We start from the raw sequence: 115,343 nt of genomic DNA, 5'->3' as shown, positions 1-115,343 counted from the left end.
AAGCGCTTTGTTACCTGAGGCTAGCACTTTTTCTTTTATAGGAATTATAGCCTCTAAACTGTTTTTAAGCTGTACAACTTCTCTAGGGCAAATTTTACCTACGGCAACTTTTGAAATCAGTCGCTCCAAATCGCTCATACGTTTTAGGTAGGACCTGATTTCTTGCTGTTGTTCTTGGGATTTTGTAAAAAACTCAACGATATCATGACGCTTGTTGATTTGCGCGGCATCTTTTAATGGAAATGCCATCCACCGTTTGAGCATGCGCCCACCCATTGCTGTAGTGGTCTGATCGATAACGTCAATTAGGGTTACCGCACCTTGACTTAACGGGGTGTATAATTCTAAGTTGCGTACCGTAAAACGGTCCATCCATACAAAATTGTCGTCTTCAATACGAGAAATATTTGAAACGTGATCCAACTTATCGTGTTGAGTTTCTTCTAGATAATACAAAATCGAACCCGCCGATATAAGCGCCTGATCCAACTTTTCTACTCCAAAGCCTTTTAAAGAATTCACTTTAAAATGTTTGAGAAGTGACTTCGTGGCAAAGTCGATTTGAAATACCCAATCCTCTAAATGAAAGAATGGTAAATCATATGGAAATTCTTTTGCCAGTGTTTTTTTATCGCTACGAGTTACTAAAAGCTCGCTAGGATCAAAATTTTGCAATAACTTATCCACTTCTTCTTTTGAGCCTTGAGAAACTAAAAACTCCCCTGTCGAAATATCTAAAAAAGCCACTCCATATAAATTCCTGTTGACAGAAAGTGCGGCAAGAAAATTATTTGTTTTAGAACTCAGCACCTCATCGTTGAGAGAAACTCCTGGAGTAATCAACTCGGTTACCCCTCGTTTTACAATGTTTTTAGTCTGTTTAGGATCCTCTAATTGATCACAAATAGCAACTCGTTCCCCTGCTTTTACCAGCTTAGGCAAGTAAGTGTTTATGGAATGATGGGGGAATCCAGCTAGTTCTACATGATCACCACCATTGTTACGGCTGGTCAATACAATATTGAGAATACGAGCTGTTTTAATAGCATCTTCTCCAAAGGTTTCATAAAAATCGCCCACTCTAAATAACAATAAGGCATCAGGATACTTGGTCTTGATCTTATTATATTGCTGCATTAAAGGAGTTACCTTATTTGAATTAGTGGCCAAATTGATGCTTTTATAGGAATATCAAAAATACGATTTAGCCACTGTGATCAATCTAAAACTACTCAACATTTTTCAACAGTGAATACCTACTTATCACTATTCCCATTGGAAGTTTTTGGAGACCGATTGCTTTTTGATTGCCTTAAACATAGCCGACTCTAATCCATTGGTCTCGGTGAGTGATTGTGTCGTGATGTATTGATCTCTTTTTTGGTTGAGTTCTTTGATCTTGTTTTGTATGGAGGTGCGCTCTTGTTTTTTCGCTTTCGCGAAAGCGGCAATCTCCTTCTTACTTTTAGTGCGAATGCTGTCTGGTAAGGTCTTTATATTCTCCTCCGTAAGCACTTTTCCCTTCATGTCTTCATCATCTAAAGCATCAACCAAGTCCCAACTGGAATTGCGATAATTTGCAGAAGATTTTGCTAAGGTACGCTTCACATTGGCTTGAGCAGACACCTCCTGAACCGCTTCGTCCATATGCATTTGTACGGCTTTATTTTCATACCCCTGACGGCCGAAAGCAATATACGTATCGTTAAGCAAATGGTTGTAATTCAAAATCTGATCGTCATAAGGAGTAGCGACGTAGGCAGATTTCTGGTTGTGATCCAAGTTCATGTATTGTCCTTTTCCTAAAGTGGCGCCTTCTTTCCATTGCAACTGTGCTCCCGTATTCCAGTCTCCACAAAAAATGGTGTTGACCACCACGTCTTTTTCTATAGCCTGAGCAATACTCGAAGAAAAAGGCACCGTACCTTGATTAAAACCTTCATTCCCAGCTATAAAAATCATTTTAAGATCGTTTTTCCCTTTTTTCCACTCCAATTGCTTTAAAGAGGTTCCAATTACAGTCCCGCAATACTCTTCTCCACCATTGGTCCTTAAGCTAAATAGCTCTTTGCTGATCAAGTCCAAGTCGGTAGAGAAAGAGAGTACTTGACGCACAAAACCTTCTTCTGAATGTAACCTGCTGTTACCGTACTCATAAAGTGCAATTTCTAATAAGGCTTGTTGCTCGTTGCAATGCGCCCCAGACATTTTGTTGACCACGTCCCAAAGTTGGGTTTTGGCCTGATCAATCAGCCCATCCATACTATTACTGGTGTCTAGAAGTAAGGCGATTTGTATGGTTGCCGGCTCTTCCACCACTGTTGCCATCGCAGCAGTAGTTTGTGGAATCTCTATCCCGTTTGTTGCGATTTCTACTCCGTTTTCAGCCGCAGTGCCTTTGCAGGCCATTAATGCGGTAACACTTAATGTAAAAGCAATTGTTTTTAGATTTTTCATAATATTTAAATTTTGTTTTTATTTCCGTTCTCCTCTTAAAAACCTCCCCTTCAGGACCAGAGAAAGGGTTTTTGGATTTGATTTTGATTTTGATTTTATTTTTGATTTTGCTCCCCTTAATTATTAGGTAGTTCTTTAATATCAATAGGTCCACTCGGACTTACTACATAGACTTTAGGGTTAGGTGTTTTTACAGGCTCTGGTTGTGGCTCTGGTTTTTTCTCCACAGGTTTGAGGGTGTACTGCAAACTCAAATCCATTCCTAATTGGATAACCGGCATTGTAATCGATGCATTTACGACTACGTCATACCCGTTGTAGGGAATAGGGTCGTAGTAATAAGATGTAGGTTTTCGCACGGTGGTCACACTTTTTTGATTTTTAAGAGCCTCCATACTTATATTTTCGGCAGCGAGGTAGCTTTTATAAAAATCTTTAGGCGTGTAGTAATATTTTTTATCGCCCATCATGACGTTGTAATTACTCATGTCAAAGCCTAATTTTTCATAATAGGCTTTCTTTTTTGTTACCTCAGCAAGCAATTTGTTTTGAAGGTCTTCATAAATTGCTTCTAGGTTTTTTACATAGTAATCAACTTTTACCAGGTTGTACACCTCAGCTTTTCCACAGGCAGTTAGGATATTTTGAAAATCGCTGTCTTTTCTATAACTGATCAATAAGTTTTGCTGTAGTTCAAAGCCTACGGGAACTTCGGTATAGGTTTTGGAAAACAGCTTTTTAGTGACTTCAATCTCGTATTGAGGTACAAAAGAAATCATGTCCAGGGCAAACTGCCCTTCAAAACCTTGGCCACGCAACTCTTCTTTGATCAGGTCGATTTTATCGTTTATCAATTGGGTGGTTTCTTCGGCAGTTTTACCTACTTGAACGATATTAAATACGGCGGTATAATCGGTGGCCTCAACATTGTAAAGCGATCGTAAATTGATATGGAGCATATTACTGGGTTGAGGCGCAGTGTATTGTGGAGCATACGGATTTCCAAAAGCAGCGCCATTGCCCATGCTGCTTACAATATTTGCTCTAGAAATACTCATGTCTTCAGCCATGTTATTAAAATTACCCATGTGTTGCGCATTCATACCAAGTACGGCAAATAGGAGAATAAAGGTGGTGATCTGTTTCATTTTCTATTGATTTTGCATCAAATCTATTGGTATAAAAAACCGTTACATAGAACCAATGAGTGAAAACAGCCTTTGAATGAGTGTAATGCTATTCTTGACGAGTTCGCTTTCGCGAAAGCGTTCAAAACACCTTCTATAACTACCTAAAGATGGCTTTTCAAAGAAATCATATATTTTTTTATGACTAAGTTTACAGCCTGATGAAACACATTATCACTTTATTATTCCTGCTTTTTACTTTTCAAATAGCAGTGGCACAAAACAAGGAATTTGCAACGCCTCGAACTGCAGAGACCAATATGGTACTGCAGGGACGTGTTTTGAGTGAAAGTGGAGTACCTATTTCTGGAGTGAATATAGAGGGGAAAATGGGCCGTTATACCACTACAGATGCTCGCGGTACCTTTAGTTTACCCGCAAATATGGGAGAAGAAATCGTTATTAAAGGTCTGAATTTTGAAACTGTTTATTATCGTATAACAAGTAATGAACGCATAGAAATACGCGTACAAAGTGACAAGCAAGATCAAAAAAACCGCAGCAGCGTCCCTTACCAAGTGGCTATGGATAGCGCACAAATCTTTCTGAAAAAAGACGCACAAAAATCAGCCGACTTCCTTATTGCCGCGTTATCTAACAACCCTAAATCACTTAGCAAAACTCAAGAAAGTGCCGCTTATGAAAAACTAGGCGACCTCTATAGTTTTAATAAACAATACGATCTAGCCATTGCTAATTATACGCAGGCAGAAGAGCTCAAAAGCAGCCTTGCTCTTGTCATAAAAAAAGCAGATATGCTGCGTCTCAATGGCAATTATCAAGAAGCCATTGCCGCTTACTTAGCTGCTGATGTTTACGGCACTAATAGATCAAAAAAGAACCTAAGCTCTGGAGCTTCTTCTACTTTAAAAATAAAAAGGCTGACAGGTCTCGCTGCTGCTTATGCAAAAACAAATGATAGCGAGAAGGCCTTGCAAACGTACCAACAAGCATTACAACTGGCCCAAAACGCCAGTTTAAACATACAAGTAACTTCCATCAATTCAAAAATTGCTGCGCTGTTAAATGAAATAGGTCAAGTAGATAAAGCAGAGGCCTATTACAATAGAGCCATTCAAGAATCTAAAAAAGAAGGCCGTACGGCTAATGTTGTTGCCCAATCACAAACAGCCGACTTTTACCGCAGCAACTCTCAGTTTGATAAGGAAATTGCCTTGCGTAAGAATAATATTGAAATTCTGGATGAAATTAAAAGCGACGAAGCCAAAGCACCACAAAAAAATACCAATAAAGCAGGTGTTTTAAACGAGGTGGCTATAGCCGAGGATGTCATGGAAGAAAGAGCTATAAAACCTGCTTATGAGCCTTCCCCTTCAAATGGAATACCTCGCTTGTCCAAGCAAAAAGAACAACTCAACATTGCCGAAGCTTTAGAGTCTCAAAACAAAATTAAAGAGGCGATCACCTATTATGAATCCAGTCTGGACGAAGCAATAAAGAATAATGACCTAGAAGTAAAAAAGGACGCTGCAAAAAGTCTGTATGAACTCAATAAAAAAGCGGGAAATACTAAAACAGCACTGGCTTATAATGAATTGTATATCAATACGGTCGATGCCTTGTATCTAGAAAAAGAACATGAATTAGAAGAAAGCTCTAGAAAAACCAAAGAATTGGTTTCTAAACAGACCAGGATCCTAACCCTAGAAAAAGATCGCGAACTTACCGAGAATAAAATTGCCCTGATCAATACCGAGCGCGAACTTACACAGCAAATGAACCAACGGCAGCGCTGGATCATTTATTCGCTTGTTGGCTTGAGCCTGTTGCTGCTCACGCTGGCATATGTTATGTACCGCAACAACAAGCAGCAAAAAATCAACAACCATTTACTCGCATTAAAATCATTGCGCAGTCAGATGAACCCGCATTTTATTTTTAATGCACTCAATTCTGTCAATAACTATATCGCACAAAATGACGAGCGTGCGGCCAACAAATACCTGGCAGACTTCTCTAAATTGATGCGTAGTGTTTTAGAAAATAGCGAGCTGGACTTTATACCGCTAGAAAAAGAAATCGATCTTTTAGGCTTGTATTTAAAGCTGGAGCACGAACGTTTTAAAGATAAATTTGACTTTACTTTAGAGATCGACCCTTCTTTAAAAAATACCAAAATGCAAGTGCCACCTATGTTGCTGCAACCTATCATAGAAAATGCGGTGTGGCATGGATTGCGTTACAAAAAAGAAAAAGGCTTTTTAAATGTTGCTTTTACTTCGACAGGCTCAGCACGCAGCTCGAAAGCGGAACAAGGAATTACAGTCACCATCACCGATAATGGAATCGGTCGAGAAAAATCCAAGGCCATAAAAACAGCACATCAAAAGAAACGAGACTCTAAAGGGTTGGGCAATATCAACAACCGTGTGGCGCTGTTGAACGAGTTGCACGATTGTAAGATACATTTGGAAGTAAAAGATGCTGGATTAATTCCTGATGTGGGGACTGAGGTTGTGGTGAGCATCCAGAAAACCTAATGAGATGCGTTCAGATTTTCATATTATTCATGGTTTTAAGTGTTTCTGCGCAACCAGACCCTGTTGTGTCTGCTCAAAAAGGTTTGGAACGTATGCAAGACTCTATAAAAGCATATCCAGATGTGACTCGCTTTAAAGAAGAAAAATTAAGACTACAAACTTATCTTGACGTTCACGAAAAAAGAAGGGCAAAAAATCATAAAGCCACATTTTCCTATGTGAATCATCTTTTAGAAAACGATAGTACAGATGTAGATTTTACTAAGGAAGAACTTTATGTACTAAGAGGTGATTTTAGACTTTTTGAGCATACGGATTATCAAGGAGCAATTGAAGATTACATACAAATACTGCGTGAGAAACCTCATAGTAGAAAGTTGGTTGATGAAAAAATTTTACGAGTTTTGAATCACAAAAAAGGGCTGGCTTTTAATTCGCAACAGCTTACGATCACTGAGAAAGCAGCAATCACCAAAAAAACAACACTAGAAGCCAGTGTTTTTAGACAGTTTGTAAATTACAAAAGTGCTGTTGAAGGAACTACGCAACAATTAAAAGAATTTTCTAAAGGATATATTCTAGGACAGCGAGTAGTTTTTTTTCAGAGGGTTTATGAACTGGTTGATTTTTATATTTCAGAAGGTGAATTTAAAAAAGCACATAAGGTTCTCCATTCTTTGAGTGCCTATACGACACGCGATCCTGTCACTAACACTTATAATTTTGAAAATTATAGTGAAGTATATCAAATGCTTGCAAGAGTTCATACCACATCAGAGCTAGAGAATGATGAATTATTTCTAGAGCAATTGTACTTATTTGTCGGCTCTCCTATAGGTCAAACACAAGAAATAGATGGTGACTTATGGGATCGTTTTAAAGCACTTCAAAATAAGAACGAACTATGGCATTTTATAAATACCATAGTTCATTTAAGAAAAGCCTATTATGACGGCCTTTCTAAAGAAGATAAAACAGCAGCCATAAAGATCGCTCAAACATCTTTAGAAAAGGTTGAAAAGTCAAAAAGTTTTGCAACTAGCACAGATTTCCACTATCCGTATTACTATTTAAAAGCCATTTTTGATTATGAATTTGACGGAAATGTTAGACGAGCCTTTGAAAGTATTAACAATGCGCTAGCTCGCAATAAAAGAGATTTCTTTGTTTTTGAATACCGACAAAGAATGATGCGATTGTACAATAACAGGCCTTCTTTTTCTGGGATGACCGATCAAGAATTAAAAGAAGAAATGAAATCTAATTCTTTGTCACAACAGGAATACTCCTCTCAGATAAAGGAGAAGCCACTGACTTTAGAGCTGGTTTTTGATATTATTGACATGAATAACCAGTTATAAAAAGTAATCTACAAAAATTAAAACCATGAAACTAACCGCTATCATAGTAGAAGACGAGCAGATATCGAGAGACATCTTAAGGAACTATATATCCAAATACTGTTCGCAAGTGGAAGTCCTTCACGAAGCAACTAATGTAGAAGAGGCTTTTGAATTGCTTCAAAAAACAGAGGTCGATTTGGTATTTCTAGATGTAGAAATGCCATACGGAACTGCATTTGATTTACTGGATAAGTTGCCCAATCGTACTTTTGAAACTGTTTTTGTCACCGCTTACGATCAGTATGCCAAAGATGCGCTGAATCAGCAAGCAGCTTATTACCTTACTAAGCCTATTGAAATCGATGAACTGATTAAGGCAACAGAACTAGTTAGGGCGATCAAAGAACGTGAAAACGAAGTGAATGTGGACCTCAGCATCAAAGAACAAAACAATTCACAGCTTACTGATAAAATCACCATTCCTACCCAAGAAGGTTTTGAAGTACTGCTTATAAAAGACATCATTTATTGCAGTGCAGACGATAATTACACGCATATCTATCTGGAAAATGACAAAAAACTGGTTTCAAAAACCTTAAAACACTTTGACGACATGCTGTCTGATAAAGGTTTTGCCCGTATTCATAAATCTCATCTGATCAATGTGTCTCATGTTACTGCTTATAAAAAAGGCAAAGGGGGTAGTGTAATACTGGGAACCGTAGAGCTTCCTGTAAGTCCGAGTAAAAAGCTGGATTTGTTCGAGTTTTTTAGTTAGGTCCAACAGTTTCCTCTTTCCGATTAATTTTCCTCAAGTTCCAAATTGTCTAGCTATGCATTCCTCTCCTTTTGTAAACTAAACTCCTAGATGCACTTGAAAAACAAGCTTTTGATGCTTTAAGAAATCATAAATTATCAATAAGAATGCTTATTGGCTTATTAAATGTGGATAGAACTAAATTTAAAAATCCAATAAGCACACCTCTCTATTTGCTATTTCTTTAGTTAAATAATCTAGAGTTTCTATTTGTAGATTAGAATACAGCAAGTGTTTTCCAGCTTGATGCGTTGGATTCAATAAATTTTCTGATTTTAAAATATGTGCTGTCTGTAGTGCCACTGCGGCTCCAGAATCAATGATACGCACTTGCGTAGGAAGAAGTTCTTGAAGTATTTCTTTGACGTAAGGGTAATGACTGCATCCTAAAACCAAATAGTCGATTCCGGAAATCATGAAGGGTTCTGTAATACTTACGAGAAGATCCCGCATCTCTTCACTGTCTTTTTTACCTGCTTCTATCAACTCTACGATTCCAGTTCCTACTACTTCAATCGTATTGACATGTTGCGTAAATTCTTTTTGGGTGTCCATAAAAAGTTTGCTCGACAGGGTTCCTTTAGTAGCCAGAATACCTATTTTTTTAGTGTCACTTTTAAGGGCTGCAGGTTTTATGGCCGGCTCAATCCCTATAAAAGGCAGGTCGAAATGAGCGCGTAAATAAGAAATAGCATTGGTAGTGGCTGTGTTGCAAGGAACTGCGATAAGTTTGCAGTTTTGGCTTATTAAAAACTCGGTGTTTTTAATACAGAGCTTGATGATCTCCTCCTTAGATTTACGACCGTAAGGCGCATGTTTGGAGTCGGCCAGGTAGATGGTGTTTTCGTGAGGTAATAATTCAATTACTTCCTTCCATACACTTGTTCCTCCCACACCAGAGTCAAAAAAACCTATTGGATTGCCGTTCATAGATGTAAAAATAAGAGAAAATACGTTGAATTATAACATATTAATTGCAAGGTATTTAGTTGTGCTCATAAGGATGCTCCATGAGTAATAATTAAATGTTCCCTGAGCTAGCAGATGGCTTTAAGAAGGCTTTCGCGAAAGCGAAAAAACAGTCTTAATGACAGCCACAATCTCCGTCACCGCAATCAGAGGAATGGAATTTTTTGGGAAACAATGATTTTCTCAAAAGCCAAATCACTGCTGCAACAGCAATAAGAATAACGATGATCGTTTGTGCTATATACATTACTTCAATATTTGAAATGCGCCCAATGCAGCAAAATATGCTGCTGCGGTCATGAATAAAAATTGAATCGCTGGCCATTTCCAGCTATTGGTTTCTCGTTTTACAATGGCCAGTGTACTCATACATTGCATAGCAAAAGCATAGAATAACAACAAGGAAATACCACTGGCAAAATTAAATAATGGCCCACCTAGAATCGGATTCGTCTCTGCAGCCATGCGTTTCTTAATGGTTTGTTCTTCCTCTCCATCGCTTTCTACACTGTAAATAGTTGCCAGCGTTCCTACAAAAACCTCTCTCGCTGCAAAAGAACTTACTATTGCAATACCTATTTTCCAGTCGTACCCTAATGGCCTTACAGCAGGCTCAATGCCTTTGCCTATGTAGCCTATAAAACTGTACTCCAACTCGTGAGAAGCGATCTTTTGATCCATTTCGTCTGCAGTCAAGTTTTGATTTGCATATTGTTCTTTGACAATGGCCTCGGCATTGTTAAACTCTTCTCCTAATCCATAACTGGCCAATATCCATAAAACTATAGAAATAGCCATAATGATCTTACCAGCTCCTACTACAAAGCTTTTGGTTTTTTCAATAACCGTTATCACTACATTCTTAAACATGGGTAATTTATACGCCGGCATTTCCATAACAAAAAAGGATTTGCGATTAATAGGCAGTATCTTGTTAAGCACCCAAGCTGAAACTATGGCAGCAACAAAACCTAATAAATACAATAACATCAAAGTCAGCCCTTGCATATTAAAAGCGCCTCCTAAAATGCGTTCATCAGGAATTACTAGGGATATAATAATTAGATAAACAGGTAATCTCGCCGAACATGTCGTGAATGGTACAACCAATATGGTTATCAATCGCTCTTTCCAATCTTCTATATTTCTAGTAGCCATAACTGCTGGAATAGCACAAGCTGTTCCAGAGACTAATGGCACCACACTCTTACCACTTAAGCCAAATCTCTTCATGATATGATCCATGAGAAATACCACACGACTCATATAACCACTTTCTTCTAGAATGGCGATAAAAAGAAATAGAAATGCAATTTGTGGTATAAATATAACGATACCTCCCAAGCCGGGTATAATCCCTTCGGCCAACAAGTCTGTTAAGGGTCCTGCGGGGAAAAAATTATTTGCCAAAGAACTCATGCTGGCAAAAGCTCCATCGATCCAGTCCATAGGATACGTGCTCCAGTCGTAAATCGCTTGGAAAATAAGTAGAAGAACGAGAAAGAAAATTAAGTACCCCCAGACCTTATGCAACAAAACGCGATCGAGTCGTGTTCTTATATCTTTTGCATTTGCTGTATCGACAGTGAGTACTTTTTTAAGCAAGCCATTGATAAACTGATAACGCACCACTGTTTCTTTGTGTTGCATTTTCTTCAAATCTGACTCTGATTTGATGTCAAACTTATGCTTCTTTAAGTCTTCCATATCCCGGTTGCGGTCTAGCTTTCCAAAATTGACGTCTTGTGTAATCACCAGCCATAATTTATAAACCAGCTGATTGGGATAGGTTTTCTTGAGGTTATCAAAATATTCGGAATCAATTGCCGATGCGTTAAGACATGGTTCAGAGGTCAGCTTTTTATAGTTGGCTATAGCCTCTTTAAGCTCTTGAATCCCTTGATTTTTGCGTGCACTCACTAGAATTACAGTCGTATTGAGCTCTTTCTGCATCAGGTCTATGTCTAAAGAGATCGCTTTGCGCTTCATGCGATCGGCCATATTGATGACCAGTATGGTAGGGATTTCTAAATCTTTAATCTGGGTAAATACCAGCAAATTTCTCTTGAGGTTTTCGATATCGGAAACCACAACAGCAACATCTGGAAAATCCTTAGAATTCCTATTAAGCAAAGTCTCTACCACGATACTTTCATCTATTGATGTGGTATTCAAACTATAAGTTCCAGGAAGGTCTAGAATATGCGCTTTAAGACCTCGGTCTAGTTTACATAAACCTTCTTTTTTCTCTACGGTAATTCCAGGATAGTTCCCTACCTGCTGGTTGAGACCGGTAAGTCTATTGAATAGAGAGGTTTTTCCTGTATTAGGATTCCCTATTAGCGATACATTAATTGATTTACCCATCGAGTTCTACCCTAATTTTGACTGCTGTTTCTCTTCTAATCGCCAGGTGAGTTCCATTAATATCTAGATAAATAGGATCTTTGAATGGTGCAGACTGCATCATGGTAACCCGATTACCTGGCAAACAACCCATTTCTAGTAACTTTAACGGCACATCGATCTCATCAAATTGCTTAATGATAGCCGTTTCTCCTCTTTTTAAGTCTGCTATAGTAGTACTCAATGCTTATTTAGAATTAATTTGAATAAGCAAAAGTAGTGCATGGTGATGGTTTGGTAAAATTTATGTTGTTAAAGAAACTTAATAATAAAAAAGCTGCTTTAATTAACGATCATACAACAATCAAAACAACCCCTTGTCTCCAGCCTCAAAGCCTTCATCTACCAGATGACTGGAGGTATTCATAGCTGCATTGACCGCTAGCGCATCACAACGTTCATTAATTGGGTGGTCGTCATGACCTTTTACCCATTGCATTTTTGGTTGTGTGCGATTGTAGGCTTTTAAAAAACGTTTCCATAGATCTGGATTTTTAACGTTTTTCCACTTGCGTTTGATCCAACCAGTGATCCAGTTTTTATTTACGGCATCGCTCACATAACGACTGTCTGTAAAAACGGTAATTTTTACGTTATCCTTTTTAATTTTTTCAAGTGCTTCAATAACAGCAAGAAGTTCCATGCGGTTATTAGTCGTCTTGCGATAGCCTTGAGAAAATTCTTTTTTAAAATTCTGTCCTACGGCTATCATTACAATTCCATACCCCCCAGGACCTGGATTACCGCGCGAAGAACCGTCTGTATAAATGTGTACTTCTTCCATTATTGAAGCAATTCTTCTATGGTTGTAGCAAAATGCTCTTGCTCTAAAAGATGAATTTTTGCAGCGAGATCTTCAGCTGTATCGGTAGCGCTAATAGGACAAGTAGCTTGTTGAATAATAGTGCCTTCATCATAATTTTCATTTACATAATGTATGGTAATACCACTTTCTCTCTCTTTATTTTCAATAATTGCTCGATGCACATTCATTCCATACATGCCTTTTCCACCATAATCAGGTAATAATGCTGGATGAATATTAATAATTTTATTGGGATGGTCTTGAATTAAAAAACTTGGGATTTTCCACAAAAAACCTGCTAAAACGATTAAATCAGGATGTTCTGCCTTTAAAAGTTTTTGTACTTGTTCCGCTTTCGCGAAAGCAAATCTGTTAAAACATATAGCAGGAACTCCAGCTTTACTTGCTCGTTCCAATACAAAAGCTTGTGGATTATTAGATAAAACCAAGGAAACTTCTACGGTTTCAGACTCTTTAAAATGATCTATAATTGATTGAGCATTAGTACCATTACCGCTTGCTAAAATGACTATTTTCTTCATATATCTCTTGGAAAAACTTGTTGTGTAATCAAGGCTGAATGAGGTGGTAAAAATAAAATAAATGAAATTGCAAGTTAACTCAATTAGCTAAAAGATGGTTTTAACCCAAAGTTTGTTATTTTTGCAGTTCATTTAAAATTAAAATTAGATTATTATGTCAGACATTGCATCAAGAGTAAAAGCGATTATCGTAGACAAATTAGGTGTTGACGAAAATGAAGTTGTAACAGAAGCAAGCTTCACTAACGACTTAGGCGCAGATTCACTCGATACAGTTGAGTTGATCATGGAATTTGAAAAAGAATTTGATATCCAGATCCCAGACGACCAAGCTGAAAACATCGCTACTGTAGGTCAAGCTGTTTCATACATCGAAGAAGCAAAAGCGTAATTTAAATTACATGGAATTAAAGCGAGTTGTCATTACAGGAATGGGTGCCCTTACTCCAATAGGGAATAACCTACAGGAGTATTGGGAGGCATTAAAAGCAGGTAAGAGCGGTTGTGCTCCTATCACTTATTTCGATACGGAACATTTCAAGACAAAATTCGCTTGTGAAATCAAGAACTTTAATGTGACTGATTTTATAGACCGCAAGGAAGCTAGACGCATGGATCGATTTGCCCAGTATGCACTGGTTGCAGGCGATGAGGCTATAGCTGACTCTGGATTAGATATCGACTCTATAGATAAATATAGAGTCGGTGTTATCTGGGGTGCTGGAATAGGCGGTCTAGAAACTTTTCAGGAAGAAGTTAAAGCGTTTGCAGCTGGTAACGGCGTACCGCGTTTCAATCCTTTCTTTATACCAAAAATGATTGCTGATATAGCTCCGGCTCATATTTCTATTAAATATGGATTTATGGGACCTAACTACACCACCGTATCTGCTTGTGCATCAAGTGCCAATGCGATGTTGGATGCGGTTAACTATATCAAATTAGGACATTGTGATGTTATTGTAACTGGTGGTTCTGAAGCTGCTGTTGCTCAAGCAGGAATGGGTGGTTTTAATGCCATGCATGCGCTTTCTACTCGCAATGAAAGTCCAGAGACAGCAAGTCGCCCTTTTGATGCTCACAGAGATGGTTTTGTGTTGGGGGAAGGCGCTGGAGCTTTGGTACTAGAAGATTATGAATATGCAAAAGCTCGTGGAGCCAAAATCTATGCAGAAGTTATAGGTGGTGGTTTTTCTAGTGATGCATACCACATTACTGCTCCAGATCCTGAAGGCCGCGGAGTTATTGCAGTAATGAAAAACACACTACAAAACGCAGGAATCAATCCTGAAGATGTAGATCACATCAATACTCATGGAACTTCTACACCGCTAGGTGACGTTGCCGAGTTAAAAGCGATTAAAGCCGTTTTTGGTGATCATACTCCTAACATAAGTATCAATTCTACCAAATCCATGACAGGTCACCTTCTAGGTGCTGCGGGTGCGATAGAGTCTATTGCTAGTGTAATGGCTATAATAGAAGGCATTATCCCTCCTACAATCAACCACACCACTATAGACGAAAATATTGATCCTTCCTTAAGACTTGTATTGAACCAGCCTGAAAGAAGAGAAGTCAACGTTGCATTGAGTAATACTTTCGGCTTTGGCGGTCATAACTGTTGCCTTGCTTTCAGAAAGATCTAAACAGGTCTTTCCATTCGTATGAATAGAATTCGTAACATATTTAAGTCTCGAAGTAATAACAACACTAACGAAGCTTTATCTAATGCCATAAAAAAAATCACTGGTTTAAAAGTGAAGGATGTTTCTATTTATGAAACCGCTTTTACTCATAAATCGATGGGGTTAAAAACACTAAAAGGGTTTGCACAAAGTTATGAGCGTTTAGAGTTTCTCGGGGATGCTATTTTAGGTGCCGTAATAGCAGAATACATTTATAATAAGGTGCCCAGTGGTGATGAAGGCTATTTGACTAAAATGCGTTCTAAAATAGTAAGTCGGGAACACCTCAACGAATTAGGTTTAGATTTTGGTTTAATTAAATACGCCCAAACTCAAGTGCCTACTCGCAATTTTGGAGCAAATATTCACGGTAATTTATTTGAGGCGGTTGTGGGGGCCGTTTATCTCGATCGAGGTTACGCTGCCTGTAAAAAGTTTATTTGTAAAAAAGTGATTGAACCTTATGTAGATATTGAAAAACTAGAAGGAAAAGTGATCTCTTATAAAAGCCTTCTTATAGAATGGTGCCAAAAACACAAGAAAAAATTTGAATACAACACCTATGAAGATACAGGTGCCGATGAAATTAGACATTTTGCGGTAAAACTTAGCATTGACCAACGGGTCATTGCCAAAGCCAGGGCTACTTCTAAGAAAAAAGCAGAAGAAAAAGCCAGCAAAAGAGCTTTTTTTGCCCTTCAAGACAAATTTTAAAACGCACAACAATATCTATATGCTGTTTATAAATAAAAACGCTGATTCTTAGCTCCCTTTTTTTATCCTATAATAACCTAACGGCCATATCTCATTGCACTTCGTTATCATAAACAACAAGCTACTATCGTTTTCGTAATATTTTACCCTTATTTCAACCTATGACACAGTAAATTTGTCTCTAGTCTTCTTAAATTAGCAAGGTTAAAAAGATAGCAGATGGCCGTTCACAAATTAACAGATTGGGAATTAGAAGAAGAGCCCTATGTACTTATCGCTATACATGCTACATCAGAGCCCTACAGAATGGCTTATCTAATCAATAAGCACCTAGAATTAGGCTTTTCAAGGACAAAAATAGATCAAGATATCTTGCAGCAAGCATATACTGCAAATTATCCCGTATATAAACATTTTGACAAAGAACAAAATGCTCCTTTTTATCTAATTCCAAATAAATATTGGGGTGTTTCAAATCAAGAAAAGATATCCTTAGGTTTATTTGATCATGAAAAAGAGACGCAAGTGAAAACCCTTTTAATTAAAGAATATGGAACAGTTGATTTTTTACTCAAAATAGAAAAAGATCCCGACTTTTTTCCAGTTAAAAAATTAATAAATGCCCTCGGGGAGATTCCTCAAGTAATAAGTGTCTATGCAGTAGATACTTTTAAAATTAAACAACAAGATTATTTAATATTTGAATAATGCCAAACACTAAAAAAACTAAAATTGTCGCCACTCTAGGACCAGCGACTTCTACTAAAGAAGTATTACTGGCCATGATGAAAGCAGGGGTCAACGTATTTAGAATCAACTTCTCTCATGCAGACCATGAGGATGTAAGAGAGCGCGTGCAAATGATACGCGACATCAATAAAGAACACGGTTTTGCCACTGGTATTCTAGGGGACTTACAAGGTCCTAAATTACGCGTGGGTGTGATGAAAGAAGAGGTAGTTGTGCACCCTGGTGACATCATAACCATCTCTACAGGCACTCCTTTTAAAGGAACTGCAGAACATGTTTATATGAATTATGAGCACTTCCCAAGAGATGTAAAACCTGGAGAACGCATCCTACTGGATGACGGAAAGCTCATGTTTGAAGTTATTTCTACTGATGGGGAAAAAGATGTAGTCACTAAAGTTATTCAAGGGGGACCTTTGAGATCTAAAAAAGGGGTGAATCTTCCCCAAACAAACATTTCACTTCCTGCACTTACTGAAAAAGACATCGTGGACGCTGTATTTGCTTGTAAACTACAAGTAGACTGGATGGCACTGTCTTTTGTACGTCACAGTCGTGATTTGATCGAATTACAAGAACTCATCGCAGAGCACTCAGAAAATAAGATTCCAATTATTGCTAAAATTGAAAAGCCTGAGGCGGTAGAAAACATTGATAAAATAGTAGCCTATTGTGATGGCTTAATGGTGGCTCGTGGAGACCTGGGGGTAGAAATTCCAGCTCATGAAGTTCCATTAATACAAAAAACACTTGTCCTTAAAGCAAAAAAAGCGCGCATTCCTGTCATCATCGCTACCCAAATGATGGAAACTATGATCACTAGCCTTACTCCTACACGAGCAGAGGTAAATGATGTAGCCAACTCCATCATGGACGGAGCAGATGCGGTAATGCTTTCTGGAGAGACCTCTGTAGGTCAATACCCAGTGCAAGTAATCGAAAAAATGACTAGCATTTGTTTGGCTGTAGAAAACAGTGACTTGATCAAAGTACCGCACTCTGCTCCACACATAAAAACAAAAAGATACATTACAAAATCAGTATGCCATCACGCCGCAAAAATGGCCGATGAGATTAATGCAAAAGCCATTACTACCATGACCAATTCTGGATACACTGCCTTCCAGATCAGTGCGTGGAGACCAGCTGCACATATTCTTACTTTTACTAGTAACCATCGCATACTGACTCAACTGAGTTTGCTTTGGGGTGTTAGAGCATTCCTTTACGACCGATTTGTAAGTACAGACGAGACTATTAAAGATGTCAACAAGTTTGCTAAGGACCACGGATTTGTAGAAAAAGGGGACTTCCTAATCAACCTAGCAGCGATGCCGGTAACTGATAAAGGAATGGTAAATACCTTAAGGGTTTCTGAAGTAGAGTAACACTTAGACCAACAGTTTATAAAAAAACCTTATCAAATCGATAAGGTTTTTTGTGCTTTAAAAATGTCCCGTCCTAAAATAGCGATACACTAAAATTTAGTGTAATGAACAAGTCAGTAAAGAAGGGTTATGCAAAAAGAACCCAAAAAGACTACTCGCTTTCTTTTAAGCTTCAAATAGTCGAAGAAATTGAGTCTGGTCAATTAGACAGGTTGTCTGCTCACCTTAAGTATGGCATTCAAGCCAGGTCAACGATTACCACATGGCTCAGAAAATATGGTACCTTTGATTGGGAGAACCTATCCGTTGTGACCATGGCAAAACACCAGAACAAAGAATCATAGAACTAGAGGCAAAAGTCAAACTTTTGGAAAAGCAAAAGGCTCGAGCTGAACATCTTGCAGAAAGAGCTGATAAGAAGGTAATCATCTTTGATATGCTAGTTGATATGGCAGAGAAAGAATATGACATCGCTTATCAGAAAAATTACACGCCCGAGTTATTGAACGCTTCAAAGAAGATCAAGAAGAAACAATAGTTTCCACCTGTAACTTACTTGGGCTGGACAGACAGGTATATTATCGAGCCATTAAATCTAGAACTCAAAAACAACATATCTCACAACAAGTTATTGAGCTAGTCAGGGCTATACGTAGTATAATGCCTAAACTAGGCACTAGAAAGCTATATCATATGTTGAAAGATAAACTCTCTGCTATAAATGTAGGAAGAGATAAATTATTTAGAATACTCAGAGCAAATCATATGCTTATAAAACCTAAGAGATCCTATCATATAACCACAGACTCACATCATCGCTTTAGAAAGCATAAAAACGTTGTTTGTAATATGGTGATTAATAAACCAGAACAAGTATGGGTTAGTGATATCACTTATTTAGGGACTAGAGAAAACCCATCCTATCTAGCATTAATAACTGATGCTTATTCAAAAAGAATCGTAGGATATAATGTCTCAGCAAGTCTTTCTGTTAATGGAACACTACAAGCCTCTTGAAATGGCCTTGAATAATAGAAAGTATAAAGATCAACCACTTATTCATCATTCTGATAGAGGATTACAATATTGCTCTAATGAATACCAGAACCTACTTAAACAGCATGCTATTAAACCTAGTATGACTGAAAAGTACGATCCGTACGAAAACGCAGTTGCAGAACGAGTGAACGGAATACTCAAACAAGAGTTTGATGTTAGCAAAAAAGTCAAATCTTTAGAAATAAAGAAAAGACTGGTAGAAGAAGCTGTTGGTATTTACAATAATATAAGACCACATTTATCAAACTATATGCTAACACCACAGCAGATGCACGAACAGAATAAACTTAAAATGAAACAGTACAAATCAAAAAATCTCATTGAAGCTAGCTTCAATGAGATTTAAATAATAAATTTAATCTTTAATAATCTGTATCGTTTATTTAGGACTACACAAAAGTAGTGTTAAAACAAATTGGTATTAGAACGCAAATCCCAACTGCACTTCAACAAAGTCTTCTTCCTCCTCCCCTTTTGCCGTGTTCAAATTACTCAGTGTGATCCCTAATAAGCGCACGCTTTCGCGAAAACTCTCTTGTTCCATAAGTTCTATAGCAGTATTTAGAATCGCCTCCTTGTCTCGTATAAAGTAAGGCAGTGTCTTGCTGCGCGTTTGAGTTTTAAAATCGCGAAATTTAATCTTAAGTGTTACCGTTTTTCCCGCCACATCTGATTTGGCAATACGCTTTTCAATTTCTTCAGCAATCTGAATCAGTCGTTCCTTCATAAAAATCTCGCTAGAAATATTTTCATCGAAGGTGCGTTCTGCGCCAAGAGATTTTCTAATTCGGTCGGCTTTTACAGGACTTTTATGCATGCCTCTTACGATTTTATAATAATGAGTACCGCTCTTTCCAAAATTGTCAGCTAGAAACTCCTGCGATTTTTGTTTTAAATCAAAACCAGTGAAAATACCAAATTGATACATCTTCTCAGCAGTGACTTTACCTATTCCATGAAACTTGCGTATGTCCAATTGTTCTAAAAACGGAATAATTTCTTCTGGAACGATTGTTTTCTGACCGTTAGGCTTGTTGTAATCGCTGGCTATTTTGGCGATAAATTTATTAACAGATATCCCTGCACTGGCTGTAATTCCGGTAACTTCATAAATACGCCTCCTGATCTCGTAAGCAATAATCGTCGCACTGGGAAAATTATATTTGTTTTCGGTAACGTCCAGATAGGCTTCATCCAAGGATAAAGGTTCTACAAGGTCCGTATAGTCATAAAAAATCTCTCTTATCTGTGCTGACACCTCTCGGTAGCGGTCAAATCTGCTTTTTACAAAAATAAGGTCCGGGCACAATCTTTTGGCCGTCACACTAGGCATCGCACTGCGCACCCCATATTTACGTGCCTCATAACTTGCTGCAGCAACCACACCTCGATCACTGCTTCCCCCTACGGCAATAGGTTTTCCTTTTAAGTCTGGGTTGTCATGTTGCTCTACAGATGCATAAAACGCATCCATATCTACATGAATTATTTTCCTGTCTGACAGTTCGTGCATATCGTAAAATTACTACCTTTAAGAAATATAACCTTGACTATTAACAAACTTCCACCAATGGAATTTACCGCTATAATTATAGGCGCAACTGGCCTAACAGGAAATATCTTACTCTCGCAACTGTTAGAAGATAAAAGGTATGCTAAGGTAGTTACGCTTTCGCGAAAGCGGATCGAAAACAACCACCCAAAACACCATAATCATCTAGCCGATTTATTTGACCCCTCCACCTATAAGGAATTTTTAAAAGGGGATCATCTTTTTATATGCACGGGAACCACGAAGGCCAAAACTCCAAACAAAGAAGAATACTACAAAATCGAACATGATTTGCCCCTCGGAGTGGCACGAGTGGCTAAAGAAAATGCAGTGCGTAAAATCATCACTATTTCTGCTTTAGGTGCCAATCCTGATAGCAACATCTCTTATAATCGCGGCAAAGGAGAAATGGAACGAGACTTAGAAGATTTAGGTTTTGAGGAAAGCTATTTTGTCCAACCAGCACTTATAGGTGGCAAACGAGATGAAAAAAGGCCCTTTGAAAGTGCGTGGAAAAAATTTCAAAAATTGATTGATCCATTATTGTTCGGCGCTCTTAAAAAATACAGGACTATAGAACCAGAAACAATTGCGAGCGCTATGATTTATATAGCGATAAACGCTTATGATAAGAATAGAATAGAAAGTGATGAATTGGTAGAAATAGGCAGTAGGCTGTAGGCTGTAGGCTGTAGGCTGTAGGCAAAATTAGAAAATCGGCTCACAAATTTAGGTTCGCTGCTGTTTTTTCTTTCCTTAAGTTTTATTGACTTCTGGATGCAGCCTTTCCCTTCTCCATCAAACAAAGAGAGAAAACTTCTCTATCAAATTTAGACAATGCTAAGACAAATACGCAGCTTGTCAAATCTTAAAAGCTTTTTCAATACCTTGCAACCATGACTGAAATAGAACGCAAATTCCTATTTAAAAACACCGATTTCCTAAAAGGTATAGAAGGAAAACGCATCACTCAAGGTTATCTATCTACAGATCCAGAACGTACGGTACGGGTGCGTATAAAAAGCGATCAAGGTTTTCTAACCATAAAAGGAACGTCTAACCAAAGTGGCCTATCTCGTTATGAATGGGAAAAAGAAATTAGTACACAGGAGGCTAAACAATTACTACAATTATGTTTGCCCGGCGTGATCGATAAAACTAGGTATGAAGTAGTTATAGAAAATCATACTTGGGAAATAGACATCTTCCACGGAGAAAACAACGGACTTCTACTAGCCGAAATTGAACTCAAGTCAGAAGAAGAACCTTTCTTAAAACCAGAATGGATCGCTCAAGAAGTCACTGGGGATGTGCGGTATTACAATTCTTATATCAGTGAAAAACCATTTTCTAAGTGGTAGGTTTCTTACTTTTTGTTTTTGAAAAAAGGAAATATCTGAAAAGTGATACCAGCTTGATGTCCTTTTTGCTCCCATTCTCCAGAAACGGTAACAGCATTGCTATTTTGATACGTAAACTCACCAAAATAAATAGGAGTAAAAGAGTAAGAATAGAAGGCTCCTAATCGCATTTTTGTTTTGGTAGGTAAATCATATTGTATACCTAATGCAAGACTTGGTCTTATTATGCGGTTGCGATCTACAGTGGATAGTCTAAAGTTATATCCATTCAAAGTATTAGTCCCTCCTAATCCAGAAGAACCTTCATCATTAAATAATCTATAGTTTATTTGTGGCGCTATCATTGCATGCAAATTTCCTTTTTTATTTAATTCATATAATAATTGGGTCTCCAAAATAAAATAAACATATCCATTTGCTCCTGATTTACGTTCTATAATATTTTCGTCAAAATCAGTATCATTTATAAGGTATCTATTTTTATCTGTTAACCAGTCAATGGAAATATTAAAGTTGTAGTTGAGTTTTTTGTTTCTTTTCCAGTCATAACTTAATCCGAGTCTAGCGGTGGTAGTATTGAGAAGTTCCCACTTAAGTTGGGGTGGTAGAGCATCTCGTTTGAAGTTGTGATTTCGAGCATAGTTAATTTTTATTCCTATATTTTGGATAAAACTTCTATTCTCTTCTTGTTGGGCTTGAGTGACAAAAGCAGCGAGTATGATACTCGCTGCAATTATTTTTCTAATAATTTTCATTTATTGTAACATGATTTTATCTGTTCTATTGGTACTCCAACCATGTATTGATTTAGTTATTCCTTCTATTGCTTTATATTTAATTACATAGCCGGCAAAATGTATTTCTTCATCCTTAGCGATGACTTTTCTTCTTTTTCTACCTTTTGGTTCATCAAGATATTTATAAACGTCGCAATCAATAGCTTCAGTGCTACTAATATCTCCTTCCACTTTAGCAAAAATATTTAATCTTCTACACCTCCACTTCCCTCTTTTATGCTTAAAACCTCTAGTTTTGGCTTTTGCTTTGACTACAATGTAATCGCCTTTTAACTGATGTCTCCAAGAAACCTTTCTATTATCTGTGTAAACAATTTGACCATCATTGTCAATGTCAGCAAAGCACTCTTCAGTTAAAGTAACAGGATCATAGTTATTGTCATCGGTACCGTTAGCATAATTTTGGGGCGCTCCATAATAACCACCTACCACAACAACATTTTCATTTTCCATCCAGTTCGTATTAGTGCTGCTTGGATCATTTACTACATCTAAAAATAATTCCATTTCATAGACAGGCACTTGTATATATCCAAATCTAGTGAATTGAATTAAATATTCGCCTATATTAGCCTGAGCATCAATATTTAGCACAGCTCTTTTTTCCTCATCAAATATGAAATGATTATAAGGACTATCGCTAACATCAAAAGAGTCATTAACTCCAAATTGATCTAACCAAATATGCTCCAGTTGTATCAAATGAACTCTTAAACTATAAAAAGAAAAACTGTTTTCAAATTCTGTTAAAGGCTTTTCATCATCAAAACCTGAAGACTCTTCCTCATCAATTAAATCGTCTTCATTTAAATTATTGTTTTGTTCTACGAATGCATCATCATGATTTTCAACTTGTTCTTCAAGATCCATTTGAGTTTGATAAAAGGTCTCCATATTAGGGAAGTATAACATATCTGCTAATCCATATCGAGAAAATGAGACTTTGGATATAGAACCTCCTGATTTAGTAGTTATTGACTCTAGCTCTTGCACTTCATCTTTAGAACAAGAGATAATTGCGGTACTGCATAAAAATGCAATGATTATTGGTTTAATTTGCATAATTTTATAATGTTAAAAAATTAGTAATTGGTGTTACGTTTTTTGACTGTGAAAGCTTCTACCTGGTAGGAGCTTTTCTTTTTTTACAACTTTTTCTATTTTTTGTTTTTTATATGGATTGCGATTCTAAATGTAGAAGATAAAGACAATGCATGCAAAAACTACTGGTCTAGATTCATGAATAACGACTCGATCTTCATGAATCTAGACCAGTATACCTATCAAATTTCTCTTTGTTTTCCAGCTATCACCTAATTCAGGGTCTTCCTCTTTCTTTTTCTATCAACCTTCATAAAGATTGATAAAAAATCGATGATTTTTGGGTCTAAATAACACCATAGCCCGTCGAAAATTCGAGAGCACTTCGTTTTAAGAAGAAAAAATAGCTTTGAACAGCATGTGATTTTGCCCAGATAAATTAGAGGAGAAAGAATTGTTTTAAGATCACTATGGGTAAGAACAACTGATTTTAACCATCAATCAAAAACCACATAAATACGCACATCATTGCCCTCTTCATCCACTGCGGTAATCAGGCGCTTGCCTTTTTTGCCCGCTATAGCAAGATCGTGAAAGTTTTAGTAGTGCCTAAAAACTCATCTCCCATATACCAAAATACCTGAGCATCACTGTCCTTATGAGCAATCTCAAAAATGGCGCTATTTTGCTCGCCTTCTACATTTTTAGTAAGCGTGATGGTGGTATTGTGTTTGGGTTGTATAAATATCATCACATCCTCCTTAGCTGGAACACAGTCCTCTCGGTAATCGGGTAAGGCTTGATAAGCAGGGTTGGACCTTGCATAGTAAAAGACATCACCGGCGGCAACGTGAACCAGAAGGTGGTTACTAGTTGCCAGGCAGCCTCACAATCGGCATTTACTTGGTAGATTTTTGTAGGTTCTAAGTTGATGGATTTATGAAAAGGACAAGAGGCAAACTTTTCTCCTGCTACAGGAATATTTTGGATTGTAACTTCACATAATGGGGTTGCGAGATAGCCTGATTGGTTGCAGGTTGGTACCTGGATCAAGTCATCATAAGGCGGGGCAAACCAGTTTTGTGTAGGCAACCTATTGAACAAATCAAAAAGTACTAGCTCGGCAATCCTTAGTTTCTATAACCGTGGAATAAGGTACATCAAACAGTTGATCTGACAAACATAGCGCTTACCAAACCAACAATAGGATCCCGTATGCTGAGTTTGAATTTATGTTTGTAATAGAACTTTTTCACCGAATGAAACTACGGATTCTTTGAGTTTTAAGAACGCGAAAATCTCATGAATATGTTATGAAAAGGCTAGAATTAATGAAAACCTTTTGGATGATCGAAATTAGATTCTGTTCTAAAAAATGTAGTGTATAGATCCCTAGTTGTAAATAAACATCGCAAACACCCTTTGTCCTAGCGGACATTTCCCTCAAGGGAAAACCAAATTAAAAAACTGAAGCGATAAGATCATTAAAATCTTTTAGTACCGTCTTCCCTTGAGGGAAGCTAACAGTTGGGTGTTAGCCATCTGTAATTTCTCATTCAAGAAAATACAGTTGTAATCTTCTTCCCAACACTACCATCATCCTTCTCAAAAACCGGAGCTTCTAACCCAAATTCTTGAGCAGCGTTTTGATAATATGCTTTTCGCCTTATATGTGGTTCACTAACGGCATGAATTACTGGCGCATCAAGTGTGCCTGCGATCACTTTTATAATAATGGCATTCACATGATCTCGTGTCACTAGATTTATGGGTGCCTCAGGATTTTTAATTCCTTTTCTTCCTGCCAGCATTTTAATAGGATGCCGATCATCACCTATCAGTCCGCAAGGTCTGATAATGGTAGATTGATATGCCATTTCTTGAACCACTTGCTCTGCAGCGTTGATTTTTTTACCATGATTACTGGTGGCATTGGGTAGTGCATGTTCATCATAAGTAGGTAGTTCTTCCGTATCTTCAAAAACAGATGTGGATGATATGAAAAGAACCTTGTTGATTTCATATGCTTGAACAAATCTCATGAACAACTTGATCCTAAAGGCAAAATCGCTTTCTGGATTTTGACGCAAGCCTGGCGGAATGTCCATCACCAAAACATCCAATCCCTCTAAAAAACCTTGAACATCTCCATAGATTTTATCTTCTTGAAGGTCGATCTTAAAAGCATGGATTCCATTTTCTGAAAGCTGCAGTAACTTTTCATCAGTTCTCGATGTCCCTCTTACTTCGTAACCTTGCTTTTTTAATTGTAAAGCAAGCTCATAACCCAACCAGCCACATCCTAAGATTCCTATAATTTTATTCGACATTTTCACTTATTGCTTCGGTTTGCTGTTGAAGTAATGAAAGGGTTCTTTTTCTAAGCACCGCATCATTTAAAACAAACGGCATGGACATGTGATCCAGCGGTCGCTTGCTGACCTGCATTTCTTTTTGATCTAATAAATCAAAGGAGGCTGCATAAATGATCAGTTCTGGTGCTACACCAACGTCAAAAGTCATCTCCATTTCTAGAGGCGCGTTATCGGTCACATAATAGCTCAACATGCGATTTCCCCATCGGTTGCCAAATGGTTTTTTAGTCCTCCCCGTAGCTTGAATTTCAAGACCATTGACCACGGCTTTTTCAAATACATATTTAGCATCTGCAAAGACCTCATAACGATGTACGATGCTTTCACTGCTGACTTTAAATTTTACAGTACGCAAACTATTTACTGCGGTGTCGCTCATGACCTCAATCTTTACTTCTGCCAATTCTTTATAATCGGCAGTTGCCGCATAGGAGAATCCGGTGCCGTATTTGGAATCGATGGAATTTTCGTTCAGTTCCCGAGCTAATTGAGGTTTTTTACCTGTTTTTTCCTTGGTCCAATCTGATAAGGCACTGTCATAAGTGGCCCATTGAGCTGTTTTGGCGTCTTGGTCTTGCAAGTAGATCAAGCTAGTAGGTTGGGGTTGGGTTGGTGAGTATTCCGCTTTCGCGAAAGCGAAACACAAACAAACTAAAGCAACCATCAACGAGCCAAATGCCAACAATCCTTTCTTGCGGTAATGCCCTATAATAGGGATCAACAAACCAAATAACAAGGTACTCAAAACAGCAGAGACGAATAAAATACTCATTCCTAAAGCGACTGTAAAGGCGGTTACAAATGGAGCGAAAACAAAAATTGCAGGAACGGCGAGTAATAATAATAAAATATAACTAGGTCGTTTTTGATAAATATTGAGCCACAACATGATCAATCCAGCAAATAGAGGTACTACAAAGTAACCGGCACCACCTAGATATATCCCTGGAATCAAGCCGGCATTTCCCACTGGAAAAGCGATTGCCAATGAGATCCCCCATAATACCAACAAAGGCGCCACGCTCAAACTAGCAATGCGATCCCGATGATAAAATTTGTGATACAAGAAAAAGCAAGTACTCACAGCGGCAAATGCAGCTGTAGCCATCAACCAGTACCCATTATACGGAAAACCATGATGTTGATCTATATAAAAATCATTGTACTTGACAGCTGCCCAACCATAGTTGCTCCATAAATAACCGATGATCAGGCTCCCCAAAAAGGGTATAAAACCTGCCAAAAGATCTTTTATACTAATACGTCTCTTGCGTATTCCTAAGATAATTAAAAAAAGCAATAACAAACCGCTTATAATAATCATAGCTGCAAGCCAGCTGAATGGAAAACTAAGCATTTTAAACAAGGGCATAGGAAAGTACACCAGGTCGTCTCCTTTTTCTACCATCAGTCCATCGGTCATGTCTAAGTCGCTAAAGTGAATCAACAAAGGCATCAAATAAGAACCTTGGTGTGCTAGGGTATTTCGGTCCAGCCGTTCGTAATTATCCAACTCGGTATGGTAATCAAAATGGTCTCCTATAAATGCAAAATTGAGACCGTTGATATTGCCCTCTTGCCTAAAAGCCGTAAGATCTGTGCTGTTAGGAATCATTTGATAAATGCTGTATGCGAGCGAATGTGCCACTGGATAATCTGTTCCAGCTGCCATAAATTCTTCTATCATCTTGCGATTACCGCCATTTGTCTCCACCAGCATATAGCTAGGTCCACCACTACCGCGAGCTTCAAAGTTCAGTGCACAACCTACATTTTTTGCCCAGGGATGTTCTCTTACAAAAAGGCTGGCACCGTTAAGTCCTAGTTCTTCACCGTCTGTAAAACATATAATCACATCGTTTTTAGGCAGTTTGTTTTGTGCTAGAAAAGCTCTTACTCCTTCCAGAATTGTCGCCACGCCACTTGCCGCATCGCTAGCTCCTTTGCTGGAGTGTGGGTCACTGTCATAATGACTTAATAACACTAATGCTTTATTAGAAGCATCGGTCCCTTTGATACGAGCTATAATGTTTTCTGGTTCAGACATGTTCCCGTTGCTACTGATGTCATAGCCTTTTTGTGTGGAAACTTCCAGTCCCATTTTTTGGAGTTCACCCTTTATATAATCTCTGACGTTATCATGAGCTTTACTTCCTACATAATGTGGTTTTAAAGACATGGCTTTTACATGTTGCAATGCTCTAGCAGTAGACCATTCAGTCGTTGGTAAATTCTCTTTTACTTGAGAAGATGGGGTCTGTCTTTGAAAGGCATACCAAATCATCAAAATAATAACTAGAAATGAGAAGGCTGAAGTGAGGTGAGATTTAGGTCTCATGTTTGGTTGGTTTTTGCAGAGTCGGAAAGTTAAGGAAAAAGCAGGAAAATGTTTCCTATGCTCAAAGGATAGGTTTCTTTTAAACTTGACATAGATGTATTTTGATGCGTTACCCATGAGGCTATGCCAGGAGCAGTTGGATCAACTCCGATAGGATTGCCAAAATAATTGAGGAATGCCCGCTTCTATGTTCAAAGATTCCCATCAAAAACTTCCCCTTTGGAGTAGTTCATCATTTTAAAAACATTATTCTAAATTCTATTCTTTAAATCTTACCTTTGTATCTTATCAAAAAAGCCTTGAAACTCAATCCTAAAGACATAGAAACAGCTCAACTCCATGGCATTATGCTAGGAGCCGTGCAACCGCGGCCTATTGCTTTTGCTAGTACTGTGGATGCACATGGCAAGGTGAACTTATCACCCTATTCCTTTTTTAATGTTTTTAGTGCCAACCCGCCAGTGATGATCTTTTCTCCTGCGCGACGGGTACGAGACAACTCGGTAAAACACACCTTGTTGAATGCCAAAGCTACTGGAGAAGTGGTCATCAATATCGTAAACTATGACATTGTTCAACAAATGTCGTTGTCGAGTACTGAGTATGCAGAAGGTGTCAATGAATTTGAAAAAGCTGGTTTGACCGCTGTAAAAAGTGATCTAGTCGCACCTCCTCGAGTAGCAGAAAGCCCTGTACAATTTGAGTGTAAGGTAAAAGAAATCGTAGAATTAGGTCAGGAAGGTGGCGCAGGTAATCTCATCATTTGTGAAGTGGTTATGGTACATGTGAATGATAACGTTCTCGATGCTGATAACAAGATTGATCCTTTTAAAATCGATACAGTAGCAAGAATGGGTGGTGACTGGTACTGCCGTTCTAAAGACGCTATGTTTGAGGTTCCTAAACCTTTGGCAACTCTAGGAGTAGGCGTTGATGCACTACCAGAACATGCGAGAAAAAGCGATATTCTTACCGGAAACGATCTTGGTCAACTAGGAAATATAGAACGAGTACCAGAGCAGCAAGAAGTGCTCGCTTTCGCGAAAGCGGAACACTTATTCAACCTCTCTACAACAGATAAACACAATCGAGCTAAAGAGCTCATCGCAAAAGGGGAACTCCTGGCTGCGTGGAACTATTTATTATTATAGACTATGGAAGTATTAGGAAAAATTAAATTGATAGGAGAAACCAAAAGTTTTGGTTCCAATGGTTTTCAAAAACGTGAACTGGTAGTAACTACCGAAGAGCAGTACCCGCAACACTTAATGATAGAGTTTGTGCAGGATAAAACGAGCTTATTAGATGCATTTAACGTAGGTGAACCTGTAAAAATAGGCATCAACTTAAGAGGTCGTGAATGGCAATCACCACAAGGAGAAACAAAATATTTCAACTCTATCGCAGGATGGAGAATTGAAAAAGCAAGTGCAGCCACACCAACATCAGGTGCAACAGAAGTACCTCCATTTGATGAGTACGAGCCGGTATCCAATACCAAGAATGAAGATCATGATGACTTGCCTTTTTAGGTAACTGATTTAAATATTCAAGGTCCGTCTAGGTATTCGATCAACTCAATACGGGTCTGTCGAAGACAATAATAGCATCTAAAGAACCTATCCTAAGTCGCACTTCGACAAGCTCAGTGTGAGATAAGTATTTGCAAAAGCAGCAAGAAAATTTTTTGCTGCTTTTTACATTTAATATGGATTCATAGCTATGAATAATAGTGTTAGGATATTAAAAATAAAAAATCCCAACTTTCTCAAGATTGGGATTTTCATTTTAATAGGTCAGTCTTCAAACAAACTCAAAAAAAAGCAATGATGAAAATAAATTTAAATTTGAAGACTATTCAAAGATTAGTAAATTTAGGGCCATTTCCAAACTTAATTCACAATTTCTATTGTATTTATTAAACGAATCTTTAATTTTTCCCGATCCTAGCAGCGCTCCAGAACATGGACTTGCTGCTATAGGTGGTGATTTAAGCCAAGAAAGATTGCTTCTTGCTTATCATTCTGGATTCTTTCCATGGTACAATGATGGAGAGCCTATCTGCTGGTGGAGCCCAGATCCTCGAATGATTTTTAATTTGAAATCCAACTCTCCCATGCACATTACCAAATCCATGCGGCAAAGCCAGCGCAATCGGGGTTATGAAGTGCGAGAGAACACATGCTTTACCACTGTTATGAAACATTGTGGTAACCTGCCTAGAAACGACCAAGACGGTACCTGGATCAATAAAGAGATGCTGGAAGCTTATGCCCAACTGCATGAATCTGGTCATGCAAAAAGTATGGAGGTTTTTAAAGATAATGAGCTCGTAGGCGGGCTGTACGGAATAGATTTAAAAGATAAAGGCATTTTTTGTGGAGAAAGCATGTTCTCACTAGCTACTGATGCGAGTAAAATTGCTTTAATGTATTTAGTAGAAAAATTACAAGCTTTAGATTACCAGCTTATAGACGCTCAAGTATATAACGATCATTTAGATCGCCTAGGTGCGGTAGAGATAGATCGAGAAGTGTTTTTAAGTTATTTGAGCTAGTACCATGACTTAGCTTTAATCTCTTGTTACCGCTTGCACCTTTATACTTGCTATCACTTGTATTGTTACAGGCTCAGTGCCACCTCTAATCCTGTGGATACTAGGTTGACCAAAAAATCAGTGCCCCCCTTTTTGAGGATAGCCTATTTATAAAATAGCATAATACCCCCTATGTTTAAAAACAACAACCGATCTGTATGTGCTGTAAAATCTTCCAGTCGGTAAGTAGTAACGAATTGTAATTTCAGTTGATTGCTGAGTTGTTTTCCGATTCCTAAAGAAAACCGCTGATCGTAGCCTGGACGCTGATCGCGCTCTGCAATGAAAAGTGTTTCTAGGCTTGCGGTAAGATAAAATTCTGATGCATCTGTAGCAAAACCGTTTAAGGGTAAGGAACTAGAAAAACGATAGCGCCATCTATGCGTCGTACGATCTCCTCTTAGCCGCTGATCCCATCTTAATCGGTGTGCTATTTTTAAGGCGTTGTATTTTCTCGTATACACATATTGTTCTGAAAACCTTACTTCTTCTGGTCTGAGGTCATCAAACAGCTCTCTATACATGACTCCTACTCCTAGCTGCGAGTAAAAGCCTACTTCATAACTAGCAAATTGAGATGCTTGAATGTGCAGTGCTTCAAAAGAACCTTGCGTACGGTTACGCTCAGAAATAGCGGTGTTAAAACTCCATCGGGCATTATTATGCCAGGATATATTTAAGGAAGGCTCTACGATGACATCGTCTGTAATTTGAGAAAATGAAATGAATGGAACCCATAAAAAAAGGAAGAGTCTAGAATAATAAAAAGTCATATTCTAGTCTTTTGATGTCGCGTTGACTTATAAATTTTCCTTTTTTATCAAATAGGAATTCTTTGCGGTAGATCTTCCGTTTGTCCTTAAACGCAACAATCAACTCGTAATTATCAAGACTGTCTCGAGCTATTTTTTGTTGTATTTGTTGGCTATTTTGATCTCCTGCTACATATTGTTCTTGTACTTTTTCGATACGGTATTTTTCAGCAATGCTGTCTAATGTTTTGCTTATTTTAAAAAGGGTTTCTTTAGGGATCCTTCTCTTGCGCGAGTCTAATTCTACGTCTTCTAAAAGGCCGTTTTCGTCAAATTCTATACTGTATTTTCGATCTTGGTACTTGAGTTTTGCTTCATAGCTTATTTTGTTACCATCAGTTTCTCTATAGTAAGTTACTTTCTTACGCGCATAGCCTATTACTCTTACTACTTCAACCGCGTTCTTAGGAAAGAGATCTAAAGTTATTTTTTCTTCTCGTTCTTTTTTTGGTTGGGATGGAGTTTGTAAAGGTGGTGCTATCGTGTCGTTTTGTTGTAAAGCAAAAACTTCACTGCCCCAAGGCGCAGTGAAAGCAAGAACAAGACAAATTCCTAATAATCTACACCTCATCATATCTAAAACAGGTGATTTCGTGATCGTTTACCATTCCAATAGCTTGCATAAAGGCGTACATAATTGTAGCCCCCACAAAGTTGAATCCGCGTTTTTTAAGGTCCTTAGAAATCTGCTCTGATAGCGCAGTTGTTGCAGGAGCTTTTTTGTAATTTTCAACTTGGTTTTTAATAGGGTTCTCATCTACATAACTCCAGATCAATTTAGAAAAACTGCCGTATTCTTTCTGGACTTCTAGAAATAGTTGTGCATTACTACTAATTGATTTTATTTTTAATTTGTGGCGTACGATGCCGGCATTTTGAAGAAGCTCCTCTTGCTTTTCCTGATCATAAGCAGCTATTTTCTGAACATCAAATTGATCTAGCGCATCAAAATAATTCTGCCGTTTACGTAAAATTGTGATCCAGCTCAATCCTGCTTGCATGGTCTCTAAAATAAGGAATTCAAACAAGGTCTGGTCGTCATAAACAGGCTTTCCCCACTCTTGATCGTGATAAGATTCATACAACTCATCTCCTAAACACCAGCCACACTTTTGTTTTTTCATGATGTAAAATTACTAATCTTTATATTTACGATCTATGAAACAATTAGTATTATTTATTTTGGTTATTTTCTTCTCTAGTTGTGCCACTCAAAAAGCCATTAGCATTCCAGAGGTGGAACAGTCTATAGATGCCTGGCATCAAGCTGCATCACAAGCTCATTTTGAAAATTATTTTGATCTGATGACAGAAGACGCTATTTTTATAGGTACAGACGCCACAGAAAACTGGCAGGTTACCGAATTTAAAGCTTATTCCAAACCTTATTTTGACCAAGGAAAAGCTTGGTCCTTTACCTCTTTAGAACGCCATGTATATAGCCTATATGGAGTGGCTTATTTTGACGAATTGCTAGATACTCAAATGGGAATATGCCGTGGCAGTGGCGTTATGAAAATGCAAGATGGAAAGTGGAAAATTGCCCATTACGTGCTTTCTATAGCCGTCCCTAATGATCGTGTTTCCGCGCTTACCGAAATGAAAAAGGAGTGGGATAAAAATTACATCAAACAACTGCAAGAGCACTAAAAATCAGAAATCCTTACTTCAATACCTACCTATAACCTCGACCCAATTAGAATATAAAGAGTCCTGTCCGTCAGCATGAGGCACTTTTTTAATTATTATCTGAAAGATGCAACCGCCCGATTATGGATGACAGATGCTAGCTTGTGAAAGAAAAGGGAAATCAATAGGATAGGAATGTGACAAAAAATAACTGCCAAAAAATAAATCAGGGCAATTATTGATTAAAAAATGGTTCTTTTAATCAAAACACTTAAAAACTGATTGTTTTTAATTAAAAACAACTGGGTTTATACTAAATTTATAAGTTGAAAATAACGCTGATAGTATCCCATATTCTAAAGAGAAGTCCAAATGAAAAATTTATTTAGTTTTTTGATATTTATTCTCAGTGCTTCTGCTGTTGCACAATTAGGGGCAGATGCTCCATGGATGCAAAAATTAATGAGTCAAAAAAACGGCAGTACCCCTACTTATGAAGAAATAAAAGCGGCTGGAGAACAGTACTGGGAAGTTCATGATAAGGATGCAAAAGGTAGTGGTTACAAGCCTTTTATGAGGTGGGTAGATAGAGCTGAAGCTTATGTAAAGGCAGACGGTACGTTACAGTCTGCTTTAGATATACAAAACGAACTCAACCAAAATTTATTAAAAAACAGTTTAGTAGATACCTCCAACTGGGTTCCTGTAGGACCCTTTAGTTTTACTGCAACTGGCTCGTGGTCACCCGGTCAAGGTAGAGTGAATACCCTAGTTGTAGACCCTAATAATTCCAACACCTATTATATGGGTACGCCTAGTGGTGGCGCTTGGAAATCCATAGACGCGGGAACTACTTGGAATCCAATAACAGACTTTCTTTCTCAAATAGGAACAAGTGCTATTGCCATAGACCCTAACAATTCTAATATTGTTTATATAGGTACAGGAGACGATGATGCTGGCGATACCTATAGTATTGGAATGCTTAAATCAACTGATGCTGGTGCAAGCTTTAATACTACAGGGTTAACTTTTACAAGAGGTGAAAACATTAGTGAAATATACATAGATCCTAATAATAGCAATACCCTTTACATTTCTTCTAGTAGTGGATTTTATAAATCTACAGATGCCGGTAATACCGTTACAAAAACATTCAATGGTAATGTAAAGGATATCAAGTTTAAACCTGGAGACTCTAATGTCATTTATATGGCTACATTGTCGCAATTCTTTAAATCTACCAATCAAGGAGCGACATGGACACAAATTACTTCTGGACTACCGACTAATCAAGGAAGATCAGTAATAGGGGTTTCTCCAGCTAATTCCAATTATGTGTACTTACTTATCATTGATAGCAGTTCGGCTCTTGTTGGTGTTTACAGGTCTACCGATAGTGGTGTTACTTTTTCTAAAAGAGATTCCGGAACTGATATTTTAGAAAGTGCCCAAGGATGGTTCGACCTAGCACTCGAGGTCTCCCCAACTGATGCTGAAACTATTTACACGGGATGTCTTAATGTGTGGAAATCTACCTCAGGAGGGTCTTCATTTATCAAGATCAATAGCTGGAGTAATAGTTCTCAAGCAACTTATACTCATGCAGACATTCATCAGATAAGACAATTTGGCAATGAATTATTTGTTCTGTCTGACGGTGGAGTATACCGAAGTACTAACGAAGCCTTAAGTTTTACAGACCTTACTGGCAGTGCGCAAATAGGGCAATTTTATAGAATCGCCGTAGGAAAACAATCCAGTGCAGACCTAGCCGGTGGACTACAAGATAATGGTGGCTTTACCAGAAGTGCAGGCTCTTGGAAGAATTATTATGGTGCCGATGGGATGGAATCTGGAATTGACCCCACTGATTCAACTATTAGATATGGTTTCATACAGTTTGGTGGCGGCTTGTATAGTTCTACAAATGGAGGAAACAGTCTCACGAGCAGTATAAATGGCCCAGAACAAGGAAACTGGATTACCCCTATGAAAACCGATAGCAGAGGAACTATTTATGCAGGTTACACCAGATTGTATAATGTAGTTGGCGGATCTTTTACTGCGGTATCTTCAGCCTTCAATGCTAATATTGATGTTTTAGAAATAGATCCTAATGACGATAATATCATTTATGTTGCTGTTAATCAAGTTCTATATAGAAGTATTGATGCTGGTTTAAACTTTAATATCCTATTTAATTTTCCTGAAAACATCTCTGCTATAGAAGTCAATTCTAATGATAGCTCTGTTGTTTATGTGGCAACTAGATTCTCTGATGGACAAGTATATAAAAGCACTAGTTCAGGAGCTAACTTTACAAACATAACTAGCAATCTTCCTAACTTGGGTAAAAATACATTGGTTCACCAAGGACTAAGCGTAGACGAACCTCTATTTGTAGGTACTACTGTAGGTACTTACCGATATGATGAAAGTGTCGGTCTATGGGAATCATTTGGAAATAACTTGCCTAATGTAAATATTAGAGACCTCGAAATAAACACTAATGACAACACCCTAACAGCTGGAACCTACGGCAGAGGTATCTGGCAAACGGCTCTCCAACGCGTTGCTCCCACTACCGATGTAAAAGTAGTTGAACTTCTCACGAATGGTGGTGAAATAGCTTGTGGAAATAATGTTGTCAATATCATTGTAGAAAATACAGGAATGACTGTTGTAAATAATGTGGACATCAATTACAGTATTGATGGAGGGACAAGTATTTCACAGCAAACTAATGTGTCTATTGCTCCGCAAGGAACCGCTAGCATCCCTATTCCAGGACTTAACCTAACTTTAGGAACGCACACCATCGATGTTATCGTGACCACAATAAATGATTATTTCTCTAATAATAATGAAGGCTTTATAGAGATTTTAAGCAACTCTTCTGGTGTAGTGAATGACATGCACCAATTTGAAAACAGAGCATTTCTTACTTCCATTGAAGGTGATCCATCTTCTGCATGGCAACGAGGTGCTGCAACTGGTGCTGTTTTAAGCAGCGCGATTACCGGATCAACTAATGTCTACGGTACCAATCTTTCTGGGCCATATGGCAACAATTCTACCAGCTATTTATATTCGGGTTGTTACGATTTATCTAATACCACTAACCCTGTATTGTCATTTGATATGGCTTTTGATATAGAAAATAACTGGGATTTATTGTACATGGAATATTCAACAGATGGTGGAGGAGCCTGGAGTGTTCTAGGCGCTGCAACTGATCCTAATTGGTATAATTCAAATAGATTCCCCAACAATTCAAATTGTTATAATTGTATAGGGGGGCAATGGACAGGTGCTTCTCCTATAATAACTAATTACAGTATTTCTTTGAACTCTCTTAACAATCCTTCAGAAGTTGTTTTTAGATATGTTCTAAAAACAGACCAATCCGTTACTAATGAAGGCGCAGTAATTGATAACTTTGTAATTAATGGAACCTTAAGCACCGAATCGACATCTCTTGAAGAGTTATTCTCTATCTATCCTAACCCATCGGAAGGAGTGTTCACTATCGCGTGGAATGCTGCTCAAGAATTTGATTATAGTGTTTACGATGTAAGTGGAAAAAGAATTGCTACAAGTAAAAAGAATTCCGGAAGTATGCATCAGGTCGATTTATCTGCAGTGTCTCAAGGAATGTATTTTATAACTATCTCCACCGCGACAGGATCAGTAACTCAAAAATTGATTGTAAGATAGTTCACTAGTAACCCTTTAAAATACATCAATCCAAAAGGCTTTTCTGGTAGAAAAGCCTTTTTTATGGTTTTTATCTTCTATACTGCCCCCTAATTGTATTAGAAAACAATAACATGAAACTAGTAAGTGTATCCATCAGAGAAAATAATTTTGTAACTTAGGATGCTGATTATTTGAATAAATAGTTGAATTAAAAATGAAAAAAATGAAAATTAAATCAAGCCTATTAATAGCTGGCACAGTCGTGGCGGCAATAGTTTCATGTGATACTAAAAAAGAGGTTGAAGTAAAAGAACAACCTGGACTAGAAGTGGCTTATATGGATAAAGACACTTCTCCAAAAGATGATTTTTACCGCTTTGTAAATGGCACTTGGATCGATTCTACAGAAATCCCTGACGACCAAACTGTTTGGGGAGGGTTCAATAAGTTAAGAAAGGATACCGATGCTGATGTGCTGGCTATTCTAGATATGGCTATGAACGATAAAGACCTTGATCCTCAATCAGATCAGGCAAAAGCTGTTTATGTTTTTCAAAGCATGATGGATAACGATGCTCGTAACCAAGCGGGATATCAACCACTAGTTCCTTACCTAGAACAAATTGAAAACATCAAATCCCTAGATGAATTACTAGATGTTAAAGCAGGCTTAGCTAAAAAAGGATTGAATGCTTTCTTTTATGTAGGGGTAGCGCCTGATGCCATGGATACGGATATAAATGTAGCTCAATTAGGGAATGGGTCTTTAGGAATGGCTCGTGAATATTATGTTGGAGAAGATGAAGACAGTAAAGAAAAACTAGCTAAATACCAGCTACACGTTGCTAGAATGTTAGGAATGACTGGGATGGAAGGTGCTAGAGCTCAAGCAACAGCTAACGAAATTATTGCTTTTGAAACCTCTATGGCTATTCCTAGACTGGATAAAGTGACGAGAAGAAATCCTAGCAAAACCTATAATCCCATGAATGTAGAAGATCTTCAAAAAATTGCTCCCGCAATAGACTGGAATTCCTATTTTGATAAAGCGGGAATGAAAGACTTTGATCATCTGATTGTAAGTGAACCAGATTACTTAAAAGCTTTAAGCGCTATGTGGAAACCTGAAAATCTCGAAATCATGAAAAAGTATATGAGATGGTCCCTAGTTGACACTGCTGCAAACATGCTTTCCACAGAATTAGAAGAAGCAAATTTTGACTTTTATGGCAAGACCATGAGTGGCGCAAAAGAACAACGCCCACAAGACGAACGCGCTCTTGCTGCCGTTAATGGAACTTTAGGAGAAGCTCTAGGACAACTCTACGTTGATAAAAAGTTCCCCCCTGAAGCTAAAGCTAAGGCTAAGGAGATGATAGAATACGTAAAGAAAGCTTATGAAAAGCGCATCAATGACTTGGAATGGATGAGTGCTGATACGAAGACCAAGGCAATAGAAAAACTCAATGGAATGACCATTAAAATTGGGTATCCAGATAAATGGAAGGACTATTCTGAAATGGAAATTATAAGTCCTAAAAAGGGGGGTACTCTATTTGACAACATGCTTGCTGTTCAAGAGTATAACTACCATGACAATATGAGTAAGCTGGGAGAACAAGTAGATAAGACAGAGTGGTTCATGTCCCCGCAAACAGTAAACGCTTATTACAATCCTTATTATAATGAAATCGTTTTCCCAGCAGCTATTTTACAACCTCCTTTTTACAATTATAAAGCAGATGCTGCCATCAATTTTGGTGGTATGGGTGCTGTTATAGGCCATGAAATCTCCCACGGTTTTGATGATCAAGGTGCAAAATTTGCTGCAAATGGTAATATGACCAATTGGTGGACCGATGCTGATAAAGAACAATTTGAAGCATTGGGGAAAGATCTTGCCGTACAATACGATGCGATTGAAGTATTACCTGGTATTTTTATTAACGGTTCTTATACGCTAGGTGAAAACATTGGCGATTTAGGCGGTGTAAACGCTGCTTATGACGCCCTTAATATGTGGCTAGAAGATAAAGGAGAGGTGGGACCTATTGATGGGTATACACAGCAACAACGTTTCTTCTTAAGCTGGGCAAGTGCATGGCGTACTAAGATGAGAGACGAGGCGCTCAAACAACGTATCAAAGGCGATACGCACTCTCCAGGAATGTATCGCGGCTATGTTCCACTTCAAAACATTCAAGCATTTTACGACGCTTTTGATATCAAAGAAAATGATGGCATGTACATCGCTCCAGAAGATCGTGTTGTAATTTGGTAAAATTGATAGAACTTATATTAAGGCTTTCTTAACAGAAGGCCTTTTTTTGTATGCCTCTACTATCTTTAACATCTCTTAAATAGAAATCATGAAAAACTATATTCTATTCATTATTGCTGTTGTTGGTTTCGCTTTCGCGAAAGCGCAACCTAACGCCGACTACGTCAAAGAAAACTATACCAAAAGGGTGGAAAATATCTCTATGCGAGATGGTGTGAACTTATACACGGTCATCTACGCCCCAAAAGATACTTCTAAGGAATATCCCATCATGTTACAGCGCACTTGTTACAGCGTGCAACCTTATGGAGAAAACGAGTACAAAAGCACCTTAGGGCCTAATCAATTCATGATGGAAGAAGGCTACATCTTTGTCTATCAAGATGTGCGTGGTCGATGGATGAGTGAAGGGGACTTTGATAATATGAGACCACATATTACAGGTAACGATGTCAACAATAAGAAAGATATTGACGAGAGCAGCGATACTTACGATACCATAGAATGGCTCATCAATAATGTCCCTAACAATAATAAAAAAGTAGGTCAGTGGGGTATTTCTTATCCAGGATTCTATACCGCGGCGGCACTTCCAGAAGCTCACCCCTCTCTAGTAGCTTCTTCTCCACAAGCACCTATAGGAGATTTTTTCTTTGATGACTTTCATCATATGGGAGCCACTTTACAGAGTTATTTAATGGCTTATCCTGTTTTTGGACACCAGACAGAGCCCACTACAGAAAGCTGGTACAATGACAAATGGGATCAAATGAGAGCAGCAGGAAACTTAAAAGACACTTATGATTTCAACATGAAATTAGGACCCCTAAAAAATGTCACTGAAAACATATTCCCAGATAATTTCTTTTGGAAAGAAGTAGCAACACATCCTAATTATGACGAATTCTGGCAAAAACGTGCGATTATCAATCATCTAACAGACGTAGATCATGCGGTAATGACTGTAGGCGGTTGGTTTGATGCTGAGGACCTTTATGGACCTCTCAATATCTATAAAAGTGTAGAACGCAATAATCCTACAAATAAGAATAACACCATCGTAATGGGTCCATGGAGTCATGGAAACTGGTCTAGAGAAACAGGTAAGCAAATGGTGAACCACATCTACTTTGGTGATAGCATCTCTACATTTTATCAAAAAAATATTGAAACTCCATTTTTTGAACATCATTTAAAAGGAGAGAAGAATCCACAATTACCGGAAGCTTATATGTTTGATACAGGTTTAAAAGAATGGAATCAGTTTACTCAATGGCCCCCTAAAGACGCTCCAATTACTTTTGGATTTGGGAAAAATGGGGAGTTGTTGATCAATAAAGCAGGTGATCAAAATGTAGCGCACAACTACATAAGCGATCCTATGAAACCAGTGCCTTTTAGAAGTGAAGTAACACCAGTGACTTTTACCCCTAGAGCTTACATGACCGACGATCAAAGGCATGCCTCAAGAAGACCAGATGTATTGACTTTTCAGACGGAAATTCTAGACCATGACACACGTCTTGCAGGAGAAATTCAAGCCAACCTAGAAGTGATCTTGAAAGACATTACCGATGCAGACTTTATTGTAAAAGTTATAGATGTCTATCCAGATGACGAGCCAAATGGCGCGTATACCCCTAAAAATATAACTCTTGCAGGTTACCAACAACTGGTGCGAGCAGAAACCTTTAGAGGTAGGTTTAGAAATGATTTTTCTAAACCAGAACCATTTAAAGAAGGAGAAAAGACTCAAGTGAATTTTCCTTTACAAGATGTATTGCATACCTTTAAAAAAGGTCATAGAATTATGATCCAAATTCACAGCACTTGGTTTCCATATATAGATCGCAATCCGCAAAAGTACGTGGACAATATATTTGAAGCTAAGGAAAGTGATTTTACAATAGGTCAAGTCACTATTTTAGGGAGCAGCCAAGTGACCGTAGGAGAAAATAAAGATTTTAAAATGCAATTGCCTCAATTGAAACAGTAGCCTGTTGACTGTTAGCTGTTAGAATTTTAAAGTTCTGTTGTAAAAGCTTCAGCTCCAGCCAAATTCATTCAGCTGAATAAAAAAACACTGCAAGCGACAATATAATTCTCAAATACGGATTAAAGTCTGCCTTTATGGGTTGAAATAAACTATTAGTTGATCTAAAGTCAAAAGAAAGTAATCCGGTAGTTCATTATAAATTCATTTCATTGAATAAGTAAAACTTTTTAACTTGTCTTCAGTGTTTTGTTGGGTGTTTAGATCCTATTAAAAATTTCATCTCGATATAGAAACCAAAGACCTACAAGAAATAAAGCCAAATACTAGTAGCCACTTATTTATAGCAGGAGGGAGAAAGTTGACAGTAAAAACTCTCTTTACTTTTAAATAGGTACATTACACCTGATCAGCAGCGTGCCACTCGGCATAACTGGTTTCTGTTTCGCGCAATCTCAAATGATGCAAGGAGATGGTAGTAGGCAAGCGTTTTTGTATTTTATCAGCAAAATCGATGATCATCATCTCACTGGTAGGTTGGTAATCTACAAGAATAACATCATGTCCTCGATCTGAAAGTTCTTTGGCCAGTTCTACGTGGGGGGTGTTTTTATTGAACACAGTTGCGTGATCAAAAGGGTCTACGATCTCTTCTTTGATGATCTTTTTCAAATCACCAAAATCGATCACCATACCATGCTTTACATTTCCTAACTCATCAATAGGAGTTCCAATAACCGTTACCGCAAGTTTATAACTATGTCCGTGAACATTACGGCATTTCCCGTCATAACCATAAAGAGCATGACCAGTTTCAAATGAAAATTCCTTGGTAATACGTACTTTTCTCATCTTTTGCTTTTGTATTTATTATAAATCACTACAATAATGAGCAGGATCCCCAGTACTAAAAAAAGTCCTGAGCCCCCTAAAAACCCTATAATATCTAAGAACGTGGAGTCCTCTATGAGTAATGCATTCATTAACTACTATTTTATACTGCAAAGATAGCATTTAAGAAGATGTTTGTGGTTGTTGTGCTTTCTATCTTCTGTAGCATACAGCAGTTCCTGCTGGAATTCATTCCTTTTAAAACGCGATAATCATATAATTCCTTTTTTCTATCCGCTAGAAATTAAGATTCCATTGCAGCAACCTTACTTTTAAACTTAAAAAATAAAATAGCTGCCCGACCTATCATCCAAGCAAAAAAGGCAAGCCAAACTGCATAGAGATCCCCTTCTAAATAATCGAGCAAAAACAAAACTGGTAAAAAAACCAGGGCTGTTAATAACCACAATAAATTACGCAAATACGAAGCCTCACCCCAGCCTTTAAAAATCCCGTCATAAACAAAAGCAACCGCATTTATAGGCTGCATAAGCAAAACGATCCAAAAGGTATTAGCAATGATTTCTAATACCTCAGGATCGTCTGTGAATCTCTTTCCTAATGTGGTATATAGAAAGGCACAGACAATAGATAGTACCCCGGCAATCGCCACACCGTAAAGCGAGGTTTTGTTTGCTAAATACTTTAATGAAACGGCATCTTTTGAACCCAATAATTTGCCCCCGATCGCATTTCCTGCATTGGCAAAACCATCTACTACAAATGAGAACAACAACCATATATTCATAAGTACTGCGTGGGCAGCGGCGTGGGCGGCACCATAATCATTTGCAAATCTGTAGGAAAAGTAGATCGCGACATTAATAGCTGCGGTACGCAAAAAAAAGTTTGCTGTTAACCAAAGGTGCTTTGGCAGTTGTCTATGAGGGTGCCACAAGGGCAACTTTAACCTAAACATTGTGTGGTTATATAGAAAATAAATGGCGATCAACAGCATGAATAATTGTGCCGCTAGGCTGCCATAGGCTGCCCCTAAAACTCCGTAAGAAGGAATCACACCATCAATTCCATAAACTAAAGTAAGTGTTAGTAGAATATTTAATACCGCTCCTGAGAGACTTGCTATCATGGCCCAAGAAGTATTTTGCAAACCTCTAAAAATCCCGAAAATAGCAAAAGAACACAGCGTCATAGGAAATCCCAAAGCACGCACTTGATAGTAGCTACTGGCAATGGAAAGAACCTCTCCTTGAGCCTTATACCAAGTAAATATAACACTCGCCACTGGTGCTGTAATGAGATAAATAAAAATTCCTAAAACAACATTTAACCACACCACTTGAGGTATCAAATCGTTAATTTTTTCTAACTGATTGGCTCCCATAGTATGGGAAACTATAGAAGAAATAGAGGTTTTAGTTTGTGCCAATGTCCAGATGATCGCGCTTAAAAAGGTGCCTACTAATCCTATTGCAGCAAGGGCGTTGGTCGTATCACCTTGCATTTTTCCTATGATAGCAAGATCAGTTATACTGATCAATGGCTCTGCAATACCAGCAATTATAGCAGGTATCGCAAGTTTTAGAATTTGAGAAGTATTGATTTGAACTGCCATAAAGCGCGTAAATATAATCTCTAAAATATGATAACTTCCGTGTATCTTTGAAAACTCTTTATGGGGGATTAGCTCATTTGGCTAGAGCGCTACGCTGGCAGTGTAGAGGTGACCGGTTCGAATCCGGTATTCTCCACTTTAATAAACTTTAATTAATTAAATACTAATTAGTTAAGGTTTTTTTATGTTTTAAATTGTACGATTATTGTACGGTAACTTGAAAAAAGTTAATTAATCAATACAATTCCCCGCTACCGCACGAATCCTTTCGTATGGTTTTACATTTTAACGTATTGAAAAACACCAACTCCATCTAGCAACCCTTTTTCTCCAGCATCATCTAATGCACTACTGTATTTGGAATCTTCTGGTCTCAACACTATAATACCCTCACTTCTTTAGACCACTTTTAGTTGTTTTTTAATTGAATTCTTAGGCTGCATTTTTATACATTTCAATTGGTTTTTGATTTATTCCTTGATGGTTTTTGTTATGATATTTATCCATCCACTTTTTAATTCCTCGGTACAAAGTTATACCATCATCAGCGGGGTTTAAAAAGATATGTTGGTACTTAATGGTTCTCCAAAATCGTTCAATATAGATATTATCTAAAGCTCGTCCTTTGCCATCCATACTAATTCTTATCCCTTCATCCTTTAAAAATTTTACATAAGCTAAACAAGTGAATTGACTCCCTTTGATCAGAGTTCAATATCTCGGGCTTGCCTTTGGTTTTATGGCATGTTTGACCACTTCCAAGCTTGCCTGTGCATCTAAGGTGTTAGATAATCCCCACGCCATAATAGCTCGGCTGTATACATCTATTATGGCTGTAAGGTACATGAATCCTTTATGCATTGGTATATAGGTTATGTCTATCTCCCATACCTGGTTAGCTCGCTCTATTTTCAAGCCTTTTAAGAGATAAGGATGTACATACTTCTTTTCTCCCAGAACTGTTAAGTGTCTTCTAGGATAAATAGGTCGAATGTTAGCCTTACGCATTAGACGCCTTACACGCTCATAGCTAGCCTTAATATCTTTATCTTCTAACATGGATTGCATGGTGAGAACTCCAGCTGTTGGTTCCTCTAAGATGTGCTTATCCATAATTTGCATTATTTCTAAGTTTTCTGGCTTTTCACCTATGGGTTTATAATACAAACTACTCCTTGATAAATTAAGCTCACATTGGTTTCTAATACTTAATGAGAGGTCCTTTTGTTGTGAAATCAATTCCTTTTTCATTGCAGTAGATCCAAATTTTTCAAGCTTTTTTTTAAATAGTCTCGCTCCATTTCAAGCTTACCAATTTTTGCATAGAGCTTATCCAAATCAACTTCCTGCTCTTTTTGGTTTAGATGATTTTTATCAAAACATCACTGGATTTTCTAAAAACTCTTGTTTCCATTGACTGATTTGATTCGGATGTAACTCAAAACGTTCAGCTAATTCTGATAGGCTATACCGCTCCTTTAAGGCTTCTACAGCTACCTTTGTCTTAAATTCTGAAGTGAACCTGCCGGCCGGAACAGGCGGGTTTCCTTCTTGATTTTCTCATTTTGTCCATTGTTTAAAGTTAATAAATTTTCAACTTAACTAATGGTCCGAATTTGTAGAGGTATTATAGATGGATAAGAAAAAGGTTAAAAAAATCAAAGATTTCTTAATTGAATAATTAATAATATTTATTATGAGGATAGGTAGTATGTTTTCAATTTGGCCCTTTATATTCATATTATTTTGGAGTGTTGTACTTTCACTTATTATTGTTCAGATTTATAAAAAAATTAAAAACAGGAATAAATAGCACCTTTTAAAGCACATCTAAGGATGCGAGCTTGTAAAAAATGTACTTGTAAAGTGCAAGTCTTATTTTAAAAAATGCAAATGGTTTAAGCTATTTCAAATACCTTAAAAAACCATCGCACCACAGAGGTGCTCTCAATTTGTTTTTTTTATCGTATCGTATTTTCAAAACCGCCTTAGAAATAAGGCGGTTTTTTTGTGTTTTTATTTCAGCTTCTCAGATTCGACATGCCAACTATTTGTGTTGGCATTGTCTGAGACTTATCGAGATGCTTTTATATAAAATAGAATCTGAAACAAAATAAAGCTACAGTTCGACAAGCTCAGTGTGACTTTTATTTCAACCTTTTGGATGCTACATGCAAACATTCAGGCAAATACCTTGGGTGTTTCATCAAGAAGATGTTGATGAAAGCCAGAAATACGTTCCTATATGCGGACTTAAGTCCGCATATAGGATATGAATATATCAATCTTCTAAAATTAACTCCAGCACCCAATGGTAACCATTAGGAAGCTGCGACCATCTATGAGAATAAGAGTAGGATGTGATGTAACATTAGATGATCCTAATACCACAAGGATAAATGAGGCAGTAAAATTAGTCGACATTCATGAATATAGACCAATACATAAATTTATATGACGGATTATCGGTTATAAAAATATAATTTTATTGAAGTTAATCACTGATATACAGCAAGATGAATGTTAAAAGCCTTAATTATTATAAGATGCGCAATAACCTAAAAGGGATTTTTTCTGTTTTAATAGCCTTCGTAACAATGCTGATTTTTTTTACCAGTTGTGAGCGAGGTGATGTTATAGAAGAGGAAACCAGTCTAAAAGAAAGTACCATACAAGTTAATAAGATAACCAAAGAACAAATGTTATCAAAGTATGAATTAAAGAGATCGCTATCAGAAATCACATCTAAATCAAAGAATCAACTTCTTAGCGTTTATGACAGTGTCAATCAATTGTTTATAGATGACACTTATGCAAGTCAAATTATAAGTGGTGATTATGAAAGTTATAATATACCTGCGTATAAAATAAACCAAGATTCTACCGTATTGTATAACGTGTTTTTAGAAAAACAGCTGGATGGTACTTTTGAATCCATTTGTTGAGCTATTATTATCAAAACAATGTAGGTGCAGATTTAAATCAAGAAGTTATATCTTTCTCAAAAGAACATCTATCTACAAATTTTCAAATTAATACTGATTTTAGATCGTGTGGACTTAGTGGAGTTACGTGCAATTGTTACACCCTCATGAGAGAATATGTCGACCTTGAACTATGTTTATAGATGGGATTATGTCTCATGCAATAATGAAAGCTTATTGACGATGGAGATAGCGCAAGTGGCAGTATTCTCTCTCACTGACCCACCTGATTCAAACGTACCCAGTGATCCTATCGACTCTAATCCTATAGATACAAATCCAGAAGAAAATCAAGGTAGTAATGGAGGCTCTAGCGATGGTACTGCCGCCATAGGAGCTACAGATAGTAATTGCCCACAATCAAGTGTACCATCACTAGGAGATGGGAGGTGTGGATCGCTTTCTGAGCCTGTTTTTCCTTTAAATGTAGTTTCCCAAAACACACAAGCTCTTTTTGATTCTTTGAACAATCCTAATGAGATAGAACTCTATAATTTTATTCAAAATCCTCAGCAAAACGAGTTGAGAAACAACATTAATAATTTTATAAGGTCAGAATATAATTCCCAAGAGGCGCAAGCTTTTGCAAAATGGTTAATAGAATTTGAAATTATTAATGAAGAAGGAATACTTTGTGGATTGGATCACGATTGCCTTGCATCAATCAATATTATGGCTGCAGGGTTGAGAAGATTTCATGGACCTGAAGGAGATGTTACTGCATCATATTTTGAAGATGTAGTTACAGATATAGAAAATTCATTTGATTACACTAATGGTGATATACAAGATATATATGATACTTTTAAATCCATAACTCGACGGTACAATGCTCAAATGATGGCGGCTATTGTTGGAGCTTATGTTGATGTAGCAGAGATATTACTTGAAATTGCACTTTTTGAAGTAGGTGCGCCAGCTGCTATAAAATTACTGCAAAAGATTCCAATAAGCTGGGTTTTGAGGGGAACGCGTTTAAATAATACAGTTAGTAAAGTTGGATTATGGGGAACTAGAAGTGGTGGAAACAATTCGATTAGAATATTTAAAACCAATGCTCCAGTATCAAAAGCTAGTGAAACATTTACCGCACTTACTAAAGATAAAATAGGTAATTTGGTAATTCAATTCAATGGCTCAAGAATGGCAAATATGGGCAATGGAAATTTTATTACATTCAGACCAGTAACCGCTTCAGGATCCAATTTCCCTGCAACCCTTCAATTAAATTTTCCGAGTATCTGGAATAATCCAAGGATAATCAAGTTCACTAACTTATGATAAAAAAGTCAGATTTATTTAAAGAAGAAAATTTAAATATTTTCACTCCAGATGGAATTGAATTTATTCATTTTATCTTGGCTAATATTGGATACTATCAAGTTTTAAATGATAAATCACATCTTACCGCCCAAGCTCGTGAAGATGGACTGAAAGTTGTAGAGATATTATGCGATATGGAGTTAATAGAAGTATTTCACTGGGGCCAAGAAACACCAAACATTTCTAAAACAAACTTTGAAAAAACCGAATTAATTGCTTTTCTAAGAAAAGTTTGGAAAATAGGAACAGAAACCCATGAGTTCGATGGACTTCCTATGTTTATATATAAAAAATGGTATCTAGATGCACTAGAAAAAAAAGGGTGGACTATTTATACAAACTGGAAAAAGTTTGTAGAAGAAGAAATAGGTGATTTAGAAGAGTGGATAGAAGAGGTGAGACCATAATAATTTGAAGGATATAGCCATTAGCAAACAATCTAATGCCAGTCAACTAGCAGCTTATCATATGGTAAACAAGTCTACATCTTATAATTATGTTACAAACATAGATTCTACAAAAGTTGTTATGACCACAGTAAATGATGTAACCTCATTTACGTTTGCTACTCAAACTGTTGATTCAAGTGAAATAACAAATTACATTGTGGCGCAGGATGAAGACTTAAGAATAGTAGAATTTTATTTGACTTATAAGAGCGATGGAAAAGGATATATGATAGATCCAGCGACAGGAAACGAGATTCTCGGCGGTTCTCTATGGTGTCCTTTGACCAATACAGTAGAGGTTTGTGCAGACTGTGGTGCTACAGAATATAATTTTTTTGATGTATACGGCTCCGTCTTTATCGACACCACTACTACATATGAGCTATGTTCAAGCGGTACCACTGGTGGATATACTCCCCCATCTTGAGATGGCAGTGGAGAAGAAAGTGGCGGTTCAACCTTACCTTTAGGCGAGGGAGTTATTACGTTACCTGTTTTAGAAGATTTACAACCAGTATCTAGTAACACACAAGCTCTTTTTGATTCTTTGAACAATCCTAATGAGATAGAACTCTATAATTTTATTCAAAATCCTCAGCAAAACGAGTTGAGAAACAACATTAATAATTTTATAAGGTCAGAATATAATTCCCAAGAGGCACAGGGATTTGCTTTAGAAGCTATAATGGTGATGGAAGAAGATCCAAATACAGAGATTGATTTTGACGATAAGATAATAAATGAACTTTCTGCATCATCAAACCTCATATTAAATCGATTAAATTCTGGAAATAATAATATTAAAGATTATATTCAAGGGTTCGATGGGGATTTTCCTGTTTCTCATCTAAAATTTACAATTAATAATAATTTACCAAGCACTGTTTATGGAGAGACACAAGTTCCTAGTAATTTTACAACTGAAATTCAGATTAATGAATTGGCTCTTGTAAACTTATCCGATTTAGGAGTTGCTCTAGTTTTTGTTCATGAAATATTACATGCGGAAATGTTCCGTAAACTTCTTGAAGCTTCGGCTTCTTCAAACCTTAATCCTAACAATAGAACATATGAAGAGGAAATTCAATTTTTAACAAATTTATCTAATAATTACCCTGGTCTATATGATTATTATTATCAGAGGTTTCAACCTAACTGGCAACATAATTTAATGGCAGCTCATTATCAGTCAAGAATGGCACTTATGCTACTGGATTTTGATAATTCTCGTCTTCCACTTTCAGTATATCAAGATATTTGTTGGGTTGGTATCAGAACAACAAGTAATGGCAATACGACGCCTTCATGGGTTAATGTCAGTGCCAGCGACAGGAACAGAATTATTCAAAATATAAATGATAACTTTTATAATGGACCTAATACACGACATTAATGAAAAATGTATGCTTACTCATATTGTTTTTTTTCTCAGCCTCTTGCTTTTCACAAAAAGTGAATAGAGAAAAAAAAGACCTATTTCTGTTGATTAATAAAGAATGGAAAATAAAAAAGGTGGAACAAAAGTTAATTTTTGAATATCAAAACCAACAGTTTGCTTTTAATGATGAAATTAATAGTTTTCAATTTGTAGAAAAAAAACCATTTAATTTGATAAATAACATTCCAGAACTTATTGATAAAGAATTGGAGATTTATAGAGATATAAGAAAGAATGAAAAATATGCTGCACCTCCAGTTAATCACGAATACATTAACTTATTTCTTGTTCAAAAGTGTAAGAACGATAGTTTTAAGATTTTTCCAGTAAAATGGATATGTTGTAATTGATGTAATGTTCTTAATTTAATGATTATAAATTCGAATTTAATGCGGTCCTGTTTTTAGGGAAACCTACAATTAGATAGGTTAAACTCCACCAACCAACCACTTCAAATAATCATTGATTGAAATTATAAATATGTAGCAAGAGACTTCGCTACAAGTGCTGGCTTAGATAAAACGATAACTGATTATAGAAATGGAGTAGAAATTGGTAAATTTAGATTTAATAATTAAAACTTATGGTCAACATTCTTGGGCTATCAAAAGTTGTTTTTTTGTCTACCTACCAAAGGTTTACTGAATCTACTGGAGATATTATAACATACTTAGAAAAATTTGCATCTAATCTCTATGAAAGTGATGAAGAGTTACTTGAGGTTTTAGTATTTGTTATAAGAATTATGTACAGATCTGAAAACGTTAGCTTTTTAGATGAGGACATTAATGGAAAACCTTTGAAATCAGAAGAGGCATGGATTCAAATATTAAGAGATCAATGGGAGAAAGGAGACTTTTTTGATAAACGAAATTGTATTTACTTTGAAATTAAAAAACCTCGAGAATTTGATCCCGAGAAGTTTGATAAAGGAATTTTCATTTTTACAGATTAATAATTTTTAAACCATTCAAAAACCGCCTTAGAAATAAGGCGGTTTTTTTGTGTTTTTATTTCAGCTTCTAAGATTCGACATGCCAACTATTTGTGTTGGCATTGTCTGAGACTTATCGAGATGCTTTTATATAAAATAGAATCTGAAACAAAATAAAGCTACACTTCGACAAGCTCAGTGTGACTTTTATTTCAACCTTTTCGATGCTACATGCAAACATTCAAGCAAATACCTTGGGTGTTTCATCAAGAAGATGTTGATGAAAGCCAGAAATACGTTCCTATATACGGACTTGAGTCCGCATCTATGAATATTTTAATCCTCTAGGATCTTCTCCAAAACTTTTAAATAATCCTCCTGATTAGTTACAAAATCAAGATCGGTCACATCGATCACTTTTACTTTGAGTTCTTGTTGGGATCTTATGAAGTCGGCATAGCCTTGTTGTATTTGAGAGAGGTAACTGGCTTCAATATTTTTTTCATAATCCCGACCTCGTTTCTTGATGTTTTCTAGCAATCGGTCTTCAGTCTGGTAGAGGTAGACATATAAATCTGGCTTGACCAGTTCTTTATACATCATATTAAAAAGACGCTTGTAGAGGGAATATTCTTGCTTTTCCAGTGTTATTTTACTAAATATCAAGGATTTGATTACATAGTAATCGGCGACGGTAAATTCTTTAAACAGATTTTTTTGTGCCACATCATCACTTAATTGCTGGTAGCGATCAGCCAGAAAAGACATTTCTAGAGGAAAGGAATAACGCTCTTTATCTTCGTAAAAAAGAGGCAAAAACGGATTGTCTGCAAAGCGTTCCAGCACTTGTTTGGCATTAAAATCTTCTGCAATTTTATGAATGAGACTGGTTTTACCGCTTCCTATATTTCCCTCCACAGCTATAAAGTTCAGATTTTGAATGGGGTACCGCTTTCGCGAAAGCGGAATTTCAAAACCTGCCATTTTTTCTAAAGGCTCCAGATTGCTAGAAAGTTCCCTAGTGCTTTTATTCAAGACAGGGTGTATGACCTGATAAGCGATGTCCACAAGTGGCTGCATGACAAAATTGCGCTCGTGCATTCTAGGGTGAGGAACTTGTAAACGGTCTGTAGATATAATTTCATCGTCAAAGAATACAATGTCCAAGTCAATCACTCGATCTTCATACGTATCGCCTGTGCGAGGGATACGCCCCATATCAAGCTCGATTTGCTGTAAAATACGCAAGGTTTCTTGGGCGCTTTTAAAACTGTGTACAAGAATACAGGTGTTTAAAAAATCACCACCAGTAAATCCAATAGCAGGAACTTCATAAACGCCAGCGGTCTTAATCACCAGGCCTAGACGTTGCTCGATGTGGTGAGATGCGTCTAGTAAATGCTGCTTTCTATCGCCTTGATTGCTTCCTAAGGCTATGAATATTCTATGATGGTGATGAGAAGAGATGCTTTTAATTTTTATACCAAATTAAGGAATAATGATCAACTCTTGAACTACTTTTGTGATAATTATGAAGAACCTAACTGGTAAACAACTTCGTCTCGCGCACCGTATTTATCTAGTTCTGGCTGCGATTTTTATTTGCTCTCTAGTAGTATCTAATTTGATCTTTCAGAAGTTTTTTTATTGGAATCCTTTCGGGTGGTTCAATTTTGAAATTTCGGTAGGGTTATTGCCCTATCCTGTTACCTTTCTAGTTACCGATTTAGTGAGTGAGATTTATGGACGTCGTAAGGCAAATGACCTGGTCCTTGCTGGAATATTTGCGTCGGTCTTCAGCCTTGGGATTATAGCTGTGGCAGACGTTGCTCCAGCGATAGATGCAAGTCCTATACAAGATGCTGTTTTTAGTAAAATTTTTGGCGCCACAACTATTGCAGTGATCGCTAGTATGACCGCTTATTTGTTTGCCCAATTTATAGATATACAGATTTATCATTTTTGGAAAAGAATTACAGGAGGCAAAATGCTGTGGTTGCGCAATAATTTTAGCACTGTATGTTCGCAGTTTGTTGACACTATGAGCGTCTTATTATTGTTGTGTTATTATGAAGTATTATCCTGGGAACAATTTTGGCCCTTATTATTGGCAGGATTTCTCTTTAAAATGCTGGTTGCATTACTAGATACGCCATTGTTATATGCAGGCGTTTTTATTTTTAGGCGATTGTTCGGGTTGGAAATGGGAGAAGAAATAGAAATTGATTAAAAAAAGTCATGAAAAAAATAGTTAAAATATTAGGAATTACGTTGCTCGTTGTAATCATCGTGGTTGTAGCTGCGCCTTTTTTCTTCAAAGACCAAATCGCCCAAATTATTAAGGACAAATTCAATGCTTCTATGGAGGCACAAATTGGTTTTGCTGAGGTAGACTTGAGTCTTTTTAGATCCTTCCCAGACGCACAACTCCACATAGACGGTTTTTCTATTATCAATAAAGCACCTTTTGCAGGAGACACTTTGTTTTACGGTAAAGAAGTGAAGCTGGACCTGCCTATAGGCGATTTGTTTAACGATGCTAGTGAGCCTATTCATATCAACGAGTTGATCGTTCATCAAGCAGTAGCTAGGTTTACGGTTGATAAAAATGGTAATTCGAGTTGGGATATCGCTAAGGATACCGCTTCCGCGAAAGCGAATGACTCACAAGATACTGAGCAAGACACAGGCTTCTCTTTTGACTTAAAACATTATGAGATAACCGATTCTGAACTTACTTACGAAGATAAAGCTACCCAAAATAAGCTCGTGCTTACTCATATGAATCACTCTGGAAATGGAGATTTTTCATTAGGTAAGAGTACATTAGATACCTATACAGAGGCATTAGTTTTTTACGGGTTGGATGGTATAGAATACTTATCTGGCCAGCACGTCATACTGGATGCAGCTATTCTTATGGATCTAGATAACCAGAACTATACTTTTCAAGAAAACAAAGCTTTTGTCAATGACCTAGAATTAAAGATGAACGGTTTTGTGCAGTTAGAAGAATCGCATGTTATGGTGGATGTAAGTTTTGATACCCCATCATCAGATTTTAAAAACTTCTTTGCAGTTCTTCCAGAAACCTATCGCAACAACCTTGATGGCATTACAACTACGGGAGATTTTACTGTAAACGGGATAATTAAAGGAAAAGTGGACGATACCCGCATTCCTAAAATGGATATCAAGATCAGCTCAAAAAACGCTTCTTTTAAATATCCAGACCTGCCTAAAACAGTTACCAACATCACTATAGATGCACAACTTAAAAACGATACAGGAACTATAGACGACACCTATTTAAACGTTGCACAAACCTCTTTTAATATTGGGAGTGATAGAATAAGCGGTAATGCAATGATCAAAAACCTGACAACTAATATGAATGTGGATCTAAATGCAGAGGGAAACCTAGATTTTCAAAATCTAGCCCAAGCATTTCCTTTGCCAGAAGGCATGAATCTTGACGGGAAGCTGGCACTGGATATGGCAGCTAAGTTTGATATGGAAAGTATCGAGAAAGAACAGTATGAACGTATCAATACGAGAGGATCTGCCAGTCTTACCAACTTCAGGTATGAAGGTGATGCACTTATCAAACCTTTAGTGATCAAAAAGGCTAGTATTGACATGACTACTTCTAGAATACAGCTAAAAGACTTTGAAGCTCAAACAGGAAATACCGATCTAAATGCAAAGGGTACCATCAATAACTTGATAGGATTTTTGCTTCAAGACCAAAATTTAAAAGGAACTTTTACTTTAAAGTCCAACACAATAGACATTGCAGATTTTATGACGGCTGTAGAGGTGGCTCCTGCCAAAAAAGCAAATCAAACAACTCAAACATCTACATCTGCAACAACTGAAGATGCGATTAAGATTCCAGCTTTTCTGGATGCCAACTTAGATTTCCAAGCAAATCGAGTGTTATATGACGGTCTAGAACTCAAAAACGTAAGTGGTGTTGCTTTAATTAGGGATGAAACTTTGACTTTAAACAATACGACTACTGATATTTTTGACGGTAACATAGCGGTGAACGGTTCGGTTTCAACTAAAGGAGCTACGCCAGTTTTCAATATGGCATTGGATATGAAGAATCTAGATATCGCAAAGTCTTTTGAAGGTTTTGATATGTTTAAATCTTATGTCCCTATTATTAGTGTGTTACAGGGTAAAATCAATACAGATATAGCGCTCACGGGATCATTAGACAAGCAGCTTTCTCCTATTTTAGGTACACTAGCGGGAGATGCTATTGCACAGTTGCTGACTAGAGAGGTTAATGCTACTAACAACCCCTTACTAGGTAAATTAGATCAAAAATTGAGCTTTATAGATCTTAATAAATTTGACGTTTCTGACATTACAACTAAGCTTAATTTTAAAGATGGCGCAGTGCAAGTAGCGCCATTTGATTTTAATATCAAAGGGATTAAGGCTACGGCTAGTGGTAAGCACAGTCTTACTAATGAGATGGATTATACTTTGTCATTAAATGTTCCTGCAAAATACTTTGGTAAAGAAGGAGCTAGCTTGCTTTCTCAATTAGAAGAAAAAGAAGTGGATAGTCTTTCTGTTGCGGTTCCGGTTAAGTTTTCAGGATCATTTTTGAGTCCTAAAATTGATTTGAATCTTGATCTTGCGGTAAAAAACTTAACCAATCAAATTATAGAGATCCAAAAAGCCAAGCTTAAGGATAAAGGAGAAAAAGCCGTAAATAGTGCGATTGGTGATTTTATGAATGGCAAGAATCCTTTAAATGGGATTAAGGATGTGATAGGAGGTTATGGAACCCCTAAGGATTCTACTTCTGTTACTAAACCTGGTGATTCTACCAATACGGTTAAGCCAAAAGATCCGGTCAAAGAAGCTGCGGGAAACTTGATTAAGGACTTATTCGGACGTAAAAAAAAGAAAGTGGCAGACACTACCAAAACAAAATAGATTTTTAGAAAACAACATGTAGCGCTCGTCAATTATATTTTTGAAGAGCTTTTTATTGTTCCTTGTATTTTTCGCTCAAATATCTCCAAGACCTTTTTGGCACATATTCTAAGTGTAGTTTTAAACTTTTTCTAGACTTAACATAGGCACTATTAAAATATTGATTCCAGAGATCTTTATAGTTGATCTCATTGGAGTTAATACGCAGTCCAGTCGAATTGTGAAAGCCTCCTGATGAAGCAACATCACTGCTATTTTCTGAGACTCTGGTAGGTAAAACGCCCCCTTGACCACGTGCTTTTTTAAAATCAATTTGTACTTCTTGTACCGTTTCTAGGTCATAACTTATTCCAAAGTTGCGTTTTAAGTCATAAATAATCCACTTCTGGTCTGTATACTGGTTTTTAAAATGACTAACCAAAAGAGGGAGTATGTTAAAATCTGGTTCTATATGAGCATAATAGGTTTCTTCATCCATTAAGTGAAAACGCACCAACCCTTCCATGCGGTGTTTCTCGTGGTGTACCATTTTTGCCGCTTGAGTAATCTTTAAAACGGTAGAGTTAGCAGAGTCACCGCCTGGTGCTTTTTGAGCAGTAAAAGTCATTTTTAAATACTCATAAATCGTGTTTTCGATCCCGATGATTTCACTTAAAAATGCACAGTATACCTGATGAGCATTTTGGTGCTCGCATAAAGAGTTAAAACGCTTCCATACACGTTGCGCTTTATCAGGATCTGTAATGACCAGTTCGGTACCTTCAAAAAGGTGGTTTTGCTCACGAGAATCTAAAGCGATGATGGGCAGTTTAATCTTGCGGTCGTAAATAGTGAAAATAGCCGTCATCAAACCGTTTAAACTACCGTCATATAAAAGTGTAGTGGTCATGAGAAAAGATTTAATCGGGGGCTAGAATTCTTATGATACTTTCTGCCAGGGTTGATCATGATTAGGGATCTCTTTTGTTTTTTATTCACAGTTCAATGGATTTATTTGGTAATTCCTGACGTCGGTACCCATTGCTATTTCCCATTCTGCGATCTTTTAGACTGCATTGTTTGTCTAGTCGTTGTATGGTCTGCGGATTCTCTTCTGCATACCGGGGATCTTGAATATAATCTGCTTTGTGCATGTCGTGGACCTCTATGGAATAGAAATCAAATTCTTCCACAACCTTGCCGTATATTTTATAGATGCCACTTCCTCTAAAGCGAATTTTTGCCGCTACTGGAGGGAACATCACCGTATCAAAAAAATGACCCTTACCATCTAAAAAAGTACCAAATTGCATGCGTTTTCCTTTTGCCGTATGTGTGGTCTTGATATTTACCAGGTAGCCATAAATCAACATCATTTTTTTGTTATGCGCTTTCATCTCTTCGCGACTGTTATTGTTTTTAGGCAGCTCTACTAATAGGTCAAAATGCGAACACAACGGAAAGCCTAAAAGCTCTATCTGTTCATATGCTAATTCCTGATGGGTAGTGTGAAGCTGAGGAATTTTGGCTTCCCTATATTCTGGAACAAACAGTTTGTTTTGAATATATTTTTGTGGTGATTTGTCAAGCTTATAATGTGCTTGCCACAATAATTCATAACGATCCATTGCTGTAAACCTAAAAGCATTGATGCGTATCAATATAGAAAGCTGATCTATACTGATAAAGACACGGTTTATAAAGTCTTCTAAAGAGGTAAAGCTTCCATTCAAATGACGTGCTTCTATGATACGCACCATGGTTTTTCTTTCCAGCTCCTTGAGGTAACTGTAGCCTAGATAGATGCTTTTTCCTTTAATAATGTTAGCAATATTACTGTGATTTATACAAGGTGGTTCTATGGTAGCACCACACATTTTTGCTTCGTGTACGTAGAGTTCAGGTTGGTAAAAGCCACCGCCATTATTAAGTGTTGCCGTCATGTATTCTAAGGGGAAATACCGTTTTAAGTAAAGGCTTTGATAACTTTCTACAGCGTAAGATGCAGAGTGCCCTTTCGCGAAAGCGTAGCCAGCAAAACTTTTAATTTGATTCCATATTTCTTTAGTTTGCTCTGGATCATGTCCTAGATCGATACAGTTCTGAAAGAATTTTTCTTCTACTTTTTGAAATTCTTCACGAGATCGGTACTTACCGCTCATTCCACGACGCAGTACATCTGCTTCGGCAAGGTCTAGTTGCGCATAGTAATGGGCTACCTTGATCACGTCTTCTTGATAGACCATGATGCCGTAAGTTTCGGGCATAATTTCTTGCATGATGGGGTGTGCGTCCTTGCGTTTTTCAGGATATCGAGTGCGTAAAATAAACTCGCGCATCATCCCGCTCTGTGCAACTCCAGGGCGTATGACAGAGCTGGCAGCAACCAGTCCTATATAATCATTAGTAGCGAGTTTGCTGAGCAACATTCTCATAGCTGGAGACTCTATATAAAAACAACCTATGCATTTTGCCTGTGAGATCATGTTATTGATTTCAGGGTCTTTCATAAACTTCTTTACATCAGTATGCAGGTTTGCTATGGGAGCATCGGGCTGGTTGTATTTAATAATCTCTATCGTGTCGCGTATCTTTCCTAAACCACGCTGTGCAAGAATGTCAAATTTATGAATCCCAGCATCTTCGGCAATATGCATGTCAAACTGTACGGTGCGGTAGCCTTTAGGAGGCAAGCTGGTGGCGCTGTAATAATGAATAGGTTTTTCGGTAATAAGAATTCCGCCAGCGTGAATGCTGGTATAGTTGGGCATGCCTTTTATCAAATGGCTATATTTCAATACCAATTGGTGCATTTGATCCAGTTGCTCGAGTTGAAAATTGCCTGTGGTGAGTAGGTCAATATCTGCCTTGGGAAGACCAAAAACTTTCCCTAATTCTCTGATAACTGCACGGTACTGAAAGGTGTTGTAAGTGGCAAGCAAGGCGACATGATCAAATTCTTCAAAAATAAATCGAGTAATATCTTCCCGATCATCCCATGAGAAATCAATATCAAAATCTGGTGGACTCGTCCTGTAATCGTTGATAAAACGTTCAAAATAAAGATCGAGTTCTATGGGGTCTACCTCAGTGATTTGTAACAAATAGGCAAGAATACTGTTGGCTCCACTACCGCGACCTACATAAAAGTAACTTTTGCTACGGGCGTATTCACAAATATGCCAATTGATCAAAAAATAGGCGACAAAGCCTTTCTTTTTTACAACACCTAGTTCTTTTTCTATACGCTCAAACACGTCTTTTTTATCTTTTTTATCTCTGTATCTAGTTGCAACACCAGCATAAGCAAGTGTTCTTAGTTTTTGATAATCGGCCTCCTTACTTTCAGAATAGAGGTGTTGATTTGCGTTAAGCTGAGCGTTCTCAAAGTCAAAATAGATCTCGCAATTTGCTAATAGTCGTTTGGTGTTTTCAATGATAAAGGGATATTCTATAAAGGCCTCCTCCATTTCAGGAACAGGAATCATCTGATCTTCAAAATGACCTTGTTGGGATTCTGGTAACTGACTCAAAAGAATATTTAAGTCTACACACCGCAATAGCCGGTGAGCGTTGAAATCCTTTCTAGTTCTAAAGGTCACCGTTTGCATTACCACTAAGTGGTCCTTCATTTTCACATATGTGGTAAAAGGAAGTTGGCGTAATGCGGCAATAGAGATTCCTATGAATTCGCTTTCGCGAAAGCGAGTTTTCTCCAGTGCTAGTACCTTTTTAAACGGATAGATGACAAAAGCATTCTCAAAGGCTGGGGCCTGATCTGGAAAGGGAATTTTATTTTCCAGATGAAAGGATAAGTACTCGTTGAGTTCCTGAAACCCATGGTTATTTTTAGCAATACCTACATACAATTGTTGGTGCTTGTTTCTAAAATCAATACCGATCACTGCATGAAGATTGCTTTGAGTACAAAGCCTGATAAAGTTAAGGCATGCACTGGTGTTGTTGATATCAGTTAGAACAATGGTTTTCACTCCGTTTTCAAGCGCAAGTTTTATCAGCTCTTCTTCATTAAAGGTGCCGTAACGCAAGGAGTAATAGGTGTGATTATTGAGGTACAAATTGACTTTTTAATTTGGTTTATTTAAAGCGGTTTTCAAGAGCTTTAGACCTCACTAGGTGCTATTTAACGAGCATGGAGCTTCTTGAAAGACGTAATTAATTAATTTGTTGGTTGGTCCGTTTTATAATTCATAGGGATTTATTTCAACACACGCCTATATTTTTTTAATTCTCCTTAATCCCTAATCTTATTGTTTGCGATGTGCGAGCACCACTGGGGGTAATCCATTAAAGGGGTTGAGCATTCGGCCTATGGTTTTTGCTTCCATTCCAGCAGCCCTCATTACGGTTCTATCGCCATATTTTTCTCTTATTTTATCTAATGCGTTATACAGGTTAAGTGCAGTTTCATTATCATCAAACAGATTGATCTGGTAATGGCCATTTACAATATGTGAAAACCGGATCCCTATAAGCCGGATCAATAGCCTGCGGTTGTAAAGCTTTTCAAAAATCTCTAGTATGTGAGGGATCAAAATATGATCTGCACTGCAATAAGGAATTCGCATCTGTTTGGTGTAGGTGTTGAAGTCAGAGTATTTGATTTTCACGTTAATGCAACCGGTGAGTTTATCGCCTCGCCTGAGTTGAAAAGCAAGGTTTTCAGTCATAGCGATAAGAATGGAATTTAGTTTTTTCACATCTATAGTATCTCGGTCAAAAGTACGTTCGGTGCTGATTGATTTGCGCTCATTAAAAGCAATAACAGGTCGGTTATCGACTCCTTGTGCACGGCGCCAGATCATGCTGCCGTTTTTGCCCAATACGTTGATGAGCATTTCTTCGGGCATTTCTTGAATGGTATGAATGCGTTGTACCCCCAGATGTCTTAAGGTTTGATAGGTTTTATCTCCTACTTGCGGAATCTTTTTGATAGACAGTGGTGCCATAAAGTCTTTTTCTTCCCCGTAATTGATCATCAATTGGTTGTTAGGTTTTGCTTCTCCAGTAGCGATTTTGGAAACAACTTTATTTATAGAGAGGCCAAAGGAAATAGGTAGTCCTGTTTCTCTGATGACTTTTTTGCGCAATTCTGTTGCCAGCTTATAACAGCCATAAAACCGATCCATTCCAGACAGATCTGCATAGAACTCATCGATGCTTGATTTTTCAAAAAGCGGGGTTTCCTGTTTGATGATTTCAGTGACTTCATCAGAGTGTTTAGAATACGTCCCTGCATTCCCTCTTATAACCACTGCTTCTGGGCAAAGCTGCCTTGCCAATTTCATAGACATCCCACTGTGTACCCCATAGCCTCTTGTTTCGTAACTGCAAGCAGCAACGACACCGCGATCACTTGTTCCACCTACAAGTAGCGGTCGGTTTTCAAGACGTGAATCCATCTTTCTCTCTACAGAAACGTAGAAAGTGTCTAGATCTAAATGTATGATGTGTTTATCGCTCATAGTTATCATACCTGCGCAGGCAGGAATCTCTTGTTTATACTGTCATTCCGCTGCATAGCGGAATCGGTTTGTAATATCTCGATTCTATTTAATATCTCGATTTATTATAATTTGTGGCTTAAATCTTTGAGGTGGCTCACTAAATGTTTCTTTTAATTTCCAACTTTGTTCAAGTGGAACTTTCACAGGTTGAACCATCACTTTGCTTAAAACAATGGGTTAAAAAACCTCACAGAAATAGTTCTGTGAGGTTGATGAAATAACAAGTTGGTTATTTTATGTTTTGTAGCTTTTAATCGATGATATTTTTAATGACCAGATCATTTACTGTAGGCTCCATAAAGCTTACAAAGCCTTCTTTTTCAATTTCATTTTTAAAGTAAATACCATTTTGCTGTAGTACCTCATGAAGTGTGTGGTATACTTTATGGATAAGGTCTTCTGTCTCGGCTACTTTATCAGACCAAGTTTTTACTTGGCATACTACCTTCATAGTCGCTTGCCTACTAGCTTTTCTAGTAATAAGAAGCTGTTCTACTCGCTGCGCTAGTTCTGTTTTTATGAGTTCTATATTCATGTCGGTATACATTTTAAAATAAAACAAATTGGTCTCCTTCTACAAGACGCTCTTCTCTGATGGCGTATTCATCTTCTTCAGCAAATTTGAGTCTTTCATATAGACAGCGGTCGTAATCTTTGAAAAGCTTATCTCCTATAGGTTTTAACAGCTCTAGACCATTTGCTTCTGGGTTTTTTATTTTTTGTGAAATGGGATAAGCATTGAATCCTTTAGAGTCAAAAGGCTGCATCATTCTAGAAAGCTCTGCGGTAGAGATATCTGGATTGAGCCACTTTTCTTCATCTTCTTTACTCAATACTACTGGCGCCCTATGGTGCTCTATTCGTTGTGTAAGCCTATTTGCTGCACTGGTAACTATGGCAACGGTATGATGTAATTCTCTGGTTAATGGATGTTGCCAAGTGTCATAAATTCCAGCTAGTGCAAAAGGGCCACGATCACGATTAGGATATACGATAAAGGGTTTATTAAGTTTTTCTTGTTTTGGACCTTCTATAAAGGCATCTACTAGAACTAAACAACGTTGAGATTTAATGGCATGTCGAAACATAGGCTTATTAAAAATACCCATAGCTCCTTTATAATTAGGATCGTTTTCTACGTTTAAACTTCCCTCACTGCGCGCATTGATCATGTACGTCTGTTTGTGAGCCCAGTGAGGAGTGTAGCCCAAAGTAAATAGCTGTATATGATTAGGCTGCTCGCTGGTAATGACAGGTATCTTATTACCTGCGCTTATGTTTACGTTTTCTTTGAGTTCAGCATCTTTTACAAAGGCGGCGTTGAACCGCTTTTCTAAATTTACTGCTGGCGTAATTATAGTTGCTCTTCCACACATAATTATAGTTTTATGGAAATATTCCAAGAATTATCTCCGTTCACGATTCAAATATATGGAATAATTCCAACATTATGGAAATATTCCAGTGTTAAAATTGGAAATATTCCTAAAATACCTATATTTGTCCTATGGCACAAGAGATTCTAACAGAAGCAAAAAGATTCAAACAGGTACGAGAGGACTTGGGGAAAACACAAAGTGAGTTTGCAGACTTGCTCGATGCAGGTAGCACAACTGCCGACATAGAGCGAGGTAAAAAGAAAATTACCGGCAAAATTGTAACAGAACTACTGCGACAGTTTAATGTGAACCCATTGTGGTTGTATGGGAAGAGTTACAATAAATATTTAGAGACAAGCACAAGTACAGCGCCTAAGATCATAACCATGGATACTAATGATCGTGAAAATATGATCATGGTTCCAATTAAAGCGAGTGCTGGTTACGCTAGTAATGTGCAAGATACAGATTGGTACAACGAGTTGCCGGCATTTAACATACCACTGCCACAATACAGTGAGGGAAGTTATAGAGCTTTTCAAGTACAAGGAGATAGTATGTTGCCTGTATTGCAGCCGCAAGAATGGGTTATGGGAAAAGCAGTGGAAAGTGTGCGCACAGCAAATGACAATCGCATTCATGTGGTAGTTACTACAGATAGTGTTTTAGTAAAAAAAATGCGCAAGTCTGAATCACCAGAAGCGGTAAATTTGATCTCCCTTAATCGAGAATATCCCGTGATTGAGCAAGCAGTGGTGGAGATTAAAGAGCTTTGGGAAGTCAACTCAAAATTGAGTTTTGACCTGGATGCGCATGAAGGAGAAGAAGCGATGATTTCGTTAAAACAAGGACTGGATAGTTTGCGAGAAGAAATACAAAGTATTAAAAAAGGCAACTCTTACAAGTAAATCACAGCTTCCTGCTTTCCTGCTACTTTATTAAGGTAGTTGTTCCTTAGATTCCGATTTCGCAAAAGCGAAACAAAATAAATACAACTTCTATTTAATGAGCTTTTATAAATTATATGATTTTCTGAGGGACTTGCAAAAGAATAATTCCAAAGACTGGATGGATGAGAACCGAAAGCGCTACCATGAAGTGCGCGACTGGTACATTTCTTGGCTCAACCAACTCGATATCGAATTGGGAAAAGTAGATCCTAATTATGTTTCTATAGACGGGCGTAAAGCTATTAATCGCATCAATAACAATTTGATGTTCCATCCTAATAAGCCCATCTATAAGGACCATTTTGGTGCTGGTATGGACCTTAATGAAAACGGAAAACAAGGCGATTTTTATATTCATTTAGGGACAGAAGAATCCTTTATCGCTGGCGGATTTTACCAACCTAAAAAGGAATTGCTTGACTCTATTAGAGATGCTATAGATTATAATGGAAGGGAGTATAAAAAAATTCTTAACAAGAAATCTTTTAAAGAAACTTTTGACCTGATCGATGATGGCAATTCATTGAAAACTGCCCCTAAAAGGTATTCTCAAGATCATGAGCATATAGACTTGCTGCGATTAAAAACATTTGCCGTACAACACGATCTCACTCAAAAACAAGTGATGCAAGAAGATTTTATGCAGCATTGTGTTGCCGTATATAAAGAAATGATCCCTTTTAGAGCTTATTTGAATAAAGCAGTAACGGTTTGATTTACTGATCTCTATAAAACACTTTAAACTCGGCTCCCATACCATAATCGTTGTTGCCAGATCTTACCAGTTTACTGTTGGGGTTGTAACTGAGATCAAATAGTTGCCAAGTCTTATTATGAAAAAAGATGCGTTTTACCCATGTGTTTTTACCTTCTATTTCTTGAGTAAAGGGCAGAAGTGGTCGGTACGTGGTGGAGACCTTTACAGTACCGTTTCTAGTTTTGATTTCCCTGTATTTCTTAGCTTTGATGAGTTTTCCTTCTGGGGTGCTATATCCCAATACTTGGATAGAAACAAAGATTCCGTTTTGTGGGATATTGATCTTCAATTCTTCTATATCTAATTCAAATGTTTCTTCAGTGGTTTGATCAATGATAAATGTTTTTGAGGGATATAGCGACCTGCTAGATGGACTTCCAGCTTCCTGAACATCGTAAAAAGAAACTCTGAACATCGTAGAAAACTGGCGCAACTTCCCTTTGTTACTGGACTGACTCTTCTCTACAACTACCGGTAATTTGAGTTGAGTGATTTGGGTGGGTTCGCCATCGTAACGATCAAATTTCACTGCAATCTCACTTTCTACCGTAGGCAACCAACAGTCAAAGTAATTATCGTGACCTATTTCTTTCTTTTTACGGTCTTGGTATTTTCCTGTAAGAGCTGCACTTATGATGACGGTTTCCAGTTCATCTGCTTGTTGGTATAGAAACACTTCTGATTGTAGGTTTTCTACAGCGATACCTAAATCAGCGTAACCTATACTGGAAAAGAATAAAGAGTCTACGTCATTATAGAGTTTTTTGGAGAACCTGAAACTTCCTTCATCATCTGCAAAAGTTCCTTTACCGTTTCCAAAACTGATGGTAGCAAAAGCAATAGCTTCTTTAGTAGTAGCATCTTTTATGCTAATGTCTTGACTCCAACTTAAGTTGAAACTTACTGCTACAAAACTAATCCAGAATAAGTTTTTCATCTATAGTTTTTAAATAGGTAACAATTTCTCTAGTTGCGCCCGTATTGCTGTTGATCCAGTGACCACAAATCATTCCAGTTTTATCTCTTAAATAATCGTCTTCTAGCAGCTGGTTGGTCATGGTTTCAAAGTCAAGAGCATCTTTTACAGAAAACAAACCTCCTAAATCTTCTAATTTTCCAGCTTCAGGGAATTTGTCATAGTTCTTTCCTATGATCACAGGAACACCATAAGTTGCCGCTTCTAGAATGTTGTGTAAGCCTTTTGTTCCCATAGCTCCACCCACGTAGGCAAGATCGGCGTAGCTATAGGCTTTAGTAAGCAAGCCTATGCTGTCTATAATCAGTGTCGATTCAGCCTCGAGATCACGAATCGCACAGCCTTGAATGCTGCTCCATTTTATAGGGTGGTAGTTCAGGCTGTTGCATAGCTGGGTAATAGAATTAGGTGCTACTTCATGAGGAGCAATAATGATTTTGTAGTTCTTATTTTGGTCGTTGTTGTTCAGCCAATTTTTCATGATCGCTATATCTTCTGGCCAAGAACTTCCTATTACAAGACACTTTTTATTTCCTATAAAGCTTTTTAATTCCGTAATGGAACTATCTCTTTCTATCAATTGGCTAGCGCGATCAAATCTGGTATCACCACTTACACTGGCATTAGTAAAACCTAGTTTTTCTAGATTTTGAAGTGAAGATTCATTCTGTAAAAAGAAATGATCAAAACTTTCTAAGGAATGGGTCATCCATGTTCCATACCAACTATTAAAAGGCATTTTATCTCTAAAAACACCACTTACAAGAATGGTTGTACAATTGGTTTCTTGGAGTGCATTTAAATAATTAGGCCAAAATTCATACTTCACCATTATGGCCAGCGATGGTTCTACGGTGGCGATAAATTTATTTACGTTACTCACGGCGTCTAGGGGTAAATAGCAAACCACATCAGCTAGGGGGGTGTTTTTTTTGTTCTCGTAGCCACTAGGAGAGAAAAAAGTGAGGATGACTTGATAATTCTCCCGGTTGATGCGTTCTAGTACGGGAACAACTTGTTCAAACTCGCCTAAACTCGCTGCGTGTACCCATATTTTGGGTAGGGACGACTTTACTTTTTTATCTAAAATGTCCCAAGTGCGTTCGCGGCCTTGCGCACCGAGCTTCAGTTTTTTATTAAAAACTCCAGCTAGTGGCAGGCACGCTTTCGCGAAAGCGGAAAAAATATTATACAAGGTCCTCAAAAATCAGTCTTTATTCAAATGTAATATAAAAAATAAGGTTTGGGCATTCCTATCATTATTGCTTATTTTTACATGGATATGCATCATCAAATGCCTATTGATAATACAATTTACAAATGCGTAAAATACAGATGGTTGACCTCCAGGGTCAGTACGAGGGAATAAAGGATAGAATAAATACAGGGCTACAAGAGGTTATAGATTCGGCAGCCTTTATCAATGGTCCAGAAGTTCATGCTTTTCAAAAGGAACTAGAAGAATATTTAGGAGTGAAACACGTGATTCCATGTGCAAATGGTACCGATGCATTACAAATCGCGATGATGGGACTAGGTTTACAGCCTGGTGATGAAGTCATCACAGCCGATTTCACTTTTGCGGCGACGGTGGAAGTTATAGCGCTTTTGAATTTGACACCAGTCCTAGTGGATGTAAATCCGTATAATTTTAATATTGATATAGATGCTATTAAAAAGGCAATAACGCCTCAAACAAAAGCTATTGTTCCGGTTCATTTATTTGGACAGACGGCCAATATGGATGAGATCATGGCGATTGCAAAAGAGCACGATCTTTATGTCATTGAAGATAACGCGCAAGGAATAGGTTCTAATTATATGCACAGCAATGGTTCTAAATCTAAAACAGGAACCATAGGACATGTAGGAACTACCTCATTCTTCCCTTCAAAAAACCTAGGTGCTTACGGAGATGGTGGTGCTATTTTCACTAATGATGACGAACTGGCTCATATCATCAGAGGAGTGGTAAATCACGGTATGTACGAGCGCTACCATCATGACGTGGTAGGAGTAAACTCTCGATTGGATGCCATGCAAGCCGTAGTTTTAAGAGCAAAACTACCTTACTTAACCGATTATAACAATGCCCGAAGAGAGGCTGCGAGAAAGTATACAGCAGCTTTTGCTGGGGAGGAAAAAATCATCACGCCTATAGTTTGCGATAATTGCGACTGTCACGTGTTTCATCAATACACCTTAGTTATTAAAAATGCAGACCGAGACGGACTGGTAAAACATTTACAGGCCAATAACATTCCTTGTGGGGTGTATTATCCGATACCACTGCACAAACAAAAGGCTTATGTAGACGAGCGTTACAAAGAAGAAAACTTCATGGTGACCAATCAATTAGTGAAGGAATGTATTTCTTTACCTATGCATACCGAGCTGGATGACGAGCAGATCAAGTTTATTACCGATCATGTCAAGGAGTTTATAAACAGATAATTTTAGAACGATAATTCTAAAAAAAATAAACCACTATGAAAGTAAATTTTAAAATTCTTTTTGTAGTGGTTTTCTTGTGTTCCGCTTTCTGTTTTCCGAATGGAAACAGAAGTTTATGCCTTGCTAGTCAAGGTGCGAAAGCGCAATTAAAAACAAACACTTGTTATTTTATCAATGCAGAGAGCGGGCTTAATTTACGTTCTGGACCAGGAACAAGCTATGATGTTGTACAAAAGCTACCATACGGAGCGCAGTTAAAGGTGGTAGAAAATATTCCTGCTATTGGAACAACTTATATCATTGATGAGGGCAAGAAAAAATATGGACAATGGGTTCAAGTCAGGCCTACTTTCTCTAAATATCATTACGCTAATGAGCGCAAGCAGTATGTGTTTGACATATTCCTTACACTACATTTAAATTCAATTCCGAAGGCAAGTCTTCATAATTTTGTGGAATTAGTGCATTTTGCTACAAATGAGCATTACAAGGCAGTAACAGGTGTTTCATCCAGGCGAGATATGCATCCAGGCGGATGTGATGTGCGCTATGAAAACAATCCTGCTGCAAAAGAAGCTTTAAAAAAAATCATTCAATTTGAGGTGGTGAATAGAGATGATTACATCGATCAAAAGATTACTGAAAATTACAAACTAGACACCAACTGGCAACCTAAGAAATTCAAGCTAGAAAACGAGTACCGACCTGTAGAATGGGAACAATATTACTTACCCATTGCTAAAGGAAGAGACTCTATATTGATAAAAGATCATACTGGTGAATGGGCTTCAAAAACGGAATATTACGGCCAGATTGAAGAGTTGGACAGTTATTTAATATCTGGTTTTGCAGAAGATGCTGAAGTTATTCTGGTTAATCGAACAACAGGCAAAAAAGAATTTTTGTGTAGTGGTTTGCCTGAAATATCTCCAAACGGAGAATATTTAGTAAGCGAATATTTTAATGTGTTTTCAAATACCACTGAATTTTCGATTAGAGAATTTGATGCAGAGCCTATTAGGCTAGATTATTTAATCAAGTTTTCTAGTTGGTACACTGCAGGAGAATTTTTCTGGATTTCAGAAAACGTATTTGTTATGGCTGTTTTGCCTATGGATAGTCTTTTGAGAAATTCAAATTCTAGCAGTAGGTCTAAAGTAATTTATTTAAAAGGTAGGATTCAGTTTTGAGAAATAATGTTGCTTTTCTTCAAAGTAAAAAAAGTTCTTTAAAGGCAAATCAAATTTTATAAAATGATTTGACAAATCTGTCTTAACTTGTGGTTTTAATTTATAGATATGAAACTGCGACTTACTTTATTGATGTTCTTTGTGATCACCATCAGCATCGCTCAAAACACAACAACTATTATTCACGCTGGACACCTCTTAGATACGGAGAAAGGAACCTGGCTCACAGAGATGACAGTAACCTTAGCTGATGGAGAAATACAATCTTTGGATAAAGGCTATTTAAAGGTCCCAACAACTGCCGATTATTATGATTTAAAAGATAAGTGGGTGATGCCAGGTCTTACAGACATGCATGTCCACATGGAAACAGAGTATAATCCTCATGCGTACATTTCAAAATTTGTGGATGATCCTGCAGACGTTGCCTATAATTCTGTAAAATATGCAGAGATTACTTTAATGTCTGGATTTACTACGGTAAGAGACCTAGGTGGCAGTGGCATCAACATTTCGCTGCGGGATGCGGTAAATGCTGGTAAAGTGCCAGGTCCAAGAATCTTTACGGCAGGAAAATCCATCGCCACAACTGGTGGTCATGCCGATCCTACTAACGGAGGTAACCAAGCCTTTATGGGGAATCCAGGTCCTAGAGAAGGCGTAGCTAACGGCTCAGATGAAGCAAGAGCAGCCGTAAGACACCGTTATAAAAATGGTGCCGATTGTATTAAAATCACCGCTACAGGTGGTGTTTTAAGTGTGGCAAAAAACGGGAGCAATCCGCAATTTACCGTGGAGGAGATCAAAGCCATCACAGAAACTGCAGCAGATTACGGTTATCATGTGGCGGCACATGCTCATGGTGACGAAGGTATGTATCGCGCCGTAGAAGGTGGCGTGAAAACTATAGAACATGGAACTTATATGAGTGAAAGAACTATGGAGCTCATGATCAAAAAGGATTGTTACTTAGTTCCTACGATTACTGCAGGAAAAGAAGTAGCCGAAAAAGCTGAGGTGGAAGGTTTCTACCCAGCGATAGTAGTTCCTAAAGCGAGAACTGTAGGCCCACAAATTCAAGGAACTTTTGCTAGAGCTTATAAAAAAGGAGTGCCTATTGTTTTTGGAACAGACGCTGGTGTTTTTGCACATGGTCAGAATGCCAAAGAATTTGGTTATATGAATGAGGCAGGAATGCCAGTTATGGAAACCATACAAAGCGCTACCATCACACCTGCAAAAATCTTAAAGTTAGAAGATAAAATAGGTCAAGTAAAAAAAGGCTTTTATGCAGACATTATAGCCGTTTCTCAAAACCCAGAAAAGAATGTTGCTATTCTAGAGCAAATGGATTTTGTAATGAAAGACGGAGTGGTTTATAAGAGGTAGAAAATATCTTTAATAACAAAAACTTCCACCCTTTAGGGTTGGGGGAAGAAGTTTTGGTATCTTTTTCCTAACCCTTAAGGGTTGGTTTCTGCAACGTATTTAAATAAGCACCTTCCCTAGAGGGAAGGCGGGGATGGGTGTAGGCGATGATGGAAGTAATAAAAGCAAAAACTTCCACCCTTTAGGATTGGAGAAAGAAGTTTTGGAGTTACAACGCACTGTGGTTCTTAAAGCCTTTCTCCTCTAGATACTTTACGTATTCATGGGTATTCACAGTCGCTTTTAAGTCGTGTAACAAATTATAAAGGCCAAAGAAGGTGCGGTTGATGTACAAGAAGTGCTTGCTACCGCGATTGCCATTCATTTTGCGCAGTTCTTTATCATTGCTGTATTTCTCACTTAAAGAAGAAATTTCATCCCAAAAGGTACTATCTGCAAAGTCGAAGGTCTTTTCTTGAAAAGGCTTGGTAAATAGACTGAGCATCTCGTGGAACAAAGCAGAGAAATAAATGATTTCCTTCTCACTATCATCCTCACGTAAGATTTCTAGGTCGTATAATTTAGCTTTGAATATTTCAGGATTGTTGATGCTTGCAGGAACGGCCAACTCAAAATAGGGTTGGTAGAATTCGTCTACTATTTCTTTGATACAGCCAAAATCTATAGCAATCAATTCATGCTCTTTGGAGATCAAGAAATTCCCTGGATGCGGATCAGCATGAACAGCTTTTAATCCGTGCATTTGGTACATGTAAAAATCCCAAAGTGTTTGACCAAGTTTGTTTCCGGTTTCTGAATCAAAATCTGTTTTTGCAAATTCGCTTAAATGCTTTCCCGTCATCCAGTCCATTGTGATGATGCGTTTGTTAGAAAGCTCTGGGTAATATTTAGGAAACTTAAGATTAGGAATATGGGCACAAGCTTCTGTAATCGCTACACTTTGCTTGACTTCCAGTTCATAATCTGTTTCTTCAGTCAATTTATCTTCTACTTCAGAGAAGTATCTTTTGGAATCTTCCCCTTTGAGGTTGAACATTTTCATGGCAATGGGTTTTACCATTGCGAGATCACTTCCTATAGACTCTGCTACACCAGGATATTGAATTTTTATCGCTAATTCTTTACCGTCTTTAGTAGCTCGGTGAACTTGACCTATACTCGCCGCATTGACAGAATCTTTAGAGAAGGTATCGTAAATTTCTTCTGGATAAGCACCTTGATACTTTTTAAAAGTTTTTCTAACTAAAGGAGCAGATAGTGGAGGCACACTAAATTGTGCAAGACTAAACTTCTCTACATAAGCACCAGGCAATAAACTCTTGTCCATGGATAGCATTTGCGCAACTTTAAGAGCACTCCCTTTTAAGCTCTTTAATCCATCGTATATGTCGGTAGCATTGTCCTCATCTAGCGAGGAGCGATCCATTTCTCTATTTACTGCTTTTTTAGAATAATATTTGATATAATTCGCACCTATTTTAGCTCCAGTCTTTACTAGCTCTGTCGTGCGGCCTATTTTACTGGTAGGTATTTTATCTAATGTTTTCATAGTACAAGTAGGAATTCAATAGAATGAATTCGATGATTATTGTGGTCTCGCTTTCGCGAAAGCAGAAATAAAAAAACTTATTACTTCAGCCTATTTAAGTTTAAACTTAGATTTAAGTTTAATTACGCCATGCGTTCTTTCCAGAGAAATTTTCCAAAATCGAAAACGGCATCTAAAGGAGTGTTATCGAAAACATCAAAAATGGTATTTACAGATTTCTCAATAGCCATATCGGTTTTTTCGAAACCAGCGCTGTTGTCCTCCATCCAAAATTTCATAAGGAACAACATTTGTATCCAAGCTCCTTCACTATAAATGGTTTCAGAACGCTCTAATAAAATATTAGATTTATCCTCGTTGCGTTGCATGATCAAGTCTTTAGAAAAATTCTTCACGTGCTTGCGCAAACCTTTTAACTGATCCATTTTATTCATCATGTACTGATTTTCCTTTAAGGTATAGAGCACATAACTTCTGTTAAGCGTTAGAAGTTCAAAGAAAGTATAGAAAAACGTGAGCATCTTTTCGCGATTGGAAAAGTGAGCATACTCTTCATTTTTGTGCGCTACATCCATGGTCATGGTAAAGAATGTGTTCCAAATATCCTTGCGCAAACTGTCAAAACTACCAAAGAATTGGTAAAATTCTTGCTCGGACATATTGTTATCCTTAGCAAATTTATAAACAGATTTAGGCGTTTTTTCATGCTCTAAAACATAATCCATATAAGCAGTGATGATATCATGCTTAGTGATTTCTTTCTTTTTAGTTGCCTTTTTTGCAGGTGCTTTTTTAGTAGTTGCCATAACCTTAGTATTTGAGGTAAAGATAGTATCTGTTTAACTTATTACGCAATAAGTTTAAACAAAAGTATGTTAAGGTTTAGTCGTCTTTTTGAGGTAAAACTTAGAGTGGTGAACGCATAAAAAAATCCCTTTCTAAAATTTTAGAAAGGGATTTTTAATTTTATTGAGAAGATCTTACTTCTTATACCGATTATAATATAATAAAATTCCTATTCTAAGATCTAGCCCTACAGTTAACGAGTTTTCTAAATTATCATTAAATTGGTAGCCTATCCCACCTGCAAATTCAAAAGTCATGATGTTTGCTATTGCTCGTTTAAGTCCTATTTTAGGTATGATAGAAAACGACTGTTCAATTCGAATATCACTATTATCGGATGAAATGGTTAACCAATCTGGAACTCTCATAAATTCTATTCCGAAATAACTTCCAGAATTGAGGTTGATGCTTTTTCCAGCTTCTTTCCTTTTTTCTCTATTAAAAAAGTATCGCGGTTCTAAACTTAAAGTATTTGTAAAAAAGAATTGCGTGTCATTATCGGTTCTATTTTTATAAAAACCACCTTCCTGACCAAATTCTGCGTTAAGTATGATCTTATCTGATAAAGGAACTTCGGCAGCAATCCAGCCACCTATTGCTCCTACTTTGAAAGATATAGCAGTTTCAAAGTTGTTGTTTTGGGAAAACCCAAAACAACAAATAAGAATTGAGATTGTAAACAAGTATCTTTTTAAATACATTATTCGAATATTACTCTATTGCCATGCCATTGATTAGTTCCTGATCTAGCCATTCCATAACCGGATACTTTAACAGCTTCTGGATTCCTAAAATCAAAATTATAGTCAAAACTAAAACTTGGATCTGCATTCCCAAAATTATACGTGATTAAAGGTGTCATAATACCCCAATCCAATACTTCTTCAATCTTATCACAGTTGTTACACGCTTTAGCAAGATCATAATACTGAATCCATACATCATTATTTGATTTAATAATAATACCTGCTTTTTTTAACTGTTCACTTTGTAGGCTACTAAAAGTGCTTCTCACTTGATCAAATATTTGAGAATAAACTAATTCAGTAAGGTCTCTTTCTGTTGATATGTTTCCAAAAGATACATCATCAGCAATTTCAATGATTACATCAAGATCATTTTGATTAAATGGTAAATTAGGTAAAGGTGTAGGACCTAATGAGTTATAATTCACCCAGTCTTGAACAGATCTATATGCCTGACCATCAACATAAATAGTGGTTAAATTTGTTGGGACTTGACCAACGACGTTATAAATTTGTGGTGTATATTTCCAAGTAATCGAATTTAAACCCATTCCCATTTCTGTAATTTCTTCTTTGCGCCAATCGCCAAAAAGACCACCTTTGAACTGATGCTTCACTTTTACCCCTATTGCATAAGCTAAAAACACATCAATATCATAATATTTATTTTTTACTCTTCTTCGATCCGAGTACTGGTCGTGACAAACCTTTGTAGTTCCAAAAATATTGCCTAGCAATGGGGATGACCCAGCACATTCATTTAATGTCATTGATGCAATTGCATGATCGTCTGCCGATGGTTGTGTTCCAGACGATGAGCCTGAGCCTGACGAAAAGCTTCCACCAGATACAACGCAAGGATCACTGATAATCTCCTCAGTAGCAGCAGCAAAAAAAGATAAATTAGGTGATAATTGCACTATTCCTCCACATGGATTGTGATCATTTATAAAATTATTTGTAATTGGCACATCAGTTCTAGCTAATAAGTTATCGCTTATACTTTGTTGATTTAAATATGTGTTTAGATCGTTGTAATCTTCAATGTCTATCATAAATAATCCTGAATCAGTATATTTAAAAACTTGATCCCCAATTGCTACTTCAGCATTTTGATTTAATAATGAGGAAAAAGTTTCATCTCCGAAAGCATCTTCTAATTCACTAAATAATTCAATAGCATTTGGATCTAAATTTTCATTATTTAGTACACCATTAACTCTAGCATCTAGATAACCATTTGTATCTTCCTCATCTACTAATGGATAAAGAGAAACAAAATCACTCTCATATAAACTATTAAAAAAATCAACTACTGATTGCTCATTTTGTTTTAAATCCTTTTGAAGCCCTTGTTGAACTATTTGGAAATGCTCTTTTGATGTAAAAATTAATCTTGAGTCAGAAATTTCCAATTCTAACTGAGTGTTCTTTGTGTTTAATTGTGTGTCTTCAATAATATCTTCACTACATGAAAAGATAAATAGGGTAAAAAAGAGAAACACTAAAGGTCTTTTAAATAAAATTAAAAGTTTTGTTTGTTTGTTTGTTTGTTTCTTTGGATTTGACCATTTTAAAAATATTTTATATTAATTAAACCATAAAGTATGAAAAATCTTACATTATTATTATCCTTTATATTTTCCTTAACATTGCTTTGCTCTTGTGAATCTGATGATGATGACATGCGAGCAATTGAATCTAGAGGTTCTTTTAGTATTGATAATGATACATTTGGATTAAGGTTTGGATTTGATACGCCAGTACAAGAAGACAGCCCTAACCTATATTATAAAACAATCTTATTATCAAGTGAAGGTTATGTATTGACTCAAAACAATCAACTTGAGGGCGCAGCAGATGTAGTTATAATGGAAGTGTATTCGGATCAGCAAAATTTTGAAATTGAAGGAACTTATTCCATTACTGATAATCAAGCGGTTTCAGGTCAAGTGGAAATGTATTTTGCTATCAATTATGACATTCAAAATGATACGCTAGATCGAGAAGAAGATATAGAATCTGGAACGCTTACTATCACTAAAAATGAGAATAATACATATGTATTTACTATTAACAATGGAGTGGTTGATATTGTAGGCAACGATTTTAAACTTAATTATAACGGTTTTGTGACAACGTTAAATTAAATCAAATTGACAAAAAAATCCCTTTCTAAAAATTTAGAAAGGGATTTTCAAGATTATAGGGAATCGTGAACTATGGTCTGTTTGTTGCCACTGGCTCTTTACTGACCCAAGTGTTAACTGCTACAATAGCATTTTCACTATAATCTACTTCAGTGAGCTGGTCGTTAGTCCAGAAAAACCATTTACCTGCTTTTCTATTGTTTTTATACTCTGCCTTAGCAGTTTTTTGACCATCAGCATTATAACTGATCCACTCACCGTGTCTTTTGTTATTTAAAAATGTACCTGTTTGAGACACAGTTCCATTTTCATGGAAATACGTTGCTTTTACCACTCCATCTTCCATCTTTTCAAAAGTAGGCTTTACCTCTTGTGCCATTGCAAAGGTTCCTATTGCTAATGCGCATGTTAAAAGAAATTTTTTCATCATTGTGTGATTTTATATAAGCCAAATTTAACGTTAAAAACACATTCACACAACATTTAGGTAACATTAATTTTACATTAAAATTTTAAAACACTGTAAATCAGTAAAGTAAATTAAATAAAAATAGAGCATTTTGTCCGATTAGGGCCTAATTATAGCCAAATCTTTACCTATTCCTTATGTGTTTATGAGTGAAATCGGTTTATTTTTGCACATTATTAGAAGTTTTAATTATGTATAGATCACACGATTGTGGCAGCCTGCGTGCTAGCGATATAAATAAAGAAGTAACACTTGCCGGTTGGGTTCAAAAAAGCCGCGATAAAGGTTTTATCGTTTGGGTAGACCTGAGAGACCGTTATGGTATTACTCAGTTGTTGTTTGATGAAGAACGTAGCCAAAAAGCTCTTATTGAAAAAGCCCAAAAGCTAGGTCGCGAATTTGTGATCCAAGTGAAAGGAACTGTGATTGAGCGGGAATCTAAAAACAAAAACATGCCTACTGGGGAGATCGAGATTCTTGTAAAAGAGCTTGAAATCCTTAGTGTTTCTAAAACTCCTCCTTTTACCATTGAAGATAAAACCGATGGTGGAGAAGAGCTGCGCATGAAATACCGTTACCTCGATATACGTCGCAATCCAGTACGTGAGAACTTGATCTTCCGTTCTAAAGTGGCTATGGAAGTGCGTAACTTCCTTGCAGGAAGGGACTTTATTGAGGTAGAAACTCCTGTTTTGATCAAATCCACACCAGAAGGTGCTCGTGATTTTGTCGTACCGTCTCGCATGAATGAAGGTCAGTTTTATGCCTTACCTCAATCGCCACAGACGTTTAAGCAATTGCTTATGGTGGGGGGTATGGACAAGTATTTTCAGATTGTAAAGTGTTTTAGAGATGAAGACTTACGTGCAGACCGTCAGCCGGAGTTTACACAAATAGACTGCGAGATGTCTTTTGTAGAGCAAGAGGATGTGCTGAATATCTTTGAAGAAATGACCCGTCACTTATTGAAAAAAGTGAAGAATATTGAGCTTGCAGCGTTTCCTCGCATGACCTATCAAGAGGCGATGGAAAAATATGGTAATGACAAACCAGACATTCGTTTTGGGATGGAGTTTGCTGATATTTCCGCTTTCGCGAAAGCGGGAGAATTCAAAATCTTTAACGAAGCAGAGCTAGTAGTTGCAATAGCAGTGTCTGGCGGGGAGAGCATGACGCGTAAAGACATTGATAAATTAATAGAATGGGTACGACGTCCACAAGTAGGAGCGACTGGAATGGTTTATGCAAAATGCAACCTGGACGGAACTTATAAATCCAGTGTAGATAAATTTTATTCTCAAGAGGACTTGGCCAAATGGGCAGAAGCTACTGGCGCAGAACCAGGAGACTTGATCTGTGTAATGTCTGGACCAGCCCATAAAACTCGTGCACAATTAAGCGCATTGCGTATGGAAATGGCAGAGCGATTGGGATTGCGTAATGCCGACGAGTTTGCTCCATTATGGGTAGTAGATTTCCCTCTTTTAGAATGGGATGAAGACTCAGCGCGTTACCATGCGATGCACCATCCGTTTACTTCTCCTAAACCAGAAGATGTGGAAAAGCTTAAAACTGATCCGGGAAATGTGCGTGCTAACGCTTATGACCTGGTGATGAACGGAAACGAAATAGGTGGTGGATCCGTAAGAATATTTGATAAAGAACTTCAAGCATTAATGTTTGATTATTTAGGATTTACTCCTGAAGAAGCAAGAGCACAATTCGGTTTCTTGATGGATGCTTTTGAATACGGAGCGCCACCGCATGCAGGACTAGCATTCGGTTTTGATCGACTGGTGGCTATTCTAGGAGGTCAAGAAACCATTAGAGATTTTATTGCTTTTCCTAAAAATAACAGTGGTCGCGATGTCATGATTGATGCGCCAAGTGCTATTGATCAAGAGCAATTAAAGGAATTGAATCTAAAAGTTACGGTGTAGCCAGTTAGTTTTTGTGTTGTGAGGGTTTGAATATCCAATATCCAGGATGCCTGGTGGAGCACTAAATAAATTTCAGCACAGGCTTCGTCGAAACCTTTTTTGACTAGTAACATACGATTACATAACCTATGAATTTTTTAAAATTTCTTGGAATTCTACTTTTGTGTGCCTTGACAGCCATAGGAGTTGGGTTTTATAATATTGATCAAGGAGAAGTTGCTTATGGTCATAAAATCATCGGTCTTTCTACCTTATTTATATTCTTTGTAGTCATGCCTTTATTTATATGGACACGTTATAAAAATAAAGATTTGAGTAAATTCAATTTCAATCAAAATAAGAAGGATGAGGATGATGAGTACTGGGATGTGGATGATAAAAGCAAGTGGAATTAATAAAGATGGTAATTAATCAATAGTTATATCGACTTTCCTAATGGGGGAAGCCGCATATATGATGTATAATAGAATATTTTTGAACAAAGCAGCACTATGAAAAAAGGCGTATTAATGGTCAATCTGGGATCTCCAGACAGTCCTAGTCCAAAAGATGTAAAGAAATACCTTGACGAGTTTTTAATGGATGAGCGCGTAATTGATTTACCTTATATATTGAGAGCTATTTTAGTAAAAGGAATTGTTCTAAATACAAGACCTAAGAAAAGTGCTGAAGCTTATGCCAAAATCTGGTGGGAAGAGGGCAGTCCGTTAATCGTACTATCAGAAAGACTACAAGAGAAAATAGATGCCTTTACAAGTGTGCCTATAGCACTCGCTATGCGTTACGGCGCCATGTCGATTGAGGAAGGAATGCAAGAGCTACACGATAAAGGGGTGGATGAGGTTTTATTGATTCCATTGTATCCGCAATATGCCATGGCAACTACAGAGACCATACAGGTGCTTGCCGAAGAATTGCGACAAGAAAAGTTTCCGCAGATGTCTTTTACGCACATGCCTCCGTTTTACAATCATCCAGATTACATACGGGTACTGTCAGAATCGATTAAGGAATCTTTAGAAGGTAAAGACTACGAGCATTTGCTTTTCTCATATCACGGTATTCCTAAAAGACATATCAGAAAAAGCGATATTACTAAGTCACATTGTAAAATGGATGGCAAATGTTGCGCTACACCTTCCCCTGCACATGAATTTTGTTATAGCCATCAATGTAAAGAGGTAACTCGATTAGTGGGAGAATACTTGGGAATGGAAGAAGGGACTTTTTCTACGAGTTTCCAGTCCCGTTTAGGTTTTGACCCATGGTTAACACCTTATACCGACCGTACCATCGAAAAAATGGGCTTAGGCGGTACCAAGAAAATGGCCATTGCAACACCAGCTTTTGTAAGTGACTGTCTAGAGACACTAGAGGAAATCGCTATGGAAGGAGAAGAGATTTTTCACGAAGTAGGAGGTAAAGATTTTCATGTGATTCCCTGTTTAAACGACCGTGAGGATTGGGTAAAAGTGCTTTCTCGATGGATCGATGAATGGGCCATGAGTGAGATCAAAGCCTAAAGATTCTTTAACCCCCAGATGTCTATAAAACGAGCCAATAAATCCCAACTTTTAGGAACTGAAACGATCACCAGATTACTTATAAAACAGGCAGTTCCTGCTTCTATAGGCATCCTGGTGATGTCGCTCAATATTCTAGTGGACAGCATTTTTGTGGGCAACTGGATCAATTCTGACGCACTTGCTGCTATAGGTGTGGTGTTACCTATTTCCTTTTTCGTTGCTGCTTTAGGAATGGCGATAGGAATAGGTGGTTCTAGCATTATTTCTCGAGCGCTAGGAGCAGATCATACAGAAAAAGCCAAGCGGACTTTTGGAAACATGCTTTCTCTTACGGTAGTGATCACCGTATTGATGACTGTTTTCGGTCTTCTTTTTGTCGATACTTTAGTCCCCGCATTTGGTGGTAGAGGACCGCTTTTTGAACCGGCCAAGATTTATTATCAGATTGTCTTTTACGGGATTCCTATTCTTGGATTGTGCATGATGGGGAATAATGTCATCAGAGCTGAAGGCGCCCCTAAACACGCTATGATAGCTATGTTGATCCCCTCTGTTGGGAATTTGTTCCTGGATTATATGTTGATTAATCTGTTGGATATGGGCATGGCTGGTGCGGCATGGGCATCGACTATTAGTTACGGCCTTTGTTTTAGCTATATTTTTTGGTTCTTTGTCTCTGGAAAAAGTGAGTTGCTCTGTTCTCTAAAGGACTTATTGCCAGACTGGCAAATTCTCAAAGAAATAGGCAGCCTTGGTTTTGTAACCCTATCCAGACAGGCGACCTCTAGTTTGATCTACTTAATAATGAATAACATCTTATTTGATTTAAGCGGCGTTGACGGAGTTGCCGTATTCCGTATTATAGGAAGTATGATGATGTTTGCTTTATTTCCGGTAATGGGAGTTACTCAAGGCTTCTTACCTATAGCGGGATATAATTTTGGGGCAGAACTCTGGGGGCGTGTACGAGAGGTTATTTATACCTCCATTAAAATTTCTTGCGGATTAGGAATAATGATTTTCTTAGGCCTTTTCTTTTTTACTCGAGAGATTGTAGGGGTCTTTACCGAAAACCCAGATGTTATCGAGCAAGCTTCATTTGCCATGAAATTAGTATTTCTTTCGGTACCTATTATTTCTATTCAATTGATTGGCGCCGCTTATTATCAAGCCATAGGTAAAGCTATTCCTGCTTTAGTATTAACCCTGCTGCGCATGGCAATTATTTTAGTACCCCTGTTACTCATTCTCCCTAATTTTTATGGAGAATTTGGAGTTTGGATCAGTTTCCCTATTGCAGACGTACTTTCTACACTGATTACAGCTTATTTTCTATGGAAAGCAATGGGTAAATTAAAACCTGTTTCTATCACAGATTAGTATAATGATCTCGCTTTCGCGAAAGCGGAATTATTAAATATATCCCAACCTTTTCGATGCTATGCACGCATACAATATCTTCGACTCAAACAAGTGAATAGATGTACAAAAAGGAATTTGACGTAAGATGGAGCGATCTAGATGCCAACAGGCACATGGCTAATAGCGCGTATCAAAACTTTATGAGTCACACCCGTATGGCTTTCTTAATAGAAAACGATTTTGGGCAGCGAGAAATGGCTCAATATGAAACTGGCCCAGTTATTTTTAATGAAAATATCTTCTACTTTAAAGAAATTCACCAGGGAAAACCAATTACGGTCACTTGTGAGGTGACTGGGATGAGTGACAATGCGAGCATGTTTAGTTTTAGACATAATTTTTATGATTACAAAGGGCGTAATGTCGCTCGAGGCCTAATGATAGGCGCATGGATGAATTTAAAAGAACGTAAAATCACCGCATTGCATCCTGAACTTTATAAAAGGATTAAAAACTTTCCAAAATCTGAAGACTTTAAGATTTTAGAAAAAGCAGATATGCGAGCACATGGGGAATTTCCTTCAGATCAGCTGTAGTTAATAGACCAGTACTGGTATCAGGAAGGTTTTACTATAATCTGAATTTATACGAATAAAACTCTATGCTGCAGATTGGTTGGAAGGAGCAATAAATGGGTCTTCAACATCAGCGCTTTATAGTACAAATGACGTAGGTATTTATTAAGTTTTGATAGGCATAGCAACCGGAAAACTAGCGCTCTTTGCTTCACTAAGTAAGCTGATGCTACCGCTGTGTTTTACCACAATACTTTTGGCCAAATAAAGACCAAGACCGGTGCTTGGCTCTCCATTAGTTCTCAAATGCCCTGGGGAATTTCTTAAATAGACTTTGTTCGGTCTGCTTGTTGAAACCTATACCATTATCCTGAACGGTTATGGTTACCGCGTTTTTATCTGTTTATCCAGATAGGATTACTTCTCCATTTTGATTAGAAAATTTAATAGAAGTAGTGATGAGGTTTTTTAACTCTTGTTTCATCCCTACTAGAGGCCTATATATTTTTACGGTGTTGGAATGCTGTTAGCCACCTTTGATTGTAGGGTGTTCACGCTTTTTTTATAATCCTGAAGTATAGCTTCAATCGCATATGATACAACTAGTATTTCAAAATTTTTAAATCCCATATTGATCTGTTTGGTCTTTAGAGCGTTAAGCATCGCTTCTAAAAACTGGAGCTGTTTGGAGCCTATTTCTTGTAATAAGTTCAGAGGAGCCTCAAGCTCTTTCTGATCGTCTGTATCTACTCTTAATATATTTAATAATTTGTAGCGTCTGTGCCACTGGCGTTCTTAGATCAGAAAAGATCAATTTGGCTACCTATTGTTTTTCTTTTTCTTTTTCAGCCCAGTTAAAAAGACCCCGCTAAAAATTAGAAGTCCTGCTAATGCTTTTTGCCAAGTAATGATATCCTTTCCAAAACCCACTGCTATTAAAGTAGCCAGCAGCGGTTGTAAATACACAAAGACAGCCACTACACTAGGCTTTAATGTTTTAATTGCAATAATATTAAGCATATAAGTTCCAAAAGTCGCAAATAAAATGACGTAACCTATATAGAGTAATGTAGAGGTACTCGCCATTTCAAAATCAAAGGCTAGTCCTTGTGTGATTCCAAAAGGAGTGATGAACAGCAGCCCAAAAAAGTACAACCATTTCATTAACGTAAATACATGATATTTTGCTGTTAGTCTTTTGGCTAGAAGGATGTAAAAGGAATAGGAGAAAGCGTTTACAAATATCAACAGATTTCCCAAGGTGGGGTTTGATGCTTCTGCACGAGTTCCCGTAGATAAGAATATCAACAAGGCTGCTCCAGAAAAACCTACTAGAATTCCTATAATACGAGTAGCAAAAAGACGTTCTTTTAAAAAGATAGCACTTAATACCAATACAATTATAGGAGTACTTACCATCAATACAGAGGCATTTATAGGGGAGGTAAGCGATAGTCCCCACATAAAAGTTACCATATTAAAACCTACACCGCAAAATGCCGCTAGAGCTATAGGCGGTAACTCTCTAAAAGGGATCTTTTCTTTGGGTCCTGCAACTAAAGAGATGATCCAGAAAATGGCGCATGTCACTATTACTCGATACCAGGTTAATCCAAAAGGGCCTATATATAAAGGAGTTACTTCTTTTGCTGCGGTAAAATTATAGGCGTAAAATAATGCGACAAAGAAGCCACAAATAATAGCTATGCTGCGTGCATTCATTTAAGATATTGCCACTTTTGCATCAGCAACTACTTTTTTAGAATTGCCTATGAAAGCTTCGCCTTTATAAATAAGAATAGGTCGCTTTATAAAGGTATAATGATCGAGCAATAACTCTTTATAATTGGTATCAGAAAGTTCCTTTTCGTGCAGTCCACGTCCTCTATACAGCTGTGCTCGTCTATTAAATAGTGATTCGTATGAACCGGTTTGCTCTTTTAAAAACTCTATTTGTTCAACAGTTATTGGTTGTTCTTTTGTGTTTTGTAAGGCAACATCTCCAGGAAGATCTAGCTCATCTTTGATGCGTTGACAAGTATTACAGCTATCTAGATAAATGAATAAATTTTTCATCGTACAAAATTACGATAGCTTTTGTTATCAGGAATAGGTTTCTGGTAATATTAATTCCAGTAACTATCGGGCGTTCTGGTTTTTTTATATAAAATGGCTGTTGCTGTTGTGTTTAGGGTAGTGATTCAAATAGATTGGAACACCATAAAAATGGGTTGTCTAATTTCTTAGATCAACCCATAATTTTTAAAAAAGCTAGATGGCTAATTCTTTGCTTCATTAATAAGGTATGGTGTTCTACCATCGGTTATAATTACTTTACTGTTAGCAGATTTGGACAGTTCTATAAAAGCTTCAATGCTTCGTATTTTGAGTATTTCTGCTGTGAGACCTTGTGCTAGAATTAATTGAGCATCTCTAGTTCCAGTGGCTTCGATGATTTTACGATCTGCTTCTAATCGTTCTCTTTGAAGAATAAATTCCATTCTCATGGCATCTTGTTCTGCTTGTAGTTTTTGCTCGATAGAAAAAGAGAGGCCTTGCGGTAATTGGATGCTTTTCATAAGAACAGCTTCAATAATAATTCCTTGTGGAGTAAGGGTTTCTTCCATTTTTACTTTAATAGCTTGTTCGATATCTGCTCTTTTCCCAGAATGCATGTCTTTCGCAAAAAACTGTGAGCAAACATCAGAACTGGCAGAACGAAATACTGCTGACATAACATCTTTATAGTTAGGACCAATGTTTTTAAGTACAGTAGGTACCATATCAACTTCTAGTCGATAAAGAATGGAAATTTCAGAATCAACACTTAAACCCTCTTTACTAGGTATTCTTAGAGCTAGCTTCAGATTGTTAGTTTGTATGGATTCTTTGATCACCTTTGTAGTAAAAGGATTAAACACAACAGTACCTTGAGTGGTTACCTTATCTTCTAGTTTGCCTAATCGTTGTTTCACACCTGCTTCTCCCGGCCGGATAACTGCGCAACTGGTCATGAGTAAAGAAGCGGCGATGAGGGTAAATGGCTTTTTCATAGTAATACTATTAGTTAATAATAGTAAAAGTCGCAAAGCTAATGGTAATAGTAACAGAGTTATTTGTTATTTTTTTCTTAAATTATAAAAACTAACATAACGGTCAAAAACAGACGGACCATCTAATAACAAAATGATTTTAAAACGATATCAAAAAATAGTAAATTGGAGCATGTTAGGAACATCAAGTCTGATTATTGAAAAGCGTAGAACAAGAGAATTGTATGGCCACCAATGTCATTATAAAATTAAAAAACTATGTCTTTGGATGAATCAACGGTTCTAAATGTGCAAAGCGTTCAATTGATGCGGCAGTCTTAAGAATTGCGGTGAAAATGCTGTGGCATTTTCAACCCCTGCTCAATACAACAGTAGTCTTTGAAGTAATTTCCTAATCATAGTAAAGTTAAAAACTAGCTTCAAGATATAACTAAAAGGGATTTATTTTTAACTAAAAAATAAATAGAAGAATCTTAATCCATCCTACATGTACTATATAATTTTAAAGTGATATACCATGGCTAAAAAACCAGCAAAAGGAGTCGTAAACTTCGGCAACCCATATTCAAATCTAGCGGCAGCAATGCTTAAGCTTAAGAACTCTGCTTCCAAAAAGAAGTAAATGTTCTCGATCTGCGATTCGGTCGCATCAAATTCAAATCCATAAAAAAGAGCTGTTTCTGTAGTAACAAATAGCTTCTTTATTTATAGGCTTTCTTGCACTAACTTGTCTTGTGTTAGGTGGTTGGTATCGCTTTCGCGAAAGCGATACCAACCACACTATTCAATTCAGAATTTTATGTTTACACAACACAAATGGTTATAGAAAAATGCATCTTTGCAACCTATTAGAAAACTAAATTGGCAACAAAAAAGATAATCATAGGCCGCACAGACCGTGCTGATTTTCCAAAATTAAAGATAGAGGGAATTGATATTAAAATCGATACAGGTGCCTACACGAGTAGCATACACTGTAAAGATATTGAAGAAACTGACGGTGTGCTTTATGCCACACTACTAGATGAAGAACACGATCAGTATCATGGAAAGCGGCTGAGCTTTGAGGAGTATAAGATCACTAGTGTACGCAGCAGTAATGGTAGTGTAGATTTGCGTTATGAGGTGGAAGGAAACATCAGGCTTTTTAAGAAACTGTACAAGATCTCTTTAACTTTGAGTAATCGGGAAGAAATGAAATACCCAGTTTTGATAGGGCGTAAATTTCTTTCTCCTAAATTTATTGTAGATCCTGAATTACAGGATATTTCTTATTTACATTCTCAGTATGAAGATTAATATTTTATCACGCAGTACCAGCCTTTACAGTACAAAAAGATTGCTAGAAGAGGCTCGTAAAGCTGGTCATATAGCAAAAGCGATCAATGTGCTGCATTGTAATATCAAATTAGAAAAACAGAAACCTACTGTTTATTATCATGGAGAAAGGTTGGTTACTCCTGACGCTATTATTCCACGTATAGGTACTAGCATTACTTTTTATGGAACTGCTATTGTACGTCAGTTTGAGATGATGAATTGTTTTACGACCGTAAGCTCGATGTCTCTAGTATGTAGTAGGGATAAATTACAAAGCCTACAACTGCTTTCTAGAAGTGGTGTGGACATGCCCAAGACGGTATTTACCAACTTTGGGGATCATACAGACGCTATTTGTAAACAGGTTGGTGGTCCTCCTGTAGTCATCAAAGTCTTAGAAGGAACTCAAGGAATAGGGGTGAATCTTGCCGAGACTATAGCTGCTGCAGATGCCATTATAGACGCTAATAATGAATTGAGGACTCGTGTGATTATACAAGAATTTATAAAAGAAGCAGGAGGTGCAGATTTACGTGCTTTTGTTGTTGGAGATAGGGTCGTAGGTGCTATGAAAAGACAGGCTCAAAAAGGAGAATTTAGGTCTAATTTACATCGTGGAGGGACCGCAAAAAGTATCGTACTCACTAAACGTGAAGAACAAACAGCCGTAAGTGCGGCCAGATCTTTAGGTCTTGGAGTTTGTGGGGTAGATTTACTCCAAAGTAGCCGAGGTCCTTTAGTACTTGAGGTTAATAGCTCTCCAGGTCTTGAAGGAATAGAAAGAGCTACAGGTAAAAATATTGCGGCAGAAATCATCAAGTACATAGAAAAAGGTGTTCATGCTTAAAGAACTCAAAATATTTAATACAATTATAGAGCCTGGGAAAAGTTATAAGCTCAATTTTAATATGGCCAAGCTTTATACTTCTACTAGTATTGAAGTGCCGGTGATTATAAATAGGAGTAAAAAAGCAGGCCCAATAGTGCTGGTTACAGGGGGTATTCATGGAGATGAAATCAATGGTATAGAGGTCGTAAGACAATTGATTTCTAAAAAAATTAATAGGCCAGTATCCGGAACCATCATAGCGATTCCTGTTTTAAATGTTTTTGGCTTTTTAAGCGGTAAAAGAGAGTTTCCTGACGGAAGAGATTTAAACAGGGTTTTTCCTGGAACAAAATCAGGAGCCCTGGCAAGTAGATTTGCTTATCAGGTGTCTTCAGAGATTTTACCACATGTTGATATCATTTTGGATTTTCATACTGGTGGCGCGCAACGTTTTAATGTGCCACATATTAGGGTTTCTCAGTTAGAGGTCAACTCTTGGAATTTGGCTAAAGTTTTTAATGCACCATTTTTGATGCACGGAAACAATATTAAAAAGACATTTAGAGCAACTTGTTCAGACCTAGGCAAGACGTATTTGCTCTTTGAAGGAGGGATGTCCAACCGCAATGATAAAGAAGTAGTTGATACCGCAGTTAATGGGGCTATTAGAGTACTCGATCATCTTAAAATGTTAAGGGCCGATGTCTACGTTGAAAGGCGAAACGAAGAATCTATTATTGTAACCGATTCCATGTGGATCAGAGCAAAATACTCAGGATTATTGCACCCTAAAGTGAAGACCGGAAAACGCGTAGAAAGAGACGAAATTATCGCGATTATCACTGATCCTTATGGAGAGTTAAAATACAAGGTCAAATCTCCACATATGGGCTACGTTATTAATGTTAATCAAAGCCCGCTAGTGTATCAAGGGGATGGGATATTTCATATTTCAAAACATGGAGAATAAAGAAGCGCTTAGAAAGCAGTACTTGGAACGTAGGTTGGCCCTGACACAGGATCAGTTAGAGGAATACAGCATACAAATCGCTAATAAAGTAGTACAAATGGATATTTGGCATTATTCCACATATCATATTTTTCTTCCTATAGTAAAACTCAATGAAATAAATACCGAGTACTTGCTACATGTACTTCAAGGAAAAGACAAAAATGTAGTCATTTCTAAATCAAATTTTGAAGATTTTTCCATGTCTACTTATTTGTTGACAGATCAGACTAAATTAACAATCAACAATTATGGAATCCCGGAGCCTGACAAAAACAATATTGTTGTAGATGAAAAAAATATTGATGTCGTCTTTATTCCTTTAGTTGCCGCAGATATATATGGCAATCGAATAGGCTATGGCAAGGGTTTTTACGACCGATTTTTAAAGAAATGTAGCCCTGAAGTTATAAAGATAGGACTGTCATTTTTTAATCCGTTAGCTTTTAAAATGAATGCTAATAGCACGGATGTCGCATTAGATTACATTGTTGATAGGCAAGAGATTTTAAAAATAACGCTCTAAATTATTTTCTATTTATAAACAGGAGTACCGCTAGCTTTGTATTTCGATTTACTTTTTTATCATACTCAATTTCAGACTAAAGCATTTTATGATTTTCAAAACACTATTTCAGTGTTTTGTCTTAAAAATGTTGAAATTCTCTAAAAAAAAGGCTTATTCCTGTATTAACAGGAAAAGGCAATCATCAATAGCCTGGGGATTTGCTTGATATAACATCTTAAATTTCAGAAGCTTCTTTTTTAATATCCGCTGGAAAAGCTTTTTTACTAAAGATGATCAAAAGGGTAACTCCAATGGTGATGGCGCTGTCTGCAACGTTAAAGATAGCATTGAAAAATTTAAAATGTTCTCCTCCTATAAGTGGCATCCATTCTGGCCAGTATCCTTCAAATAGAGGAAAGTAAAGCATGTCTACTACATGTCCATAACCCAAGGATGCATAACCGCCATCATCCGGAAAAGCAATCGCAATAGCACCGTGGTAGCTTCCTGAAAAAATAACACCGTAAAAGATAGAATCGATAATATTTCCTAGAGCACCTGCAAAAATCAATGAAATGCTAACAATTAAAATTTGATGTGCTCTTTTCTTAATGCTACTTACCAGCCAGTAACCAATTCCAAAAACAGCAAATATTCTAAATACAACTAATATCAACTTACCATAATCCCCCGGTATTTCCATACCCCAGGCAGCCCCAGCATTTTCATAAAAAAGGAGTTTAAATTTACCCCAGTCTAAAATAGCATCACTATTGCTTCCAGTTAATGTATAATTAAGCTTTATATAAATTTTGCTCGCTTGATCTATTAGTAGAACTAATAGAATAATAAGTACCGCTCTTGATAATTTCATGGGTGTTTTTCAAAGACTCAAAAATACTACTTATTGCGCTTTTTAAGATGGTTAATATTACCAGATATGGTTTCTAGTCGAGCAAAATACTTGATCCACAAAGTTTTTTCAAATGACGACACCATTCCGGATCTAGAAAGAGCTTGGATCTCATAATCGTTCAGATCTACAGAGATTGTTGCATAAACAGAGATATAATTGAGGTCGCCTTCCAGCTTTTCTATTTTACAACTTCCAGAAAGTTGATTGATAAAAATACTTTTGTAATTTCCTTGAACAGTGATATCTGCAGAATGGGTATTAATAACCAGATGTCTATTACTGGGTAAGGATAAAGTAGCTTTTCCGTCGATAACTTTATGAGCCCCTAATTTGTCCTGAGGAAAGGAAAAAGCTGGGGTAAAAGGGTCTGTTATCAGTAAGGAATCATTTCTAATCTCGCTAGATAGAGTTACTGCATTTTTGTATTCACCATTCTGTATGCTTACTAATTGGACTATATTAGAGTTGTTAGTAGTTATTTCTAGTTCGAGGTGTTGATCCACTTGAATATCTACCACATCAAACGGAGCTTGAAGGTGACGGGTTTCATTTTTAACTGTCGCAGTTGTTGATTGAGCTTCCACTTTTGCAAAGGCAATAACAATACTAAGTATGATAGCACAAAAAAACCTACGTAAACCAAAACAAGCACTACCTTCCTCCAAATTACCTAGGTTTAAATTGTAGCAACTCCCATAATCTAGGAATATGCAGTTGTTACTGCATGTTTTTTGCTTCGATACTCAGCGTAGCATGAGGAACAAGTTCCAAACGTTTTTTGTTAATCAGCTTACCAGTAACACGACAAACACCATAAGATTTGTTTTCAATTCTTATTAATGCATTTTTCAGGTCTCGAATAAACTTTTCTTGACGTATAGCTAGCTGTGAGCTTGTTTCCTTGCTCATTACAGCACTTCCTTCATCAAAGGCCTTAAATTGTGGGGCAGTATCATCTGTACCGTTGTTAGCGTCATTCATGTAGGCGCTTTTGATCAATTCATACTGTTCTTTAGCTTCTTTAATTTTTGCATTAAGTATGTCCTTGAAATAAGCTAAGTCCTTATCGCTATATCTTAATTTTTCATTTTCATTCATATTCTTTAAATTTTAGTCACTTTAATTGTGGTGGCAATATCGTCAAATTCAATTACCGTACCATTATCAACATGTGTTGTTATCGTTAATAAATCTGCTAATGTTTCATCCTTGATATATTGTGTGTTTGCTCTAAGAGCATCGTCCAATTCACTGTGAGATTCCATTTCAATGTTAATGCGGTCGGTTACCTCGAGTCCAGAATCTTTTCTTATATTTTGAATGCGATTTACTAGTTCTCTAGAAATCCCTTCTTTTTTAAGTTCTGGCGTTATGGTTACATCGAGGGCAACAGTAATACCAGACTGATTTGCTACTAACCATCCTTCTATGTCTGAAGATGTAATCTCCACATCCTCAAGGGACAAAATAACCGCATTACCGTTTACTTTCACCTCTTTTTTACAAGTTTTTTCTAACAAAGCTATATCTTCTTGTTGAAAACTTTTAATGATAGTAGCGATTTGTCCCATTTGCTTACCAAAACGCGGGCCTAGTACTTTGAAGTTTGGTTTTATTTCCTTTACAAGTATACCACTTGCATCATCGATCAACTTAATTTCTTTCACATTTACTTCACTTTTTACCAACTCTGCGATGGCTTCGATCTGAGCTTTATCTACAGCATCTCGTACGGGTATCATAATGCGTTGAAGGGGTTGACGCACTTTAATACCTTCCTTTTTACGCAAGGATAAGGTAAGGCTAGAAATGATTTGTGCTTTGTGCATTTTCTCCTCTAGATCAGTGTTTATTAGGGACTCATCTGCTTTAGGGAAAAGCGCAAGATGAACACTTTCACTCGGATTGCTTTCGCCAACACCAGTTAAATCTTTATACAATTGATCCATAAAGAATGGAGCAATAGGAGCGCCTAATTGCGCTATTGTTTTTAAGCAGGTATATAAAGTTTGATAGGCAGCAATTTTATCGTGTTCATAAGTTCCTTTCCAAAACCTTCTTCTGCATAAACGCACATACCAGTTGCTCAAGTTCTCCGTGACAAAAGTGGTTATCGCACGAGCAGCTTTAGTAGGTTCATAATCTTCATAGAATGCCGTGCTGTCTTTTATCAACGTATTTAATTCTGATAATACCCATCGGTCGATTTCTGGTCGATCTGATAATGGAATGTCTTTTTCGCTATAGGTAAAGCCATCTACGTTAGCGTAAAGACTAAAGAACGAATAGGTATTGTAAAGGGTTCCGAAAAACTTGCGTTGGACTTCAGTAATTCCTTCGAGATCAAACTTAAGGTTGTCCCAAGGATTAGCATTACTCACCATATACCAGCGCGTTGCATCTGCACCATATTTTCCTAAAGTCTCAAAAGGATCTGCAGCATTCCCTAGGCGCTTGGACATTTTTTGTCCATTTTTATCGAGAACCAGACCGTTAGAAATAACGTTTTTATAAGCCACATCATCACTTATCATGGTAGCTATAGCGTGTAATGTATAGAACCATCCCCGTGTTTGATCCACCCCTTCGGCAATGAAGTCTGCTTTTCGGAGTTGGTTTTCTACCTGTTCTTTATTTTCAAATGGATAGTGCCATTGGGAATAAGGCATGGATCCTGAATCAAACCAAACATCGATAAGGTCTGCCTCACGAGTTAATTTTGCTCCGGTTTTACCTACCAAGTAAATTTGATCTACGACGTTTTTATGAAGGTCTACAATGTTGTAGTTTTTTTCACTCATGTCGCCATTTTTAAATCCAGCAAACGGATTGGTAGTCATCAATCCAGCAGCGATAGATTTTTCTATTTCGCCCATCAGCTCTTCTATAGAACCGATGATCATTTCTTCAGTTCCGGTTTCATTTCGCCATATAGGAAGTGGGATTCCCCAAAAACGAGAGCGCGATAAATTCCAGTCGTTTGCATTTGCCAGCCAGTTGCCAAACCTTCCTTCTCCAGTAGATTTGGGCTTCCAGTTGATGGTTTTGTTCAACTCGTGCATTCTGTCTTTGAACTCGGTTACTTTTATAAACCAACTGTCCAGTGGATAATACAACACCGGCTTATCTGTTCTCCAACAATGTGGATAACTGTGCACGTATTTCTCTACTTTAAAGGCTCTGTTTTGTTCTTTTAAAGCGATCGCAATATCTACATCTACAGAACGTTCTGGCGCTTCTCCATCAGCAAAGTATTCATTTTTCACATACTTTCCCCCTACCTCAGGCAGTTCTTCGCGGAATTTGCCTTGTAAATTGACAAGTGGTACTGGATTGTTATATTCATCTAAGACCAACATCGGGGGGATAGGTGGAAGTGCCTGTTTGGCAACCAGAGCATCATCTGCACCAAAAGTTGGCGCAGTGTGTACGATTCCTGTTCCGTCTTCCGTAGTTACAAAATCACCTAAGATGACTCTGTAGGCATCCTGCGCATTTTCAAAAGGTGTTGCGTAAGGCAGTAATTGCTCGTATCTCAAGTTCACTAGGTCGGTTCCTTGGCAGGATCCTAAGACTTGATAGGGTATCTTTTTGTCTCCTAGTTGGTATGCTTGTTTCGCTTTCGCGAAAGCGTCACCTTTTAAAGATTGATACTTTTTACCAAATTGATAGTTCACTAACTTCTCAGCAAGAATTACTTGCATCGGTTCACCAGTATACTGGTTGAACGTCTCAATAAGTACATACGCTATTTTAGGACCTACAGTAAGGGCGGTATTAGAGGGCAATGTCCATGGTGTGGTAGTCCAAGCAAGGAAAAAAACCTCTCCATGAGTTGGAAAAGGTAATTTGGATGGATCTTCCACTTTAAATTGGGCAGTAACAGTGGTGTCGGTTACATCTTGATAAGTTCCTGGTTGGTTCAACTCATGGGAGCTAAGTCCAGTTCCTGCAGCAGGAGAATAGGGTTGTATGGTATAGCCTTTATAAATTAAGCCTTTAGAATAAATCTCTTTTAACAACCACCAAACCGATTCCATGTACTTGGACGTATAGGTAATATAGGGGTGTTCCATATCTACCCAATACCCCATATCAACAGTTAACTTGCTCCATACGTCAGTATACTGGAGAACTGCTTTTTTACATTCCTCATTGTATTCTTCTACAGATATTTTTGTACCTATGTCTTCTTTGGTAATTCCAAGTGCTTTTTCAACTCCTAGTTCTATAGGAAGACCGTGTGTGTCCCATCCAGCTTTGCGATTTACTTGATAGCCTTGTTGTGTTTTAAAACGACAAAATAAATCTTTAATCGTGCGTCCCATAACATGATGAATACCAGGTAACCCGTTAGCAGATGGGGGTCCTTCAAAGAAAATAAAAGGCTCATTCCCTTCACGAGTCGTCATGGACTTGTTGAAAATATCGTTTTCTCTCCAAAAAGATTTGATACGCTCATCAACTTCTGGAAGGTTTAATCCTTTGTATTCATTGAATTTTTTACTCATTGCACTAGTGTTTTAAAGCTGGCAAAAGTACGGAAATTTGTGCATTATATACGTTCCTAGGGGCAGACTTAAGTCTGCCCCTAGGAACGGCGATGTAGTTGTTTTTTAGGAAAACAACTACATCTTATGTTTAAATTAGGAGGTGCAACAACTTACAGCTCTATGTGCATCTTGTTTTAGTAACAAAAAATCAAGATTTTATAATTTTGCCCAAATTAGAAAAGCCTTCGCACACTTTTTTGTGGAGCAAAGCAGAAGAGTTAGAAGTCATTGCATCATTGATTAATGCTTGCGTCGAGTTGCTGGCAGACTGAAGTCTTCCCTTTGGTAAGTGCCTTTTGTTTTTTATTTCTCTTTTTGGGAATACCTTTTCAAGTTACCTCGATCTCTAGCACCAGTCCTTCATGACTGCGCAAATTCATTACGGTACCGTCTTCAAAGATGAGGTATTGCCCCTTGATACCTTTTAATTTTCCAGCATGTTGAGGGGTTTTAGCAAGGTTAACACTGGTCACTTTTGCAGGATATTGAAGTACAGGAAATTTAATTTGCCATTCTTTTTCATTCTCCAGAATGAATTCTTGGGCTTCTTGAGGTATAAATTGGAGCAAGCTTTCGCGAAAGCTTAACAAATCCAAATCTTTCACTGAATTTGTCAGCATTTTTCTCCAGTTGGTTTTATCTGCTACGTGATTTTTTAAGGCCATCTCTGAAATACCAGCAAGGTAACGGTTGGGAGTCTCTAGAATTGCAACGGCCTCATGTGCCCCTTGATCGATCCATCGGGTAGGGATTTGTGTTTTACGAGTCACACCTACTTTTATATTACTGCTGTTGGCTAGGTAAACGATATGTGGTTGGAGTTGTATTTTTTTCTCATACTCTAGATCGCGATCTTCTTCATCCAGATGTGCCCGGCTTAACTCTGGCTTCATGATCCATTCTCCGGCTTGTGGGATTTGAGAAAAACAATCATAACAAAATCCTTGACGCCATATTTTTTTGTCAAGGCCGCAATTAAGACATTCATTTCCTACATGCTTTAAAGAAATATTTTTATCCAGCAGTTGGTTCATGTGCAAAAAGTGATCTGGGAAGACAAGGTAATAGTGGACGGTTTCCTTCAGTTCTGTTTGCATTTTTCTAATCGTGCCGGTAAGGATCATGGTGGTAACTTTAAAAATTAAGGGAGTATCTTTGAAATTGTAAAAATACCAATTAGGATTTGTAATATATGGCAAACGCACTACTCAATTCTGTCGTCTCGTGGTTTCTTAAGAAACGCCTTCACGATATGGAGCTTTTTATGAAGCATCCACAGGAGTTGCAGGATAATATTTTGCAAGACCTTATTTATTACGCAAGGCATACAGAGGTAGGAAGGAAGTACGGTTTTGATTCCATAAAATCTTATAGAGAATTTGCAGACAGAGTACCTGTTTCTGGATACACCGAAATGGAAACTTCCATAGAGCGCTCTAGAAGTGGTGAAGGAAATATTTTTTGGCCTAGTGATATCAAATGGTTTGCGATGAGTAGTGGCACGACAAATTCTCGCAGTAAATACATACCAGTAAGCCAGCAGTCTTTAGAGGACTGTCACTATGCGGCTGCAAAAGATTTGCTCTGTATGTACCTGAACAACAATCCAGATTCTAAGATTTTTAAGGGAAAGGCATTGCGATTGGGTGGGAGCAAACAACTGGATAAAAAGTCAGGAACTGCCGCTGGAGATTTGAGTAGTATTTTAATAGACAATATGCCTTTTTGGGCAGATTACAGCTCTACGCCAGGAAATGAGGTCGCCTTAATGGCAGATTGGGAAACCAAAATGCCTGCGATTGTTCAGGAGACTAGCAAAGAAAACGTGACCAGTCTTGCAGGTGTTCCTTCCTGGATGATGGTGCTTCTTATCAATGTACTGGAAACTACAGGTAAGGATCATATTTTAGAAGTTTGGCCACAAATGGAAGTATTCTTTCATGGAGGCGTGAGTTTTGATCCGTATGTAGAGCAGTATAAGAAATTACTTCCAGCAGAACACATTAACTATTATGAAACTTATAATGCGAGTGAGGGGTTCTTTGCCATTCAAGATAGAAACCATAGTAAGGAGCTATTGCTTATGTTGGATTATGGAATTTTCTACGAGTTTATTCCTATGAAAGGCTATGACACGCCTGATGAGAAGGTCATACCCCTTAGCGAGGTAGAACTGGGAGAGAATTATGCTATTATTATCACCACTAATGCTGGTTTGTGGCGGTATAAAATAGGAGATACGGTACGTTTTACAAATAAAAGCCCTTATCGCATTAAGGTAAGTGGCCGCACCAAGCATCACATCAATGTTTTTGGGGAAGAGTTGATTATTGAAAACGCCGAGGAGGCACTCAAGAAGACTATAGCTGAGGTTCCATGCTTTATAAAAGACTACACAGTCGCGCCTATATTTATGGAAGGTAAAGAAAAAGGAGCTCATGAATGGATGATTGAATTTTCGAGGCAACCAGAAGATATTTTCGCTTTCGCGAAAGCTTTAGACTTACATCTTCAAAGAGTAAATAGTGACTATGAGGCAAAACGATACAACAATATTACATTAACGCCACCAAAAATAAACATCGCAAATCCAGATGTATTTTACAATTGGCTCAAGCAAAAAGATAAATTGGGAGGTCAGCATAAAATTCCAAGGTTGAGTAATTCTAGGGAATATATGGATGAGTTGCTACTGATTCATAGCAAAAGCAGTCTGGTAAAATAATTAGATTTTTTCCATCTTATTTTTTGGAAACAGGGGCAAACTGCTTGGTTAAACCTGATCTGAAAACTTAATAAAAACGTATTTTTGCATAAAATTTATACATGAGTAAATTAGTTGTGGTAGGAACCGTAGCCTTTGATGCTATAGAAACTCCTTTTGGTAAAACAGATAAGATTTTAGGTGGAGCAGCAACCTTCATTGGGCTTAGTGCTTCTCACTTCGATACAGAAGTAGGTTTGGTGAGTATTGTTGGGGGGGATTTTCCGCAAGAATATTTAGATATGCTTAAAAACCGAGGCATGAACATTGATGGTGTTGAGGTGGTCAAAGGGGGTAAAACATTTTTTTGGTCTGGAAAATACCACAATGACATGAATACTCGTGACACTTTAGCAACAGAGCTTAATGTATTGGCAAACTTTAGCCCAATAGTGCCAGAAGCCTTTAAAGATGCTGAAGTAGTGATGTTAGGAAACTTGCATCCAGCTGTACAATTAGGGGTAATAGCGCAAACCCCTTTGGCAAAGTTAATCGTACTGGATACGATGAATTTCTGGATGGATAGTGAATTAGATATGTTGCATCAAGTAATTGCAAAGGTTGATGTGATCACAATTAATGATGAAGAAGCAAGACAGCTTTCTGGGGAATATTCTCTAGTCGCTGCGGCGCGTAAGATCCATGAGATGGGCCCTAAATATGTGGTGATCAAAAAAGGCGAGCACGGGGCTTTGTTGTTCCAAGGAGCTCATATATTCTTTGCTCCAGCATTACCACTAGAAGAGGTATTTGACCCTACAGGTGCTGGTGACACATTTGCCGGAGGTTTTACAGGATTCCTTGCCGCAAGTGGTGATTATAGTTTTGAAAACATGAAACGAGCTATTGTTTACGGTTCTAACTTTGCATCCTTTGCGGTAGAAAAATTTGGAACAGAGCGTATGCAAACGATCACCAGTGAAGAAATAAATACACGTTTGGAGCAATTTAAAGCGTTGACTAAATTTGAAATAAACAATTAGCACTATCTATTAAAAAAGCCTTAAGAATTCTTGAGGCTTTTCTATTTTTATACCCTTATAAACCCCATCATGAGCGACCAATTAAAACACGAGTGCGGTATTGCACTTATACGTCTTCTTAAACCCCTAGAATACTATAAGGAAAAATACGGAACAGCTTTCTACGGCATCAATAAAATGTATTTAATGATGGAAAAACAGCACAATCGCGGTCAGGATGGTGCTGGATTTGCAAGTATTAAACTAGATGTCAACCCAGGTCAACGCTATATTTCTAGAGTACGCAGCAATGCGGCACAACCTATTCAAGATATTTTTAAACAGATCAATGAACGCATCAATACAGAGCTGACTGAAAATCCTGGAATAAAAGACGATGTAGCAGCGCAAAAAGCGCAGATCCCTTATGTAGGGGAATTATTGATGGGCCATGTGCGTTATGGTACCTTCGGGAAAAACAGCATTGAATCAGTACATCCATTCTTAAGGCAGAACAATTGGATGCATCGCAACCTGATTATGGCAGGGAATTTTAATATGACCAACGTATTCCAGCTTTTTAACAAGCTTGTAGAATTAGGGCAGCACCCTAAAGATATGGCAGATACCGTCACTGTTATGGAAAAGGTAGGTCATTTTCAAGACAGACAAGTCAGTAAACTCTACAAAAAATTTAAATCAAAAGGACTTTCTAAAATAGAAGCTAGTCCTAAAATTGCTGAAGAAATAGACGTCGCCAAAATTTTGCGTAAAAGCGCTAGAGATTGGGACGGTGGTTATGCTATGGGGGGGTTAATGGGACATGGAGATGCTTTTTTGTTAAGGGATCCCGCAGGAATACGACCAGCGTATTATTATCAAAATGATGAAGTAGTTGTAGTGGCAAGTGAGCGACCAGTCATACAAACTGCTTTTAATGCCCCATTTGATGATGTAAAGGAATTGGATCCTGGAAAAGCCATTATTATTAAAAAAGATGGAACAGTTACTTTAGATCAAATCACAGAACCTTTAGAACGTAAAGCCTGTTCTTTTGAACGTATTTACTTCTCACGTGGCAGTGATGCAGAAATTTATCAGGAACGTAAGATGTTAGGAAAACTATTGTTTCCCGAGATTATGAAGAGCATAGATAACGACATCGACAATACAGTCTTCTCCTATATCCCCAATACAGCCGAAACATCATTCTATGGTATGGTAGAAGAAGGTCATGCCGTTCTCAATAAGCAGAAAAAAGATTTTATAATCGCAGGAGAAGGAAATCTGACAGAAGAGCAGGTGGAGGCCACGCTTTCGCGAAAGCTAAGAACAGAAAAAATAGCCATCAAGGATGCTAAACTTCGCACGTTTATAACAGAAGACTCTTCTCGTGATGACCTTGTGGCCCATGTGTATGATGTGACTTATGGTGTGGTAAAGCCAGAAGATAATCTTGTTATTATAGACGATTCCATTGTAAGAGGAACAACTTTGAAAAAATCCATTCTTAAAATGATGGACCGATTGAATCCCAAGAAAATTGTTGTGGTTTCTAGTGCGCCGCAAATACGATATCCTGATTGTTATGGAATTGATATGGCTCGATTAGAAGGCTTGGTTGCCTTCAGAGCGGCGCTTGCATTACATAAAGATCAAGGCACATACGATACAGTTGAACGCATTTATAAAAAGTGTAAACTACAAACCGAACTGGAAGACGTAGATGTAGTGAATCATGTAAAGGAATTATACGACCCTTTTACAAATCAAGAAATATCTGATAAAATAGGGGAACTACTCTCTGATGAAGATATAAAAGCTGAAGTAAAAGTCATTTATCAAACTGTAGATAATTTACATAAAGCTTGTCCTAAGAATTTAGGCGACTGGTATTTTACAGGAAATTATCCTACAGACGGTGGTAATCGTGTAGTAAACCGCGCGTATATCAATTTCTTTGAAGGAAATGATGAGCGTGCTTATTAGAAAAGTACAGTTAAAACACCTAAAAAAGCCCCAAATCAAATTAGTGATGTGGGGCTTTTTATTTTTGCTGCTGCTTGGAAATTACTTCCCTTCAGCATATCTTTTAGAAACTTCCTCCCAATTGATCACGTTAAAAAATGCTTCCACATAATCTGGACGTCTGTTTTGATAGTTCAAGTAGTAAGCGTGTTCCCATACATCAAGACCTAGAATAGGAGTTCCTCCACATCCTACTCCTGGCATAAGTGGGTTGTCCTGGTTAGGAGTTCCACATACATCTAGTTTTCCTCCTTCATGTACACAAAGCCATGCCCAACCAGAACCAAATTGTCCTTTGGCGGCAGTGCTAAAGTTATCTTTAAACACCTCAAAAGATCCGAAGGAACTATTGATAGCCTCGGATAGATCACCGGTTGGGTTACCTCCACCATTAGGAGACATTATTTCCCAAAACAGGCTGTGATTGTAAAAACCACCACCATTATTTCTCACGGTTTTATTATTCATGTCTAAGTTGCGAAGGATGTTCTCGATGGTTTTTCCAGCAAGATCTGTACCTTCTATAGCAGCATTTAAATTATTGGTATACCCTTGATGATGCTTACCGTGGTGTATTTCCATTGTTCTTGCATCTATATGAGGTTCAAGTGCATCATTAGCGTATTTTAATTCTGGTAATTCAAAATCCATTATATATTATTTTTATTGATTAATAATTATAGAACCATAAATTTAGGCACAAAATGGGAACTGTTAAAATTATACACGTTATATTATCCTTAAAGTGTTCAGGTTCATCGTAAAGTATTTATTCATCAAAAGGAGTTCATTGGTTGGAATTTAATTCGGAACAACAAGATTTATGCTTAGGATTATATAAGTTAAAGGGAAAGCAGTAATAGGGAAGCCACTGATGTCAAAAGGCTAAAAGAGCTTACCATCTAATGATTTTTTATCACTTTAAGCAATACACTTTGGAATCTTAGGTCGCATTGGGCTTGTGTCCATCTTTTCTATGCTTATATTTGAATATGTCTCAATCACCTACTACTTTTTATAGCGCTAGTGCTGGATCTGGAAAGACCTATACGCTTGCACAAGATTACTTAACACTGCTTTTTAAAAACCCTTATAACAACGGATACAGGCGTATTCTAGCCGTTACTTTTACTAATAAAGCGGTGGGCGAGATGAAAGAACGTATACTGGAATACTTGTATAAATTTACTTTTGACGACTTGGAACTTGGGGTTTTAGGAATAGCAAATCACATTAAAAACCAAACTGGTTTGGACAACCAGCAGTTCAAAAAGAAAGCTCGAGCTATTTTTAATCAGCTGTTGCACGATTATTCGGCCTTTGATATTGTGACTATCGATTCTTTTAACCATCGCATTTTAAGAACTTTTGCAAAAGATATTGATTTACCCGATAATTTTGAGGTAGAACTGGATAGCAAACGGTTGATTTCAAAAGCCATTCACAACCTTATTGCGAGAGCGGGAAAAGATAAAAAACTCACACAGCAATTAGTTGACTTTTCTTTATCAAAGATAGAAGAAGGCAAAAGCTGGGATATAGAATACGATCTTCAAGATATTGCTAAGCTCATTCAAAATGAAAATCATTATCTTTTTCTCAAGCAATTAAAAGGAAAAAAGGTGGAAGACTTTTTGGGCTTTCGCGAAAGTTTGTACAAGAAAATCAAACGTGCAAAAAGCGAGCTAGAAGAAAAAGGCAAAAGCCTTTTTCAAGAATTTACTGAGAACGGCTTAACCTCTGATGATTTCTTTTATAAAGCGGGTCGTGTTTATAAGTTCATTGCTGAAAGTGCGAAAGGAAATTACTCTATTACACCAGACACGGGTTATGTAAAAGACATGGCAACGGCAACTTTAGAAAATAAAGCTGCAAGTGCCTCGGCAAAAGAGTTGATTGAAAGTAAACGGGCAGACTTGGTTAATTTATCCGAGTTTTATATAGAGAATTACGGTGCGATCATGTTTTATAAAAACATAGCCAGCAGCCTCACACCATTATCACTGCTCAATGAATTGCTACTTGAGATCGATAAGATTAAAGTTGCAGAGCAAATCGTGCCTATTTATGAGTTCAACCTTTTATTAGCAGAACAAATAAAGGACGAGCCAGCTCCTTTTATATATGAACGACTTGGTGAGCGGTACCGTCATTATTTTATAGACGAATTTCAAGATACCAGCCGCATGCAATGGGAAAACCTGGCGCCACTTATAGAAAATGAACTCCAGCAACAACGAGAGAATGAAGAACGAGGCAGTTTGATGTTGGTAGGTGATGCCAAGCAGTCCATCTATAGATTTCGTGGTGGTGATGCAGACCAGTTCCTGAGATTACTGGCCACTCCAGAGTTGTTTATGTTGCCTAAAAAAGCCGAAACACTCGAATTCAACTGGCGTAGTTATGATGAAGTGATCCAATTTAACAACGAGTTTTTTGATTATTATGGGGACTATTTACACAGTGAGGTGTATCAAACATTGTATAAGAAATACCTGCAACAAGAAACAAGAGCAAAAGAGGGCGGTTTTATTCAAATAGATTTTATAGATAAGGATTTTGAAGCGCCTTACGACACAGCCGATTTTAATAATGCCTACCCCTATCAGGTATATCAACAAATTAAAAAGGCGCACAAAAACGGTTTTGCATTAGGCGAGATTTGTGTTCTTGTACGAGCAAATAAAGAAGGTCATGAGATCGCAAAATACCTGGTTTCTCAAGAAATGCGGGTCGTTTCTGGAGATAGTTTGCTGGTACATGCTTCGCATAAAGTACAGTTATTAGTCGCTTTGATGAAGATGGTCCAGGCGCCAGAGCAACAACAGCCTCGTTTTGATTTCTTGACGGCCTATACCAGAGTTTTTGAGATCGAGGATATTCATTCGTTTGTTACGGCGCACCTCCATCAAAGTTTATTGGAATTAGGCAAGGGTCTTATGGCTTTGGAACAGGATGATTTAGGTTCCGCTTTCGCGAAAGCGGCATTATTTCAAGCCACTGAACAAGTAGCTAAGTCCCTAGGCTTATTCAAAGAGCAAGACACCAGATTACAGTCCTTTCTAGAATTTCTATTTGAATATTCTACAGGCTATGAGGTGTCCCTTTCTGGATTTTTAGAGCATTGGGAATTGAAAAAGGAAAAATTGAGCGTACCAGCTGCAGCCGATGCTGAGGCGGTACAAATCATGACCATTCATAAATCTAAAGGACTGGAGTTTCCAGTGGTCATCGTTCCTCATTGCGATAAAAAATTAGATGACGCAAAAAATCCGACTGGATGGGTTCCTGTAAAGGAAGAAGAATATGAAGGTTTTGATCAAGTGTACATCAGTTTAAAAAAAGAAAACGAATTTTATCCAGGTACTGCTCCAGAGGTCTATGCGCATAACCTCGCCAAAGTTCAAATGGATCAAATCAATACCTTATACGTCGCTTTTACAAGGGCGAGAGAGCAACTGTACATCAGTACGATAGGATCAGAGAGCAAAACACCTAATTATGCTACTTTATTAAAAGATTTTGTAGAAATGAAAGGGTTGGAGTTACTACCTGAAACCGGTTATCAATCTGCTCAAAAAGGGGATCCATCGCGCAAATCAGGAAAGTCCAAAAATCAAGAAAGCCAGATGCTGGGAGAATATAAAGTTCATCTAGACGCAAATAGATTGTCCATCTCTACCAGAAAAGGATTGCTCTGGGTCAGTGGTGCAAGTGAAGCCATCCAAAAAGGGAACATATTGCATGAATTTTTGTCTTTGATAAAGGACCGTTCTAGTGTTGAAAAGTTGCGTAAAAAGATAAATAGAGATTTCTCGCTGTCTAAAGAAGAACAAACTGAGATGAAAAGGATGATTGAGGCAGTCATCGGTCATCCAGATCTCGCTCCTTACTATATAAACGGAATTCATGTGCTCAATGAGCAACCAATTTTACTCCCATCGGGAACGAGGCTTATACCTGATAGAGTTGTCTTTATAGATGGTCAAGCGGTTATCATGGATTATAAAACTGGCGCTGTTTTAGAAAAGCACCGATTACAGCTTAATAAATATGAAGAATTATTGGTGTCTATGGGCATCAGTGTGCTAGAAAAAGTACTGATTTATACCGATAGTTTAGAAATCGTTAAATGGAATGGTTAAGGACTAGCAGCATGTTATCTTTGTAATACACTAAAAATTCTATCATGTACGGATCAATCAAAGAACACTTACAAAAAGAACTGGCAGAAATTAAAGATGCGGGGTTATATAAAAGAGAGCGTATCATTACTTCACCACAGGATGCGGTGATCACTTTAGAGGATGGTTCTGAAGTTCTCAACTTTTGTTCTAATAACTATTTAGGACTTTCTTCCCATCCAGAAGTGATAAAAGCAGCAAAGGATACCTTGGATTCTCATGGTTTTGGAATGAGTTCTGTTCGATTTATTTGTGGAACTCAAGATATCCACAAAGAACTTGAGCAAAAACTAGCCGACTTTTATGGTTGTGAGGACACGATTCTTTACGCGGCTTGTTTTGACGCTAATGGTGGTGTCTTTGAGCCATTGCTATCTGAAGAGGACGCCATCATTTCAGACTCTTTAAATCACGCTTCTATTATTGATGGAGTGCGTTTGTGTAAAGCGGGTCGTTACCGTTATGCCACTGCAGATATGGCAGATCTTGAAAAACAATTACAACAAGCCACTGAAGATGGAGCGCGTTATAAGCTTATTGTCACTGATGGTGTATTTTCCATGGACGGGCTTTTAGCGCCACTAGATACGATATGCGACTTGGCAGACAAGTATGATGCACTGGTTATGGTAGATGAATGTCACGCAGCAGGGTTTTTAGGAGCTACAGGGCGAGGTACTTTAGAAGCAAAAGGGGTTTTAGGAAGGATAGATATTATTACGGGTACTTTAGGTAAAGCACTTGGTGGTGCCATGGGGGGTTATACCTGCGCCAATAAAGAGGTGATTGAAATTTTAAGACAGCGTTCTAGGCCTTACCTCTTTAGTAATTCCCTTGCACCTTCCATAGTAGGTGCTTCCATTAAAGCTTTGGAGCTTATTGATGAGAGCACTGCACTTATCGATAAAGTGCAGTCTAATACAGCCTTCTTTAAAAAAGCAATGCAAGATTTAGGTTTTGATATTATGGATGGTGAAAGTGCTATCGTTCCAGTAATGTTATACGATGCAAAACTCTCACAACAAATGGCAGACCTACTCCTTGAAGAAGGTATTTATGTGATCGGATTCTTTTATCCTGTCGTGCCTAAAGAGAAAGCAAGGATAAGAGTACAATTAAGCGCTGCACATTCACAAGAACATTTGGAAAAAGCCATCGTTGCTTTTGAAAAAATTGGTAAAAAGCTAGGTGTTATCTAAATTTAACAAAGAATAAACAGTAAATCAGACGTTTTAAAGAAAATTTAGGAGCCGGATACTTGCGAAAGACAAGGAACGGTTTAATTTTGCAGAAAGATATTATAAATAACCAAACATGAAAAATATATTAAAATTACTAGTAGCTGGAGCATTATTACTTTCTTCCAGTATGAGTTACGCACAAGATGAAAGCAATCGCTGGAGTTTTGCAATAGGCGTTAATGCAATTGATCTTTACCCAGTAGGAGAGAAAGACCAAGGATTAGGAGATTACTTTGATCAACCCTTTAATGTAGATCATTACAATATCATGCCTTATCCAAGTCGTTTTGAACTAGGATACTATGTAGGTGACGGAATAGTTGCTACCGGTGCTTTTTCATTAAATCAAATTGATAGAGCGGGGGAGAATAGAATAAAGCAATTGGCTTACCTATCACTTGATGGTGGTTTGAGATACAATCTTAATGAATTGTGGAACGGTTCTTCTGCAATCAGCCCTTATTTGGGAGCTGGTGGTTCTTACCAGTGGTTAGATGAAGATGGATTTGGAACATTCAATGGTACATTTGGTTTTGATATTGAGATCATTGAAAACCTATCTGCTAACATTCAAACTACGTACAAGCACGCTTTTGAAGATACTTTTCCTAAGCACTGGCAACACACCGTAGGTGTTAAATTTACTTGGGGAGCTGTAGATACTGACGGTGATGGAGTGGTGGATAACAAGGATTTGTGTCCAACAGTTCCTGGATTAGAGCAGTTCATGGGTTGTCCTGATACTGATGGTGATGGTATAGAAGATTCTAAAGATGGGTGTCCTAATGTTTTCGGCCCAGCTGAAACGAACGGTTGTCCTGACACCGATGGAGATACCGTATTAGACAAAGATGATAACTGTCCTGAAATAGCTGGTCTTGTAGCCCTAATGGGTTGTCCTGATGCTGATGGTGATGGCATTGCTGATGCTGACGATAATTGCCCTAATGAAGCTGGTCCAGCGTCAAGACAAGGTTGTCCAGTAAAAGATAGAGATAACGACGGTGTAGAAGACGCTATGGATAAATGTCCAGACGTTGCAGGTATCGCAGAATTACAAGGTTGTCCTCGTCCTATTGCTCCACCAGTAGAAGTACAAGCTCAATTAAATGAGTACGCTAAGACTATTTTATTTAATACAGGTAACGCTTCAATTCAAAAGCAGTCGGAACAAACACTTGCAGAAATAACTGCCATTTTGAACAAATACCCAGAAGCTAAATTCTCTATTGACGGTCATACGGACAGCACTGGTAGTGAAAAATTCAATGAGCGACTATCTGATGATCGTGCGCTTTCTGTAAAAGAGTACTTAGTTAAAAACGGAATCGATGAATTCCGTTTAAGTTCAAAAGGTTATGGTGAAACTATGCCAGCAGCATCTAACGCTACTAAAGCGGGAAGAGCTCAAAACAGACGTGTAGAAATTAACTTAGCAAAATAAGTTAGGACTAGACACTTAAAATTATAGAAAAGCCACTTTGAAAAGAGTGGCTTTTTTACATCCCATAGGTTCCTCATCTACTAATCTATGCAGCTATTTAAAATATAAAACACCTTTCTAAGATCTAACAAAAGTTTTAGAAAGCTTTATGGGACTATAAAATAGGTAGCCTGTTCAGAAAGTTAGCTACCGCTGTGTTTAACGTTACATTTGTTGGAGTACAATAGTGTCATTAATTACTCGTAAGAGAAACGTTGTCTAATTCATAGGTGCCGTCATTATTGTCATCATCAAATCCAGTATATCTAAAAGCTACATGTCCAATACCTGATACACAATCTAGGGAGACATGGTTTGAAAAAATCCAATTAGGGAAAAACTCCTCATCAGAAACAATGATGGCATCTGCCAGTGCTTCCCAAGTAGCTGCAGTAAGACCAATACCAGTTCCATCCCAATCAGAACTAAACAGGACTTGCATGTTAGAGTTATTAGCAAAACTATTGGAAGTCTCAAAGGAGAATACCTCACCTGTTTGTGCATCAAAATCAACTGCGGGTGTGATAAGCCACGAAATAGTAGTGGTATCTCTTGAGTTTCTAGAACTACAGCGAACACTTTTGCCCAAGGAAGCGTTTTGACCGCTAGAGGAATATATTTCCCATGTTTCCGACCCTGCTTCAATAAGGTTGGTCCACCCAGTAGGCATCGCCACAGAACCGTTGGATTGAGTTTCAAAACTTTCAGATAATAATATAGTTGATCCTTCAGCAGCTGCAGTTCCACAGGCAACGACATCAAAGCTGCATCTTAGACCAGGTTCAAAATCAAAATCTGCTGGGAAATTGACCGAAATAACGTACCTGTCGTCTCCAAAATCTCTATTCAAGATCGCAGTTATAGAACCATTTCCTTCGGGCAATCTCAGTGCTTTAAAGTCAGAAAAAGTACTTGTTTCTAAAACTATAGTGTCAAAAAAGTCAAAACAAGTCTCTAGCATTCTTACCCCATCAAACTGATCAGTTGCTTCAGAAGCAAAGGTTCTGTTTGCAGAAATATCAGCCTCTATAAATTGAACAGCTTCTAGCTCAATAAGAGTCAGTAGTCGTTGATCACTGAACTCTGTAGAAGCAGTCAATACAGTGGGGATGATTTCAAAAATCTCACTATCTCGTAAAACAGCCGTATCTTGTAAAGCAGGTGTAATTTTTTCAATGGTTCCATTGGTTCCATTCAGACCAATTACAGGAACTCCATTTGCTTTTCCTGCAGATAGCCCATCTAGTAAGATATAAACCCGCTGACCGATCGCATAGGAGGTAAATAACGGACTGTTATCTATAAGAATTTTTATTCCCGCGGTAGGATTTTCTATCGCATCTTGAAGGATCAATTCTTCAAAGTAATTTCCTGCCTCGTCACTAGAGATGACATATCCTTCCATAAACTGTTCATTACTTTCAAAACTAACAATACCTGTTGAAGACTGTCCTATCTGTCCTATCACAGCAGACATATCGATTAAGTTAGCTGGAGGGTCTATAGCTACTGTTGCGGTGTCTGGAATGCTAAAGTCGTCGTCCTCGACACAAGAAAAAGCGATTATAGATACTAAGACAATGGCAAAAATGTGGTTCGTATTTTTCATATTCTTGTTATTAAACAGGTTCCTTATTGCTTATTAGAACCTTAGGTATAAGTTGAGGTAATAGGTTGTTCCATTACCAAAGAAATAGCGTGGTGCAAATACTTCTTGTGGGTTATTAGCATCATCTCGTGTGGATCTAAAGTTGGAATTACGAGACTGTTCAAAGCCCCCTGTTTTGTATTCTTGACCAAATACGTTATTAATTGTGGCAAAGAAGCCTATGTATTTATCAAATATCCTCCATGATTTACCACCGATTACATTCCACAACATATAGCTATCAAATTGCTCTTGCCTCAACAGTTCCTGTGCCAGATCGCTATCAAAATCATGGAACTCCATACCATCATAGTCTAGTCTAAAATTTGCAGATCTTCTCAAGTTACTGATGTCGGCATACGCATTTGCAAAGTAATTTGCTGTTACCCCTATATTCCAGTATTCTGGATCCCTGTATTCAAAACCTATTTGTAAGGCCGTTTCTGGTCCACCAGCTACATGATAACCCTTAAGGTTAGTAGTTCCGTCACCGAAGGAAAGTGGCCCACTAAAATCGTCACTTGTAAGATAAAGATGAGGATTGTTGGTGTACACATTCTGTCCTAATGCAGCAGCAGCTTTGAACATGATGCTAGGAGTTATTGGAACTTCTAGACCCAGCTCTATACCTGTGTTACGACTTTCTTTTTGAGTCATTACTTCTTGTACAAAAGCACTGCCGTCATTGAGAGGTAGTCCAGTGAGATCTTCTGTAAAGTAGAACCCTATATCGGCACCTTTGGCAAATTGAATATAGTAGGCAGTGAATCTTGCTTTAATGACTGGGGTAGAGTAGATATAGCTCAGGTCTGCACTGTACGACTTTTGAGACTCAAGTCCGACGACGGTTTCATTATTTTGCCTTGCATTGCTAAAAGAATTTCTAATCGTTGGAGCTTGAGAAATAGAGGCAGCATTAACATCAATAAACTGTTGGCCAGAGATTTTATAGGTAGCACCGCCCTTAAAACTAATATCTGTAAATTCCAGTTGGTTGCTTTTTCCAAAAGACGCCGCACCAGGGAAGTTACCGTTCTCAAATTTACCATCTCTTTGATAAACAGTTCTGCTTAGGTTTGCAGCAACAAAGAAATCTACTTTTTTAGTTTTAAATTGAGTTTGAGCAAATCCAGCAATCACTTTTGCATAGATGTTGAAATTGTATTTATAACGATCTCCAACACTTACCATACGGTTAGGGGTTCTAAGGTTAGACTGTGCTGCTTGGTCGAGGTTGATCTCACTTGTTTCTTCTGCAAAGAAATCTACATCTAGGAAGCCTGGACCACCTAGCAAATCATTGATCAACGCATAGTTTTCACTATTCAAATTACGGTATCTCATACCCGCATTAAAAAGAATGTTCTCCGTAAGATCAGCAGTAATGATTGTATTTACTGATAATTGTGTATCGTCTATACGGTCCTCTTGAATAGCGTATAAAGAATTTCCGCCAGCAGCGCTCCAACTTCTGTTGGCCTCGTATAAGCTGTTCCAGTCCAACTGCCCATCATTAATAAATTCTTGTTGAGCTTGGTAAGCACGTTGATAATCGATGGGGTCTTGGCCATTTCTTAAGAAATAACTAGGTAGGTTCTGGTAGTAATCTGGAAGAGGGTTTCTTGCGCCACCTATATAAGCATTTTGGCCTAAAGTAGGATCTATTCTGGTACCTCCATTATCAATACGTGTATTTCCTATTTTACCAAATTGATACCCCAGATTTGTATTTAACTTAACCTTATCGGTGATGTTCCAGAAGTGGTTCAACATAAAAATAGGCTCTTCGATTTCTCTGACTCTACTGTTGCGTTGCACGTTATTTTGATCTCCCCACAATGCATTGTATGCGATTCCTTTAAGATCTCTAACTTCTTGAGTCATCGCTGTACGACGCCCACTTCTATTGGGCGTATAAAGACCTGTAAAATTGATGGAGTGTGTATCGCTTATTTTTTTCTCCACAGAAAGTCCTAAAGAGTTGGCATCGTATAAAGTGCCATCTACAAAACCCTCTTCACCAGCTCTTCTTGATAGGGTGATGGCATAGGACCAGCCGTTATTCCGCAATCCAGAACGATGTGATGCCATAAGGCGATTTCTATAACTTCGGTTAGAACTTGCATAAGATATTTGAGTTCCTGCGCGCTGTTGTGAGGCTCTCATATCGATGCTTTGCACACCGGCATAACCACCAAAGCTTTGATCTGCAGCACTAAGCCCCATGTTAAAGCTTTGGTTGCGCTGTAAATCGTTGACTCCACCCCAGTTGCTCCATTGTGGTCTTCCAGAGAACTGTTTATTCATCTCGATACCATTGATAATAATTTTGCCGTCTTCACTATTTAGGCCTTTAGGTCGGAAAAAAGTAGCACTGAAATCGAATGCTGCAGCTCTTAAAAATTGGTCTTTAGAAGCTTGTAGCAATCCAGATAAGTTATTTGCAGCGTTTTCATCATCTGCCAAATCATTTTCTGTTAAAGAAATAATTCCCTGCGATTGGGCGATGTCAGAGTTGTCCAGTTGCAGATAAAGAGGATCAATATTCACTCTGTTGATGGTATCGATTACTACTGGAATGGTCTTTGAATAATATCCGTTTTTTAAAACTGTAATTTTTTGATTTCCTAAAGGGATCCCCCCAGTAACTCTAAAATACCCGTCAGCACCAGTTATTGCACTGAATTTTGTACCTAAAACACTAATACTCACACCAAGGATGGGCTCCTCTGTTGTGTCGTCTATTACGCGCCCTTTAAGTAGTTCTTGTGCCATTCCAATACCTGAAGTCAATACAAAACCAGCCAAAATAAGTATGTTAAGTTTTTGATGAATCATTTCTAAATTTAACTATTTTTTTTTGAAAACATATACATAATACACTGTATTATAACGATTTAAAGTGTTTTATATAGCGATTGTGACTACCTTTGCACTGATGTAATTTTTATTTTTGGCGGTGTATAAAAGTATATTTCTCATGTATCTGTGTGTTTTCGCTTTCGCGAAAGCGGCACTAGCGCAACCTATTTTAACAACAAAACAATACAAAGTGAAGACGGTTGCCTTTTACAACTTAGAGAACCTTTTTGATGTAGAGGATGACCCTAGCATCAATGATGAAGCCAGCCCTATCATGGAAATGACTGAAGCAAACAGAGCAGAGGTATACCAGATGAAGTTGACGTCTATGGCACGAGTGATACGCAAAATAGGTGCTGATAAGTCACAATCGGCTCCATCTCTAATAGGAGTTTGTGAATTTGAAAACAGAAAAGTACTGGAAGACTTGGTTAATCATCCCCTACTTATCGAGTTTGATTATGGGATTGAACATTATAATTCTCCAGACCGCCGTGGCATCGACACCGGACTTTTGTATAAGAAAAGCGATTTTAAAGTATGGAATAGCGAGAGCAAAGAGCTAATTATTTATGATAAAAGTAGCGGTAATCGCATTTATACGCGTGATCAGTTAGTAGTAACTGGAGCGCTAGATGGAGATAAGATGAGTTTGATTGTAAATCACTGGCCATCAAGACGAGGCGGTGAACAAAAAAGCCGTCCTAATCGAGTTGCGGCAGCAGCTTTAAACAAAAGAGTGATCGATTCTTTACACAGTATGGATGCGATGTCTAAGATCATTATCATGGGAGATTTAAATGATGATCCTATTAACAAGAGTGTTTTGGTAACCCTTAATGCACAAAAGAACAGAGAGGACGTACGGCCTCAAATGATTTACAATCCCTACATTCAAATGTTAAAGGATGGATTCAATACGCTAGCTTACAGGGATGCAGGAAATATCTTTGATCAGATCATGTTGACCTATGCATTATTAAATGAAGCAAATCAAGAAGGGTTCCGTTACTATCAAGCAAACATATACAATCCAAGTTTTATGACCAGCAAAACTGGCAGGTACAAAGGATACCCATTACGCAGCTTTGCAGATGGTGGTTTTACAGGAGGTTTTAGCGATCACTTTCCAGTGTATGTATATTTAGTAAAAGAAATCAAAGAAACCGAAGAGGTGAAGGTTCCTTCATCTAATTGATACCGTTCAGCTCATAGTTCAATAACTGTAAGACCGCAGGCGACCTTCTTTAAAAATGATAAAAAGCATCTTCAATATGCTCCAGCTTTGTACCGGCTTTATTTTTAATAATTGCAACGATATCAAAGCGCACGTATACATCCTCCTCTTCTACAAAATTTTCTACAAAATGATTTGCGGTAGCCACCAGCCTTTGAATTTGTCCAGGCTTTAAAAAATCTTGAGGATCACCAAAGTCAGGGGTAGATCTGGTTTTTACTTCTACAATTATAATCACATCTTTCTTACGTGCAATAATATCGATCTCGCCTTTTTGGAACACATAGTTGCGCGTCAATATCTCATAACCGTTTTTCAATAAATGCAAGGCAGCTAATTCTTCACCTATGTCTCCCAAGTCATTATGCTCTGCCATTATGGAGTGAAGTTTATCATATCTGTAGTGATCTCTATGTGCATTTTTTTACCTAATTGTAGTGTTCTATGGTCTTTAATATGACCAGCGGGAAAATTAAAAATCACCGGATAATCGCCGTCTGCCGTGAGGGATAACATAATTTCTTCGGCATTTTTGCCAAAGGCTATTTCATGGTCCTTTATATCCGTCATTCCACCTACAAGCAAGGCCTTTAAACCTTTAAGTTTCCCGGCTCTTTTAAGCGAGTACATCATGCGTTCTATATGGTAGAGGTACTCATCGATCTCTTCTATAAATAGGATATGACCTTCTGTTTCTGGAAAGGTATCGCTGCCTAGCATGCTGTATACTATGGAAAGGTTTCCACCCACTACTGGCGCATTGATTACCTGACTAGTTAAGGAAAAAGTATTTTGTATAGAGAGGATTTGGCTTTCGCCAAAAAGCGTTTTTCTCAAGCTTTCCACACTTGATACTGGTTTGTTTTTTAATTCTAGCGGCATAAAACTGTGTACGCTAGAAAAGCCCAAAGATTGCAATTTGCCGTGCAACAACGTCACATCTGAATAGCCTATGATGGTGGTTGGTTCGGCTTCCGCACTGCCTGCCGAACGTGCCGAAGTAAAAGCGGAAAAATCAATAGCATCTATCAATTGGATGGTGCCATAACCACCACGAGCAATCCAAATCGCTTTAATTTCTGGATCGTCAATCGCTTGTTGAAAATCTGCTAAGCGCTCTTCTTTTGTTCCACCAAATTGATGCTCTTTTTTACCTATAGTTGTTCCAAAACTCACTTGTAAGCCCCAAGATTCCAGTAAACTTTTTGCCAGTTGCAATTCGCTTTCATTGGCGCCTCTTGCGGTTGCAAGTATTCTGACGTGATCGCCGATCTTAAGTGGAGAAATGGGTGAATAATTCAATGTGTCCTTGGATTTTGTTTAAAAATACGGCAGTTGATCTAAAAAACAATGAGTTGTGCAGTGATCTCACTTTATCGAAAGTCGAAAAATTTCAAGCATAACCTATATAAAAAGGCGGTAAAACGTGAGCTAGAAACCGTAAATTTGCAACTTTCAAAAGAATTTCATGAGCGATCAAAAACGTTTTACGATTACAGCAGCATTGCCTTATACCAATGGACCTGTTCATATAGGTCACCTTGCTGGAGTCTATGTTCCAGCCGATATTTTTGCGCGTTACCAGCGCATGAAGGGAAGCGATGTGGCTTTTATTTGCGGTAGTGATGAGCATGGGGTTCCTATTACGATTAAAGCTAAAAAGGAAGGGATTACTCCGCAAGAATTGGTGAATCGCTATCATAAAATCATCGGTGATTCCTTTAGAGAATTTGGTATCTCTTTTGATAACTACAGCCGCACCAGCGCACCTATACATCATGAAACGGCCAGCGCTTTTTTTACTAAGTTGTACAAGGAAGGTAAATTTATCGAGCAAGTGACCGAGCAATTATACGATCCAGAAGCAGACCAGTTTCTAGCAGATCGTTTTGTAGTAGGAACTTGTCCTAAATGTGGCAATACAGAGTCTTACGGAGATCAATGTGAGAAATGTGGAACTTCTCATAATGGTACTGATTTGATCGACCCTAAAAGTGCGATCACAGGAAATACCCCAGTATTAAAAGAAACCAAACACTGGTTTTTACCTCTGGATCAATACAGCGAGTGGTTGAACGAGTGGATTGTTGAAGGACATGCAAAAGACTGGAAAACAAACGTATTGGGTCAGGTAAAAAGCTGGATCACCGATGGGTTGCATCCACGTGCAGTAACTCGTGATCTGGATTGGGGAATTCCCGTACCCGTAGAAGGAGCTGATGCTAAAGTACTTTACGTGTGGTTTGATGCACCTATTGGGTACATAAGTGCCACTAAGGAATGGGCCGCACGAGAAGGAAAAAATTGGGAAGATTACTGGAAGAATGAGGACACCTCCCTGCTGCATTTTATAGGAAAAGACAATATTGTTTTTCACTGTATCATTTTCCCTGCGATGTTAAAAGCACATGGGGAGTATATTTTGCCAGAAAATGTTCCTGCAAACGAATTTCTGAATCTAGAAGATGATAAGATTTCTACGTCTAGAAATTGGGCCGTATGGTTGCATGAGTATTTACAAGATTTTCCAGATCAGCAAGATGTATTGCGTTATGTGTTAACAGCAAATGCGCCAGAGACTAAAGACAATAACTTTACTTGGAAAGATTTTCAAGCACGAAATAACAATGAGTTGGTTGCCAATCTTGGGAACTTTGTAAACCGAGTGATTGTACTGACTAATAAGTATTATGAAGGCGTTGTTCCAGAAACTATGGAACTTACCGAGCGTGATCAAAAAGTATTGGATCAAATCAAGAGCTTTCCTCAATCTATAGGAGACAGTTTGGATCGGTTCCGTTTTAGAGAGGCGCTTCAAGACTTGATGAATTTATCCAGTATAGGAAACAAATACATTGCTGAGGAAGGTTTAGAACCTTGGAAACTCATAAAAACCAATCCAGAGCAAGTGCAAAACATCATGTATGTATGTTTACAACTCACTACAGCATTGGCTATTTTAAGCGAGCCGTTTTTACCACATACCAGCAATAAACTTAAAAAAATTCTCGGCTATTCCGCACTTGATGCCGAATCTGCTGGTTGGGATCGCGTTGCCAGTTCAGAGCCACTACTTCCATCAGGACATAAAATCAACGCATCAGAATTGCTTTTTTCTAAAATAGAAGACGAGCAAATCCAAGCGCAACTCGATCAACTAGAAGCTACAAAAGCTGCAAATGCAGCAACAATATCAGATCTTATGCCACAAAAAGAAGAAACTAATTACGAAGATTTCATGAAAATGGACTTGCGAGTAGGAGAAATTCTTACTGCCGAAAAAATGCCTAAAACAGATAAGTTAATGGTCATGACGGTAGATAC

General features: G+C 37.6%; 102 protein-coding genes, 1 tRNA gene and 1 pseudogene (2 of these 104 cut by a window edge). 54 read left to right on the top strand and 50 right to left on the bottom strand.

Features of this window, described 5'->3' with window-relative positions; genetic code table 11:
- The 3 genes from mutS to KG732_RS12045 form a co-directional block, all read right to left on the bottom strand.
- Nucleotides 1–1,137, bottom strand: partial view of a DNA mismatch repair protein MutS gene (gene mutS, locus KG732_RS12055; RefSeq protein ID WP_213524157.1) — the 5' end (the start) only. 1,449 nt of this gene lie to the left of the window's left edge; 1,137 of the gene's 2,586 nt are visible here — the first part of the coding sequence; its start codon is at nucleotides 1,135–1,137; the stop codon falls past the left edge of the window.
- Between the two features lie 129 nt (nucleotides 1,138–1,266).
- Nucleotides 1,267–2,457, bottom strand: coding sequence for a vWA domain-containing protein (locus KG732_RS12050; RefSeq protein ID WP_213524089.1), 1,191 nt, complete (start codon nucleotides 2,455–2,457; stop codon nucleotides 1,267–1,269).
- Nucleotides 2,458–2,573: 116 nt separating this feature from the next.
- Nucleotides 2,574–3,605, bottom strand: a complete 1,032-nt coding sequence (locus KG732_RS12045) for a hypothetical protein (RefSeq protein ID WP_213524087.1) — start codon at nucleotides 3,603–3,605, stop codon at nucleotides 2,574–2,576.
- Between the two features lie 200 nt (nucleotides 3,606–3,805).
- Here KG732_RS12045 and KG732_RS12040 point away from each other — a divergent pair, with 200 nt between their 5' ends.
- The 3 genes from KG732_RS12040 to KG732_RS12030 are packed head-to-tail and all read left to right on the top strand — an operon-like array spanning nucleotide 3,806 to nucleotide 8,266.
- The gene (locus KG732_RS12040) at nucleotides 3,806–6,145 is read left to right on the top strand and encodes a histidine kinase (protein WP_213524085.1); all 2,340 of its coding nucleotides are present in this window, start codon (nucleotides 3,806–3,808) and stop codon (nucleotides 6,143–6,145) included.
- Nucleotides 6,146–6,174: 29 nt separating this feature from the next.
- On the top strand, nucleotides 6,175–7,506 hold the full coding sequence (locus tag KG732_RS12035) for a hypothetical protein (RefSeq protein ID WP_213524083.1): 1,332 nt from the start codon (nucleotides 6,175–6,177) through the stop codon (nucleotides 7,504–7,506).
- A gap of 25 nt (nucleotides 7,507–7,531) precedes the next feature.
- Nucleotides 7,532–8,266 carry a LytTR family DNA-binding domain-containing protein gene (locus tag KG732_RS12030; protein ID WP_213524081.1) on the top strand — a complete coding sequence of 245 codons (735 nt, stop codon included), beginning with the start codon at nucleotides 7,532–7,534 and terminating at the stop codon, nucleotides 8,264–8,266.
- A gap of 183 nt (nucleotides 8,267–8,449) precedes the next feature.
- On the opposite strand, the gene murI is transcribed toward KG732_RS12030, so the two are convergent.
- The 6 genes from murI to purN form a co-directional block, all read right to left on the bottom strand.
- Nucleotides 8,450–9,235, bottom strand: coding sequence for a glutamate racemase (gene murI, locus KG732_RS12025; protein WP_213524079.1), 786 nt, complete (start codon nucleotides 9,233–9,235; stop codon nucleotides 8,450–8,452).
- Nucleotides 9,236–9,389: 154 nt separating this feature from the next.
- Nucleotides 9,390–9,521, bottom strand: a complete 132-nt coding sequence (locus KG732_RS12020) for a FeoB-associated Cys-rich membrane protein (protein WP_213524077.1) — start codon at nucleotides 9,519–9,521, stop codon at nucleotides 9,390–9,392.
- Nucleotides 9,521–11,641: a ferrous iron transport protein B gene (gene feoB, locus KG732_RS12015; protein ID WP_213524075.1), complete on the bottom strand. Its 2,121-nt coding sequence runs from the start codon at nucleotides 11,639–11,641 to the stop codon at nucleotides 9,521–9,523. Before feoB ends, KG732_RS12020 begins: the two co-directional genes overlap by 1 nt.
- Nucleotides 11,634–11,864: a FeoA family protein gene (locus tag KG732_RS12010; protein ID WP_213524073.1), complete on the bottom strand. Its 231-nt coding sequence runs from the start codon at nucleotides 11,862–11,864 to the stop codon at nucleotides 11,634–11,636. Before KG732_RS12010 ends, feoB begins: the two co-directional genes overlap by 8 nt.
- Nucleotides 11,865–11,984: 120 nt before the next feature.
- Nucleotides 11,985–12,464 (bottom strand): ribonuclease HI, encoded by a 480-nt coding sequence (gene rnhA, locus KG732_RS12005; RefSeq protein WP_213524071.1) that lies wholly within the window; start codon nucleotides 12,462–12,464, stop codon nucleotides 11,985–11,987.
- Nucleotides 12,464–13,027, bottom strand: a complete 564-nt coding sequence (purN, locus tag KG732_RS12000) for a phosphoribosylglycinamide formyltransferase (protein ID WP_213524069.1) — start codon at nucleotides 13,025–13,027, stop codon at nucleotides 12,464–12,466. Before purN ends, rnhA begins: the two co-directional genes overlap by 1 nt.
- A 154-nt stretch (nucleotides 13,028–13,181) precedes the next feature.
- On the opposite strand from purN, the gene KG732_RS11995 reads away from it, so the two are divergent.
- The 9 genes from KG732_RS11995 (at nucleotide 13,182) to KG732_RS11955 (ending at nucleotide 18,972) form a co-directional block, all read left to right on the top strand.
- Nucleotides 13,182–13,418, top strand: a complete 237-nt coding sequence (locus tag KG732_RS11995) for an acyl carrier protein (protein ID WP_015361896.1) — start codon at nucleotides 13,182–13,184, stop codon at nucleotides 13,416–13,418.
- Nucleotides 13,419–13,428: 10 nt separating this feature from the next.
- Nucleotides 13,429–14,676: a beta-ketoacyl-ACP synthase II gene (gene fabF / locus KG732_RS11990; RefSeq protein ID WP_213524061.1), complete on the top strand. Its 1,248-nt coding sequence runs from the start codon at nucleotides 13,429–13,431 to the stop codon at nucleotides 14,674–14,676.
- An 18-nt stretch (nucleotides 14,677–14,694) separates the two neighbouring features.
- Nucleotides 14,695–15,429 (top strand): ribonuclease III, encoded by a 735-nt coding sequence (rnc, locus tag KG732_RS11985; RefSeq protein WP_213524059.1) that lies wholly within the window; start codon nucleotides 14,695–14,697, stop codon nucleotides 15,427–15,429.
- Between the two features lie 219 nt (nucleotides 15,430–15,648).
- On the top strand, nucleotides 15,649–16,137 hold the full coding sequence (locus tag KG732_RS11980; protein WP_213524057.1) for an IPExxxVDY family protein: 489 nt from the start codon (nucleotides 15,649–15,651) through the stop codon (nucleotides 16,135–16,137).
- Entirely contained in the window at nucleotides 16,137–17,567 is a 1,431-nt protein-coding gene (gene pyk, locus KG732_RS11975) for a pyruvate kinase (protein ID WP_213524055.1), read from the top strand. Before KG732_RS11980 ends, pyk begins: the two co-directional genes overlap by 1 nt.
- Before the next feature lie 104 nt (nucleotides 17,568–17,671).
- Entirely contained in the window at nucleotides 17,672–17,911 is a 240-nt protein-coding gene (locus KG732_RS11970; protein WP_213524053.1) for a transposase, read from the top strand.
- Between the two features lie 23 nt (nucleotides 17,912–17,934).
- Nucleotides 17,935–18,105 (top strand): hypothetical protein, encoded by a 171-nt coding sequence (locus KG732_RS11965; protein WP_213524051.1) that lies wholly within the window; start codon nucleotides 17,935–17,937, stop codon nucleotides 18,103–18,105.
- A gap of 155 nt (nucleotides 18,106–18,260) precedes the next feature.
- Nucleotides 18,261–18,584 carry a hypothetical protein gene (locus KG732_RS11960; RefSeq protein ID WP_213524044.1) on the top strand — a complete coding sequence of 108 codons (324 nt, stop codon included), beginning with the start codon at nucleotides 18,261–18,263 and terminating at the stop codon, nucleotides 18,582–18,584.
- On the top strand, nucleotides 18,562–18,972 hold the full coding sequence (locus KG732_RS11955) for an integrase core domain-containing protein (protein WP_213524042.1): 411 nt from the start codon (nucleotides 18,562–18,564) through the stop codon (nucleotides 18,970–18,972). The genes KG732_RS11960 and KG732_RS11955 overlap by 23 nt, the downstream gene beginning before the upstream one ends.
- A 75-nt stretch (nucleotides 18,973–19,047) precedes the next feature.
- Here KG732_RS11955 and dinB (KG732_RS11950) read toward each other — a convergent pair whose 3' ends face one another.
- Nucleotides 19,048–20,139: a DNA polymerase IV gene (gene dinB, locus KG732_RS11950; protein WP_213524040.1), complete on the bottom strand. Its 1,092-nt coding sequence runs from the start codon at nucleotides 20,137–20,139 to the stop codon at nucleotides 19,048–19,050.
- Nucleotides 20,140–20,196: 57 nt separating this feature from the next.
- Here dinB (KG732_RS11950) and KG732_RS11945 point away from each other — a divergent pair, with 57 nt between their 5' ends.
- Together KG732_RS11945 and KG732_RS11940 are read left to right on the top strand one after the other, a co-directional pair.
- A complete protein-coding gene (locus KG732_RS11945; protein WP_213524031.1) occupies nucleotides 20,197–20,859 on the top strand; it encodes an NAD(P)H-binding protein in 663 nt (220 codons plus the stop codon).
- 215 nt (nucleotides 20,860–21,074) lie between these two features.
- Nucleotides 21,075–21,539 (top strand): CYTH domain-containing protein, encoded by a 465-nt coding sequence (locus tag KG732_RS11940; protein ID WP_213524029.1) that lies wholly within the window; start codon nucleotides 21,075–21,077, stop codon nucleotides 21,537–21,539.
- A gap of 5 nt (nucleotides 21,540–21,544) precedes the next feature.
- Here the strand turns inward: KG732_RS11940 and KG732_RS11935 are convergent, their stop codons facing one another.
- From KG732_RS11935 to KG732_RS11915, 5 genes are all read right to left on the bottom strand, one after another.
- Entirely contained in the window at nucleotides 21,545–22,294 is a 750-nt protein-coding gene (locus KG732_RS11935; protein ID WP_213524027.1) for a hypothetical protein, read from the bottom strand.
- On the bottom strand, nucleotides 22,295–23,398 hold the full coding sequence (locus tag KG732_RS11930; RefSeq protein WP_213524025.1) for a hypothetical protein: 1,104 nt from the start codon (nucleotides 23,396–23,398) through the stop codon (nucleotides 22,295–22,297). It abuts the gene before it with no gap.
- Between the two features lie 556 nt (nucleotides 23,399–23,954).
- Nucleotides 23,955–24,128, bottom strand: coding sequence for a hypothetical protein (locus KG732_RS11925; RefSeq protein ID WP_213524023.1), 174 nt, complete (start codon nucleotides 24,126–24,128; stop codon nucleotides 23,955–23,957).
- Nucleotides 24,129–24,933: 805 nt separating this feature from the next.
- Nucleotides 24,934–25,707, bottom strand: coding sequence for an NAD(P)H-binding protein (locus KG732_RS11920; RefSeq protein ID WP_213524021.1), 774 nt, complete (start codon nucleotides 25,705–25,707; stop codon nucleotides 24,934–24,936).
- Entirely contained in the window at nucleotides 25,697–28,090 is a 2,394-nt protein-coding gene (locus KG732_RS11915) for a M28 family peptidase (protein WP_213524019.1), read from the bottom strand. Before KG732_RS11915 ends, KG732_RS11920 begins: the two co-directional genes overlap by 11 nt.
- A gap of 347 nt (nucleotides 28,091–28,437) precedes the next feature.
- Between KG732_RS11915 and KG732_RS11910 the strand changes: the two genes are divergently transcribed.
- The 3 genes from KG732_RS11910 (at nucleotide 28,438) to aat (ending at nucleotide 30,647) form a co-directional block, all read left to right on the top strand.
- Nucleotides 28,438–29,241: a flavin reductase family protein gene (locus tag KG732_RS11910; protein WP_213524155.1), complete on the top strand. Its 804-nt coding sequence runs from the start codon at nucleotides 28,438–28,440 to the stop codon at nucleotides 29,239–29,241.
- A 3-nt stretch (nucleotides 29,242–29,244) separates the two neighbouring features.
- Nucleotides 29,245–29,622: a DUF3127 domain-containing protein gene (locus KG732_RS11905; protein WP_213524017.1), complete on the top strand. Its 378-nt coding sequence runs from the start codon at nucleotides 29,245–29,247 to the stop codon at nucleotides 29,620–29,622.
- 377 nt (nucleotides 29,623–29,999) lie between these two features.
- On the top strand, nucleotides 30,000–30,647 hold the full coding sequence (gene aat / locus KG732_RS11900) for a leucyl/phenylalanyl-tRNA--protein transferase (RefSeq protein WP_213524015.1): 648 nt from the start codon (nucleotides 30,000–30,002) through the stop codon (nucleotides 30,645–30,647).
- A gap of 143 nt (nucleotides 30,648–30,790) precedes the next feature.
- On the opposite strand, the gene KG732_RS11895 is transcribed toward aat, so the two are convergent.
- The 3 genes from KG732_RS11895 to KG732_RS11885 are packed head-to-tail and all read right to left on the bottom strand — an operon-like array spanning nucleotide 30,791 to nucleotide 32,622.
- Nucleotides 30,791–31,459: a DUF2490 domain-containing protein gene (locus KG732_RS11895; protein ID WP_213524013.1), complete on the bottom strand. Its 669-nt coding sequence runs from the start codon at nucleotides 31,457–31,459 to the stop codon at nucleotides 30,791–30,793.
- A complete protein-coding gene (locus tag KG732_RS11890; protein WP_213524011.1) occupies nucleotides 31,440–32,072 on the bottom strand; it encodes a hypothetical protein in 633 nt (210 codons plus the stop codon). Before KG732_RS11890 ends, KG732_RS11895 begins: the two co-directional genes overlap by 20 nt.
- Nucleotides 32,059–32,622, bottom strand: coding sequence for a DNA-3-methyladenine glycosylase I (locus KG732_RS11885; protein ID WP_213524009.1), 564 nt, complete (start codon nucleotides 32,620–32,622; stop codon nucleotides 32,059–32,061). Before KG732_RS11885 ends, KG732_RS11890 begins: the two co-directional genes overlap by 14 nt.
- A 34-nt stretch (nucleotides 32,623–32,656) precedes the next feature.
- Here KG732_RS11885 and KG732_RS11880 point away from each other — a divergent pair, with 34 nt between their 5' ends.
- The 4 genes from KG732_RS11880 (at nucleotide 32,657) to KG732_RS11865 (ending at nucleotide 41,106) form a co-directional block, all read left to right on the top strand.
- Entirely contained in the window at nucleotides 32,657–33,148 is a 492-nt protein-coding gene (locus KG732_RS11880; protein ID WP_213524006.1) for a nuclear transport factor 2 family protein, read from the top strand.
- Nucleotides 33,149–33,499: 351 nt separating this feature from the next.
- The gene (locus tag KG732_RS11875; protein WP_213524004.1) at nucleotides 33,500–36,847 is read left to right on the top strand and encodes a T9SS type A sorting domain-containing protein; all 3,348 of its coding nucleotides are present in this window, start codon (nucleotides 33,500–33,502) and stop codon (nucleotides 36,845–36,847) included.
- A gap of 205 nt (nucleotides 36,848–37,052) precedes the next feature.
- A complete protein-coding gene (locus KG732_RS11870) occupies nucleotides 37,053–39,110 on the top strand; it encodes a M13 family metallopeptidase (RefSeq protein WP_213524002.1) in 2,058 nt (685 codons plus the stop codon).
- An 88-nt stretch (nucleotides 39,111–39,198) separates the two neighbouring features.
- A complete protein-coding gene (locus KG732_RS11865; RefSeq protein WP_213524000.1) occupies nucleotides 39,199–41,106 on the top strand; it encodes a CocE/NonD family hydrolase in 1,908 nt (635 codons plus the stop codon).
- Between the two features lie 396 nt (nucleotides 41,107–41,502).
- Here the strand turns inward: KG732_RS11865 and KG732_RS11860 are convergent, their stop codons facing one another.
- The 3 genes from KG732_RS11860 to KG732_RS11855 form a co-directional block, all read right to left on the bottom strand.
- The gene (locus tag KG732_RS11860; protein ID WP_213523998.1) at nucleotides 41,503–41,955 is read right to left on the bottom strand and encodes a 6-carboxytetrahydropterin synthase; all 453 of its coding nucleotides are present in this window, start codon (nucleotides 41,953–41,955) and stop codon (nucleotides 41,503–41,505) included.
- The gene (locus KG732_RS13130; protein ID WP_300980449.1) at nucleotides 41,952–42,086 is read right to left on the bottom strand and encodes a hypothetical protein; all 135 of its coding nucleotides are present in this window, start codon (nucleotides 42,084–42,086) and stop codon (nucleotides 41,952–41,954) included. The genes KG732_RS11860 and KG732_RS13130 overlap by 4 nt, the downstream gene beginning before the upstream one ends.
- A 152-nt stretch (nucleotides 42,087–42,238) precedes the next feature.
- Nucleotides 42,239–43,570, bottom strand: a complete 1,332-nt coding sequence (locus tag KG732_RS11855) for an MATE family efflux transporter (protein WP_213523996.1) — start codon at nucleotides 43,568–43,570, stop codon at nucleotides 42,239–42,241.
- A 62-nt stretch (nucleotides 43,571–43,632) separates the two neighbouring features.
- On the opposite strand from KG732_RS11855, the gene KG732_RS11850 reads away from it, so the two are divergent.
- A tRNA-Ala gene (locus tag KG732_RS11850) sits at nucleotides 43,633–43,706 on the top strand.
- Nucleotides 43,707–44,002: 296 nt separating this feature from the next.
- Here the strand turns inward: KG732_RS11850 and KG732_RS11845 are convergent.
- From KG732_RS11845 to KG732_RS13175, 3 genes and pseudogenes are all read right to left on the bottom strand, one after another.
- Nucleotides 44,003–44,212 (bottom strand): integrase core domain-containing protein, encoded by a 210-nt coding sequence (locus KG732_RS11845; RefSeq protein ID WP_367271517.1) that lies wholly within the window; start codon nucleotides 44,210–44,212, stop codon nucleotides 44,003–44,005.
- 69 nt (nucleotides 44,213–44,281) lie between these two features.
- The gene (locus KG732_RS11840) at nucleotides 44,282–44,821 is read right to left on the bottom strand and encodes a DDE-type integrase/transposase/recombinase (RefSeq protein ID WP_213523992.1); all 540 of its coding nucleotides are present in this window, start codon (nucleotides 44,819–44,821) and stop codon (nucleotides 44,282–44,284) included.
- Between the two features lie 123 nt (nucleotides 44,822–44,944).
- A pseudogene (locus KG732_RS13175) lies at nucleotides 44,945–45,082 on the bottom strand (transposase); the annotation flags it as partial.
- A 1,034-nt stretch (nucleotides 45,083–46,116) separates the two neighbouring features.
- Between KG732_RS13175 and KG732_RS11830 the strand changes: the two are divergent.
- From KG732_RS11830 to KG732_RS11800, 7 genes are all read left to right on the top strand, one after another.
- Nucleotides 46,117–46,515 carry a hypothetical protein gene (locus tag KG732_RS11830; protein ID WP_213523983.1) on the top strand — a complete coding sequence of 133 codons (399 nt, stop codon included), beginning with the start codon at nucleotides 46,117–46,119 and terminating at the stop codon, nucleotides 46,513–46,515.
- Nucleotides 46,516–46,737: 222 nt separating this feature from the next.
- Nucleotides 46,738–47,835 (top strand): hypothetical protein, encoded by a 1,098-nt coding sequence (locus tag KG732_RS11825; RefSeq protein ID WP_213523981.1) that lies wholly within the window; start codon nucleotides 46,738–46,740, stop codon nucleotides 47,833–47,835.
- A complete protein-coding gene (locus KG732_RS11820) occupies nucleotides 47,832–48,284 on the top strand; it encodes a hypothetical protein (protein WP_213523979.1) in 453 nt (150 codons plus the stop codon). The genes KG732_RS11825 and KG732_RS11820 overlap by 4 nt, the downstream gene beginning before the upstream one ends.
- Nucleotides 48,285–48,288: 4 nt before the next feature.
- Complete coding sequence (locus KG732_RS11815; RefSeq protein WP_213523977.1) at nucleotides 48,289–48,753, top strand: hypothetical protein; 465 nt, start codon at nucleotides 48,289–48,291, stop codon at nucleotides 48,751–48,753.
- A 120-nt stretch (nucleotides 48,754–48,873) separates the two neighbouring features.
- A complete protein-coding gene (locus KG732_RS11810) occupies nucleotides 48,874–49,719 on the top strand; it encodes a hypothetical protein (RefSeq protein ID WP_213523975.1) in 846 nt (281 codons plus the stop codon).
- Nucleotides 49,719–50,114, top strand: a complete 396-nt coding sequence (locus tag KG732_RS11805) for a hypothetical protein (protein WP_213523973.1) — start codon at nucleotides 49,719–49,721, stop codon at nucleotides 50,112–50,114. The genes KG732_RS11810 and KG732_RS11805 overlap by 1 nt, the downstream gene beginning before the upstream one ends.
- Nucleotides 50,115–50,383: 269 nt before the next feature.
- Complete coding sequence (locus tag KG732_RS11800) at nucleotides 50,384–50,719, top strand: hypothetical protein (protein ID WP_213523971.1); 336 nt, start codon at nucleotides 50,384–50,386, stop codon at nucleotides 50,717–50,719.
- 315 nt (nucleotides 50,720–51,034) lie between these two features.
- On the opposite strand, the gene folK is transcribed toward KG732_RS11800, so the two are convergent.
- The gene (gene folK, locus KG732_RS11795) at nucleotides 51,035–52,135 is read right to left on the bottom strand and encodes a 2-amino-4-hydroxy-6-hydroxymethyldihydropteridine diphosphokinase (protein WP_367271516.1); all 1,101 of its coding nucleotides are present in this window, start codon (nucleotides 52,133–52,135) and stop codon (nucleotides 51,035–51,037) included.
- 94 nt (nucleotides 52,136–52,229) lie between these two features.
- On the opposite strand from folK, the gene KG732_RS11790 reads away from it, so the two are divergent.
- On the top strand, nucleotides 52,230–52,928 hold the full coding sequence (locus KG732_RS11790) for a queuosine precursor transporter (protein WP_213523969.1): 699 nt from the start codon (nucleotides 52,230–52,232) through the stop codon (nucleotides 52,926–52,928).
- 8 nt (nucleotides 52,929–52,936) lie between these two features.
- Nucleotides 52,937–55,657, top strand: a complete 2,721-nt coding sequence (locus KG732_RS11785; RefSeq protein WP_213523967.1) for an AsmA-like C-terminal region-containing protein — start codon at nucleotides 52,937–52,939, stop codon at nucleotides 55,655–55,657.
- Nucleotides 55,658–55,709: 52 nt separating this feature from the next.
- On the opposite strand, the gene KG732_RS11780 is transcribed toward KG732_RS11785, so the two are convergent.
- From KG732_RS11780 to KG732_RS11760, 5 genes are all read right to left on the bottom strand, one after another.
- A complete protein-coding gene (locus KG732_RS11780; RefSeq protein ID WP_213523965.1) occupies nucleotides 55,710–56,546 on the bottom strand; it encodes a TIGR03915 family putative DNA repair protein in 837 nt (278 codons plus the stop codon).
- 85 nt (nucleotides 56,547–56,631) lie between these two features.
- Nucleotides 56,632–59,715, bottom strand: coding sequence for a DNA polymerase III subunit alpha (locus KG732_RS11775; protein WP_213523963.1), 3,084 nt, complete (start codon nucleotides 59,713–59,715; stop codon nucleotides 56,632–56,634).
- Between the two features lie 189 nt (nucleotides 59,716–59,904).
- Nucleotides 59,905–61,122 (bottom strand): DNA polymerase IV, encoded by a 1,218-nt coding sequence (gene dinB / locus KG732_RS11770; RefSeq protein WP_213523961.1) that lies wholly within the window; start codon nucleotides 61,120–61,122, stop codon nucleotides 59,905–59,907.
- 292 nt (nucleotides 61,123–61,414) lie between these two features.
- The gene (locus KG732_RS11765; RefSeq protein ID WP_213523953.1) at nucleotides 61,415–61,699 is read right to left on the bottom strand and encodes a hypothetical protein; all 285 of its coding nucleotides are present in this window, start codon (nucleotides 61,697–61,699) and stop codon (nucleotides 61,415–61,417) included.
- Nucleotides 61,700–61,712: 13 nt separating this feature from the next.
- Nucleotides 61,713–62,540, bottom strand: a complete 828-nt coding sequence (locus KG732_RS11760; RefSeq protein ID WP_213523951.1) for an SOS response-associated peptidase — start codon at nucleotides 62,538–62,540, stop codon at nucleotides 61,713–61,715.
- A 131-nt stretch (nucleotides 62,541–62,671) separates the two neighbouring features.
- Between KG732_RS11760 and KG732_RS11755 the strand changes: the two genes are divergently transcribed.
- Both KG732_RS11755 and KG732_RS11750 read left to right on the top strand, forming a co-directional pair.
- Nucleotides 62,672–63,451 carry a S24 family peptidase gene (locus KG732_RS11755; RefSeq protein ID WP_213523949.1) on the top strand — a complete coding sequence of 260 codons (780 nt, stop codon included), beginning with the start codon at nucleotides 62,672–62,674 and terminating at the stop codon, nucleotides 63,449–63,451.
- A gap of 97 nt (nucleotides 63,452–63,548) precedes the next feature.
- Nucleotides 63,549–64,208 carry a DUF2461 domain-containing protein gene (locus KG732_RS11750; protein ID WP_213523947.1) on the top strand — a complete coding sequence of 220 codons (660 nt, stop codon included), beginning with the start codon at nucleotides 63,549–63,551 and terminating at the stop codon, nucleotides 64,206–64,208.
- Between the two features lies 1 nt (nucleotide 64,209).
- On the opposite strand, the gene KG732_RS11745 is transcribed toward KG732_RS11750, so the two are convergent.
- Entirely contained in the window at nucleotides 64,210–65,187 is a 978-nt protein-coding gene (locus KG732_RS11745) for a carboxypeptidase-like regulatory domain-containing protein (RefSeq protein ID WP_213523945.1), read from the bottom strand.
- The gene (locus KG732_RS11740; protein WP_213523943.1) at nucleotides 65,165–66,430 is read right to left on the bottom strand and encodes a glycosyltransferase N-terminal domain-containing protein; all 1,266 of its coding nucleotides are present in this window, start codon (nucleotides 66,428–66,430) and stop codon (nucleotides 65,165–65,167) included. Before KG732_RS11740 ends, KG732_RS11745 begins: the two co-directional genes overlap by 23 nt.
- A gap of 116 nt (nucleotides 66,431–66,546) precedes the next feature.
- On the opposite strand from KG732_RS11740, the gene KG732_RS11735 reads away from it, so the two are divergent.
- The 3 genes from KG732_RS11735 to KG732_RS11725 all read left to right on the top strand — a co-directional run bounded on the left by KG732_RS11735 (nucleotide 66,547) and on the right by KG732_RS11725 (nucleotide 70,259).
- On the top strand, nucleotides 66,547–67,680 hold the full coding sequence (locus tag KG732_RS11735) for a DegT/DnrJ/EryC1/StrS aminotransferase family protein (RefSeq protein ID WP_213523941.1): 1,134 nt from the start codon (nucleotides 66,547–66,549) through the stop codon (nucleotides 67,678–67,680).
- Nucleotides 67,681–67,715: 35 nt separating this feature from the next.
- Complete coding sequence (locus KG732_RS11730; RefSeq protein ID WP_213523939.1) at nucleotides 67,716–68,870, top strand: SH3 domain-containing protein; 1,155 nt, start codon at nucleotides 67,716–67,718, stop codon at nucleotides 68,868–68,870.
- Between the two features lie 108 nt (nucleotides 68,871–68,978).
- Nucleotides 68,979–70,259 (top strand): amidohydrolase family protein, encoded by a 1,281-nt coding sequence (locus KG732_RS11725; RefSeq protein ID WP_213523937.1) that lies wholly within the window; start codon nucleotides 68,979–68,981, stop codon nucleotides 70,257–70,259.
- Between the two features lie 208 nt (nucleotides 70,260–70,467).
- On the opposite strand, the gene KG732_RS11720 is transcribed toward KG732_RS11725, so the two are convergent.
- The 4 genes from KG732_RS11720 to KG732_RS11705 form a co-directional block, all read right to left on the bottom strand.
- Nucleotides 70,468–71,808, bottom strand: a complete 1,341-nt coding sequence (locus KG732_RS11720; protein ID WP_213523935.1) for an AarF/UbiB family protein — start codon at nucleotides 71,806–71,808, stop codon at nucleotides 70,468–70,470.
- A 122-nt stretch (nucleotides 71,809–71,930) separates the two neighbouring features.
- On the bottom strand, nucleotides 71,931–72,614 hold the full coding sequence (locus KG732_RS11715; protein ID WP_213523933.1) for a TetR family transcriptional regulator C-terminal domain-containing protein: 684 nt from the start codon (nucleotides 72,612–72,614) through the stop codon (nucleotides 71,931–71,933).
- A gap of 174 nt (nucleotides 72,615–72,788) precedes the next feature.
- Nucleotides 72,789–73,337, bottom strand: coding sequence for a hypothetical protein (locus tag KG732_RS11710; RefSeq protein ID WP_213523931.1), 549 nt, complete (start codon nucleotides 73,335–73,337; stop codon nucleotides 72,789–72,791).
- Between the two features lie 17 nt (nucleotides 73,338–73,354).
- Nucleotides 73,355–74,905 (bottom strand): hypothetical protein, encoded by a 1,551-nt coding sequence (locus KG732_RS11705; RefSeq protein ID WP_213523929.1) that lies wholly within the window; start codon nucleotides 74,903–74,905, stop codon nucleotides 73,355–73,357.
- A 102-nt stretch (nucleotides 74,906–75,007) separates the two neighbouring features.
- On the opposite strand from KG732_RS11705, the gene KG732_RS11700 reads away from it, so the two are divergent.
- Nucleotides 75,008–75,550: a hypothetical protein gene (locus KG732_RS11700; protein ID WP_213523927.1), complete on the top strand. Its 543-nt coding sequence runs from the start codon at nucleotides 75,008–75,010 to the stop codon at nucleotides 75,548–75,550.
- Nucleotides 75,551–75,620: 70 nt separating this feature from the next.
- On the opposite strand, the gene KG732_RS11695 is transcribed toward KG732_RS11700, so the two are convergent.
- Complete coding sequence (locus KG732_RS11695) at nucleotides 75,621–75,980, bottom strand: toxin-antitoxin system YwqK family antitoxin (RefSeq protein WP_213523925.1); 360 nt, start codon at nucleotides 75,978–75,980, stop codon at nucleotides 75,621–75,623.
- 230 nt (nucleotides 75,981–76,210) lie between these two features.
- Here KG732_RS11695 and aspS point away from each other — a divergent pair, with 230 nt between their 5' ends.
- From aspS to KG732_RS11670, 5 genes are all read left to right on the top strand, one after another.
- Nucleotides 76,211–77,959: an aspartate--tRNA ligase gene (gene aspS, locus KG732_RS11690; RefSeq protein WP_213523923.1), complete on the top strand. Its 1,749-nt coding sequence runs from the start codon at nucleotides 76,211–76,213 to the stop codon at nucleotides 77,957–77,959.
- Nucleotides 77,960–78,087: 128 nt separating this feature from the next.
- Entirely contained in the window at nucleotides 78,088–78,354 is a 267-nt protein-coding gene (locus tag KG732_RS11685; RefSeq protein WP_213523921.1) for a hypothetical protein, read from the top strand.
- 96 nt (nucleotides 78,355–78,450) lie between these two features.
- Entirely contained in the window at nucleotides 78,451–79,482 is a 1,032-nt protein-coding gene (gene hemH, locus KG732_RS11680; RefSeq protein WP_213523919.1) for a ferrochelatase, read from the top strand.
- Between the two features lie 18 nt (nucleotides 79,483–79,500).
- Entirely contained in the window at nucleotides 79,501–80,865 is a 1,365-nt protein-coding gene (locus tag KG732_RS11675) for an MATE family efflux transporter (protein ID WP_213523917.1), read from the top strand.
- Between the two features lie 101 nt (nucleotides 80,866–80,966).
- On the top strand, nucleotides 80,967–81,443 hold the full coding sequence (locus tag KG732_RS11670) for a thioesterase family protein (RefSeq protein WP_213523914.1): 477 nt from the start codon (nucleotides 80,967–80,969) through the stop codon (nucleotides 81,441–81,443).
- Between the two features lie 798 nt (nucleotides 81,444–82,241).
- Here KG732_RS11670 and KG732_RS11665 read toward each other — a convergent pair.
- The 3 genes from KG732_RS11665 to KG732_RS11655 all read right to left on the bottom strand — a co-directional run bounded on the left by KG732_RS11665 (nucleotide 82,242) and on the right by KG732_RS11655 (nucleotide 84,475).
- Nucleotides 82,242–83,144 carry a DMT family transporter gene (locus KG732_RS11665; RefSeq protein ID WP_213523912.1) on the bottom strand — a complete coding sequence of 301 codons (903 nt, stop codon included), beginning with the start codon at nucleotides 83,142–83,144 and terminating at the stop codon, nucleotides 82,242–82,244.
- Entirely contained in the window at nucleotides 83,145–83,498 is a 354-nt protein-coding gene (locus KG732_RS11660) for an arsenate reductase family protein (RefSeq protein WP_213523910.1), read from the bottom strand.
- A gap of 203 nt (nucleotides 83,499–83,701) precedes the next feature.
- Nucleotides 83,702–84,475, bottom strand: coding sequence for a prohibitin family protein (locus KG732_RS11655; RefSeq protein ID WP_213523908.1), 774 nt, complete (start codon nucleotides 84,473–84,475; stop codon nucleotides 83,702–83,704).
- Nucleotides 84,476–85,336: 861 nt separating this feature from the next.
- On the opposite strand from KG732_RS11655, the gene KG732_RS11650 reads away from it, so the two are divergent.
- Genes KG732_RS11650 through KG732_RS11635 form a run of 4 tightly spaced genes read left to right on the top strand, consistent with a single transcriptional unit; the run spans nucleotide 85,337 to nucleotide 88,159 of the window.
- The gene (locus KG732_RS11650) at nucleotides 85,337–85,774 is read left to right on the top strand and encodes a RimK/LysX family protein (RefSeq protein WP_213523906.1); all 438 of its coding nucleotides are present in this window, start codon (nucleotides 85,337–85,339) and stop codon (nucleotides 85,772–85,774) included.
- Nucleotides 85,764–86,642, top strand: coding sequence for a 30S ribosomal protein S6--L-glutamate ligase (gene rimK / locus KG732_RS11645; RefSeq protein ID WP_213523904.1), 879 nt, complete (start codon nucleotides 85,764–85,766; stop codon nucleotides 86,640–86,642). Before KG732_RS11650 ends, rimK begins: the two co-directional genes overlap by 11 nt.
- The gene (locus tag KG732_RS11640) at nucleotides 86,635–87,594 is read left to right on the top strand and encodes a succinylglutamate desuccinylase/aspartoacylase family protein (RefSeq protein ID WP_300980448.1); all 960 of its coding nucleotides are present in this window, start codon (nucleotides 86,635–86,637) and stop codon (nucleotides 87,592–87,594) included. The genes rimK and KG732_RS11640 overlap by 8 nt, the downstream gene beginning before the upstream one ends.
- Nucleotides 87,584–88,159, top strand: coding sequence for a 5-formyltetrahydrofolate cyclo-ligase (locus KG732_RS11635; protein ID WP_213523902.1), 576 nt, complete (start codon nucleotides 87,584–87,586; stop codon nucleotides 88,157–88,159). Before KG732_RS11640 ends, KG732_RS11635 begins: the two co-directional genes overlap by 11 nt.
- Before the next feature lie 217 nt (nucleotides 88,160–88,376).
- On the opposite strand, the gene KG732_RS11630 is transcribed toward KG732_RS11635, so the two are convergent.
- From KG732_RS11630 to KG732_RS11610, 5 genes are all read right to left on the bottom strand, one after another.
- Nucleotides 88,377–89,015 carry a lipoprotein signal peptidase gene (locus KG732_RS11630; RefSeq protein WP_213523900.1) on the bottom strand — a complete coding sequence of 213 codons (639 nt, stop codon included), beginning with the start codon at nucleotides 89,013–89,015 and terminating at the stop codon, nucleotides 88,377–88,379.
- 26 nt (nucleotides 89,016–89,041) lie between these two features.
- Nucleotides 89,042–89,722, bottom strand: a complete 681-nt coding sequence (locus KG732_RS11625; protein WP_213523898.1) for a hypothetical protein — start codon at nucleotides 89,720–89,722, stop codon at nucleotides 89,042–89,044.
- 52 nt (nucleotides 89,723–89,774) lie between these two features.
- Complete coding sequence (locus KG732_RS11620) at nucleotides 89,775–90,155, bottom strand: TraR/DksA family transcriptional regulator (RefSeq protein ID WP_213523896.1); 381 nt, start codon at nucleotides 90,153–90,155, stop codon at nucleotides 89,775–89,777.
- 5 nt (nucleotides 90,156–90,160) lie between these two features.
- Nucleotides 90,161–93,568 (bottom strand): isoleucine--tRNA ligase, encoded by a 3,408-nt coding sequence (gene ileS / locus KG732_RS11615; protein ID WP_213523894.1) that lies wholly within the window; start codon nucleotides 93,566–93,568, stop codon nucleotides 90,161–90,163.
- A 371-nt stretch (nucleotides 93,569–93,939) separates the two neighbouring features.
- Nucleotides 93,940–94,734, bottom strand: a complete 795-nt coding sequence (locus KG732_RS11610) for a DUF2797 domain-containing protein (protein ID WP_213523886.1) — start codon at nucleotides 94,732–94,734, stop codon at nucleotides 93,940–93,942.
- Between the two features lie 68 nt (nucleotides 94,735–94,802).
- On the opposite strand from KG732_RS11610, the gene KG732_RS11605 reads away from it, so the two are divergent.
- The 3 genes from KG732_RS11605 (at nucleotide 94,803) to KG732_RS11595 (ending at nucleotide 99,325) form a co-directional block, all read left to right on the top strand.
- Nucleotides 94,803–96,335, top strand: coding sequence for a GH3 auxin-responsive promoter family protein (locus KG732_RS11605; RefSeq protein WP_213523884.1), 1,533 nt, complete (start codon nucleotides 94,803–94,805; stop codon nucleotides 96,333–96,335).
- Between the two features lie 101 nt (nucleotides 96,336–96,436).
- On the top strand, nucleotides 96,437–97,357 hold the full coding sequence (locus KG732_RS11600; RefSeq protein ID WP_213523882.1) for a PfkB family carbohydrate kinase: 921 nt from the start codon (nucleotides 96,437–96,439) through the stop codon (nucleotides 97,355–97,357).
- Between the two features lie 69 nt (nucleotides 97,358–97,426).
- Nucleotides 97,427–99,325 (top strand): amidophosphoribosyltransferase, encoded by a 1,899-nt coding sequence (locus tag KG732_RS11595; RefSeq protein WP_213523880.1) that lies wholly within the window; start codon nucleotides 97,427–97,429, stop codon nucleotides 99,323–99,325.
- 81 nt (nucleotides 99,326–99,406) lie between these two features.
- Here the strand turns inward: KG732_RS11595 and KG732_RS11590 are convergent, their stop codons facing one another.
- Nucleotides 99,407–100,015, bottom strand: coding sequence for a superoxide dismutase (locus KG732_RS11590; RefSeq protein WP_213523878.1), 609 nt, complete (start codon nucleotides 100,013–100,015; stop codon nucleotides 99,407–99,409).
- Between the two features lie 341 nt (nucleotides 100,016–100,356).
- Here KG732_RS11590 and KG732_RS11585 point away from each other — a divergent pair, with 341 nt between their 5' ends.
- The 3 genes from KG732_RS11585 to KG732_RS11575 all read left to right on the top strand — a co-directional run bounded on the left by KG732_RS11585 (nucleotide 100,357) and on the right by KG732_RS11575 (nucleotide 106,233).
- Nucleotides 100,357–103,509: an exodeoxyribonuclease V subunit beta gene (locus KG732_RS11585; protein WP_213523876.1), complete on the top strand. Its 3,153-nt coding sequence runs from the start codon at nucleotides 100,357–100,359 to the stop codon at nucleotides 103,507–103,509.
- Nucleotides 103,510–103,553: 44 nt separating this feature from the next.
- Complete coding sequence (gene kbl / locus KG732_RS11580) at nucleotides 103,554–104,747, top strand: glycine C-acetyltransferase (protein WP_213523874.1); 1,194 nt, start codon at nucleotides 103,554–103,556, stop codon at nucleotides 104,745–104,747.
- Between the two features lie 115 nt (nucleotides 104,748–104,862).
- On the top strand, nucleotides 104,863–106,233 hold the full coding sequence (locus KG732_RS11575) for an OmpA family protein (RefSeq protein ID WP_213523872.1): 1,371 nt from the start codon (nucleotides 104,863–104,865) through the stop codon (nucleotides 106,231–106,233).
- A gap of 232 nt (nucleotides 106,234–106,465) precedes the next feature.
- On the opposite strand, the gene KG732_RS11570 is transcribed toward KG732_RS11575, so the two are convergent.
- Together KG732_RS11570 and KG732_RS11565 are read right to left on the bottom strand one after the other, a co-directional pair.
- Nucleotides 106,466–107,881, bottom strand: a complete 1,416-nt coding sequence (locus tag KG732_RS11570; RefSeq protein WP_300980447.1) for a DUF5689 domain-containing protein — start codon at nucleotides 107,879–107,881, stop codon at nucleotides 106,466–106,468.
- Nucleotides 107,882–107,914: 33 nt separating this feature from the next.
- The gene (locus KG732_RS11565) at nucleotides 107,915–110,758 is read right to left on the bottom strand and encodes a TonB-dependent receptor (RefSeq protein WP_213523870.1); all 2,844 of its coding nucleotides are present in this window, start codon (nucleotides 110,756–110,758) and stop codon (nucleotides 107,915–107,917) included.
- Between the two features lie 142 nt (nucleotides 110,759–110,900).
- On the opposite strand from KG732_RS11565, the gene KG732_RS11560 reads away from it, so the two are divergent.
- The gene (locus KG732_RS11560; RefSeq protein ID WP_213523868.1) at nucleotides 110,901–111,980 is read left to right on the top strand and encodes an endonuclease/exonuclease/phosphatase family protein; all 1,080 of its coding nucleotides are present in this window, start codon (nucleotides 110,901–110,903) and stop codon (nucleotides 111,978–111,980) included.
- Nucleotides 111,981–112,029: 49 nt separating this feature from the next.
- Here the strand turns inward: KG732_RS11560 and KG732_RS11555 are convergent, their stop codons facing one another.
- Together KG732_RS11555 and KG732_RS11550 are read right to left on the bottom strand one after the other, a co-directional pair.
- The gene (locus KG732_RS11555) at nucleotides 112,030–112,395 is read right to left on the bottom strand and encodes a YraN family protein (RefSeq protein ID WP_213523866.1); all 366 of its coding nucleotides are present in this window, start codon (nucleotides 112,393–112,395) and stop codon (nucleotides 112,030–112,032) included.
- Nucleotides 112,395–113,321: an LD-carboxypeptidase gene (locus KG732_RS11550; RefSeq protein WP_213523864.1), complete on the bottom strand. Its 927-nt coding sequence runs from the start codon at nucleotides 113,319–113,321 to the stop codon at nucleotides 112,395–112,397. Before KG732_RS11550 ends, KG732_RS11555 begins: the two co-directional genes overlap by 1 nt.
- A 166-nt stretch (nucleotides 113,322–113,487) precedes the next feature.
- Between KG732_RS11550 and metG the strand changes: the two genes are divergently transcribed.
- Nucleotides 113,488–115,343, top strand: the 5' portion of a protein-coding gene (gene metG, locus KG732_RS11545; protein ID WP_213523861.1) for a methionine--tRNA ligase. Its footprint extends 217 nt past the window's final position; the window shows 1,856 of its 2,073 coding nt (coding positions 1–1,856); its start codon is at nucleotides 113,488–113,490; its stop codon lies beyond the right edge, outside the window.

This window comes from Nonlabens sp. (assembly GCF_018401815.1).
Classification (GTDB): Bacteria; Bacteroidota; Bacteroidia; order Flavobacteriales; family Flavobacteriaceae; genus Nonlabens.
Note: the sequence above shows the minus strand (reverse complement) of the source record. Positions and strands in the feature narration are given on the sequence as shown.

What these genes read in the sequence shown, in the direction of transcription:
- KG732_RS11760 (WP_213523951.1), bottom strand. Translation starts at nt 62,540, where the DNA reads ATGTGTGGAAGAGCAACTATAATTACGCCAGCAGTAAATTTAGAAAAG.
- KG732_RS11600 (WP_213523882.1), top strand. Translation starts at nt 96,437, where the DNA reads ATGAGTAAATTAGTTGTGGTAGGAACCGTAGCCTTTGATGCTATAGAA.
- KG732_RS11665 (WP_213523912.1), bottom strand. Translation starts at nt 83,144, where the DNA reads ATGAATGCACGCAGCATAGCTATTATTTGTGGCTTCTTTGTCGCATTA.
- KG732_RS11695 (WP_213523925.1), bottom strand. Translation starts at nt 75,980, where the DNA reads ATGATGAAAAAATTTCTTTTAACATGCGCATTAGCAATAGGAACCTTT.
- KG732_RS11880 (WP_213524006.1), top strand. Translation starts at nt 32,657, where the DNA reads ATGAAACAATTAGTATTATTTATTTTGGTTATTTTCTTCTCTAGTTGT.
- KG732_RS11635 (WP_213523902.1), top strand. Translation starts at nt 87,584, where the DNA reads ATGGAGAATAAAGAAGCGCTTAGAAAGCAGTACTTGGAACGTAGGTTG.
- pyk (WP_213524055.1), top strand. Translation starts at nt 16,137, where the DNA reads ATGCCAAACACTAAAAAAACTAAAATTGTCGCCACTCTAGGACCAGCG.
- KG732_RS11960 (WP_213524044.1), top strand. Translation starts at nt 18,261, where the DNA reads ATGTTGAAAGATAAACTCTCTGCTATAAATGTAGGAAGAGATAAATTA.
- KG732_RS11910 (WP_213524155.1), top strand. Translation starts at nt 28,438, where the DNA reads ATGCTAGGAGCCGTGCAACCGCGGCCTATTGCTTTTGCTAGTACTGTG.
- KG732_RS11995 (WP_015361896.1), top strand. Translation starts at nt 13,182, where the DNA reads ATGTCAGACATTGCATCAAGAGTAAAAGCGATTATCGTAGACAAATTA.
- KG732_RS11750 (WP_213523947.1), top strand. Translation starts at nt 63,549, where the DNA reads ATGAGCTTTTATAAATTATATGATTTTCTGAGGGACTTGCAAAAGAAT.
- purN (WP_213524069.1), bottom strand. Translation starts at nt 13,027, where the DNA reads ATGAAGAAAATAGTCATTTTAGCAAGCGGTAATGGTACTAATGCTCAA.
- KG732_RS11895 (WP_213524013.1), bottom strand. Translation starts at nt 31,459, where the DNA reads ATGACTTTTTATTATTCTAGACTCTTCCTTTTTTTATGGGTTCCATTC.
- murI (WP_213524079.1), bottom strand. Translation starts at nt 9,235, where the DNA reads ATGAACGGCAATCCAATAGGTTTTTTTGACTCTGGTGTGGGAGGAACA.
- KG732_RS11675 (WP_213523917.1), top strand. Translation starts at nt 79,501, where the DNA reads ATGTCTATAAAACGAGCCAATAAATCCCAACTTTTAGGAACTGAAACG.
- KG732_RS11555 (WP_213523866.1), bottom strand. Translation starts at nt 112,395, where the DNA reads ATGGCAGAGCATAATGACTTGGGAGACATAGGTGAAGAATTAGCTGCC.
- KG732_RS11855 (WP_213523996.1), bottom strand. Translation starts at nt 43,570, where the DNA reads ATGGCAGTTCAAATCAATACTTCTCAAATTCTAAAACTTGCGATACCT.
- KG732_RS11905 (WP_213524017.1), top strand. Translation starts at nt 29,245, where the DNA reads ATGGAAGTATTAGGAAAAATTAAATTGATAGGAGAAACCAAAAGTTTT.
- KG732_RS12020 (WP_213524077.1), bottom strand. Translation starts at nt 9,521, where the DNA reads ATGTATATAGCACAAACGATCATCGTTATTCTTATTGCTGTTGCAGCA.
- KG732_RS11940 (WP_213524029.1), top strand. Translation starts at nt 21,075, where the DNA reads ATGACTGAAATAGAACGCAAATTCCTATTTAAAAACACCGATTTCCTA.
- KG732_RS11980 (WP_213524057.1), top strand. Translation starts at nt 15,649, where the DNA reads ATGGCCGTTCACAAATTAACAGATTGGGAATTAGAAGAAGAGCCCTAT.
- KG732_RS11640 (WP_300980448.1), top strand. Translation starts at nt 86,635, where the DNA reads ATGCTTAAAGAACTCAAAATATTTAATACAATTATAGAGCCTGGGAAA.
- KG732_RS11715 (WP_213523933.1), bottom strand. Translation starts at nt 72,614, where the DNA reads ATGGCAACTACTAAAAAAGCACCTGCAAAAAAGGCAACTAAAAAGAAA.
- ileS (WP_213523894.1), bottom strand. Translation starts at nt 93,568, where the DNA reads ATGAGTAAAAAATTCAATGAATACAAAGGATTAAACCTTCCAGAAGTT.
- KG732_RS11605 (WP_213523884.1), top strand. Translation starts at nt 94,803, where the DNA reads ATGGCAAACGCACTACTCAATTCTGTCGTCTCGTGGTTTCTTAAGAAA.
- KG732_RS11700 (WP_213523927.1), top strand. Translation starts at nt 75,008, where the DNA reads ATGAAAAATCTTACATTATTATTATCCTTTATATTTTCCTTAACATTG.
- KG732_RS11735 (WP_213523941.1), top strand. Translation starts at nt 66,547, where the DNA reads ATGCGTAAAATACAGATGGTTGACCTCCAGGGTCAGTACGAGGGAATA.
- KG732_RS11885 (WP_213524009.1), bottom strand. Translation starts at nt 32,622, where the DNA reads ATGAAAAAACAAAAGTGTGGCTGGTGTTTAGGAGATGAGTTGTATGAA.
- KG732_RS11840 (WP_213523992.1), bottom strand. Translation starts at nt 44,821, where the DNA reads ATGAAAAAGGAATTGATTTCACAACAAAAGGACCTCTCATTAAGTATT.
- KG732_RS11755 (WP_213523949.1), top strand. Translation starts at nt 62,672, where the DNA reads ATGGCACAAGAGATTCTAACAGAAGCAAAAAGATTCAAACAGGTACGA.
- KG732_RS11915 (WP_213524019.1), bottom strand. Translation starts at nt 28,090, where the DNA reads ATGAGACCTAAATCTCACCTCACTTCAGCCTTCTCATTTCTAGTTATT.
- KG732_RS11560 (WP_213523868.1), top strand. Translation starts at nt 110,901, where the DNA reads ATGTATCTGTGTGTTTTCGCTTTCGCGAAAGCGGCACTAGCGCAACCT.
- KG732_RS11860 (WP_213523998.1), bottom strand. Translation starts at nt 41,955, where the DNA reads ATGAGAAAAGTACGTATTACCAAGGAATTTTCATTTGAAACTGGTCAT.
- rimK (WP_213523904.1), top strand. Translation starts at nt 85,764, where the DNA reads ATGAAGATTAATATTTTATCACGCAGTACCAGCCTTTACAGTACAAAA.
- KG732_RS11825 (WP_213523981.1), top strand. Translation starts at nt 46,738, where the DNA reads ATGGAGATAGCGCAAGTGGCAGTATTCTCTCTCACTGACCCACCTGAT.
- KG732_RS11830 (WP_213523983.1), top strand. Translation starts at nt 46,117, where the DNA reads ATGCGCAATAACCTAAAAGGGATTTTTTCTGTTTTAATAGCCTTCGTA.
- KG732_RS11585 (WP_213523876.1), top strand. Translation starts at nt 100,357, where the DNA reads ATGTCTCAATCACCTACTACTTTTTATAGCGCTAGTGCTGGATCTGGA.
- KG732_RS11610 (WP_213523886.1), bottom strand. Translation starts at nt 94,734, where the DNA reads ATGATCCTTACCGGCACGATTAGAAAAATGCAAACAGAACTGAAGGAA.
- KG732_RS11685 (WP_213523921.1), top strand. Translation starts at nt 78,088, where the DNA reads ATGAATTTTTTAAAATTTCTTGGAATTCTACTTTTGTGTGCCTTGACA.
- KG732_RS11920 (WP_213524021.1), bottom strand. Translation starts at nt 25,707, where the DNA reads ATGTCGAATAAAATTATAGGAATCTTAGGATGTGGCTGGTTGGGTTAT.
- KG732_RS11930 (WP_213524025.1), bottom strand. Translation starts at nt 23,398, where the DNA reads ATGCAAATTAAACCAATAATCATTGCATTTTTATGCAGTACCGCAATT.
- KG732_RS12030 (WP_213524081.1), top strand. Translation starts at nt 7,532, where the DNA reads ATGAAACTAACCGCTATCATAGTAGAAGACGAGCAGATATCGAGAGAC.
- KG732_RS12050 (WP_213524089.1), bottom strand. Translation starts at nt 2,457, where the DNA reads ATGAAAAATCTAAAAACAATTGCTTTTACATTAAGTGTTACCGCATTA.
- KG732_RS11725 (WP_213523937.1), top strand. Translation starts at nt 68,979, where the DNA reads ATGAAACTGCGACTTACTTTATTGATGTTCTTTGTGATCACCATCAGC.
- KG732_RS11785 (WP_213523967.1), top strand. Translation starts at nt 52,937, where the DNA reads ATGAAAAAAATAGTTAAAATATTAGGAATTACGTTGCTCGTTGTAATC.
- KG732_RS11875 (WP_213524004.1), top strand. Translation starts at nt 33,500, where the DNA reads ATGAAAAATTTATTTAGTTTTTTGATATTTATTCTCAGTGCTTCTGCT.
- KG732_RS11730 (WP_213523939.1), top strand. Translation starts at nt 67,716, where the DNA reads ATGAAAGTAAATTTTAAAATTCTTTTTGTAGTGGTTTTCTTGTGTTCC.
- KG732_RS11620 (WP_213523896.1), bottom strand. Translation starts at nt 90,155, where the DNA reads ATGAATGAAAATGAAAAATTAAGATATAGCGATAAGGACTTAGCTTAT.
- KG732_RS11890 (WP_213524011.1), bottom strand. Translation starts at nt 32,072, where the DNA reads ATGATGAGGTGTAGATTATTAGGAATTTGTCTTGTTCTTGCTTTCACT.
- hemH (WP_213523919.1), top strand. Translation starts at nt 78,451, where the DNA reads ATGAAAAAAGGCGTATTAATGGTCAATCTGGGATCTCCAGACAGTCCT.
- KG732_RS11955 (WP_213524042.1), top strand. Translation starts at nt 18,562, where the DNA reads ATGGAACACTACAAGCCTCTTGAAATGGCCTTGAATAATAGAAAGTAT.
- KG732_RS12035 (WP_213524083.1), top strand. Translation starts at nt 6,175, where the DNA reads ATGGTTTTAAGTGTTTCTGCGCAACCAGACCCTGTTGTGTCTGCTCAA.
- KG732_RS11655 (WP_213523908.1), bottom strand. Translation starts at nt 84,475, where the DNA reads ATGAAAAAGCCATTTACCCTCATCGCCGCTTCTTTACTCATGACCAGT.
- KG732_RS12040 (WP_213524085.1), top strand. Translation starts at nt 3,806, where the DNA reads ATGAAACACATTATCACTTTATTATTCCTGCTTTTTACTTTTCAAATA.
- KG732_RS11790 (WP_213523969.1), top strand. Translation starts at nt 52,230, where the DNA reads ATGAAGAACCTAACTGGTAAACAACTTCGTCTCGCGCACCGTATTTAT.
- KG732_RS11595 (WP_213523880.1), top strand. Translation starts at nt 97,427, where the DNA reads ATGAGCGACCAATTAAAACACGAGTGCGGTATTGCACTTATACGTCTT.
- KG732_RS11945 (WP_213524031.1), top strand. Translation starts at nt 20,197, where the DNA reads ATGGAATTTACCGCTATAATTATAGGCGCAACTGGCCTAACAGGAAAT.
- KG732_RS11935 (WP_213524027.1), bottom strand. Translation starts at nt 22,294, where the DNA reads ATGAAAATTATTAGAAAAATAATTGCAGCGAGTATCATACTCGCTGCT.
- aspS (WP_213523923.1), top strand. Translation starts at nt 76,211, where the DNA reads ATGTATAGATCACACGATTGTGGCAGCCTGCGTGCTAGCGATATAAAT.
- dinB (WP_213524040.1), bottom strand. Translation starts at nt 20,139, where the DNA reads ATGCACGAACTGTCAGACAGGAAAATAATTCATGTAGATATGGATGCG.
- KG732_RS11575 (WP_213523872.1), top strand. Translation starts at nt 104,863, where the DNA reads ATGAAAAATATATTAAAATTACTAGTAGCTGGAGCATTATTACTTTCT.
- KG732_RS11925 (WP_213524023.1), bottom strand. Translation starts at nt 24,128, where the DNA reads ATGATATTTATACAACCCAAACACAATACCACCATCACGCTTACTAAA.
- KG732_RS11570 (WP_300980447.1), bottom strand. Translation starts at nt 107,881, where the DNA reads ATGAAAAATACGAACCACATTTTTGCCATTGTCTTAGTATCTATAATC.
- KG732_RS11565 (WP_213523870.1), bottom strand. Translation starts at nt 110,758, where the DNA reads ATGATTCATCAAAAACTTAACATACTTATTTTGGCTGGTTTTGTATTG.
- KG732_RS12045 (WP_213524087.1), bottom strand. Translation starts at nt 3,605, where the DNA reads ATGAAACAGATCACCACCTTTATTCTCCTATTTGCCGTACTTGGTATG.
- KG732_RS11970 (WP_213524053.1), top strand. Translation starts at nt 17,672, where the DNA reads ATGAACAAGTCAGTAAAGAAGGGTTATGCAAAAAGAACCCAAAAAGAC.
- KG732_RS11870 (WP_213524002.1), top strand. Translation starts at nt 37,053, where the DNA reads ATGAAAATTAAATCAAGCCTATTAATAGCTGGCACAGTCGTGGCGGCA.
- dinB (WP_213523961.1), bottom strand. Translation starts at nt 61,122, where the DNA reads ATGAGCGATAAACACATCATACATTTAGATCTAGACACTTTCTACGTT.
- KG732_RS11820 (WP_213523979.1), top strand. Translation starts at nt 47,832, where the DNA reads ATGATAAAAAAGTCAGATTTATTTAAAGAAGAAAATTTAAATATTTTC.
- KG732_RS13130 (WP_300980449.1), bottom strand. Translation starts at nt 42,086, where the DNA reads ATGAATGCATTACTCATAGAGGACTCCACGTTCTTAGATATTATAGGG.
- fabF (WP_213524061.1), top strand. Translation starts at nt 13,429, where the DNA reads ATGGAATTAAAGCGAGTTGTCATTACAGGAATGGGTGCCCTTACTCCA.
- rnc (WP_213524059.1), top strand. Translation starts at nt 14,695, where the DNA reads ATGAATAGAATTCGTAACATATTTAAGTCTCGAAGTAATAACAACACT.
- feoB (WP_213524075.1), bottom strand. Translation starts at nt 11,641, where the DNA reads ATGGGTAAATCAATTAATGTATCGCTAATAGGGAATCCTAATACAGGA.
- rnhA (WP_213524071.1), bottom strand. Translation starts at nt 12,464, where the DNA reads ATGGAAGAAGTACACATTTATACAGACGGTTCTTCGCGCGGTAATCCA.
- KG732_RS11745 (WP_213523945.1), bottom strand. Translation starts at nt 65,187, where the DNA reads ATGAAAAACTTATTCTGGATTAGTTTTGTAGCAGTAAGTTTCAACTTA.
- kbl (WP_213523874.1), top strand. Translation starts at nt 103,554, where the DNA reads ATGTACGGATCAATCAAAGAACACTTACAAAAAGAACTGGCAGAAATT.
- KG732_RS11805 (WP_213523973.1), top strand. Translation starts at nt 49,719, where the DNA reads ATGAAAAATGTATGCTTACTCATATTGTTTTTTTTCTCAGCCTCTTGC.
- KG732_RS11670 (WP_213523914.1), top strand. Translation starts at nt 80,967, where the DNA reads ATGTACAAAAAGGAATTTGACGTAAGATGGAGCGATCTAGATGCCAAC.
- KG732_RS11780 (WP_213523965.1), bottom strand. Translation starts at nt 56,546, where the DNA reads ATGACCACTACACTTTTATATGACGGTAGTTTAAACGGTTTGATGACG.
- KG732_RS11660 (WP_213523910.1), bottom strand. Translation starts at nt 83,498, where the DNA reads ATGAAAAATTTATTCATTTATCTAGATAGCTGTAATACTTGTCAACGC.
- KG732_RS11630 (WP_213523900.1), bottom strand. Translation starts at nt 89,015, where the DNA reads ATGAAATTATCAAGAGCGGTACTTATTATTCTATTAGTTCTACTAATA.
- KG732_RS11590 (WP_213523878.1), bottom strand. Translation starts at nt 100,015, where the DNA reads ATGGATTTTGAATTACCAGAATTAAAATACGCTAATGATGCACTTGAA.
- KG732_RS11765 (WP_213523953.1), bottom strand. Translation starts at nt 61,699, where the DNA reads ATGAATATAGAACTCATAAAAACAGAACTAGCGCAGCGAGTAGAACAG.
- KG732_RS11720 (WP_213523935.1), bottom strand. Translation starts at nt 71,808, where the DNA reads ATGAAAACATTAGATAAAATACCTACCAGTAAAATAGGCCGCACGACA.
- KG732_RS11865 (WP_213524000.1), top strand. Translation starts at nt 39,199, where the DNA reads ATGAAAAACTATATTCTATTCATTATTGCTGTTGTTGGTTTCGCTTTC.